Annotated in this window: 101 protein-coding genes and 2 riboswitches (2 of these 103 cut by a window edge); of the genes, 68 read left to right on the top strand and 33 right to left on the bottom strand. The window is 64.3% G+C overall.

All coding sequences use genetic code 11. The features are described 5' to 3' along the window. Together AC56KZ_RS11675 and AC56KZ_RS11680 are read left to right on the top strand one after the other, a co-directional pair. Positions 1–601, top strand: partial view of a response regulator transcription factor gene (locus AC56KZ_RS11675; RefSeq protein ID WP_497162326.1) — the 3' portion only. 92 nt of this gene lie to the left of the window's left edge; the window shows 601 of its 693 coding nt (coding positions 93–693); the start codon falls outside the window, past its left edge; its stop codon occupies positions 599–601. Continuing rightward, positions 598–1,914: a sensor histidine kinase gene (locus tag AC56KZ_RS11680; protein WP_497162327.1), complete on the top strand. Its 1,317-nt coding sequence runs from the start codon at positions 598–600 to the stop codon at positions 1,912–1,914. Before AC56KZ_RS11675 ends, AC56KZ_RS11680 begins: the two co-directional genes overlap by 4 nt. A gap of 13 nt (positions 1,915–1,927) precedes the next feature. On the opposite strand, the gene AC56KZ_RS11685 is transcribed toward AC56KZ_RS11680, so the two are convergent. Genes AC56KZ_RS11685 through AC56KZ_RS11710 form a run of 6 tightly spaced genes read right to left on the bottom strand, consistent with a single transcriptional unit; the run spans position 1,928 to position 8,470 of the window. Continuing rightward, the gene (locus tag AC56KZ_RS11685; RefSeq protein WP_497162328.1) at positions 1,928–5,296 is read right to left on the bottom strand and encodes a pilus assembly protein; all 3,369 of its coding nucleotides are present in this window, start codon (positions 5,294–5,296) and stop codon (positions 1,928–1,930) included. 11 nt (positions 5,297–5,307) lie between these two features. Continuing rightward, positions 5,308–5,895, bottom strand: a complete 588-nt coding sequence (locus AC56KZ_RS11690; RefSeq protein ID WP_497162329.1) for a hypothetical protein — start codon at positions 5,893–5,895, stop codon at positions 5,308–5,310. Then, on the bottom strand, positions 5,892–6,959 hold the full coding sequence (locus AC56KZ_RS11695; RefSeq protein ID WP_497162330.1) for a PilW family protein: 1,068 nt from the start codon (positions 6,957–6,959) through the stop codon (positions 5,892–5,894). Before AC56KZ_RS11695 ends, AC56KZ_RS11690 begins: the two co-directional genes overlap by 4 nt. A gap of 8 nt (positions 6,960–6,967) precedes the next feature. Continuing rightward, a complete protein-coding gene (locus AC56KZ_RS11700; protein ID WP_497162331.1) occupies positions 6,968–7,552 on the bottom strand; it encodes a type IV pilus modification PilV family protein in 585 nt (194 codons plus the stop codon). A 4-nt stretch (positions 7,553–7,556) separates the two neighbouring features. Further along, on the bottom strand, positions 7,557–8,024 hold the full coding sequence (locus AC56KZ_RS11705; protein ID WP_497162332.1) for a GspH/FimT family pseudopilin: 468 nt from the start codon (positions 8,022–8,024) through the stop codon (positions 7,557–7,559). Between the two features lie 11 nt (positions 8,025–8,035). Then, entirely contained in the window at positions 8,036–8,470 is a 435-nt protein-coding gene (locus AC56KZ_RS11710) for a type IV pilin protein (protein WP_497162333.1), read from the bottom strand. 200 nt (positions 8,471–8,670) lie between these two features. Here AC56KZ_RS11710 and AC56KZ_RS11715 point away from each other — a divergent pair, with 200 nt between their 5' ends. After that, on the top strand, positions 8,671–10,341 hold the full coding sequence (locus AC56KZ_RS11715; protein WP_497162334.1) for a peptide chain release factor 3: 1,671 nt from the start codon (positions 8,671–8,673) through the stop codon (positions 10,339–10,341). A 195-nt stretch (positions 10,342–10,536) separates the two neighbouring features. After that, on the top strand, positions 10,537–12,243 hold the full coding sequence (locus tag AC56KZ_RS11720) for a methyl-accepting chemotaxis protein (RefSeq protein WP_497162335.1): 1,707 nt from the start codon (positions 10,537–10,539) through the stop codon (positions 12,241–12,243). Between the two features lie 131 nt (positions 12,244–12,374). Here AC56KZ_RS11720 and gcvP read toward each other — a convergent pair whose 3' ends face one another. The 3 genes from gcvP to gcvT form a co-directional block, all read right to left on the bottom strand. Then, the gene (gene gcvP, locus AC56KZ_RS11725; RefSeq protein ID WP_497162336.1) at positions 12,375–15,260 is read right to left on the bottom strand and encodes an aminomethyl-transferring glycine dehydrogenase; all 2,886 of its coding nucleotides are present in this window, start codon (positions 15,258–15,260) and stop codon (positions 12,375–12,377) included. A 130-nt stretch (positions 15,261–15,390) separates the two neighbouring features. Then, positions 15,391–15,771 (bottom strand): glycine cleavage system protein GcvH, encoded by a 381-nt coding sequence (gene gcvH / locus AC56KZ_RS11730; protein WP_497162337.1) that lies wholly within the window; start codon positions 15,769–15,771, stop codon positions 15,391–15,393. Positions 15,772–15,834: 63 nt separating this feature from the next. Beyond that, entirely contained in the window at positions 15,835–16,953 is a 1,119-nt protein-coding gene (gene gcvT, locus AC56KZ_RS11735) for a glycine cleavage system aminomethyltransferase GcvT (RefSeq protein ID WP_497162338.1), read from the bottom strand. Positions 16,954–17,013: 60 nt separating this feature from the next. Next, positions 17,014–17,121, bottom strand: a riboswitch (glycine riboswitch). Positions 17,122–17,141: 20 nt separating this feature from the next. After that, positions 17,142–17,228: riboswitch (glycine riboswitch) on the bottom strand. A gap of 127 nt (positions 17,229–17,355) precedes the next feature. On the opposite strand from gcvT, the gene AC56KZ_RS11740 reads away from it, so the two are divergent. Beyond that, entirely contained in the window at positions 17,356–17,916 is a 561-nt protein-coding gene (locus AC56KZ_RS11740) for an ATP-dependent Clp protease proteolytic subunit (protein ID WP_497162339.1), read from the top strand. Positions 17,917–18,024: 108 nt separating this feature from the next. Here the strand turns inward: AC56KZ_RS11740 and AC56KZ_RS11745 are convergent, their stop codons facing one another. Continuing rightward, positions 18,025–18,294, bottom strand: a complete 270-nt coding sequence (locus AC56KZ_RS11745; RefSeq protein WP_497162340.1) for a hypothetical protein — start codon at positions 18,292–18,294, stop codon at positions 18,025–18,027. Positions 18,295–18,496: 202 nt separating this feature from the next. Next, positions 18,497–19,786: a methyl-accepting chemotaxis protein gene (locus tag AC56KZ_RS11750; protein WP_497162341.1), complete on the bottom strand. Its 1,290-nt coding sequence runs from the start codon at positions 19,784–19,786 to the stop codon at positions 18,497–18,499. A 267-nt stretch (positions 19,787–20,053) separates the two neighbouring features. Here AC56KZ_RS11750 and AC56KZ_RS11755 point away from each other — a divergent pair, with 267 nt between their 5' ends. From AC56KZ_RS11755 to def, 6 genes are all read left to right on the top strand, one after another. After that, positions 20,054–22,399, top strand: a complete 2,346-nt coding sequence (locus AC56KZ_RS11755; protein WP_497162342.1) for a DUF1631 family protein — start codon at positions 20,054–20,056, stop codon at positions 22,397–22,399. A 169-nt stretch (positions 22,400–22,568) separates the two neighbouring features. After that, positions 22,569–26,093: a chromosome segregation protein SMC gene (gene smc, locus AC56KZ_RS11760; protein ID WP_497162343.1), complete on the top strand. Its 3,525-nt coding sequence runs from the start codon at positions 22,569–22,571 to the stop codon at positions 26,091–26,093. Then, positions 26,090–27,229 (top strand): cell division protein ZipA C-terminal FtsZ-binding domain-containing protein, encoded by a 1,140-nt coding sequence (locus AC56KZ_RS11765; RefSeq protein WP_497162344.1) that lies wholly within the window; start codon positions 26,090–26,092, stop codon positions 27,227–27,229. The genes smc and AC56KZ_RS11765 overlap by 4 nt, the downstream gene beginning before the upstream one ends. Positions 27,230–27,236: 7 nt before the next feature. Beyond that, a complete protein-coding gene (ligA, locus tag AC56KZ_RS11770) occupies positions 27,237–29,630 on the top strand; it encodes an NAD-dependent DNA ligase LigA (RefSeq protein WP_497162345.1) in 2,394 nt (797 codons plus the stop codon). A gap of 12 nt (positions 29,631–29,642) precedes the next feature. Continuing rightward, positions 29,643–30,554, top strand: coding sequence for a UTP--glucose-1-phosphate uridylyltransferase GalU (gene galU / locus AC56KZ_RS11775; RefSeq protein WP_497162346.1), 912 nt, complete (start codon positions 29,643–29,645; stop codon positions 30,552–30,554). Beyond that, positions 30,541–31,077: a peptide deformylase gene (gene def, locus AC56KZ_RS11780; protein WP_497162347.1), complete on the top strand. Its 537-nt coding sequence runs from the start codon at positions 30,541–30,543 to the stop codon at positions 31,075–31,077. The genes galU and def overlap by 14 nt, the downstream gene beginning before the upstream one ends. Positions 31,078–32,110: 1,033 nt before the next feature. Here def and AC56KZ_RS11785 read toward each other — a convergent pair. The 5 genes from AC56KZ_RS11785 to AC56KZ_RS11805 form a co-directional block, all read right to left on the bottom strand. Next, positions 32,111–32,491, bottom strand: a complete 381-nt coding sequence (locus tag AC56KZ_RS11785; protein WP_497162348.1) for a hypothetical protein — start codon at positions 32,489–32,491, stop codon at positions 32,111–32,113. Between the two features lie 94 nt (positions 32,492–32,585). Next, on the bottom strand, positions 32,586–32,807 hold the full coding sequence (locus AC56KZ_RS11790; protein WP_497162349.1) for a hypothetical protein: 222 nt from the start codon (positions 32,805–32,807) through the stop codon (positions 32,586–32,588). 109 nt (positions 32,808–32,916) lie between these two features. Beyond that, positions 32,917–33,216, bottom strand: a complete 300-nt coding sequence (locus tag AC56KZ_RS11795) for an immunity 53 family protein (protein WP_497162350.1) — start codon at positions 33,214–33,216, stop codon at positions 32,917–32,919. Positions 33,217–33,948: 732 nt separating this feature from the next. Further along, positions 33,949–34,248 (bottom strand): hypothetical protein, encoded by a 300-nt coding sequence (locus AC56KZ_RS11800; protein ID WP_497162351.1) that lies wholly within the window; start codon positions 34,246–34,248, stop codon positions 33,949–33,951. A gap of 1,178 nt (positions 34,249–35,426) precedes the next feature. Beyond that, positions 35,427–35,780 (bottom strand): hypothetical protein, encoded by a 354-nt coding sequence (locus AC56KZ_RS11805; protein ID WP_497162352.1) that lies wholly within the window; start codon positions 35,778–35,780, stop codon positions 35,427–35,429. Between the two features lie 1,163 nt (positions 35,781–36,943). Here AC56KZ_RS11805 and AC56KZ_RS11810 point away from each other — a divergent pair. Beyond that, a complete protein-coding gene (locus tag AC56KZ_RS11810; RefSeq protein WP_497162353.1) occupies positions 36,944–38,080 on the top strand; it encodes a PQQ-dependent sugar dehydrogenase in 1,137 nt (378 codons plus the stop codon). Between the two features lie 46 nt (positions 38,081–38,126). Here the strand turns inward: AC56KZ_RS11810 and AC56KZ_RS11815 are convergent, their stop codons facing one another. Beyond that, positions 38,127–39,938, bottom strand: coding sequence for a DUF885 domain-containing protein (locus tag AC56KZ_RS11815; protein WP_497162354.1), 1,812 nt, complete (start codon positions 39,936–39,938; stop codon positions 38,127–38,129). A gap of 218 nt (positions 39,939–40,156) precedes the next feature. Between AC56KZ_RS11815 and AC56KZ_RS11820 the strand changes: the two genes are divergently transcribed. From AC56KZ_RS11820 to AC56KZ_RS11830, 3 genes are read left to right on the top strand one after another with little or no spacing between them, the layout of a single operon-like run. Then, positions 40,157–40,615 carry a hypothetical protein gene (locus AC56KZ_RS11820; RefSeq protein WP_497162355.1) on the top strand — a complete coding sequence of 153 codons (459 nt, stop codon included), beginning with the start codon at positions 40,157–40,159 and terminating at the stop codon, positions 40,613–40,615. Then, positions 40,605–42,074, top strand: coding sequence for an ATPase domain-containing protein (locus AC56KZ_RS11825; RefSeq protein WP_497162356.1), 1,470 nt, complete (start codon positions 40,605–40,607; stop codon positions 42,072–42,074). The genes AC56KZ_RS11820 and AC56KZ_RS11825 overlap by 11 nt, the downstream gene beginning before the upstream one ends. Positions 42,075–42,086: 12 nt before the next feature. Continuing rightward, positions 42,087–43,421 carry a hybrid sensor histidine kinase/response regulator gene (locus AC56KZ_RS11830; protein ID WP_497162357.1) on the top strand — a complete coding sequence of 445 codons (1,335 nt, stop codon included), beginning with the start codon at positions 42,087–42,089 and terminating at the stop codon, positions 43,419–43,421. A 67-nt stretch (positions 43,422–43,488) separates the two neighbouring features. Here AC56KZ_RS11830 and AC56KZ_RS11835 read toward each other — a convergent pair whose 3' ends face one another. Further along, positions 43,489–44,988 carry a peptide MFS transporter gene (locus tag AC56KZ_RS11835; RefSeq protein WP_497162358.1) on the bottom strand — a complete coding sequence of 500 codons (1,500 nt, stop codon included), beginning with the start codon at positions 44,986–44,988 and terminating at the stop codon, positions 43,489–43,491. Between the two features lie 108 nt (positions 44,989–45,096). After that, the gene (locus AC56KZ_RS11840) at positions 45,097–46,203 is read right to left on the bottom strand and encodes an aldo/keto reductase (protein WP_497162359.1); all 1,107 of its coding nucleotides are present in this window, start codon (positions 46,201–46,203) and stop codon (positions 45,097–45,099) included. 90 nt (positions 46,204–46,293) lie between these two features. On the opposite strand from AC56KZ_RS11840, the gene AC56KZ_RS11845 reads away from it, so the two are divergent. Then, positions 46,294–46,944, top strand: coding sequence for a TetR/AcrR family transcriptional regulator (locus tag AC56KZ_RS11845; RefSeq protein WP_497162360.1), 651 nt, complete (start codon positions 46,294–46,296; stop codon positions 46,942–46,944). Here the strand turns inward: AC56KZ_RS11845 and AC56KZ_RS11850 are convergent. Genes AC56KZ_RS11850 through map form a run of 3 tightly spaced genes read right to left on the bottom strand, consistent with a single transcriptional unit; the run spans position 46,917 to position 51,127 of the window. After that, positions 46,917–47,663: a pseudouridine synthase gene (locus tag AC56KZ_RS11850; RefSeq protein WP_497162361.1), complete on the bottom strand. Its 747-nt coding sequence runs from the start codon at positions 47,661–47,663 to the stop codon at positions 46,917–46,919. The genes AC56KZ_RS11845 and AC56KZ_RS11850 overlap by 28 nt on opposite strands. A 41-nt stretch (positions 47,664–47,704) precedes the next feature. Then, entirely contained in the window at positions 47,705–50,293 is a 2,589-nt protein-coding gene (locus tag AC56KZ_RS11855) for a [protein-PII] uridylyltransferase (protein ID WP_497162362.1), read from the bottom strand. 9 nt (positions 50,294–50,302) lie between these two features. Continuing rightward, positions 50,303–51,127 carry a type I methionyl aminopeptidase gene (gene map, locus AC56KZ_RS11860; protein ID WP_497162363.1) on the bottom strand — a complete coding sequence of 275 codons (825 nt, stop codon included), beginning with the start codon at positions 51,125–51,127 and terminating at the stop codon, positions 50,303–50,305. A 307-nt stretch (positions 51,128–51,434) separates the two neighbouring features. Here map and rpsB point away from each other — a divergent pair, with 307 nt between their 5' ends. The 20 genes from rpsB (at position 51,435) to AC56KZ_RS11960 (ending at position 71,494) form a co-directional block, all read left to right on the top strand. Then, positions 51,435–52,184, top strand: coding sequence for a 30S ribosomal protein S2 (gene rpsB, locus AC56KZ_RS11865; RefSeq protein WP_497162364.1), 750 nt, complete (start codon positions 51,435–51,437; stop codon positions 52,182–52,184). 149 nt (positions 52,185–52,333) lie between these two features. Continuing rightward, entirely contained in the window at positions 52,334–53,242 is a 909-nt protein-coding gene (gene tsf / locus AC56KZ_RS11870) for a translation elongation factor Ts (RefSeq protein WP_497162365.1), read from the top strand. 173 nt (positions 53,243–53,415) lie between these two features. Next, positions 53,416–54,132 (top strand): UMP kinase, encoded by a 717-nt coding sequence (pyrH, locus tag AC56KZ_RS11875; RefSeq protein WP_497162366.1) that lies wholly within the window; start codon positions 53,416–53,418, stop codon positions 54,130–54,132. A 46-nt stretch (positions 54,133–54,178) separates the two neighbouring features. Next, on the top strand, positions 54,179–54,739 hold the full coding sequence (gene frr, locus AC56KZ_RS11880; RefSeq protein ID WP_497162367.1) for a ribosome recycling factor: 561 nt from the start codon (positions 54,179–54,181) through the stop codon (positions 54,737–54,739). A 75-nt stretch (positions 54,740–54,814) separates the two neighbouring features. Beyond that, positions 54,815–55,576 (top strand): polyprenyl diphosphate synthase, encoded by a 762-nt coding sequence (gene uppS / locus AC56KZ_RS11885; RefSeq protein WP_497162368.1) that lies wholly within the window; start codon positions 54,815–54,817, stop codon positions 55,574–55,576. Further along, positions 55,576–56,409, top strand: a complete 834-nt coding sequence (locus tag AC56KZ_RS11890) for a phosphatidate cytidylyltransferase (protein WP_497162369.1) — start codon at positions 55,576–55,578, stop codon at positions 56,407–56,409. Before uppS ends, AC56KZ_RS11890 begins: the two co-directional genes overlap by 1 nt. Before the next feature lie 10 nt (positions 56,410–56,419). Further along, the gene (ispC, locus tag AC56KZ_RS11895; protein ID WP_497162370.1) at positions 56,420–57,595 is read left to right on the top strand and encodes a 1-deoxy-D-xylulose-5-phosphate reductoisomerase; all 1,176 of its coding nucleotides are present in this window, start codon (positions 56,420–56,422) and stop codon (positions 57,593–57,595) included. A 24-nt stretch (positions 57,596–57,619) separates the two neighbouring features. Further along, positions 57,620–58,957, top strand: coding sequence for an RIP metalloprotease RseP (rseP, locus tag AC56KZ_RS11900; RefSeq protein WP_497162371.1), 1,338 nt, complete (start codon positions 57,620–57,622; stop codon positions 58,955–58,957). A 68-nt stretch (positions 58,958–59,025) separates the two neighbouring features. Then, positions 59,026–61,359 carry an outer membrane protein assembly factor BamA gene (gene bamA / locus AC56KZ_RS11905; protein WP_497162372.1) on the top strand — a complete coding sequence of 778 codons (2,334 nt, stop codon included), beginning with the start codon at positions 59,026–59,028 and terminating at the stop codon, positions 61,357–61,359. Between the two features lie 41 nt (positions 61,360–61,400). Continuing rightward, positions 61,401–61,934, top strand: a complete 534-nt coding sequence (locus AC56KZ_RS11910) for an OmpH/Skp family outer membrane protein (RefSeq protein WP_497162373.1) — start codon at positions 61,401–61,403, stop codon at positions 61,932–61,934. A 4-nt stretch (positions 61,935–61,938) separates the two neighbouring features. After that, positions 61,939–63,027 carry a UDP-3-O-(3-hydroxymyristoyl)glucosamine N-acyltransferase gene (lpxD, locus tag AC56KZ_RS11915; protein ID WP_497162374.1) on the top strand — a complete coding sequence of 363 codons (1,089 nt, stop codon included), beginning with the start codon at positions 61,939–61,941 and terminating at the stop codon, positions 63,025–63,027. After that, positions 63,020–63,535 (top strand): 3-hydroxyacyl-ACP dehydratase FabZ, encoded by a 516-nt coding sequence (gene fabZ, locus AC56KZ_RS11920; protein WP_497162375.1) that lies wholly within the window; start codon positions 63,020–63,022, stop codon positions 63,533–63,535. Before lpxD ends, fabZ begins: the two co-directional genes overlap by 8 nt. A gap of 1 nt (position 63,536) precedes the next feature. After that, the gene (lpxA, locus tag AC56KZ_RS11925) at positions 63,537–64,325 is read left to right on the top strand and encodes an acyl-ACP--UDP-N-acetylglucosamine O-acyltransferase (RefSeq protein ID WP_497162376.1); all 789 of its coding nucleotides are present in this window, start codon (positions 63,537–63,539) and stop codon (positions 64,323–64,325) included. 34 nt (positions 64,326–64,359) lie between these two features. Then, positions 64,360–65,496: a lipid-A-disaccharide synthase gene (gene lpxB, locus AC56KZ_RS11930; protein WP_497162502.1), complete on the top strand. Its 1,137-nt coding sequence runs from the start codon at positions 64,360–64,362 to the stop codon at positions 65,494–65,496. 8 nt (positions 65,497–65,504) lie between these two features. Next, a complete protein-coding gene (gene rnhB, locus AC56KZ_RS11935) occupies positions 65,505–66,179 on the top strand; it encodes a ribonuclease HII (protein WP_497162503.1) in 675 nt (224 codons plus the stop codon). Beyond that, a complete protein-coding gene (locus AC56KZ_RS11940) occupies positions 66,176–66,985 on the top strand; it encodes a TrmH family RNA methyltransferase (RefSeq protein WP_497162377.1) in 810 nt (269 codons plus the stop codon). Before rnhB ends, AC56KZ_RS11940 begins: the two co-directional genes overlap by 4 nt. Before the next feature lie 40 nt (positions 66,986–67,025). Next, the gene (locus AC56KZ_RS11945) at positions 67,026–68,222 is read left to right on the top strand and encodes an EAL domain-containing response regulator (RefSeq protein WP_497162378.1); all 1,197 of its coding nucleotides are present in this window, start codon (positions 67,026–67,028) and stop codon (positions 68,220–68,222) included. 141 nt (positions 68,223–68,363) lie between these two features. After that, complete coding sequence (locus tag AC56KZ_RS11950) at positions 68,364–68,582, top strand: hypothetical protein (RefSeq protein ID WP_497162379.1); 219 nt, start codon at positions 68,364–68,366, stop codon at positions 68,580–68,582. Positions 68,583–68,585: 3 nt separating this feature from the next. Further along, a complete protein-coding gene (locus tag AC56KZ_RS11955) occupies positions 68,586–69,185 on the top strand; it encodes a DUF6151 family protein (protein ID WP_497162380.1) in 600 nt (199 codons plus the stop codon). A gap of 170 nt (positions 69,186–69,355) precedes the next feature. Further along, positions 69,356–71,494 carry a TonB-dependent receptor plug domain-containing protein gene (locus AC56KZ_RS11960; RefSeq protein ID WP_497162381.1) on the top strand — a complete coding sequence of 713 codons (2,139 nt, stop codon included), beginning with the start codon at positions 69,356–69,358 and terminating at the stop codon, positions 71,492–71,494. 9 nt (positions 71,495–71,503) lie between these two features. Here AC56KZ_RS11960 and AC56KZ_RS11965 read toward each other — a convergent pair whose 3' ends face one another. Continuing rightward, a complete protein-coding gene (locus AC56KZ_RS11965; RefSeq protein ID WP_497162382.1) occupies positions 71,504–72,334 on the bottom strand; it encodes a metallophosphoesterase in 831 nt (276 codons plus the stop codon). A 43-nt stretch (positions 72,335–72,377) separates the two neighbouring features. Between AC56KZ_RS11965 and AC56KZ_RS11970 the strand changes: the two genes are divergently transcribed. Then, positions 72,378–73,061 (top strand): haloacid dehalogenase type II, encoded by a 684-nt coding sequence (locus tag AC56KZ_RS11970; RefSeq protein ID WP_497162383.1) that lies wholly within the window; start codon positions 72,378–72,380, stop codon positions 73,059–73,061. A 118-nt stretch (positions 73,062–73,179) separates the two neighbouring features. After that, positions 73,180–74,466: a YihY/virulence factor BrkB family protein gene (locus tag AC56KZ_RS11975; protein ID WP_497162384.1), complete on the top strand. Its 1,287-nt coding sequence runs from the start codon at positions 73,180–73,182 to the stop codon at positions 74,464–74,466. A 24-nt stretch (positions 74,467–74,490) separates the two neighbouring features. On the opposite strand, the gene AC56KZ_RS11980 is transcribed toward AC56KZ_RS11975, so the two are convergent. Both AC56KZ_RS11980 and AC56KZ_RS11985 read right to left on the bottom strand, forming a co-directional pair. After that, positions 74,491–75,453, bottom strand: a complete 963-nt coding sequence (locus AC56KZ_RS11980; RefSeq protein WP_497162385.1) for an HDOD domain-containing protein — start codon at positions 75,451–75,453, stop codon at positions 74,491–74,493. 63 nt (positions 75,454–75,516) lie between these two features. Then, positions 75,517–75,837: a Dabb family protein gene (locus AC56KZ_RS11985; RefSeq protein WP_497162386.1), complete on the bottom strand. Its 321-nt coding sequence runs from the start codon at positions 75,835–75,837 to the stop codon at positions 75,517–75,519. 109 nt (positions 75,838–75,946) lie between these two features. Between AC56KZ_RS11985 and AC56KZ_RS11990 the strand changes: the two genes are divergently transcribed. Then, positions 75,947–76,210: a hypothetical protein gene (locus AC56KZ_RS11990; RefSeq protein WP_497162387.1), complete on the top strand. Its 264-nt coding sequence runs from the start codon at positions 75,947–75,949 to the stop codon at positions 76,208–76,210. A 154-nt stretch (positions 76,211–76,364) separates the two neighbouring features. Here the strand turns inward: AC56KZ_RS11990 and ppsR are convergent, their stop codons facing one another. After that, on the bottom strand, positions 76,365–77,216 hold the full coding sequence (ppsR, locus tag AC56KZ_RS11995; protein WP_497162388.1) for a posphoenolpyruvate synthetase regulatory kinase/phosphorylase PpsR: 852 nt from the start codon (positions 77,214–77,216) through the stop codon (positions 76,365–76,367). Between the two features lie 304 nt (positions 77,217–77,520). Between ppsR and ppsA the strand changes: the two genes are divergently transcribed. From ppsA to AC56KZ_RS12015, 4 genes are all read left to right on the top strand, one after another. After that, complete coding sequence (ppsA, locus tag AC56KZ_RS12000; RefSeq protein WP_497162389.1) at positions 77,521–79,956, top strand: phosphoenolpyruvate synthase; 2,436 nt, start codon at positions 77,521–77,523, stop codon at positions 79,954–79,956. Between the two features lie 188 nt (positions 79,957–80,144). Further along, the gene (locus AC56KZ_RS12005) at positions 80,145–80,567 is read left to right on the top strand and encodes an NfeD family protein (protein WP_497162390.1); all 423 of its coding nucleotides are present in this window, start codon (positions 80,145–80,147) and stop codon (positions 80,565–80,567) included. Between the two features lie 36 nt (positions 80,568–80,603). Then, the gene (locus AC56KZ_RS12010) at positions 80,604–81,524 is read left to right on the top strand and encodes an SPFH domain-containing protein (RefSeq protein WP_497162391.1); all 921 of its coding nucleotides are present in this window, start codon (positions 80,604–80,606) and stop codon (positions 81,522–81,524) included. Next, positions 81,521–81,928 carry a hypothetical protein gene (locus AC56KZ_RS12015; protein ID WP_497162392.1) on the top strand — a complete coding sequence of 136 codons (408 nt, stop codon included), beginning with the start codon at positions 81,521–81,523 and terminating at the stop codon, positions 81,926–81,928. Before AC56KZ_RS12010 ends, AC56KZ_RS12015 begins: the two co-directional genes overlap by 4 nt. On the opposite strand, the gene AC56KZ_RS12020 is transcribed toward AC56KZ_RS12015, so the two are convergent. After that, on the bottom strand, positions 81,925–84,120 hold the full coding sequence (locus AC56KZ_RS12020; RefSeq protein ID WP_497162393.1) for a TonB-dependent receptor: 2,196 nt from the start codon (positions 84,118–84,120) through the stop codon (positions 81,925–81,927). The two genes, AC56KZ_RS12015 and AC56KZ_RS12020, sit on opposite strands and share 4 nt — an antisense overlap. A 104-nt stretch (positions 84,121–84,224) precedes the next feature. Here AC56KZ_RS12020 and AC56KZ_RS12025 point away from each other — a divergent pair, with 104 nt between their 5' ends. From AC56KZ_RS12025 to lepB, 3 genes are all read left to right on the top strand, one after another. After that, on the top strand, positions 84,225–85,406 hold the full coding sequence (locus tag AC56KZ_RS12025; protein ID WP_497162394.1) for a PepSY-associated TM helix domain-containing protein: 1,182 nt from the start codon (positions 84,225–84,227) through the stop codon (positions 85,404–85,406). Continuing rightward, positions 85,403–85,585, top strand: coding sequence for a hypothetical protein (locus AC56KZ_RS12030; protein ID WP_497162395.1), 183 nt, complete (start codon positions 85,403–85,405; stop codon positions 85,583–85,585). The genes AC56KZ_RS12025 and AC56KZ_RS12030 overlap by 4 nt, the downstream gene beginning before the upstream one ends. Before the next feature lie 70 nt (positions 85,586–85,655). Then, complete coding sequence (lepB, locus tag AC56KZ_RS12035; RefSeq protein WP_497162396.1) at positions 85,656–86,327, top strand: signal peptidase I; 672 nt, start codon at positions 85,656–85,658, stop codon at positions 86,325–86,327. A gap of 108 nt (positions 86,328–86,435) precedes the next feature. On the opposite strand, the gene AC56KZ_RS12040 is transcribed toward lepB, so the two are convergent. Beyond that, complete coding sequence (locus tag AC56KZ_RS12040; RefSeq protein ID WP_497162397.1) at positions 86,436–87,377, bottom strand: diguanylate cyclase domain-containing protein; 942 nt, start codon at positions 87,375–87,377, stop codon at positions 86,436–86,438. 168 nt (positions 87,378–87,545) lie between these two features. On the opposite strand from AC56KZ_RS12040, the gene AC56KZ_RS12045 reads away from it, so the two are divergent. Continuing rightward, a complete protein-coding gene (locus AC56KZ_RS12045; RefSeq protein ID WP_497162398.1) occupies positions 87,546–89,354 on the top strand; it encodes a DUF885 domain-containing protein in 1,809 nt (602 codons plus the stop codon). Between the two features lie 112 nt (positions 89,355–89,466). Beyond that, complete coding sequence (locus AC56KZ_RS12050; RefSeq protein WP_497162399.1) at positions 89,467–90,633, top strand: multidrug effflux MFS transporter; 1,167 nt, start codon at positions 89,467–89,469, stop codon at positions 90,631–90,633. A 60-nt stretch (positions 90,634–90,693) separates the two neighbouring features. Here the strand turns inward: AC56KZ_RS12050 and smpB are convergent, their stop codons facing one another. After that, the gene (gene smpB / locus AC56KZ_RS12055) at positions 90,694–91,143 is read right to left on the bottom strand and encodes an SsrA-binding protein SmpB (protein ID WP_497162400.1); all 450 of its coding nucleotides are present in this window, start codon (positions 91,141–91,143) and stop codon (positions 90,694–90,696) included. Positions 91,144–91,241: 98 nt separating this feature from the next. Between smpB and AC56KZ_RS12060 the strand changes: the two genes are divergently transcribed. Both AC56KZ_RS12060 and AC56KZ_RS12065 read left to right on the top strand, forming a co-directional pair. After that, positions 91,242–91,676: a type II toxin-antitoxin system RatA family toxin gene (locus tag AC56KZ_RS12060; RefSeq protein WP_497162401.1), complete on the top strand. Its 435-nt coding sequence runs from the start codon at positions 91,242–91,244 to the stop codon at positions 91,674–91,676. Further along, positions 91,666–91,965: an RnfH family protein gene (locus tag AC56KZ_RS12065; protein WP_497162402.1), complete on the top strand. Its 300-nt coding sequence runs from the start codon at positions 91,666–91,668 to the stop codon at positions 91,963–91,965. Before AC56KZ_RS12060 ends, AC56KZ_RS12065 begins: the two co-directional genes overlap by 11 nt. A 7-nt stretch (positions 91,966–91,972) precedes the next feature. Here AC56KZ_RS12065 and AC56KZ_RS12070 read toward each other — a convergent pair whose 3' ends face one another. Further along, positions 91,973–92,482, bottom strand: a complete 510-nt coding sequence (locus tag AC56KZ_RS12070) for a DUF4124 domain-containing protein (protein ID WP_497162403.1) — start codon at positions 92,480–92,482, stop codon at positions 91,973–91,975. A 160-nt stretch (positions 92,483–92,642) separates the two neighbouring features. Here AC56KZ_RS12070 and guaB point away from each other — a divergent pair, with 160 nt between their 5' ends. From guaB to AC56KZ_RS12105, 7 genes are all read left to right on the top strand, one after another. After that, complete coding sequence (guaB, locus tag AC56KZ_RS12075; RefSeq protein WP_497162404.1) at positions 92,643–94,103, top strand: IMP dehydrogenase; 1,461 nt, start codon at positions 92,643–92,645, stop codon at positions 94,101–94,103. Positions 94,104–94,171: 68 nt separating this feature from the next. After that, on the top strand, positions 94,172–95,782 hold the full coding sequence (gene guaA, locus AC56KZ_RS12080) for a glutamine-hydrolyzing GMP synthase (protein WP_497162405.1): 1,611 nt from the start codon (positions 94,172–94,174) through the stop codon (positions 95,780–95,782). Positions 95,783–96,146: 364 nt separating this feature from the next. Next, entirely contained in the window at positions 96,147–96,989 is an 843-nt protein-coding gene (locus AC56KZ_RS12085; RefSeq protein WP_497162406.1) for an SDR family oxidoreductase, read from the top strand. After that, positions 96,970–97,464 (top strand): cytochrome P460 family protein, encoded by a 495-nt coding sequence (locus AC56KZ_RS12090; protein ID WP_497162407.1) that lies wholly within the window; start codon positions 96,970–96,972, stop codon positions 97,462–97,464. Before AC56KZ_RS12085 ends, AC56KZ_RS12090 begins: the two co-directional genes overlap by 20 nt. A gap of 25 nt (positions 97,465–97,489) precedes the next feature. After that, entirely contained in the window at positions 97,490–98,215 is a 726-nt protein-coding gene (locus tag AC56KZ_RS12095) for a DUF4405 domain-containing protein (RefSeq protein ID WP_497162408.1), read from the top strand. Between the two features lie 24 nt (positions 98,216–98,239). Next, positions 98,240–98,938: a Rossmann-fold NAD(P)-binding domain-containing protein gene (locus tag AC56KZ_RS12100; RefSeq protein WP_497162409.1), complete on the top strand. Its 699-nt coding sequence runs from the start codon at positions 98,240–98,242 to the stop codon at positions 98,936–98,938. 124 nt (positions 98,939–99,062) lie between these two features. Further along, positions 99,063–100,217, top strand: coding sequence for an aldo/keto reductase (locus AC56KZ_RS12105; protein WP_497162410.1), 1,155 nt, complete (start codon positions 99,063–99,065; stop codon positions 100,215–100,217). A 22-nt stretch (positions 100,218–100,239) separates the two neighbouring features. On the opposite strand, the gene AC56KZ_RS12110 is transcribed toward AC56KZ_RS12105, so the two are convergent. Both AC56KZ_RS12110 and AC56KZ_RS12115 read right to left on the bottom strand, forming a co-directional pair. Then, positions 100,240–101,211: an XdhC family protein gene (locus AC56KZ_RS12110; protein WP_497162411.1), complete on the bottom strand. Its 972-nt coding sequence runs from the start codon at positions 101,209–101,211 to the stop codon at positions 100,240–100,242. Positions 101,212–101,264: 53 nt separating this feature from the next. Next, positions 101,265–102,482 (bottom strand): MFS transporter, encoded by a 1,218-nt coding sequence (locus tag AC56KZ_RS12115; RefSeq protein ID WP_497162412.1) that lies wholly within the window; start codon positions 102,480–102,482, stop codon positions 101,265–101,267. A gap of 589 nt (positions 102,483–103,071) precedes the next feature. On the opposite strand from AC56KZ_RS12115, the gene AC56KZ_RS12120 reads away from it, so the two are divergent. Further along, a complete protein-coding gene (locus AC56KZ_RS12120; RefSeq protein WP_497162413.1) occupies positions 103,072–103,494 on the top strand; it encodes a nuclear transport factor 2 family protein in 423 nt (140 codons plus the stop codon). A 16-nt stretch (positions 103,495–103,510) separates the two neighbouring features. On the opposite strand, the gene AC56KZ_RS12125 is transcribed toward AC56KZ_RS12120, so the two are convergent. Then, the gene (locus AC56KZ_RS12125) at positions 103,511–104,407 is read right to left on the bottom strand and encodes a LysR family transcriptional regulator (RefSeq protein ID WP_497162414.1); all 897 of its coding nucleotides are present in this window, start codon (positions 104,405–104,407) and stop codon (positions 103,511–103,513) included. 126 nt (positions 104,408–104,533) lie between these two features. Between AC56KZ_RS12125 and AC56KZ_RS12130 the strand changes: the two genes are divergently transcribed. From AC56KZ_RS12130 to AC56KZ_RS12175, 10 genes are all read left to right on the top strand, one after another. Further along, on the top strand, positions 104,534–105,775 hold the full coding sequence (locus AC56KZ_RS12130; protein ID WP_497162415.1) for an efflux RND transporter periplasmic adaptor subunit: 1,242 nt from the start codon (positions 104,534–104,536) through the stop codon (positions 105,773–105,775). 109 nt (positions 105,776–105,884) lie between these two features. Continuing rightward, on the top strand, positions 105,885–109,061 hold the full coding sequence (locus AC56KZ_RS12135; RefSeq protein ID WP_497162416.1) for an efflux RND transporter permease subunit: 3,177 nt from the start codon (positions 105,885–105,887) through the stop codon (positions 109,059–109,061). Further along, a complete protein-coding gene (locus AC56KZ_RS12140; protein WP_497162417.1) occupies positions 109,061–110,476 on the top strand; it encodes an efflux transporter outer membrane subunit in 1,416 nt (471 codons plus the stop codon). Before AC56KZ_RS12135 ends, AC56KZ_RS12140 begins: the two co-directional genes overlap by 1 nt. A 158-nt stretch (positions 110,477–110,634) precedes the next feature. Next, positions 110,635–111,219, top strand: a complete 585-nt coding sequence (locus AC56KZ_RS12145) for an NAD(P)H-binding protein (protein ID WP_497162418.1) — start codon at positions 110,635–110,637, stop codon at positions 111,217–111,219. Continuing rightward, positions 111,216–111,425 (top strand): hypothetical protein, encoded by a 210-nt coding sequence (locus AC56KZ_RS12150; RefSeq protein ID WP_497162419.1) that lies wholly within the window; start codon positions 111,216–111,218, stop codon positions 111,423–111,425. Before AC56KZ_RS12145 ends, AC56KZ_RS12150 begins: the two co-directional genes overlap by 4 nt. A 122-nt stretch (positions 111,426–111,547) precedes the next feature. Next, a complete protein-coding gene (locus tag AC56KZ_RS12155) occupies positions 111,548–113,326 on the top strand; it encodes a monovalent cation:proton antiporter-2 (CPA2) family protein (RefSeq protein WP_497162420.1) in 1,779 nt (592 codons plus the stop codon). Positions 113,327–113,594: 268 nt separating this feature from the next. Further along, positions 113,595–113,948, top strand: coding sequence for a hypothetical protein (locus AC56KZ_RS12160; protein ID WP_497162421.1), 354 nt, complete (start codon positions 113,595–113,597; stop codon positions 113,946–113,948). Between the two features lie 41 nt (positions 113,949–113,989). Next, entirely contained in the window at positions 113,990–114,667 is a 678-nt protein-coding gene (locus AC56KZ_RS12165; RefSeq protein WP_497162422.1) for an SDR family oxidoreductase, read from the top strand. Positions 114,668–114,812: 145 nt separating this feature from the next. After that, positions 114,813–115,259, top strand: coding sequence for a carboxymuconolactone decarboxylase family protein (locus AC56KZ_RS12170; protein WP_497162423.1), 447 nt, complete (start codon positions 114,813–114,815; stop codon positions 115,257–115,259). A 46-nt stretch (positions 115,260–115,305) separates the two neighbouring features. After that, positions 115,306–115,343 carry the 5' end (the start) of an NAD(P)-dependent alcohol dehydrogenase gene (locus tag AC56KZ_RS12175; RefSeq protein WP_497162424.1) on the top strand. It continues 1,021 nt past the right edge of the window, so only the first 38 of its 1,059 coding nucleotides appear in the window; its start codon is at positions 115,306–115,308; its stop codon lies beyond the right edge, outside the window.

Here is a 115,343-nt window from a genome sequence, read left to right on the forward strand (position 1 = left end):
TGACGGGCTGCAGGCCGACCTCCTGCTGCAGCGCCATCCTCCATCGTCTTCCGCCCTGGCGCAACTCGTCGTCGTGCTCGACATCGGCCTGCCGGGCATCGACGGCTTCGAAGTGGTGCGCCGCCTGCGCGCCCGGGGCGACGCCACCCCGGTGCTGCTGCTGTCCGCGCGCGACGCCGTCGAAGACCGCGTGCGCGGCCTGGAAACGGGCGCCGACGATTACCTGGTCAAGCCCTTCGCCACGCCGGAACTGGTGGCCCGCATCCGCGCCCTGGCGCGCCGCAACGCGCCGAAATCGACCGTGCTCGCGCTCGGCAACCTGGTGCTCGATACCGGCGCCCGCCGCGCCCGCATCAATGAACGTGCGCTCGAGCTGTCGGCGCGCGAATGGGCGGTGCTCGAGTACCTGCTGCAGCAGGTCGGCAGGGTGGTGTCGAAACAGCAGATCATCGACACCATCGCGCCCTGGGGCGAAGACCTGACCCTGAACGCGGTCGAAGTGTATGTCTCGCGCCTGCGCCTGAAACTGGACGGCGCCGGCCTGTCGCTGCGCACCATCCGCGGTTTCGGCTATCTGCTGGAAGCGGCAGCGGCGCCGTGACCAGCATCCGGGTTCGCCTGCTCAAGTGGCTGGTCGGCCCGATCCTGGTCGTCAACCTGGGCGCGGCCGGCCTGACTTACCTGCTCGCCTGGACCCCGGCCCAGCTGGCCTTCGACGAGGGCCTGCGCACGGCCGCCGCCAGCCTGGCCGCGCGCGTGCGCACCGCCGGCCCCGCTGCGCTGGCCGGCGCGGCCCTGGAAGAACAAGGCGGAGAAGCCAGCTGGAGCGCCCTGCACGCCGCTGACGGACGCCTGCTGGCGGGAACCCCTGCCTTGCCGGCTATGACCCGCACCGGCATGCACGATTCCGTCCTGCATGGCGAGCCGGTCCGGGTGGCGGTGGCCGAGGTCATTACACGCGACGGCGTGCAGCGCGTCAGCGTGGCGCGCACGGTGCGCGCCCGCCAGCAGGTACGCGCCGCCATCGTGCGCTCGCTGGTGCTGCTCGAAGTCGTGTTCAGCCTGGCGCTGGTGGCGCTGGTGTGGTTCTCGGTCGGGAATGGACTGGCGCCGCTGGCGCGGCTGCGCGCCCGCCTCGACGCCCGCGGCAGCGCCGACCTGGCGCCGCTCACCGACGCCGGCATGCCGCGCGAACTGGCGCCGCTGGTCGACGCCTTCAATGCGCTGCTGGGACGCATCGGCGCCGGCGCCCGGGCCCAGGACGAATTCCGGGCCAACGTGGCGCACCAGCTGCGCACCCCGCTGGCCGGCCTGCGCCTGCAGCTCGAATGGCTGGCGGCGCGCCATGCCGACGACCCCGACACGCGCCGCTCGGTCGAACTGATGCTGGGCGCGAACGAGCGCATGATCCGCCAGACCAATCAATTGCTGTCGCTGGAACGGGCCGAACCGAACCGCTTCGACCGCCTGCGCCTGGCGCCGCTCGACCTGGCCGCCCTGGTCGCCGACACCATCCAGTCTTTCGTCGAACAGGCCGCCGCGAAGGATATCGACCTCGGTTTCGAGCTGGAGCCGGCGCCGGTGCAGGGCGACCGCTTCCTGCTGCGCGACCTGGTCGACAACCTGGTCGACAACGCGCTGCGCTACACGCCGCGGGGCGGGCGGGTGACGGTCAGTTGCGGCAAGGGTGGGGAGGGGACAGTGCTGCGCGTCGAGGACAACGGACCGGGGATTCCGGCCGCCCAGCGCGAGGGCGTGTTCGAACGGTTTGTGCGCCTGGATGTCGGCACGAATGCGATGGGCAGTGGACTGGGTCTGGCGATCGTGCGCGATATCGCCAACCTGCATGGCGCCGCGGTCGTGCTGACCGAGGCGCCCCAGGGTGGCGCGCTCTTCACCGTCGCCTTTCCCTGAAGCGCTCTTCCTGTCAGTCCGCTTCCGAGGTGTACGAATAGGTACGCTTGCGCTTGGAGCTGATGGTTGGCCGGATGATTTGCGGGGCGATCGCCACGCTGACGCCGGCCTTGATGTCCGAGCCCTTCTGGACGGCGCCGATCACCACCGTGGTGGCCTGGTTGCCGACCATGACGCCGCTCGCCAGCACCGGTGACGGCGGCAGGCCGCCCCCGACGAAGGGCGAAGAGCGCTCGCCGCCGCAAGACCCTGCCGTATTGATCGCGCCGGCGGCGTTGAGCAGGTTGACCCAGTAGCCGCGCGCCTCACCCAGGCTGGTGGCGCAGGTGCCGGCCTTCGGGTCGATCGGGCGGTTGGTGCTGAAAGTGACCATGCCGCTCGCGATCAGGGCCGAAGTCACGACCTGTTCGCCGGTGCCGTTCTGGTTCAGGTTCATGAACCAGCCCTTGAGCTCGTTGTTCGGCAGCACGCGCGGCGTATCGCAGGCGTTCTGGGTGGTGTAGTCGGCCAGCGTGTCGAGGTCCTGGGCCGCCGAAGACACGGCTGCCAGGTCGTCCTTGACCACATAGAAGCGGTTTACCACGCTTGCGTAGGGATAGTGCGAAAGCAGTGGGTGCTCGCGGTCGCCGCTGCCCAGGGCCACGAAGACCTTGCCCTGCGCCGCCAGCAGGGCCGGCGCGAACAGGAACTTGCGCCCGCCGCCGGCGGTGCCCGCCACCTTCTTGCTGGTCCAAGCCTCTGGCGCCAGGGCTGCACGGGTCGACGGGCCGTTGACGAAGTCGATGCGGTACAGGTTGCCGCCGGTGTCGGCGGCGTACGCGTAGTCGGGCATCGAATCGTTGTCGATGTCGACCATCGACACGTCGGCCGCAACCGCCCGCTCGGTCTGGAACGAGCGGATGACCGTGCCGCTATCGGCGTCGAGCACATACACCACGCCGCCCTTGCCGGCGCTGCAGTTCGGGGTCTTGGTATCGGCATCCTCGCAGCGGTCGTAGCCGCCGCCCACCACCAGCACCGGCTTGCTCGTGGAATAGCCCTTGATGAAGGCGACGCTCGGGGTCGCCCAAGTCTGGCCGATGCCGCTCATGCCCACTGTGCACCCGGTGTCGTTGTTCAGGTTCGGGCAGCCCGCCTTCCACTTGAAGACCGGCGTGGCGGGGGTGCTGACATCGAGTGCATAGATCATGCGGCCGCCGCGGCGCATGGTCGGGTAGATCCAGACGACCGAGCTGTCGGCGTTCTGGTAGATGCCGGTCGAGCCGTCGAAGAAATAATCCTTGGGCGTAGGCGCCGGGCTGATACCGTCCGGCAGGCCGGGATAGGCCACCAGCGGCGAGTTGCTCTTCAGGCGCGACAGGCGCGGGAAGAATTCCGGCGCCACGAAAGCCCAGCGCTCGACACCGGTGTTCGCATTCAAGGCGCGGAAAGTGCCGTCGTTGGCGCCGTAGAATACAGTCACGTCGCTTGTCGTCGCACCGCTTTTGGCATAGTTCACCGGCAGCGGGCGCGAATGGATGACGTCGCCATGGATCGAGGGGCGGGTGGTGCCGGGGCCGCCTTTTTCCTTGGTCGGGTTGACGTCTTCTCCGCGGATGAACTTGACCAGGTTGGTGTCCATGAAGGCACCTGCCAATGCAAAGTCGACCAGGGCGCCGGTGGCCTGGGTGGCGCCGCCGGCATGGGTGTACATGTTGCGATTGACGTTGTTCAGGCTATAGGTGCCGCCGGCGACGTTACCCTGGCGCAGCACCTGGGCGGCGCCGCCTCGTTCGACGAAGGGACCGTCCGGCGCATCGGAATGCGGGTTGTTCTTGTCGCACAGGCTGGCAAGGTCGGGCGCATCACCTACGTCGTCCCAGTAGTCCCTGCTGTCGCTCGTCCAGTAACTTCTGGCGCACGGCGTGATGAAGCCGGTCACCTTGTTCGTGGCGGGCTTGTCAGGGTCGCCAATCACATCGCCAAGGTCGAGGCCCGTTGGCGTCTTGATCAGCTGATAGCGCTTGAGGTTGCCGAACCAGCGCGGTTTGGCGTTGCCATCCGGCCGGAACATGCCGATGAAAACCTGGTTCTCGTTCTGGGAACGGTTGGTGGCGTTGACCGGCAGGCTGGTCGAGGCGAAGCTGGAATTGTCGGCCTGGATCTCGATCAGGATCTCGTTCAGGGCCGCGACGATCGCATTTTCGTTCTTCGCCGCGAAGTACTTGCCGCCGCCGGCATCGGCCATGCTCAGCAGCAGCGAGGTGTGCTCGGCGTTCGGCTGGGCGTTGTGGACGTCGATGGTATAGGTGGTCACCGAGGGGCGGATCGTGCTGCCGGGGACCGGAACGCCGCGGTCGTGCAGCAAGCGCGCCCACTCGTCGGCGTTGCGCGGCCCGGTATCGGTGCTGAAACTGCCGGTCGGGACGTTGGTGACGAAGGTGTCGGTCGCCACCACGCTGTACTGGCTGGTGCCGGCGACGGTACACACGCCCTCGGCGCTGGCTGCGGCCGGGCCGATCGTGCAGCCGTCGGTGTAGCCGCTGCAGACGTTCGCAAATTCGGCCCGGCCGGCGGCGGCCGTCGCGGCATCCTTGTAGCAGGCCGAGGTGGTGCCGATCGTGGTCGGGGTGCTGACTGCCTTGCTGGAGAAATTCGGCAGGCCCAGCTGGGCCGCGGTCTTGCCGTTCAAGGCGTTGAGCAGTTGCGTGTTGGCGGGGGTGTCGCTCGACGGACCGCTCGAATTCGGGTTGCCGATGAAGATCACGTAGCTCTTGCCGCAGGTGTTGTCGGCGGTGAGCGGCGAGGCGAACTTGCCGTATTTCGTCGTGTAGCCGCCCGCGTCGGCTTTACTCGCCAGGGTCGCCGCCGGCGAATACGAATTGGCGCCGGCAAAATAGTTGTACACGTCGTACATCAGGTTGCCGTAGGGCGTGCCCGAGCTGCGCTTTTCGTCCGGGCTGTTGATGTTGTCGTGGATTGCCGTCAACTGCGCGGCAAAGCGGCTCCGGTTGGGTTCGAGGCTTGTTTCGACCATGGGCCGCACCGCATAGCGGATGAAGCCGCCGTCGTCGTTGTTGTTGCCGCCGGTGACGTATTCCATCAGGCCCACGTTCACGCTGCCGGACAGTTTGCTGACGACCGTCTTGATCGCATTCACCTCGGCCTGGCCCTGGCTCGCGCCCGGCCATTTCTGGTTCTGGCGCGACCAGTTCGAGGTGTTGTCGAGCACGATCAGGATGCGCGGATTGATCTTGGCGCCGGCCGACGCGCCGGTGAAGATGTCGATGTCCTCGGCGCCGGCAAACAGAGGGGCGGCGGCCAGGGCTGCCGCAAGCGCGCCCGCGACGGTTTTGATGACGGTGCTGCGGCCGAAGGTGCGGCAGAAAGCGCTGCGGTTCATGATGGAATCTTTCACGTGGTAGGGCAGTTATTCGTGACATCGTCGCGCGCGACGCGCACCGCAACGCCCTGGGTGACTTCGACTTTGGCCTCGGTTTCGACGTCGGTGGCGACGGCGGCGATTTCCCAGACGCTGTCGGCGCAGGCCGAATTGCCGTCGACGGCGCCGACGACGCCGAAATTCTGGCTGCTGCCCATGCTGCAGCTGGCGTCTTCGGTTTCGGCCATGTTGAGCGCCGTGTTGCGAATCAGCGGGGCCACGACGCAGCGCGGTTTCTTCGCGATCGCCACCTTGACGTCGGTCTTGCCGTCGCCATTGGTGTCGACGCAGCGCTGGTTCGGCACGTCGCCGCAGGGTTTTTCCAGGATGTTTGCCGGGGTGGTGAAGAAGCGCGTATTGCTGATGGTTTCCTCGATCACCTCGCGCGCTGCAGCTGTGGCCTCGTTACGCTGCTGCATGTTCGAGACGATCTGCAGGTTGGACTTGCCGAGGTTGAAGCTGGTCAGGGCCACGAGGGTCAGCAGCACCAGCATGATCAGCGCCGTGATCAGGGTGACGCCGGCCTGGCGGCGTGGGTCACGTTTTGTGGACATGCTCATGGCAGTCTCCTTCCGGCCGGGTTGGGCAGCGTGACGAGCGACTGGAACACGTGGCGCTTGTATTGGTCGTTGGTCGCGGCAACCTCGTTGCTGTTGCCGTTCGCCTTGCGGCCCAGCACATAGATCTTCTTGTCGACGTGGCCGGGGGTGGCGAGGGCGTTGCGCGCCAGGACGTGCAGCTTGACCGCCACCGCGCCGCCCCAGTTGGCCACCGCGCAGGCGGGCAGCACGCAGCCGGCGGCGGCGGCCGGGTCGGCCGTGCCGAGGTCGGCCACGCCATCGCCGCGGCCGGCCGGGGCCAGGTCCAGGCCATATTCGAGCTGCAGGTTCTCGATGCCTTCGGCCAGCGGCACGACCGTCCAGGTGGGGGCCGCGCCGTCGCTGCCGAGTTCGGCGCGCTTGAGGGTCGGGATGCCGTCGCCGGCCAGGTTGTTGTTAGCGACAAAATAGATATGGGTGCGGTAGCGGCGTACTGCCGCCAGCGTGGTATCGCACTTGCGGCCGCGCCGCGTCAGCCCCGTCGTACCGAGCGTCAGCGCATAGAAATTGGCGCTGTCGGCCGAATTGAGCTCGCTCACGTCGTTGCACAGCGAGGCCTGGAAAAACGGGCCGCCGGCGGACTGGGGAGCGCAGCCGGGCTCGCCAGCGATGCAGCCGGCGGTGCGGCGCACCACCAGCACGTCGGTGCCGGCGCGCACGTCGGCCAGGCAATCGAGCCCGGCGGCGGTGTCGTCGAGGCCCTGGACCGGCAGCGCCAGGCCGGCCTTGAGATCGTCGATATTCGCGGCGCAGGGCGGCGGCAACGCAGCCGGCGCGCTCAGGACCGTGGGGTTGAACTCGGCGTAAAAACCCGCGTTGCGCAGGTCGGCCGACAGCAGGTCGATCGCGTAACGGCCGTTCTCGACCTGGCGATGGGCCTTTTCGATCTCGGCCTGGGCCTGGGTGTTCTTGACGAACATGGTCGACAGGCCGGCCAGCAGGATCAGGCCGATCGCCACCGCGATCAGGAGTTCGACGAGGGAAAAGCCCTGATGCCGGCGGCGCGGGCAAGAAGTAGGTGTCATGGTTATCCTCAGACGCAGGCAGGCAGGCCGACCGCGACCCGGGCCGAGATGGTGCGGCGGTTGGTGTCGAGGCCGTACATGTCCTTGGCGCAGGCATGCGCGGGCGCGCGCGTGGCGTGCAGGCCCTGCCAGGACACGCTGACCAGGTAGATCGCCGGCCGGCAGACGCCGGCGGCCAGGTTCTGCAACTGCACCTGGGTGACGCAGCCGCGCGCGCCTTCCATGGCGCCGCCGAGGACGCCGTCGCGCGTCTCGGCCGCACCCTTCAGGGCCGCGCTCCACTCGCACATGTCGCGCGCGCTGCCGGCTGCCGCCAGGTTGCAGTTGGCGCCGATGCTGTTGCCGGTGCCGAGCGGCGTGTCGGTGACGTAACTGGCGGCGTTGGCCGTATTGCCGCTCAGGCGAGACTGCATGTCCTGCAGCAGTACGGCGGCCTGGGCGCGCTGGTAGGACTCGATCGAGCCGACCTGGGCCTTGCTCTGGAAGGCGGCCAGCCCGAGCAAACCGAACGCGAGCACGACCATCGTGACCAGGACTTCGACCAGGCTGACGCCGCGCTGGCGGCCAGGGAGGAGGGAGAGGGGAGCGTTCATGGCGTCAGCAGCTTGCCTTGGTCTGGTTCGGGCGCCCGGACAGGTCGACCCGGACGCAGCGGTGTTGCTCATTGCCGCTGAGCGCGATATCGAAGGCCGGCTGGCCGCCGTCCTTGACGCGCCCGTTCGGCAGGTAGACCACGCTGTTCGGGCCGGCGACGGTGGCGCCGATCACGGCCGGGTGGTCTTCCAGCTTGCGGCCGGCGGTGCCGGCGGCGACGATGCTCCAGCCGCTCTGCCACTGGCGCGCGGTCACCGGCGCCAGGGTCACCTCGGCATTGCGCTTGAGCGCTTCGCTGCGCGCGCGCGACAGCGCCGCATGCAGTTCGCTGCTGACGCTGCGCGAGCGCATCGAGGCGGCCATCGAGGAATACGCGGGCGTGCCCAGCGCGGCAAGGGTGCCGACGATGGCCACCACCGCCAGCAGCTCGGGCATGGTGAAGCCCTGCATGCGCGCCTTGACGGCTGCCATGGCGGACGCGCTTACCATTTGGCCGCCGGGGTGCGGGCGCCCGCGCTGTTGATCGACAGGTCGCCGTCGGTGACCTGGGTGCCGCCCACGACCGGCTTGGCGAGTATCGTGAACGAGGACGGCGGCCCATCCTTGACGTCGAAGGTGATCGTGTATTTCGCGGCCACGGCGGCGGGCGTCGTTTTTCCCAGGTCGGTCATGCTGGCGGCATAGCTGCGCGAGTCGGCCATGTACTGGCTTTGCGCCTGCGCCAGTTCCATCAGGTACACCTGGGCCGCCGTGCGGTGGGTCTTGACCAGGTACTTGCCGTAGGACGGGTAGGCGATCGCGGACAGGATGCCGATGATCGCCACCACGACAAGCAGTTCGATCAGGGTAAAGCCGGCGCCGGCGGGGCTTCTTCGCGCCTGGAATCGGCCAGTGGCAGGGAGCAGAGGTGGGAACATGGCGTTGCCTCGGGTTGAATAATGTTTCCTAGTATAAACAAGTAACCTGTCGTTTCGCTGAAAGTTTCCTGACGGAATGCTGACAGCGTGGCGTGATTGCACAGCCCGCCCTGGTGCCGCGGCATAAACTGTTCACACAATCAGGGGGAGAGCCGGTAAAATCGAGGGTTTTGCAAGGACCCACCGCTTTGGCCGAGACTATGGACACCGATACCGCAGCACCCATTTCAGCATCGCTTCCCGAATCGACCGACAGCGACACGGCGGGCAAGACCGCGGCAACGATCGCGGGCGAAGTTGCGCGCCGCCGCACCTTCGGCATCATTTCCCACCCGGACGCCGGTAAAACCACGCTGACCGAGAAGCTGCTGCTGTTCTCGGGCGCGATCCAGCTCGCCGGTACCGTCAAGGGCCGCAAGAGCGGGCGCCACGCCACGTCCGACTGGATGGACATCGAGAAGCAGCGCGGCATTTCGGTCGCCTCTTCGGTCATGCAGTTCGAGTTCCGCGACCACGTGATCAACCTGCTCGACACCCCCGGCCACCAGGACTTCTCGGAAGACACCTACCGCGTGCTGACGGCGGTCGACTCGGCGCTGATGGTGATCGACGCCGCCAAGGGCGTGGAAACGCAGACGATCAAGCTGCTCGACGTCTGCCGCATGAGGAATACCCCGATCGTCACCTTCATGAACAAGCTCGACCGCGAAACGCGCGACCCGCTCGAGCTGCTCGACGAACTCGAATCGGTGCTGAAGATCGAATGCGCGCCGGTGACCTGGCCGATCGGCATGGGCAAGAACTTCCGCGGCGTGTACCACCTGCTGAACGACGAGATCATGCTGTTCAAGGCGGGCGAAGAAAAAGCCGACGGCGCCTTCGAGATCCTGAAGGGCATCGACAATCCGAAGCTGGCCCAGATGTTCCCGCTCGAGATCGAGCAGCTGAAGATGGAAGTGGAGCTGGTGCACGGCGCCTCGCACCCCTTCGACCTCGAGCGCTTCCTGGCCGGCATCCAGACGCCGGTGTTCTTCGGCTCGGCGATCAACAACTTCGGCGTGCGCGAAATCCTGTCGGCGCTGGTCGACTGGGCGCCGGGCCCGCGCGAACGCGACGCCACCGTGCGTGCCGTGACCCCGGCCGAGCCGAAGTTCACCGGTTTCGTCTTCAAGATCCAGGCCAACATGGACCCGGCCCACCGCGACCGCATCGCTTTCCTGCGCGTGTGCTCGGGACGCTTCGAAAAGGGCATGAAGGTCAAGCACCTGCGCCTGAACCGGGAAGTGAAACTGTCGTCGGTGGTGACCTTCATGGCTTCCTCGCGCGAGCAGGTGGAAGAAGCCTTTGCCGGCGACATCATCGGCCTGCCGAACCACGGCAACATGCAGATCGGCGACAGCTTCTCGGAAGGCGAGATGCTGACCTTCACCGGCATCCCGTACTTCGCGCCGGACCTGTTCCGCACGGTGCGCATCCGCAATCCGCTGAAGATGAAGCAGCTGCACAAGGGCTTGCAGCAGCTGGGCGAGGAGGGCGCGGTGCAGGTCTTCAAGCCGGTGCTGGGTTCCGACCTGATCCTGGGCGCCGTCGGGGTGCTGCAGTTCGAGGTGGTGGCCAGCCGCCTGTTGAACGAGTACGGCGTGGACGCCGTCTTCGAAGGTTCCAGCATCAGCAGCGCGCGCTGGGTGTCCTCCGACGACAAGAAGTCGCTGGCCGACTTCGAAACGCAGCTGGGCCACAACGTGGCGTATGACGCGGCCGGCAACCTGGCCTACCTGGCCACCTCGGGCGTGAACCTGCGCCTGACCCAGGAACGCTGGCCGAAGCTGACCTTCCACGCGACGCGCGAGCACGCGGCGAAGCTGGCGTAAGCTGGCGGGTGGAAAAAGAACGGCCGGCGTGATGCCGGCCGTTTTGCATTGCAGGCTGAACAATGCCTCCGCACCCTGTCTTGAATTTTTTACCTTCCGGGTGGTGTTGACATTGCTCAATGGCAGAGCCAGGTCGATCGCCTACATTGGTCAAATGCATTAAGGAAATATCGCGCATTTGACATGGAGGCTGAGATGCTGTCCCGCCTGAAAATCGGTCCGAAGTTATTGCTGGCGCCCGCCGTCGTGCTGCTGCTGCTGGTCTTCCTGTCCTGCGGGGCCTGGTATGCGATGGTGCGCCAGAACGCCTCGCTGGAAGACATCGTCGGCCAGCGCGCGTCCCACACGCGCGCTGCGAGCGAGCTGGTGTTTACGGCCCAGCGCGGCCATGCCGGGGTCTACCAGCTGCATACCTGGATCGGCGGCAGTTTTCCGAAAAGCCGCATCGCACCGCTGATCCGCGACATCCACAGCCAGCACGCGCTGACCGCATCGGGCCTGAAGCGCCTGGCCGCCATGACCCCGGCCGGCGGCGCCGAACGCCGTTACGTCGAACAGGCCGCGGCCGCGCATGCGGTCTACGTGCAGGCCGTGCGCGACGTCCTCGAGATCGCGCGCGACGACCAGTCGATCAGCGCCAACGCCATGAGCCGCGCCGACACCGCGTTTGCCGTCGTGGCCCAGCGCCTGCACGCGCTGTCCCAGCTCGAGCAGACCCTGGCGCAGCAGGCGTCGGACAACGCGGCCGCGGACTTTCGCACGATGGCCTGGCTGATGCCGGGCGTGATCGCGCTGGCCGTCGCCGTCTCCCTGGCCATCAGCATGGCCGTGCGGCGCGCGCTGCTGGCGGAAATCCGCGGCATCGGCGCGGCCGCCATCGACCTGGCCAGCGGCGACCTGACGGTCAAGGACCGCGTCTACGGCAACGACGAAATCGCGGAAACCTCGCGCGCCCTGAACGCCAGCATCCGCAACCTGAACCTGACCCTGCGCACCATCCTCGAATCGGCGCGTTCGATCGGCACGGCTTCGCGCGACCTCGCGCTCGGCAACCTGAACCTCACCACGCGCGCGTCCTTCCGCGCCAGCTCGCTGGAGCAAACGGCGTCGTCGATGCAGGAACTGGCCGCCACCGTCCACCAGACCGCCGACAGCGCGCAGGCGGCGAACCGGCTGGCCGAGTCGGCTTCGAACGTGGCCCAGCAGGGCGAGAACGTGGTCGACCGGCTGGTGACGACGATGGAATCGGTCAAGGGCAGCGCGCGCCGGGTCGGCGACATCGGCGCCCGGATCGACGCCATCGCCAATGAAACCGGGACGCTGGCGCTGAACGCGGCGCTGGAAGCGGCGCGAGTGGGCGAGGGCGGACGGGAAGGTGGACGGGAATTCGCCCTGGTCGCGGCCGAAGTGCGCTCGCTGGCGCTGCGTACCGGCGCCGCGGCGCGCGAGATCCGCGAGCTCGTCGCCGGTCAGGTGGCGGAAATCGAAGGCGGCACCGCCTGCGCCGCGCAGGCCGGCAGCAGCATGGCGACGATCGCCATGTCGGTGCAGCAGGTCGGCGACATCATCAACCAGATCAGTTCGGCGAATGCAGAGCAGGCCAGCGGCCTGCTCGACGTGAACCAGGCGATCGTGCAGATGGACCAGGTGACCCAGCGTAATTCGTCGCTGGTGGAAGACGCGGCCGCCTCTGCCCGCACCCTGCAGATGCAGGCCCTGAACCTGTCGCGCGCGGTGGCGGCCTTCCGGCTCGACGAAGCGGTGCAGGCGGCGCCGACCCCGGCGGCGCCCGATCCGAGCATCGGCGCGGTACGCGACGGCAGCGGCACCCCGCCGCCGGGCATGCGCGAGCGGCGGCGTACGCCAAGGCCGCATTTGCGGCTGGCGTCGAGGCGGGATTGATTCTCGACTTGTCAGCGTCTTAAGGCGTGGACTCCCGAGTCCACGCCGTCGAGCCGCTGGCCAAGGGCAGAAACGACAGCGGCGGCGCAGGGGATAGCCCCCACGCCGCCGCCAACTTCACCAGCTAACAATTATTCGTAATCGCTGATCGGCGCGCATCCACAGAACAGGTTGCGGTCGCCATACACGTTGTCCGCACGGCCCACCGGCGGCCAGTACTTCTTCTTGCGCAGCGAGGCCACCGGGAAGGCGGCCACTTCGCGCGAATAGGTGTGCTGCCAGTCGTCGGCGGTCACAACTTCGGCCGTGTGCGGGGCGCCCTTGAGCGGGTTGTCCATCTTGTCGTATTCGCCGCGCTCGACCTTCACGATCTCGGCGTGGATCGTGATCATCGCTTCGATGAAGCGGTCGATCTCGATCTTCGACTCGGACTCGGTCGGCTCGATCATCAGCGTGCCCGGCACCGGGAAGCTCATGGTCGGGGCGTGGAAGCCGAAGTCCATCAGGCGCTTGGCGACGTCCTCGTTGCTGATGCCGGTCTTGTCCTGCAGCGGACGCAGGTCGATGATGCACTCGTGCGCGACCAGGCCGTCGTGGCCGGTATACAGCACCGGGTAGTGCGGCGCCAGGCGGCGGGCGATGTAGTTCGCGTTCAGGATCGCCGTCTCGGTGGCATTCGTCAGCCCTTCGCCGCCCATCATCGCGATGTACATCCACGAGATCGGCAGGATCGAGGCCGAGCCGTAGGCCGCCGCGCTGACCGCGCCGATGCCGTTCTCGTCGCGGACATAGCCGGTCGAGAGCTGGTTCGGCAGGAAAGGCGCGAGGTGGGCGCCGACGCCGATCGGGCCGACGCCCGGTCCGCCGCCGCCGTGCGGGATGCAGAAGGTCTTGTGCAGGTTCAGGTGGCTGACGTCGCCGCCGAAGGCGCCCGGCGCGGCCACGCCGACCAGCGCATTCATGTTGGCGCCGTCGATATACACCTGGCCGCCATGCGCATGGACGATCTCGCACAATTCCTGAATGCCTTCTTCGAACACGCCGTGGGTCGATGGGTAGGTGACCATCACGCAGGCCAGGTTGGCGCTGTGCTGCTCGGCCTTCTTTTTCAGGTCGGCCAGGTCGACGTTGCCGTTCTCGTCGCAGGCCGTCACCACGACCTGCATGCCGACCATGTTGGCCGACGCCGGGTTGGTGCCGTGCGCCGAGGACGGGATCAGGCAAATGTTGCGGTGGCCTTCGCCGCGCGACTGGTGGTATTTCTGGATCACGAGCAGGCCCGCGTATTCGCCCTGCGAACCGGCGTTCGGCTGCAGCGAAATGGCGGCATAGCCGGTGACGGCGCACAGCATGGCTTCGAGCTGGCCGATCATCTGGCGGTAGCCGACGGTCTGGTCGTCGGGTGCGAACGGGTGGATGTTCGAGAACTCGGGCCAGGTGACCGGGATCATTTCCGAGGTCGAGTTCAGCTTCATGGTGCAGGACCCGAGCGGGATCATGGTGCGGTCCAGCGCCAGGTCCTTGTCGGCCAGCGAGCGCAGGTAGCGCAGCATCTCGTGCTCGGCGTGGTAGCGGTTGAAGGTCGGGTGGGTCAGGAAAGCGCTCGTGCGGGCCAGCGCTTGGGGGAAGGCGTCGACGGCGTCGCGGTCCATGCCGTCCAGGTCGAGGGAGCCGGCATCGCCGCCGAAGATCGATAACAGCAGGGACAGGTCTTCGCGGGTGGTGGTTTCGTCCAGCGACAGGCCGACGTGCCGGTCGTCGACGCGGCGCAGGTTCACGCCCTGGGCATTGGCCGCGGCGTGCAGCTCGGCGGTGCGGTCGGTGGCGACCGTCAGCGTATCGAAATACGTGCTGTTGGCCAGCTTGAAGCCCATCTGCTGCAGGCCGCCTGCCAGGATGCCGGTCATGCGGTGCACGCGGCGCGCGATGCGGGTCAAGCCCTGCGGGCCGTGGTAGACCGCATACATGCCGGCCATCACGGCCAGCAGCACCTGCGCGGTGCAGATGTTCGAGGTCGCCTTTTCGCGGCGGATGTGCTGCTCGCGCGTCTGCAGCGCCAGGCGCAGGGCCTGGTTGCCCTGGGCGTCGACCGACACGCCGACCAGGCGCCCGGCCATCGAGCGCTTGAATTCGTCGCGGGTGGCCAGGTAGCCGGCATGCGGGCCGCCGAAACCGAGCGGCACGCCGAAGCGCTGGCTGTTACCGACGACCACGTCCGCGCCCCATTCGCCCGGCGGGGTGAGCAGGGTCAGGGCCAGCAGGTCGGCGCAGGCGATCACCATGGCGCCGGCTGCGTGCAGCTTTTCGCAGGCGCCGCGGTAGTCGCGCACGTCGCCGTTCGCGCCCGGATACTGGACCAGCACGCCGAAGCAGGTCTCTTCCAGGTTCTCGATCTCGTTCGCATCGATCGTGCGCACTTCGACGCCGATCGGCTCGGCGCGGGTGCGGATCACTTCCAGGGTCTGCGGCAGCACGTCGTCGGCGACGTAAAACACTTTCGAGGCCGACTTGCCGACGCGCTGGACCAGGGTCATCGCTTCGGCGGCGGCGGTGGCTTCGTCGAGCATCGACGAGTTGGCGATGCCCATGCCGGTCATGTCGGTGATCATGTGCTGGAAGTTCAGGATCGCTTCTAGGCGGCCCTGCGAAATCTCGGGCTGATAGGGCGTGTAGGCGGTGTACCAGGCCGGGTTTTCGAAGATGTTGCGCAGGATGACGCCCGGGGTGTGGGTGCCGTAATAGCCCTGGCCAATGACCGACTTCATCACCTTGTTCTGCGCCGCGATGGCTTTCAGCCTGGCGAGCGCAGCCTCTTCCGGCAGCGGCTCGAAGAATTCGCCCAGGTCGAGCTTGTCCTTGCGGCGGATGTTGGCGGGGACGACCGCGTCGATCAGCGCGGCGCGCGACGGGTAGCCGAGGGTCGCGAGCATCGCCGCTTCTTCGGATTCCGAAGGGCCGATGTGGCGCGGGATGAAGGAATCGCGTGCTTCGAGTTGGGTGAGGCTGGTGCGGGTCATGGTGGTGGCCAAAAAGAGGGACGGTAGCGCGGGCGGGACCGGCGCGGTGTCATTGGACGAAAAGACGGAATTCGGTACTGGGTCGTGCGATATTGCAGATGCGCCCGCAGGCGCATCTTTGAAAGGAAAATTAATTTCCGGTGGTCTTGCCGTAAGCGTCGGCGTCCAGCAGGCCGTTGATCGCGCCGGCATCGGCTGGCTTGAGCTTGAACAGCCAGGCGCCGAAGGCGTCGGCGTTGATCGAATCCGGCGCATCGGCGACCGGCTGGTTGACCGCGGTCACGGTGCCGGCAACTGGAGAATAGATGTCGCTGGCGGCTTTCACCGACTCGACCACGGCGGCGTCGGCGCCGGCGGTGAAGGTCTTGCCGACCTGTGGCAGCTCGACGAACACGATGTCGCCCAATGCGTCCTGCGCATACTCGGTGATGCCGACGGTCAGCGTGCCGTCGGCCTCAAGGCGGACCCATTCGTGGGACTCGGTGTATTTCAGGTCGGTTGGGATGTTCATGTGGTAAGGCTCCAGGTGAGTTGACGCGATATTATAGATTGTGTCGGGGCGGCTCGCCGCCGTTCAGACGGCCAGCACTTTACCGTTGCGCACGAACGGCAGCTTGACCACGGTGGCGGCCAGCTTCTTGTCGCGGATTTCAACGTGGACGGTGTCGCCGATCGCCACATCCATCGGCACGCGCGCCAGCGCGATGGCCTGCTGCATCGACGGGCTGAAGGTGCCGCTGGTGATCTCGCCGACTTCACCCGAAGCAGCCACGACGCGCTGGTGGGCGCGCAGGATGCCGCCTTTTTCGCGCAGGATCAGGCCCATGAAGTTGGCGTTCTGGCCCTTGGCCTGCAAGGCGCTCTTGCCGATGAAATCGCGTTCGGACACCAGGTCGATGGTCCAGGCCAGGCCGGCGTCGAGCGGGTTGACGCCCTCGTCCATGTCCATGCCGTAGAGGTTCATGCCCGCTTCCAGGCGCAGCGTGTCGCGCGCGCCGAGGCCGGCCGGCTTGACGCCTTCGGTCACCAGGGCGTTCCATAACGCTTCCACCTTGTCCGCCGGGCAGCCGAGCTCGAAGCCGTCTTCGCCGGTATAGCCGGTGCGCGCGACCATGACTTCGCCGAAGGCGGTGTCGGGCACGATCACGACGTTGAACGGCTTCATCGCTTCCGAGGCGGCCTGGGTCTCGGGCAGTACCTGCCACACCTTGGCGCGCGCGTTCGGGCCCTGGACGGCAATCAGGGCGATCGCATCCTGGCCGTCGCGGCGCTGGGTGATGGTGAGGCCGCTGTTGGTGGCTTCGTTCTGTTGCGCCATCCAGGCCACGTCCTTCTCGGCGGTGCCGGCGTTGACGACCAGGCGGAACCAGTCTTCGCGGAAGAAGTAGACGATCAGGTCGTCGATGACGCCGCCTTCCGGGTTGAGCATGCACGAGTACAGCGCCTTGCCGGGGACTTGCAGCTTGTCGACGTTATTGGCCAGCAGGCCGCGCAAGAACGGACGCACATTCGCGCCTTCGAGGTCGACCACGCACATGTGCGAGACGTCGAACATGCCGGCATCGGTACGGACGGCATTGTGTTCTTCGATCTGCGAGCCGTAGTTGACGGGCATGTCCCAGCCGCCGAAGTCGACCATCTTGGCCCCCAGGGAGCGGTGTGCGGAATTGAGCGGGGTCGCTTTGAGCGTCATGGAATCCTTAGGGCAGAATGATAGGGGGCGTGCACGCCGGCCGGAAGCCATGCGTGCGCTGCGCGCCCCTCTGTCCTTGGTACCTGAGAGATAGCGGCGAGTTCATCCTCGCGCCTGCCCCTTCGGTGGGCCGTGCGTCTGACACGGCCGCTCTCCAGAGTTGGCCGGCGCAACTTCACGTATGCGGCGACCCCTGACCGGTCCTTTTGCCTGAGAGTTTTTGGGTGATGCCCCTTCGGCGGCAGCGTGCTGCTGCGCTCTCCCGATCAAGACTGAGGAGGATAGGCGACCTGGCCATACCTGTCAACTTTGACGGGTGCGCGCACCGTTGGCGTGCATGCGCGCAGGCTTTTTCCTCGATTTGTTACACTGGAGCCCACACTTTGCGGGGCGAACAATACTATGAGCGAAGACTCAGTGAAACAAAGCAAGGAAGCGTGGTTCACCCTGTCGGGCGACGTGAACAGCGACATGGTGCACCGGGTCTTCGAGGCGGTTGGCCACATGACCGAAGACGGCATCGGAACGGCCCATGTGCTGGTGCAGTCGAACGGCGGCTATGTCAGCGACGGCCTGTGCCTGTACAACTTCATGTCGAAGTCGCCGATCGAGTTCGTGATGTACAACGGCGGGGCGGTGGCCTCGATCGCGGTCATCATGTACCTGGCCGGCACGCGCCGCTTTGCCAGCGAGACGGCGCGCTTCATGGTACACAAATCGCACGCGACGGCCTCGCCCGGTTCGCGCCCGGACGCGCTCAACATCATCGTCGAGGGCCTGCGCGCCGACGACGCCCGCACCGAGTCCATCCTGCGCAAGCACATCGAGCTCACGCCCGAGCAGTGGGCGATCCACCAGTATTCCGACCTGCACCTCAATTCGCGCGACGCCAAGAGCGCCCGCATGATCAGCGAGATCGCCGACTTCGCGCCGCCGAAGGGCGCCATCCTGCGCAATATCTAAGCGAGTCGCAGGACAATAAAAAGCCCGGCGCGCAAATGCGGCCGGGCTTTCTTTTCGTTCAGCCGTCGCGTCAGCAGACGGCTTCCGAAGAAATCAAGCGGTCATCGATCAGCGCTTGTCGTTCTTGTGGCTTTGACGGCCGGCTTCGGCGTGCTGCTCCGGCGTACCGCCGCGCGTGCCTGCACCGCTGCCCGCGCTGCTGCCCGAGCCCGAAGCGGAGCCCGAACGCGAACCGGAGCCCGAACCCGACTGCTTGCTGGCGCCCGAGCTGGAGCCCGAACCCGACCCCTTGCTGGCGTCGTTCTTGTGGCTCTGGCGACCGGCCTCCGCGTGCTGCTCGGGAGTACCGCCTTGCGTGCGTTTTTGATTCGTTGCCATGATATTTCCTTTCAGTATGGAGGAACTAATAGCGACTCGCCGAACCCCTGCTGTACTGCAGCAGTGATTTTCGGTCGTGCAATCATGCGAGCCGATCTGTTGAGCCGGTATCGGATCACCACCTGAGCTCGTGTAGGATGCTCGCCTACATATTGAAAATAATCGATCATTTTGATTCTTCAATGTTTTTAATGCGGATTGCTTAAAATTCTTCCCAATCCACGTCGGCCTTGCTTGCCGCGTTCGCCACCGGCGCCGCCTTCCGCGCGGTCCTGCCGGGCCCGGCGCCGCCGGCGGGAGACCCCTTGTTCACGACGGCGAGCCTGGGCAGGGCGGTGGCACGCGCGGCCGCCGGCGCCGCGGCCGGTTTTGCTGGCGCCTTGTCGCCGGCGAGAATGAACGCGTCGGTCGAGCGGCGCAGGGCGGCGGCCTGGTCGCGCACCGCAGCCGCCGCCGATGCCGATTGCTCGACCAGGGCCGCGTTCTGCTGGGTTGCCTGGTCCATGGCGGCGATCGCCTTGTTCACCTGCTCGATGCCGGCGGTCTGCTCGGCGCTGGCGTCGGCGATCTCGCCGATGATGTCGGTCACGCGCTTGACGCTGGTGACCACTTCCTCCATCGTGCGCCCGGCCTTGTCGACCAGCGTGGTGCCGGCATCGACCTTGGCGACCGAATCGTCGATCAGCGCCTTGATTTCCCTGGCCGCGGCCGCCGAGCGCTGCGCCAGGCTGCGCACTTCGGAAGCGACCACGGCGAAGCCGCGCCCCTGTTCGCCGGCGCGCGCCGCTTCCACCGCGGCGTTCAGGGCCAGGATATTCGTCTGAAAGGCAATGCCGTCGATGACACCGATGATTTCGGCGATCCGTTTCGACGAGTCGTTGATCGAGGCCATGGTGCCGACCACGTCGCCGACCACCTCGCCGCCCTTGACCGCCACGTTCGATGCCGACAGCGCCAGTTCGCGCGCCTGGTGGGCGTGCTCGGCATTCTGGCGCACGGTCGCGGTCAGCTCTTCCATGGAGGAAGCGGTCTCCTCGAGCGAGGCGGCTTGCTGCTCGGTGCGGTTTGAAAGGTCGAGGTTGCCGGCCGCGATTTCCTGAGCGCCGCCTTCGATCTGGGCGGCGCTGCCGCGTACGTCGTTGATCGTCGCCGCCAGCTTGCCCGCCATGCCGGCCAGCTCGGCCATCAGGACGCCCCCGCCGTTCGCCTGCTCCGACGCGCCGCGCACGCGCAGGTCGCCCGCGGCCAGCCGCTGCGCCAGGTGCAGCGCCTCGGTCATGGGCCGGCTGGCCTCGCGCGCCAGCCAGGCCGCCAGCGCCGCGGCCAGGCCGACGCCGGCGCCGAGGCAGAGCAGGGCGCCGGTGCGTACCGGCGCAGCGGCTTCCCCCAGACTGGAGAGCAGCCACAGCACGAACGCGGCCGCCAGCGCGGAAAGCAGGGCGAAGGCGCCAAGGATCTTGAGCCTGGTGTCGAGCTGTCGAATCTGTTTCATGAAGGTTCCTCGGACGGGATGGGGAGAGTCGGACCTTCCAATGTTAGGGAAAGGCTCCTGGCGGCGTTTGCGGCATCGCAATGGAAAAGATGCCAGCAGGACATTCTCAGGAGTCGGGGGGCGGACTGTGGCATGGCGGCAGCGGCATGGCTGCCAAATATGCACAGTGGATAAGTAAGCACTTGGTAACTCTTGCTTTATAGAACTAATGTGCCACAATGGGCGCGAGGGGAGCTCCTGCGCCCCGCGCCCACGATTGATGCACACATGGCCCACGCCGTACCCGAGACCCACGAGCCGAGTTCGACGCCCGCGCCGCCGCGCGCGGTGCTGGCTGAACTCGTCCGTACGGCCAGCGGCGGCGCCGCGGAGCAACTCGGCGCCATGGTCGACCGGCTGGTCGCCGCCATGCTCGACATGACCAGCGCCGGACCGGATCCGAAGGCGGCCTACCTGCGCGCCAAGGCCGGCAACCTGCTGAAAGACAACGCCTACGCCTTCGTGCACCTGGCGGGAGAGGCGGTCGAACGGGCTCTGCAGGCCGAGTGCGCCGAGCTGCTGCCCTCTGCCGCGGGCGCCGCCAGCCTGGCCTCGCTCAGCCTGGTGCCGATGGAGGTGATGGACAACAAGGTGGCGTTTGGCGCCCTGTGCCGGCCCTTCGACATAGCGCATTCGGAAGTGCTGGCCAGCCTGTGCGTACGCCTCGGGATGCTGCTGGGGCGCGACCTGCTGCGCCCCACGCAAAATCCCTTCCGTCCGGAAGTCTTCATGTCGGCGATCCACGATGCCTGGCGCGACTTCCAGCCGGAAGCCGAGGCCCACCCGCTGCTGCTGCCGCTGCTGCGGCCGGAACTGTTCCTCGATCTCGCGCCGCTGCTCGCTTCGCTCGACGCGGCCTTGCAGGCGCACGGCAAGCCCAGGTCGAAACGGCATATCAGCAAAACCAGCGATACGGCCAGCCGCTCCCGGCGCAAGGGCATGGACGCCGCGCTGACGCAACAGCTGCGCAAGCTGCTGGGGGAATCCGAGGCCGAGCCGGCCGCGACGCTGGTGCCCGACTTGCCGAATATGCCGCAAGGTAATGGCTGGCGGCCGAGCGCCGCAGGCGGCTTCGCCCTGTCCGCGCCAGGTGGCGCCGTGCCGGCCGCCGGATTCGCCGGCGCGTCGGGTAGCGGGGCAGTCGGATCGGCGCCAGCGCATTCCGGTCCGTCCGGACCCGCGGGGGCTGCCCAGGCGGGGGCGCCGCTTGCCTCGCTGCTCGACCTGCTTGGCGGCATGCACAGCACGCAGGGCGGGCTTGCGGGTGCGGCGGCGGGCGCGACGGCGCTGCCGCACAATGTGTTCTACCTGCCGCGCCTGAAAGCCAGCCTGCCGCAAGGCAGCCTGTCGCGCGGCGAGGAAAACACGCTCGACCTGCTGTCGCGCATCTTCGAGACGGTGCTGCTGGACGACAGCATTCCCGCCGATACGCGCGAGCTGATCCGTTTCCTGCAGGTGCCGGTGCTGAAGGCGGCCTTGCTCGACCAGGACTTCTTCTTCGAAGAAGCCCACCCCGCGCGCAAGATGATCGACCTGATTTTTTCCCAGTCGTCGCGCATGGGCTCGGAGCAAGGCGGTAGCCCCGACGACCCGGTCATGCAGGCGATGCGGCGCGGGGTCGAACGCGTCGGGCGCGAGCCGGAAGCCCAGCCGCAAGCCCTGGCCCAGGTCTTTACCGAAGCTGTCGCCGACCTCGAGGCCGAACTCCTGCTCGAAGAACGGGCAGCCGAGGAAGCGATCGCCGCACCGATCGCGCGCGCCACGAAAATCGAAAAGCAGGCCCAGGCCGGCCGCAGCGCGCGCCAGGCGATTGCCGTGCGGGTCGCCGACGGCGAGCTGAACGCCGTCGTATCGGGCTTCCTCGAAAAGCGCTGGGTCGACGCCCTGACCTTTGCCTGGCTGATCGAGGACGAGCGTCCCGGTGCGGTGGACAACGCCACCCAGGCGATGGACGACCTGGTCTGGACCGTCAAGCCCAAGGCAACCCAGGAACAGCGCAAGGCGCTGCTTGCCAAGCTGCCGGGCCTGCTCACGACGCTGAATAAATGGCTCGACGCCATCAAGTGGCAGGATGCCGAGCGCCTGCAGTTCTTTGCCGAGCTGGCGAAATGCCACCTGTCGATCGTGCGCGCGCCGCTCGAACTGGCGCCGGAACGCCAGCTCGAACTGGCGGTCGAGGCGGCCCAGCAGGATGCGCTGCGCCGTATCGCCCACGAGCAGGCCATGGCCGACGAGGGATCTCAAAGTGGCGAGCGGGGCGGCGCCGACAGTCCGGTCGACGAACTCGAGCGCGGCATGCAGCTGGCCTTCCGCCAGGCCGACGGCAGCGTCCGCAAGCTCAAGCTGGCCTGGGTCAGCCCGCTGCGCACGCTCTTCATTTTCTCCGGCGGCGCGCGCCAGGAAGCGTTTTCCCTGCCGGCGGAAAAGTTGCTGGCGGGCTTCGACACCGGCAGCGTCGAGCTGCTGCCGGTCGAAGGCGTGGTCGGGCGCGTGCTGACGCAGGCGATGCAGGGCGCCGATATGCATGTCGATGCGCAAGCCGGCCTGGAAGCCGCGCAGCAGGCCGGCGCTTGACGGGCACAATTTCATCTCGTTAATCTTCTGCCGGGTCCGGCGCGCGACAGGGCCTGCCGCAGGGCGTGCCGGTGCGCGGCTATCCCAAACTTGGCCGAAATGCAAGCAACAGATGGTATGATGGCGCCCTTAACGACTCCATTGCCGACTCCCTGGCCACCGAAGCAACGTGCGACTATCCTCCATTAAATTGTCGGGATTTAAGTCTTTCGTCGATCCCACCAATTTCCAGGTGCCTGGGCAACTGGTCGGCGTGGTCGGCCCGAATGGCTGCGGCAAGTCGAACATCATCGACGCCGTGCGCTGGGTGCTGGGCGAATCGAAAGCTTCGGAGTTGCGCGGCGAGTCGATGCAGGACGTGATTTTCAATGGTTCCACGCACCGCCGGCCCTCCGGACGTGCCTCGGTCGAACTGGTCTTCGACAACAGCGACGGCAAGGCCTCGGGCCAGTGGGGCCAGTACGGCGAGATCGCGGTCAAGCGCACGCTCACGCGCGACGGCACCTCCACCTATTACATCAACAGCCAGCCGGTGCGCCGGCGCGACATCCAGGACATTTTTCTTGGCACCGGCCTCGGCCCGCGTGCCTATGCCATCATCGGCCAGGGCATGATCTCGCGCATCATCGAGTCGCGCCCGGAAGAGCTGCGCGTGTTCCTGGAAGAGGCGGCCGGCGTCTCGAAGTACAAGGAGCGGCGCCGCGAAACGGAAAACCGCCTGTCCGACACCCGCGAAAACCTGCTGCGGGTCGAAGACATCCTGCGCGAACTGAACGCCAACCTCGACAAGCTCGAGGCCCAGGCGGCGGTGGCGAACCGTTTTCATCAGCTGCAAAGCGACCAGGAAGAAAAGCAGAAGCTGCTCTGGCTGCTGCGCAAGAACGAAGCCTCGAACGAGCAGGCGCGCTACTTCCGCGAGATGGAAGAGGCCCAGAACAGCCTGGAAGAGCAGACCGCGAAACTGCGCAATGTCGAGCTGGAGCTGGAACACCTGCGCCAGCACCATTTTGCCGTCGGCGACCGCCTGCATACGGCGCAGGGCGCGCTCTACCAGACCAATGCCGAGATCGGCAGCCTGGAGGCGCAGATCAAGTTCGTGATCGAGTCGCGCACGCGCCTGCAAAACCAGCTCGGCACCCTGGCGGCGCAGCGCGACGGCTGGCTGGCGCAAGCCGCCGAGTACGAAGAGCAGATCGAGGAAGCGACCTACCGGGTCGAGGAACTGGCCGCGCGCGCGGAAGGCGCCCAGATCGCGGTGGAAGCGCAAAACGAACGCCTGCCCGAACTCGACGCCGCCTGGCGCGAGGCCCAGCGCCGCGGCGACGAGGCGCGCGCCCGCATCGGCGAAGTGCGCCAGCGCATCGAGCTGGCCGCGGCCCACGGACGCAACGCCGGCAACATCCTGAACGGCCTGGCCACCCGGCGCGAGCGGCTGCAGCTGGAAAAAAAGTCGCTGGCGCCGCCCGACAGCGCCCACCTGGCCAATCTGCGCCTGCAGCTCGAAGAAAAGCAGGAGGCGCTGGAAGAGCAGACCCTGCTCCAGGAAGAAGCGGCCGCCGGCCAGGAGCTTGCCGAGACCGAACGGCGGGAAGCGCATGCCCAGTCGCAAGCGGAGTCCAGCAAGAATGCCCAGCTCGAAGCACGCTTGTCGGCCCTGAAGCAGATGCAGGAACGCGTGCAGACCCAGGGCAAGGTGACGCCCTGGCTGCGCAAGCACGAACTGGAAAGCCTGCCGCGCCTGTGGCAAAAGCTGCATGTCGAGGCAGGCTGGGAAACGGCGCTGGAAGCGGTGCTGCGCGAGCGCGCCGGCGCACTCGAGTTGTCGAACATAGACTGGGCCAAGGCCTTCGTCGGCGATGCGCCCCCGGCGCGCCTGGCCCTGTACGCGCCGGCCCCTGCCGCCCCCGCCGCGGTCGAAGTCCCCGGCCTGAAATCCTTCGCCGGTTTGCTGAAGCTGAACGACCCCGGCCTGCGCGGCGTGCTGAATGACTGGCTGCACCTGGTGTTCGCCGCCGAGACCGCGACCGAGGCCTTTGCCGAGCGCGCGCGCCTGCCGCAGGGCGGCTCGTTCGTCACCCGCCAGGGTCACGTGGTCACCAGCTCGAGCGTGCGCTTCTACGCGGCCGACGCCGAGCAGGACGGCATGCTGCAGCGCCAGCACGACATCGACAACACGGCCACGCAGCTGCGTGCCCAGGCCCTCTTGAGCGACGAATCGCGCACCCGCGCCACCCGCGCCGACGCCCAGGTCACGGAACTGACGCGGCGCCTGCAGGATGCACGCGCCCGCATCGCCACGCTGCAGCGCGAAACCCATGCCTTGCAGATCGAGGTGGTGCGCCAGAACGAGGTCGAATCGCGCTTCAACCAGCGCAGCAGCCAGATCGACGTCGACCTGCTGGAAATCGCAGGCCAGGAAGAAGAGCAGCGCCTGGTCCAGGAAGAAGCCGCGCAGCAGTTCGAAGAGCTCGACCTCGAGCTGGCCGAACTGCAGGGCGGCTTCGAGGACGGCCAGACCCTGTTCCTGCAGCGCGAAAGCGCCTTGGCCGAAGCGCGCGACAAGCTGCGCGAACTCGAACGCGGGGCGCAGGAAGCGCTGTTCGCCGAAAAGACCGGCCGCGCCCGGATCGAAGAACTGCGGCGCAGCATCGCCACCGCCAGCCAGCAGGCGGCGCAGGTGGCCGAGAGCCTGGCCGGCGGCCAGGGCGAGCTGGCGGCGCTCGAGAGCGGCGCCGCCCACGAGGGCCTGCAGGAACTGCTCGATCGCCGCAGCAGCCAGGAAAAAGCGCTATCCGACGCCCGCCATGAACTCGACCAGGTGGCGCAGGCCCTGCGCCATGCCGAGGAGGGCCGCATGGGCGCCGAGCGTTCGCTGCAGCCGCAGCGCGACCGCATCACCGAGATGCAGCTCAAGGAGCAGGCCGCGCGCCTGAACCAGGAGCAGTTCGCCGAAGCCCTGGCCGCCACCGGCGCCGACGAAGCGCTGCTGGCGCAAAAACTCGACCCCGAGCTGAAACCCCAGTACCTCCAGGGCGAGGTGACGCGCCTGACGAACGCGATCGCATCCCTGGGCGCGGTCAACCTGGCGGCGGTCGAGGAACTGGCCACGGCCAGCGAGCGCAAGCGCTTCCTGGATGCCCAGAACGCCGACCTCAGCGAGGCGATCGCCACGCTGGAAGACGCGATCCGGCGCATCGACAAGGAAACGCGCGACCTGCTGCAAGACACCTTCGAGCGCGTCAACACGCATTTTTCGGAGCTGTTCCCGATCCTGTTTGGCGGCGGCAATGCCAGGCTGGTGATGACCGGCGACGAAATTCTCGACTCCGGCGTCCAGGTCATGGCCCAGCCGCCGGGCAAGAAGAATGCAACGATCCACCTGCTGTCCGGCGGCGAGAAGGCCCTGACCGCCACCGCCCTCGTGTTTTCGATGTTCCGCCTGAACCCGGCGCCGTTCTGCCTGCTGGACGAGGTCGACGCGCCACTGGACGACGCCAATACCGAGCGCTTTTGCCGCATGGTCAAACGCATGTCCGAACATACTCAATTCCTTTTCATTTCGCATAATAAGATTGCGATGGAAATGGCCAATCAACTGATCGGTGTGACGATGCAGGAGCAGGGCGTATCGCGCATCGTGGCGGTGGACATGGAGTCCGCCGCCCACTTCGCACAAGAGGCACAAGCAGCATGACAGATCTCCAAATGAGCCTGATCGCGGCGGGCGGCGTATTCGTCGTCGGCGTCATCTCCTATAACAAATGGCAGGAGCACAAGGCGAGGAAGGGCGTCGAGCGCGCTTTCGCGTCCGACCATGACGATGTCCTGATGCGTGCCGACGGCACCAGCGCCGAACGCAGCGAGCCGGTGCTCGATGTTGGCGGCATGCCGGGAGCGGAAACCGGCGAGCCGAGCTTCGGCGCCCAGGCCGCGGCCCCGGTCGGCGGCGGCGCTGCCGACGGCGACGGCGCCGGCGCGCTGGCCCCCGGCGCGGCGCTGGCCGGCATGCCTGCCAATGCAGCGCCGGCCGAAGTGGCCGAGAACCTGGTCGACCCGCTGATCGACTGCATGATCCCGCTGGCCCTCGATGGCGCCGCGCGCGGCGACAAGATCCTGCCTTCGCTGGGCAAGCTGCGTCGCGTCGGCAGCAAGCCGATCCAGTACATCGGCCTGGCCGTGAACGGCGACTGGGAGCCGATCGTCCATGGCGGCGTGTATACCAAGCTGCAGGCCGGCGTCCAGATGGCCACGCGCACGACCGCCCTGAACGAACTCGAATACTCGGAACTGGTGACGCGCCTGCGCGCCGTGGCCGACGAAATCGGCGCCGAGCCGGAAGTGCCGGACATGATCGAAGTGATGAGCGAAGCGCGCACCCTGCATAAATTCGTGGCCGGCCACGACGCCCAGCTGGGCGTGAACCTCAAGGCCAACGGCGCGCCATGGGCGATGTCGACCCTGATCGGCGCGCTGGAAAAGGCCGGTTTCGACGTGCGTCCGAATGGCGGCTTCGCCATGCCCGACGGCGCCGGCGGCGTGCTGTTCACGCTCTCGACCAACGTTACCCTGGGCGCCGACACCACCGACCGCCTGACGCTGCTGCTGGACGTGCCGGTCGTGGCGCCGGGCCGCGATGGTTTCGCCGCCATGGTCCGCTGCGCCAAGGACCTGGCCCTGCGCCTGGACGCCACCGTCGTCGACGATTTCGAGCAGCCGCTGGCCGACTCGACCCTTGAAGAGATCGCCGGCCAGGTCAAGGAGTTCTATACCGAGATGGAGGCTGCCGACATCCCGGCCGGATCGACCCGCGCGCTGCGCCTGTTCAGCTGAGGTCTCGATGAGCGAAGCACTGAACCTGCCTGCCGACGATCTGGCGCGCATGGCGGCGCTGGTCGAGGAACTGAACCGCCACATCTACAATTACCATGTGCTCGACGCGCCGACGATTCCGGACGCCGAGTACGACCGCATGTTCAGCGAGCTGCAGGCGCTGGAAAGCGCGCACCCCGAGGCCGCATCGCCCGACACGCCGACCTCGCGCGTGGGCGCGGCGCCGATTCCGGAGTTCAGCCAGGTCACCCATGCGGTGCCGATGCTGTCGCTGAACAACGGCTTCGCCGATGAGGATGTCGACAATTTCGACCGCCGCGTGCGCGAGGGCCTCGACCTGCACCAGAACGCCGGCGGGGTCGACTATGCGGCCGAGCTGAAATTCGACGGCCTGGCCATGAGCCTGCGCTATGAGAAGGGCGTGTTCGTGCAGGCCGCCACCCGCGGCGACGGCTATACCGGCGAAGACGTCACCGCCAACATCCGCACCGTGCGCGTGATTCCGCTGCGCCTGCATGGAGCCGACATCCCGGCCGTGCTCGAAGTGCGCGGCGAGGTGCTGATGTTCAAGGACGATTTTGCCAAGCTGAACGCGCGCCAGCGCGAAGCCGGCCAGAAGGAATTCGCCAACCCGAGGAATGCCGCCGCCGGCAGCCTGCGCCAGCTGGATGCCCGCATCACGGCCCAGCGCAAGCTGCGCTTCTTCGCCTACGGCATCGGCCTGTTGGAGGGCGCGGAGATGCCCGACTCGCATTCGGCGGTGCTCGACTGGTTCGACCGCCTCGGCTTGCCGGTGTCGAAAGAGCGCGCGGTGGTGCAGGGCCGCGACGGCCTGCTCGGCTATTACAAGGACATCGGCGAACGGCGCCAGTCGCTGCCCTACGAGATCGACGGCGTGGTCTACAAGGTCGACCGCCTGGCCGACCAGCGCCAGCTCGGCTTCGTGTCGCGCGCGCCGCGTTTCGCGCTGGCGCACAAGTTCCCGGCCGAGGAAGCGCTGACGACGGTCTCCGCGATTGACGTCCAGGTCGGCCGCACCGGCGCCATCACGCCGGTGGCGCGGCTGGTGCCGGTGTCGGTGGGCGGCGTGACCGTCACCAATGCGACCCTGCACAACGAGGACGAAGTACGCAGGAAGGACGTGCGGGTGGGCGACACGGTGATCGTGCGCCGCGCCGGCGACGTGATTCCCGAGGTGCTGGCTGTGGTACTGGAAAGGCGTCCGGTTCCGGAGCCGCCGGTCTACAGCCTGCCCGCGCAATGCCCGGTTTGCGGCTCGCATGTGGTGCGCGAGGAGGGCGAAGCCATCGCGCGCTGTTCCGGCGGCCTCAGTTGCGCGGCCCAGCGCAAGGAGGCGATCCGCCACTTCGCCGGCCGCCGCATGATGGACATCGAAGGCCTGGGCGACCGCTACATCGACAGCCTGGTCGAGTGCAACCTGATCCACGGCGTGGCCGACCTGTACAAGCTGACCCAAAGCGACCTGCTCGCCATGAAGCGCCTGGCCGACGAACGTGACGCAGTTGAGCACCGAGTGACTCCCGAGACGGTCAAGCAGGGCAAGGTGCCGACCAAGTGGGCCGACAATCTGCTGGACGCGATCGCCGCCAGCCGCCAGCCGCCGCTCGAGCGACTGCTGTTTGCGCTCGGCATCCGCCATGTGGGCGAATCGACCGCGAAAACCCTGGCCGACTGGCTCGGCAGCCTGGCGCTGGTGCGGCGTGCGCCGGCGGCCTTGCTGCGCGTGCTGCCGGACATCGGCGGCACCGTGGCCGAATCGATCGCCGAATTTTTTGCCGAGGAAAAGAACCAGCGCGCCATCGATGCGTTGCTGGCCACCGGCGTCGCGCCCCAGGGCGAGCACGCACCGAAACCGGCGCTGCGCGAAAAACTCGACGAAGTCGCGCTGCTGGCCGCGCTCGATATCCCGAAGCTGACCGAGCCGCGCGCGCGCCAGCTGCTGGCCGATCGCACGCTGGACGACCTGGCGCACCTGAAGGTGTTCGGCGTGTTCGGGCTGCCGCCCGCCGTCGTCGCCGCGCTGGAAGAATGGATGGCGGCGCCCGGCAAGCGCGACAGCCTCCTGCACCTGTCGTCCCTGCGCCGCGAACTGCTCGGCAGCTTGCCCGAGGAAGCCGCCGCGCCCGAAGGCGGACTGGCCGGCAAGACCTTCGTGCTGACCGGCACCCTGCCGACCCTGTCGCGCGATGCCGCGGGCGCCCTGATCGAGGCGGCCGGCGGCAAGGTCTCCGGCTCGGTGTCGAAAAAGACCTCGTACGTGGTGGCCGGTGCCGAGGCGGGCAGCAAGCTGGCAAAGGCGGAAAGCCTGGGCGTTACCGTACTCGATGAAGCGGGCCTGCTGGCACTGCTTGCCGAGGTCGGCGCCACCGAACAATCGTAAAAGAGGTCACACATGAACCGTATTCGCAAGGCAGTCTTCCCCGTCGCCGGCCTCGGCAGCCGCTTCCTGCCGGCCACCAAGGCCCAACCCAAGGAAATGCTGCCGATCGTCGACAAGCCGCTGATCCAGTACGCGGTGGAGGAGGCGGTCGCCGCCGGCATCACCGAAATGATCTTCATCACCGGCCGTAACAAGCGCGCCATCGAAGACCATTTCGACACCGCCTACGAGCTCGAGGCCGAGCTGGAAGCCCACAACAAGCAGGCGCTGCTCGACCTGGTGCGCCAGGTGATCCCGAAGAACGTCACCTGCATCTACATCCGCCAGTCGGCGCCGCTGGGCCTGGGGCATGCGGTGCTGTGCGCGCGTCCGGTGGTCGGCAACGAGCCCTTCGCCGTGCTGTTGGCCGACGACTTCATGGACACCGCCCCCGGCGCCAAGCCGGTGCTGGCCCAGATGACGGAAGTCTTCGGCTACGAAAAGTGCAGCGTGCTGGCGGTGCAGGACGTGCCGCGCGCGCAGACGCGCCAGTACGGCATCGTCTCGGCCAGCGCCTACCGCGAGGGCCTGGAACTGGTGTCGGGCATCGTCGAAAAGCCGCAGCCCGACGAGGCGCCGTCGACGCTGGCCGTGGTCGGCCGCTATGTGCTGACCAACACCATTTTCGAGCACCTGGAACACCTGGGCGCCGGCAGCGGCGGCGAAATCCAGCTCACCGACGGCATCGCCGCCCTGATGCGCGCCGAGCGCGTGCTGGCCTACCGTTACGCCGGACAGCGTTATGATTGCGGCTCGAAGCTCGGTTACCTGGAGGCGACGGCGGCGATGGGATTGAAGCATCCTGAAACGGCCGCGGGTTTTCGGACCTTCCTGACGAAGCTGGCAGATGAGTTGGCAAGGGAGATGCACGATGGCGGTACGTGAAATCCTGAAAATGGGCGACCCGCGCCTGCTGCGCGTGGCCGAGCCGGTGCGCGCATTCGGCACGCCCGAACTGGCTGCGCTGGTGGCCGACATGTTCGACACCATGCACGCGGCGAATGGGGCAGGGCTGGCCGCCCCACAGATCGGCGTCAACCTGCAGCTGGTGATCTTCGGCTTCCAGAACAACGCGCGCTATCCGGACGCGCCGCAGGTGCCGGAAACGGTGCTGCTCAACCCCGTGCTCACGCCGCTGTCGGACAGCATGGAAGAAGGTTTCGAGGGCTGCCTCTCGGTCCCCGGCCTGCGCGGCAGCGTGCCGCGCTTCACGCGCCTGCGTTACGAGGGTGTCGACCAGTACGGCAAACCCATCCGGGTCGAAGCCGACGGCTTTCACGCACGCGTGGTGCAGCACGAGGTCGACCATTTGCTCGGCATCCTGTATCCGATGCGGATCACGGATTTTTCGAAGTTCGGTTTTACCGAGGTGATGTTCCCGGATATGGATCCCAACGCGGACGATTGAGCGCCCCGGTTCGGCTTGGAAAGCTTGATAAAACCGCTCCACTTACCGCCAACAGATGAGAGTGCAGGCTGGATTTCGAGCGAATTTTAAACATTGCAAAACGGAAAATGTAACCTTGTCTCCGATGGCCAATGTGTCTTTTAAATTTTCTGTTCCGCCGGTTTTGACAAGTCTATCTTTGAGACAGTATGTCGCCTCCCTTGCGCGTACCTGGTCTGGAAGGAATCGATTCTACAAAAAGCTGAACGCAAAGCCAGTGTCAAGGTCGTCACCGCTTGCCTTCACTTCTTGGGCTAACGAAGTTTCGGGCTGAACGACAAATCCTTCGTGCAAACCCGATACTGAGCAAGTACATCTGCAGTGGCGTTGTGTGCGAGTTGTAATGCAACATAAAAAGCGGGAAGGTCGTCAGAATTCCAATCGCCATGGTAATCCACGCAGTGGTACGCATATCTACACTAGCCATGCCACTACTTCGGAATTGTGCTTTTCATTATCCACAATGAACGTCCGCTTCCCACCGGAAGGAAACGATTACGAAGCGATCAGGCTAGCCTGACTTGTTGCCAGATAGGAAGGTTAGACGGCGCGTGTCGGCCGGGCTCCACGTCCGGAAACGACCCAGAGCGGACGGCGGTGAGGTCAGCAAGCCTTGACTGGTAATTAGTCTTTCCAGCTTTCGATAAGTGCACAAATGGCGCCGCCGCAACAGAAGTAACCAAGAGAGACCCAGGATATTTCTGCGGGCAAGTCTGGGCGTGTAGCCACAACTATTCCGTACACGACCATTGCCAGCACCAAACCAGCGCTTGCGCCAATTACTGCCATGAATACTCTGCGCCCCCATGGGTTCCAACGATCGGCTGGACGTTGAGCCCATTTTTCATAAGGCTTATCTAATTGCTCATCGGGTTCCATGATAGCAGGCACAAATCCTTAACGGTATCAAGTAGCACATTATGACAGTCAGCTCTTGGCCGTTTGCGGACGTACGGTTAAGTCCGCTTACGACCAGAAGCGGACTTTCAATTCGCTAAAAAAGCATCCAAGTGGTCCTCACTTCGTCCATAACCTCGACAACTGCCGTTGATGTGACTCTTGCGTTGATGCGTCCACGGTAGTTGCGTTCAAAGTAGCAATCGATAGTCAAACTGCGACCAGTTGCAAACCGCACGACGATGTGTGATTCGGAAGTAGGGTTGACCTTGACCGTTTTGGTACCTCCCGGCGCAATGTCGCCAAGACCATATGATCTGCCAGTAACCTGAACAGTAACGGAGTTGAGCGCGTCAGTCCCTGAATTTGTAAGCGTGAATTCCACTCCGGCAGTCGCAGCCATCACTCCCAAATACACGATCACGAGCGCTACCATTGAACCGAACACCGCCATCGCGAATCGGAGAAACTTTTTCATAGCTCGTCCCAGCCGCCATAGCAGCTCCGTTAAAGATAATGTCTGCTCCTGGCCGATTGCAGACTTAACGTGGCGTCCGCTTACGACTGCGCATTCAACCAGTAGACTTCAAAGATCTATCGTCCTGAACCTGCTCATGGTAGCGAACCAGTCCCTTATAAAGACTGCTGTCTTCGATTGAAAATACATCACTCAAACCGGGTTCGCGAAGCCTTGCTGCGTTGTAGATGAGCTGCCCCAACCGCAGATCGGGCTCAAGTGTCCATACCTCGCGCAGCAGTTTGAGTACCTCGTCAATTCTGGCAGGATCGCGCATATTGGGCATTCCCTTAGGTGTTAAAGATCCACTGACCGCTTCTGGCCGAAAACAGACCCATTGTAACGTCGGCTTACGACCCGAAGCAGACCTAACCATTTTTACTGAATCAGCGTTCCTCAACGGCCCAAGTAAGGAAAATCATTGCCATCTCTTCGAGGCAATGGGACCCTCCCGTAGCGATGAACTTTGCGTTCTCGACTCTGCAGTAGAGCCATTGAACATCTTGAAGTGGATCGCCTCGGCGGATAGGCTCAAACTCCCAGTGCAAGATGTCCGTGTCACTCAGCTCAATTTCAAGCCACCAACCTGGATTGTCGAGCGTTTCGATTCGGATTCCGAACGAATGCTCCCAGTCACCATCGCAGTTCGCTGCATACCAATTCTGCAAGCCAACAAGTGCACTCATGCGCCCTCGGTCTCCCTTTAATCATTGAACAATCGGATATACGGCAGCGCATTAAAACGACCGTTTCTGGCCGATTGCGGACCTATTGTAGCGTCTGCTTCCGACCTATTGCAGACGTATGCAATGAACCGTGATCAAGCTCGGTAGCACGAACACGCGCTATTGCGATTTCATTTTCGTGGTCATCTGCTGAAATTCACCAATAAGCTTATCGCATGATAGTTTGTCTGCTTGGCACAGAGCGGTTGTCACAACGCTTACCTGCCCACTCGATTGCTTGAGCGTGCGTTTTACAACTGCCGGGTGAGCGTAATGACCTTGAGGGGTAAAAGACCACACTACGAACTCTGGCGAAGTCTCATTGACTATTGTCCAGCCGTCTGGCTTTGTAGAAGTGATGTTGACCCCAGGCTTGATTCTCAATGACGCCAATGCATCTTCGACAGTCGAGTAACCGATGGTTGTAGCTCTATTAGAGGACTGGTCAATTGTCTTGTCAGCTTGCGCGAGGCAGTTGCTTGCACCGCACAAGAATAGCAATGAAGCACACAAGTTTTTCATAAAGTTTATAAATTTGAATTAGCCGCCGTCATGTATAAACGTCCGTTCTCGGCCACTAGCAGACGATCGTTAAGCGATCAGCCTACCCGAGTTGTTGCCAGTTGGGAAAGTTTAGGCAGCTGGCTCATGCCAGAAGCGACGTCCGCTCACGACCCGAAGCGGATCTTACTGTTATGGATACCAGACTAGCGAGCTTCCTTCGGAAAATGCACCCTCGTAGTGCCGCCGAAAAGCTGCCATTGTTGGATCGTTCAAGCTCTCAACATCGATTTTTCGCCCTTCGCGCAACTCAATTTCGGAAAAACCGAATGACTCGATTTCACGCTTAGCGGCATCGTGATTTGAGAGGCTATCGTTCTGCGCAAGAAATAGAATGAAACGATGGGTACTACCTACTTCTGGGCTGGCCCAGTCGAAGCTTGCGGCTCCCGCAAAACGGGCTGATCCGGGGTACAAAATGACCGTCTTCAAACGTTATTCCTCCTTCAGTTTCCAAACTGCGCTCAGCAAGCAAGTGGGTATTCAACCGTCCGCTTTTGGCCGGGAACGGACCGATTGTGGCGTCCGCTTTCGACCCATTACGGACCTTGACATGCCACCGATGCTAGAGCCCGGCGCACATGATTTGTGGGATATCGACACGATTAACGCCGGGAGGTTCGCCAGCGGGTACAAGGTTGACCCGCTCGACACACGTGTAAGGAAGAAGGCTTTGACGTGTTTTCGTGCAAGTGGTCGAAGGAGCTGCACTCACTGCATCACAGTCAAACCCAGCAGCTTTGAGGCGTGCCGTCGCACTTACCATGTCAAGTCCAGGTTGGACGAGCTTGCGCATGTCAGCCGCAAACCGTTCATCGTTCACGGTATAGCATCCCCCAAGGCACAACACGCAACTACTTATGAAAACGCATCGAAGCATACGTTTGACCTCATCATGAATATTCACCGTGAAAGTCCGCTGTTGGCCGGTAGCGGACCTAACCGGACGTCCGCTCCCCACCCGAAGCAGGCGTGACCGAGCCTCGTCCCTATTTTCGTGGAACCGAATTTTGGTTTTTAAGAGTCACAGGACAGATCGGAAAACCTGGTGGTTGTGTCATATTCTGCCGGTCCAGCAGCTTGTGTTTCTCTCTGACTAAGAAAATACACCCGTCCCCCTCCAGCTGCGCCTTCACCAATAGTTTGATAAATGGCCCCCACCCTGCCTCATAAACATAGTCCTCCGGAACGCTCGCACGTTTATAACTCGATACCGATTCTTTGGTTCGGATCGAAAACTGCATAGCTAGGAGACGCGGGATCTCGACGGTAGCGCGAGGAGAAATAGTTACCTCTGCAGTTTTCTGAACATTATCTTCAAAGGCGACAGTGACGCTACGGCTAGTTGCATTTGCAAGTATGACAGTGGTGGAAAGCGAGCAAGATGACAGCAACGCTGAGGCAAGGAGGCCTCCAAGTAGGCGGGAAAGCACAACTAGGACTCTATTTTGCGAACATGTACGCATCAATTTTCTCTTTGTTTAATTCGGTGCCTAGTAGAGAAAAAGACCCTCTGCACTGACCGCTCATGGCCGATAGCGGACGTATTGTAGCGTCCGCTTACGACCCAAAGCGGACCTTTGCGCGCCCAGCAGTAATATACGGAAGGATCAGCCAAAGCAGGATTGCACACCTTGAATCTGAAGCTGCGTGCCAGTGATCGACAGACCTACCAATACGAAGAATGCAAGAGCACCCGCGAGAACCGTACGGTGGACTGATTTCGAAGTCTGACAAACTGCCACCCCACTCAAACTTGCACTAACTAGGGCCGTCATCATGGCGTAGTCGTTTAGCTGCATTGCTCGTTTGACGTCGCCCAGTGCCATTGCTTTAACATCACCAGCACATCCAGCATGGAAAAAAAAGACTAACGACATAACCATACTCAGGATGGCTAATGCACAGGATCCGACAAGCAAGTAGGGGTGGCGGAGGGAAAATGGAGCTTGTTCTGGATTCATCAATTTTCTGCTTTGGAAATAGGAACGCTTTGGCCTATTGAGGAACATCGGCTTCTGGCCGGTTGCAGACCTACATCATACGTCTGCAACCGACCCAGAGCGGACGGTCATCACCTTCCGTCCTGTCAGGGCTCAGGTAGCGTCTGAGAACACAAACTCGAAATGCGTTACCTCAGCAGGCGAATCGAGCAACTCTCCCAACATCGTAGAAAACGGTGGCAGATCGTTCCAAGACCAACTGGCACTCCATTCAAGTCTGGCTGAATCTGCCCATCGCTGTGCATGGTGAAGCCCTCGTATCCGTGTAAGCGGCATTGCCGTTCCATGATCTGCCGCAAGCAATTCTCAGCGTCCTGCCTTGCAACGAGCGTTACGCCACCATGCATCAGATGTGGGAAGTTCCACTTCTCCAATAGTTGTCGGTTATTCATATCAAGTCGCGTGACTACAGCCCCTATTTTAAGGTCCGCTCCTGGCCGATAGCAGACCTATTGTAGCGTCCGCTTACGATCCGAAGCGGACATCCATAAGCGATCAGTTATCGGTTTCTTTCGTTGGCTTTGAATGCGGCTGAACGGGCTCGACATCTTCGCCAGATAGCAAATCCGACAGATCTTCAGGCGACAGCCGTTTAATTTTTTCTTCAAGCTTACGGTCGTAGCTACGGTCGTTCGGGTCCCAGCCCTTCGTAGCTTTGCGCCCGTACTGCTGAACGAATCTTCCTAGCTGGGCAGCGAGATGTGATTTTGTTCGCTTTGGGAGCATGAGGTAAGTGTGGCACACAAAAATTGGACGTCCGCTCCTGGCCGAGCGCAGACATTCAGAATAGCTCAGTGTACAGTGCCATAATGATAAGGAACGGGTCTTGTTGGGCGCTCCAAGTCGCAGCACGAGCCGGCCGCGACCAGCGTAACGTCCGCAATGTGAGTTTTGCTCTACACTTCGTACCGCCCCTTTGGACCAATAGCGCCGACACATACTTCACGGCGGGTGGGCGGCGGGGGCGCATGGTCTGACGTAAATGCCCGGCGCACGGCGAATTGGAAGGTTCGGTGCCGTCGACGTGATGGTACTGGAGGGATTTGCGTGCTGACCCGGCGCACATCGGCATACCTTTGGACTGAATAACCTGGCATCAATCTGCGAATGGAGATCTGGAAAACATGAATTTGAGCATGCTCGGCCTTACCACCACTTTCTCGCTCACCCTGCTAGCGTTCGCCGCTGCTCCGGTGGCCGCAAACGCGCCGGCCAGCGCAACCGCGACCGGGGGCCTGCCTTTCGACGTCAAGCCGGTTGGCACATTCAAGAGTCCATGGGCCATGGCATTCCTGCCCAACGGCAATGTGCTGGTCACGCAGAAGGAGGGGACGATGATCCTGTTCGATCCCGCAACCGGTACCAGGCGGACAGTGTCCGGCACGCCTGCCGTCAGCAGCAAGGGCCAGGGCGCGCTGATGGACATCGTACCTGCTCCCGATTTCGCGGCCAGCAAGCTACTCTACCTCAGCTACTCCGAAGCGGGTTCCGGTGCCGACACCCGGGTCGTGCTCGCCACTGCAACACTGGATCAGGCAGGCGCCACGCTCAAGGGTACGAGGGTCATTTTCCGCAGCCAGGATGCATCGACTGGCGGGCACTATTCGGGCCGTATTGGCTTCTCGCCGGATGGCAAGTATCTCTTCTTCACCAGTGGCGACCGCCAGCTTTTCGATCCGGCGCAGGACCCTCGGTCAACGCTCGGCAAGGTGCTGCGCCTGAACCTCGACGGCACGCCAGCCGCCGGCAACCCGCTCGCGGCCAAGGGCTTCCATGCAGCCGTCTGGACGTATGGCCATCGCAATTTGCTGGGCATGGCCTTCGACAGACAGGGGCGCCTGTGGGAAATGGAGATGGGACCGCGCCACGGCGACGAGATCAACCTGATCAAGCCAGGCCTCAACTATGGCTGGCCGAAAGCATCGAATGGCAGCCACTATGATGGCCGGGACATCCCCGACCACGCCCCTGGCGACGGCTTCGAAGCCCCGAAAGTGTCCTGGGATCCGGCCATTTCACCAGGCGGTCTCGCCTACTACGATGCAGACCTGTTCCCGAAGTGGAAAAATTCCCTCTTCATTACCGGTCTCTCGGGCAAATCGCTAGACCGCATCGCCCTCGACGGCGAGACCGCGAGCAAGGTGGACCATTGGGACATGGGCGAACGCATCCGCGCCGTTCGCACCGGACCGGACGGCGCGCTATGGCTTCTGGAGGACGGTGCGCGCGGCCGGCTCCTGATGCTGACACCGAAGAGGTAGGCCAGCGGGAACTGCCTGGCGCGGGCAGGCCCGCTTTCGGCCGTTCTTATTTCGGATACGGATCCGGCCCGCCTTCCGCGATGAACCTGTCAATCCGCGCTGCCAGCACCGGCAGCGGCACCGATCCAAGTTGCAGCACGGTGTCGTGGAAGTGGCGGATGTCGAATTTCGGTCCCAGCGCTTTTTCCGCTTTGGCGCGCGCTTCCATGATCGCCATCTGCCCCAGGTAATACGACAGGGCCTGGCCGGGCCAGGAGATGTAGCGGTCGACTTCGGTTTCGACTTCGTGGTTCGACAGGGCCGTGTTCTCGCGCAGGTAGGCTTGCGCCTGCTCGCGGGTCCAGCCCTTGGCGTGGACGCCGGTGTCGACCACCAGGCGCGAGGCGCGCCAGGCCTGGTAGCTCAGCATGCCGAAGATTTCATAGGGCGTCTCGTAGATGCCCATCTCGACGCCGAGGCGCTCGGTGTACAGTGCCCAGCCTTCGCCGAAGGCCGAAATGTAGGCGCGGCGGAAGGGCGGCACGCCTTTTTGCTCGAGCGCGATCGGCATCTGGAAGGCGTGGCCCGGGGCCGACTCGTGCAGGGTCAGCGCCGGCAGGCTGTAGAGGCCGCGCGCGGGCAGGTTATAGGTGTTGACCAGGTAGGCGCCGGGGCCGCCGCGGCCGGCGGTGTAATACGGCGCCTGGTCGTCGGGTACCGGGCGGATCGCGAAGCGCTGGCGCGGCAGGTAGCCGAAATACTGGCTGGCCTTGGCGTCGAATTTTTTCGCGGTCCAGGCCGCGCGCATCAGGAGTTCTTCCGGCGTCTTTGCGTAAAAGCGCGGGTCGGTACGGAGGAACTGCAAAAAGGCGGGCAGGTCGCCCTTGAAACCGGTTTGCGCGATGGTGACCGCCATTTCGGCGCGGATCTTCGCCATTTCGGCCAGGCCGATGCGGTGAATCTCGTCGGCGCTCATGCTCGTCGTCGTGTACTCGAGGATTTTCGAGGCATAGTAGGCGCGGCCGTCCGGCAGGCTTTCGGCAGCCAGCGTGGTGCGCGCCTTCGGCATGTACTCGTCGCGCATGAAGGCCAGGACGCTTGAGTAGGCCGGCTGGACCCCGTCGCGGATCGCAGCCAGGGCCTGGGCGCGCAGCGCCGCCTGGTCGGCGGCCCCGATCGCGGCCGGCATCGTCTTGAAGGGCGTGTAGAAGACCGTGTCTTCGGGTTTGGCGCCGGCCACCGAGGCCAGGGCGGCGTCGCGCCCGCTCAGGGTGACTTTCGGCGGCGTGAAGCCGCGCGCCAGGCCGGCGCGCATGTTGGCGAGCTGCTCGCCGAAATGGCGCGGCAGGCTGCCCAGCTGCCCGATGTAGTTCCGGTAGTCCTCGATGGTCGAGAAGGGCTGGCGTGCGCCATAGGTGACGTCGGTCCAGAAGGCGCTGTCGGCATTCACCGGGGCTTCGAATTCGCGGAAGCGCAGGTCTTCGGCAAAGGCGGCGATCTGGGCGCGGTAGACCTGGTAATTGATACGCTCGGCGCTCGACAGCGCTTTCGGGTCGATCGCGTCGAGGCGGCGCAGCACGTCCTGCCAGTAGGCCAGGCGGATGGCCTGGGTAGTGGCGTCGACGCGCGGCAGTTCGGGACGCACTCGGCCGCGGGTCGCTTCGTCGCTGGCCAGGCGCTGCTCCACGCGCCAGCGCCACTCGGCCGCGTGGATCGCGGCGAAGCGCCGGTCGGCGGACGCGGAGCCGGCCGGCGCGGCGCGCACAGCGGCCTTGGCGGACGCTCCACTGCCGGCCGCGGCCTGCCCGGCGGCCAGGGCGCTGCCGGCGGCGACCAGCCCCGCGAGGCACAAGACTGTCCCGAACTTCAATTGCATCATGTTCCTATCCTCATGGCTAAAACAAGCATTGGCTGTCCGACATTATGTCGCAGGGGATACACGCGGCCAATAACTTTTAACAATGCAGCCGACCTGATAACTTTTTGCTCACATCGCATATTTGTTTGGTAATAATCATTCATCCTGGCTTTATAATCAGGGATCAGTCGGCCAGCAGGCAGGCAGGCCACATAACACACCAGAGCCTAACAGCGAGCATGGATCATACAGAAGGCCAGCGGCCACGGTCGCCGAATGACGCCGGGCCGACGAACAAGCCCAGCAAGGCAGTAGCAACGGCCGCAGAGACTGCCGCCGTTGCCTCGCTCGTGCAGCCCTGGCTGCTGATGAGCGTGCAACTGACACCCCTGATCGGCGAAAGCGGGTTTTGCGCGCTGGTCGGACGGGCACTGCGCCTGACCAATGTGCGCGCCGAACGCCTGGGCACGGGCGATGGCGCCCGTCCCATGTCGGACCTGTTCATCGCCTTGAGCAAGACCCTGACCGACGTCGGACCCGAGCGAGCGCCAGCCACCAATGACGAATTGCTCGCCACTTTCACCACGCTGCTGGGAACTTTGATCGGCGACGCGCTGACGAAACAGCTGTTGCACGTCGTACTCGATGACGTCGGACGGGCACAGGCAATGACAGGAGTAGATGTAGATGACCGATAAAGTATCCTTGGGTCTTTTGAACACCGGGGTGCCAGGACTGGACACGCTCCTGGGCGGAGGCCTTCCGGAGTTTTCTTTCAACCTCGTCGCCGGCCCGCCGGGCAGCGGCAAGACCACGCTCGCGCACCAGATCATGTTCGCCTTGGCCACGCCCGAGCGGCGCGCGCTGTTCTTTACCGTGCTCGGCGAGCCGCCACTGAAAATGCTGCGTTACCAGCAGCAGTTCACCTTCTTCGACCTCGACAAGGTCGGTCCCGCGATCCGCTATGTGAACCTGAGCGACAGCCTGCGCAGCGGGGATTTTTCCGGCGTGCTCGAACGGATCATGGCGGAAATCGAAGATTTCGCACCCTCGCTGGTGTTCGTCGATTCGTTCCGCTCGGTCGTGCAGACGGCCAAGCCCGGCAACGAAGGCGTGGTCGACCTCCAGTACTTCATCCAGGAGCTGGGCACGCGCATGACGAGCTGGCAGGCCACGACTTTCCTGATCGGCGAGTACGGCAATGCCGACCCCGAAGCCAATCCGATCATGACGGTGGCCGACGGCCTGATTTCACTCGGCCAGGTGCAGGAGCACAGCACGGTCGTGCGCAAGCTGCGCGTCCTGAAGATGCGCGGATGCGCGCACCTGACCGGCTCGCACAACCTGCGCATCACGGGCGACGGCCTGCGCATCTATCCGCGCATCCTGCCGGCACTCGCCGACGACCGCCTGCCGGGTGTCCCGGTCGACCGTGAAGCGCGGCGCATCTCGACCGGCGTGCCGGGGATCGACGCGCTGATGCTCGGCGGGCTGCCGCAAGGGCATACCATGCTCATCGCCGGGCCGTCGGGCGCCGGCAAGACCATCATCGCCACGCGCTTCCTGCAAGAGGGCGACCGCCTGGGCGAACAGGGCGTCGCGGTGTATTTCGAGAAGGGCACGCCACGCTTGCGCAACGCCGAGCTGGCCGAAATGGTGCAACGCGGCGCCGTGACCGTGTTGGAGAGCCGCCTGCTCGACCTGACCGTCGACGAACTGATCGACGAACTGGTGACCACCTTGCAGCGCACCGGCGCCAGGCGTCTCGTGATCGATTCCCTGTCCGAGTTCGGGCTGTATATGGCGACCGAATCCCGCGCCGATTTTCGCCTGGCGGTGTTTCGCATGCTGTCGACGGTGGCCAAGCTCGATGTCAGCGCCATCGTCACCATCGGTCACGACGATGTATTCACCGGGCTGACTTTCTGCCAGGACAACATCGCCTACCTGACCGACGCGATCGTGGCCCTGCGCTACGCCGAGGTGGACGGCAGGCTGCACAAGTTCATGTCGGTGGTGAAGGTGCGCGGCAGTGCCCACAGCACCGACCTGCGCGCCTACCGCATCACGGACGAAGGACTCGAGGTGGATGAACTGCCCACCGAAGTATCCGGCGTCCTGAACGGCGGCTCGGCACGGGACTTCCTGTCCAAATGAGGAGAATGGGGAATGTTTCATGACAAAGAACCAGGCTCGATGCAGCGTTCCCCCGATCCGGGCCTAGCTCAGCCCGACGCCTATACCGGCGCGCTGCTGCGCCACATCGCCTGCCTCGAAGACGAGGTCGCGCGGCAACAGACGGCCCTGCGCGACAAGGAAGAGCTCGAACGCAGCGTGAAGCGCCTGCGCGAGGCCAACGAGCATCTGGTGCTGGCGGCCATCAACGAGCAAAGCCTGCGCGACGAGGCCGAGGCAGTCAACCGGCGCCAGAACGAATTCCTCGCCATGCTGGCCCACGAGCTGCGCAATCCCCTGGTGCCGATCAGCATGTCGTCGATGCTGATCGAGCGCTCGGTCAACGCCTCGCCCGAGGTCTTGAATTTCTCGAAAGTCATCCGCCGCCAGGTCGACCACATGGCCAGGCTGCTCGACGACCTGCTCGACGCGGCGCGCATCAGCAGCGGCAAGATCACGATCCAGCGCGAGCCGCTGGCCCTGCCCGAGATCATCGACCAGGCCGTCGAAACCGTGCTGCCGCGCGTGCGCGAACGCGGCCAGCAGCTCGAAGTACGGCTGCCGCCGGCCACGCTCGGCGCCCGTGGCGACCGGGTGCGGCTGGCCCAGGTATTTACCAACCTGCTCGGCAACGCCTCGAAATACACGGGCGACGGCGGCACGATCACCCTCGACGTGGTCGCGGAGGGCGACGAGGTCGTGGCAACCGTGGCCGACAACGGCACCGGCATCGGGCCCGAAGTCCTGCCGCATATCTTCGACCTGTTTACCCAGGGTCCGCGCTCGCTGGCGCGCTCGGAAGGCGGCCTGGGCGTGGGCCTGAACGTGGTGCGCAACCTGGTCGCCATGCATGGCGGGACGATCCGGGCCGAGAGCCCCGGGGTCGGGCAGGGCAGCCGCTTCATCCTGCGCCTGCCCGGCTGCGACTTGCCGCAAGCCGCGCCTCCTCCCGCTGCGACGCATGCCGGCAGCGCTCCCTGCCGGGTCCTCATCATCGAGGACAACATTGACGCCGCCGAGGCCCTGAAGGCCTTTCTCGACATGGAAGGGCACGAGGTCAGCCTGGCGCACGACGGCTGCAGCGGCCTCGACGCCCTGTTATCGAACGAGTTCGACGTCGTCGTCTGCGACATCGGCCTGCCCGGCATGGACGGCCTGGAAGTGGTGCGCCGCCTGCGCGCCGAGGCCAGGACACCGGTGTCCATCGCCCTGTCCGGCTATGGCCAGGCCGACGACCGCGCCCGGGCCGAGGCGGCCGGCTTCGACCACTACCTGGTCAAGCCGGTCAATCCGGACACGCTGCTGGCGCTGGTGGCCGCGCGCCGCTGACTACCCGCCCATAAAAAAAGCACAAGGCCGGCGAACCGGACCTTGTGCTTTTTTTACGCCTGAACGATTACTGGTGCGCGTGGTGCGTTGCGGTCAGCTTGCGCATCAGCGGCAGCACGGCCAGCGCGATCAGCGTGCAGAGGACGGCGGCGATGCCCAGCTTGTTGAACAGGCTGGTGTAGATCGGCAGCGTCTGCAGCGGATCGGTCATGCCTTGCGGGACGCTGGCATAGTTGGCCACCACGCCGCCCAGGTATTGCGAGATGCCGGAGGCCACGAAATAGGCGCCCATCATGAAGCCGCCCATGCGCGCCGGCACGTAGCGCGCCACCATCGCCAGGCCGAGGCCGGAGACCAGCAGCTCGCCCAGCGAATACAGGCCGTAGCCGGCGATCATGATCCACGACGAGGTCAGGCCGTTGACGGCGAACTTGTCGGCGAAGCCATAGGTGAAGAAGCCGGCGGCGACCACCGCGAACCCGAGCGCGAACTTGCCGGCGATCGACAGGTCGTTGCCGCTGCGGCCGGCGCGGGTGTACATCCAGGCCAGCACCGGGGAGAGCAGCATGATCCAGATCGCATTCAGCGCCTGGAACTGGGCCGGGGACCAGGTCCACAGCTGGCTGCCGAACACGACGAAATTGAGGTCGACGTTACGCAGGGCGAACAGCGACAGCGAGGTCGACATCTGCTGGTAGAAGATGAAGAAGAAGACCGTCTGCAGCGTCAGCACCAGGGCCGCGATCAGGCCGGCGCGTTCGCTCGGCTCGCTCTTCCTGATCAGGTGCGCGAAGATGCCGAGCACCACGACGCCGGCCAGGTAGACGAAGATGCGCGCCAGGCTCTGGTACTGCAGGATCACGGCCGACAGGCCGACCGCGACCACGCCGCCGGCCAGCACCATCGCCAGCTTGCCCATGTCGAGCGGCTTTTCGTCCGGGGTCGAGCCGACGTGGCGGATGCTCGCGCGCATCAGCATCAGGGTCATCAGGCCGATCATCAGGCCCACGCTGCAGAAGGCATAGGCGGCGTGCCAGCCGATCTCGTTGCCGTAGGTGGCGTTGACGTGGTCCTTGATCCAGGGCGTGGCCAGCATCGAGATGGTCGAGCCGACGTTGACGGCCATGTAGTACATGGTAAAGGCGCTGTCGATCTTGGAATCGTCGCCTTCATAGATCTTGCGCACCAGGTTGGCGGTGTTCGGCTTGAACAGGCCGTTGCCGACCACGATCACGCCCAGGGCCGAGAACAGGTGCCAGGTATCGGTCGACGGAATCGCCATCAGCGCGTAGCCGAGCGAGAGGATGACGGCGCCGAGCACCATGCAGCGGCGGGTGCCGAGCACCTGGTCGCCGATCCAGCCGCCGATCGCCGGCGCCACGTAGATCAGGGCCGCCGCGGCGCCCCAGACCAGGTTGGCGCGGCTGTCGTCGAAGCCCATGCGCTGGACCATGAAGTAGACGATCAGCGCCTGCATGCCGTAGTAGCCGAAGCGCTCCCACAACTCGATCATCCAGACCGTCATGAATGAGCGGGTCTGGCTGTACGGTAGAATTTCCGTTTTCATTTGTCTCCCTTGTTGATATGGCGCCGCCAATGCATGACCGGCGGCAAGCCGGTGCATGCTACTTCAGGCCAAGGGAAGATGCAATCGTGAAAGGGCGGGAGATAAATGTCAGGCGATGAGACGGCGTACCGAGCTGCCGCCGAACACGGCGTGCTGCCGGACCAGGGGCGTAAACAAGCTGTACAGCATGGCTTGCTCGGTCGCGCTGACGGCGTCCAGGGCCTGATGATGTTGCGGTGACAATACCGTGTCCAGTGCGGCCAGGTTGTCGGCGAGTTGTTCCACGCGGCTGACGCCCAGCAAAGTCGAGCTCACACCGGGCCGGGAAGTCACCCAGGCCAAGGCAATCCGCGCCTGGCTCAATCCGGTGTCGTCGGCAACTATCTTGAGCGCGTCGAGGATGGTCCAGTTTCGTTCGGTAAATAGAGAATCGCCAAACGGGTTGGCGCCATCGAGCCGTTTGTCGTCCTGCGGCCTTTGATCGCTCTCCTGCGCCGCCCCGCGCGGCAACCCACCGGCGCGCGGTCCGGCGCGCTCGACACTTGCCCGGTCATATTTTCCCGTGAGCAGGCCGAAGGCCAGCGGACTCCAGGGTACGATGCCCATGCCGAATTCCGCCGCCAGGGGGATGAACTCGTTTTCGATATCGCGGTTCACCAGGGAATAAAAATATTGCAAGGCGATCGGGCCCGGAACACCGCGTGCCGCCGCCAGGGTCGCCAGCTTCGCGGTGTACCAGGCTGGCGTGTTGGAAATGCCCCAATAGCGAATTTTCCCGGAGCGCACCAGCGTCGTCATGGTCTCCAGCAGTTCTTCCGCCGGCGTCACCGAGTCCCATACGTGAACCCAGTACAGGTCGATATAGTCGGTCTGCAGCCGGCGCAAAGATGCCTCGAGCGCGCGGTGGATGTGCTTGGCGCCATTGCCGCCGCCATGAGGACCCTCACCGTCGGCAAAACCGGATTTGGTGGCCAACACGATGCGCTCGCGTAGTGACGCACCCTCCATGAATTTACCCAGCATTTCCTCGCTGCGGCCACTCGAATACACATCGGCGGTATCGATGAAATTTCCGCCCGTGTCGAGGTAGGCGTCGAAGACCGCCCGCGAATCCTGCTCGCCCGAACCCCAGCGCGCGGTGCCGAAGGTCATGGTGCCGAGGCAGAAAGGGCTGACCACAAGCCCGGAGCGTCCAAGGGTACGATAGTCTGCCATCGCCATATCTTTACTTTCTGAGTGATTGATAGGAAAATCATAGCCGAGTCCAGCCAGGCATACAAGTATTTTCCTAACGATCACTAGAATATGAGTCAGACCAGCAAGAAAAAGGGCAGGCCCCTGTCCTTCGACCGCGATCAAGCCTTGCACAAGGCGATGGTCCTGTTTTGGCAGCACGGCTACGAAGCCACCTCCCTGAACGACCTCACCACCACCCTGGGGGTGAAACCGTCGAGTATCTATTCGGCATTCGGAGACAAGAAAAGGCTGTTCCTCGACGCTGTCGGACTATATATGTCGGGGCCGGTTACCTCCGACACCATTATCGACGGCGCCGCGTCGGCACGCCAGGCCGCGCGCGATCTGTTCAATGCCGCTGCAATTGGTTTTACCGGGGAGGACACGCCGCCCGGTTGCCTGCTTGCCAGCTCGGTCATCAGTTGTTCGGCCGCGGCCGACGACGTCAAGCTGGAGCTGGCCGCGATCCGGAGCGCGATCGAAGCGCGCTTGCGGGCGAAGATTCTGGAGTCCATCGACAGCAAGGAGCTGCCGGGCGACACCGATGCCGAAGGACTGGCGGCGATGGCGATGGCCGTGATCCAGGGTATGTCTACCCTGGCCCGCGATGGCGCGACACGTGAAAAATTAGTGCGCGTGGGGGAGATGGCGATGCGCAGCTGGCCGGCGATTCCGGCTAAGTCCCCTGGCGCTCAGAACGACTCGTCCGCCGCCAGGTAACGCCACTGCCCGACCGGCAGGTCGCCCAGTTTCACGCGCCCGATGCGCACGCGCTTCAGGCCGATGACCTTCAGGCCGACCATGTCGCACATGCGGCGGATCTGGCGCTTCTTGCCTTCGCGCAGGGTGAAGCTGAGCTGGTCCTCGTTCTGCCAGCGCACCTTGGCCGGCAGCAGCGGTTTGCCGTCCATCCACAGGCCGTGGCACAGCTTTTTCAGGTCGCTGTCGGGCAGCTTGCCCGGTTTGGTGTACTCGACCCGCACCAGGTATTCCTTGTCGATCGAGGTCGTTTCGCCGATCAGGGTTTTCGCCACGCGCCCGTCCTGGGTCAGCACCAGCAGGCCGACCGAGTCGATGTCGAGGCGGCCCGCCGGCACCAGCGAGCGCAGCTGGGTCGGGTGGAACTGCTCGGGGGCCGGGTCTTCCGGCCAGCGGTTTTCCAGCTTGATCAGGGCCACCGCCGGCGTGTAGCCGTCCTCGGCCTGGCCCGACACATAGCCCATCGGCTTGTTGATGAGGATGGTGACGCGTTTCGACTGCTCGGCCGCGGCCTGGCGCTCGACCGTGATGCGCTGCTCGGGCAGCACCTTGCTGCCCAGTTCGGAGACGACCTTGCCGTCGACGCGCACCCAGCCGCGGGCGATCCATTCATCAGCCTCGCGGCGCGAGCACAGGCCCAGTTCGGACATTCGTTTGGAGAGGCGGAGCGGTTCGGTCATGGATAACAGTCAGGTAGGGTCGGATACGAAATGCAGGCAAGTCAGATTGCCAGCGCGTCGAGCAGCTCGGTTTCGAGCTGCACCAGCACGCGGGGGTTGTTCAGGCTGGCGCCGTCGACGAGGAAGACGTCCTCGACACGCTCGCCAAGGGTCATGATCTTCGCGGTGTGCACGTTGATGCGGTAGCGCGCCAGTACGCTGGCAATCGCATACAGCAGACCGGTGCGGTCGTTGGCGCCGATCGACAGCACATAATAGTTGCCCCGCTCGTCGGGGCGCAGCTCGACCTGGGGCGCGAACGGGAAGTGGCGCGACAGGCGCGACAGGCGCGCGCGCGTGACCGGGGGCAACGGGGCCTGAGCCTGCAGCAGCCCGGTCAACTCGTGCTCGATCAGGCTGATGATGTCGCGGTAGTTGTTGGCGAAGTTTTCCTCGGTGACGAGGAAGCTGTCGAGCGCGTAGCCGTCGCGCGTGGTGTGGATCTTGGCGTCGAGGATGCTGAAATTCTTGCGGTCGAAATAACTGCAGATGCGGGCGAACAGGTCGGGCTGGTCCTTCACGTAGACCGCCACTTGCAGGCCTTCGCCGATCGGTGCCAGGCGCGCCTTGACCACCGGCTTGCTGCTATTCAAACGGTCGTGCAGGCAGCGCGTCTGCCAGGCGATGTCGGAAGCGTCGTGGCGCAGGAAATACACCACGTCGAGCTGGTTCCACAAGGCCTCGTGGGCATCGGCCGGCAGGCCGAACAGGCGCAGCGTGGCCAGCGCTTCCTGCTGGCGCATGCGCAGTTCGCGATCGGGCGAATGCGGCTCGCCCCCGAGCACGCGCAGCGTGATGCGGTACAGGTCTTCGAGCAGCTTGGCTTTCCAGGCGTTCCACACCTTCGGGCTGGTGCCGCGGATGTCGGCCACGGTCAGCAGGTAGAGGGCGGTCAGGTGGCGCTCGTCCTTCACGACCTCGGCAAAGGCCTGGATCACGTCCGGGTCCGACAGGTCCTGTTTCTGGGCGACCTGCGACATCGTCAGGTGCTGCTCGACCAGGAACACGACCAGCTCGGTGTCCGCCGCGCTCATGCCGTGGTCCAGGCAGAAGGCGAGGGCGTCTTCGCGCCCGAGCTGGGAATGGTCGCCGCCGCGGCCCTTGGCGATGTCGTGGAACAGGGCCCCCACGTAGAGCAGCCAGCGGTCGCGGAAATTGGCGATCAGGGCGCTGCAGAACGGGTATTCGTGGGCATGTTCGCTCATCGTGAAGCGGCGCAGGTTGCGCACCACCATCATGATGTGCTGGTCGACCGTGTACACGTGGAACAGGTCGTGCTGCATCTGGCCGACGATGCGGCGGAAGTTCGGCAGGTAACGCCCCAGCACCCCCATGTCGTTCATGCGCCGCAGCGCATGCACCAGGCCGGTCGGCGCCTTCAGGATGCGCAGGAAATGCGCGCGGTTGCCCGGATCGGCGCGGTAGGCGTCGTCGATCAGGCTGCGCGCATGCCACAGCGCACGGGTGGTGCGCGCGGTCATGCCCTTGATCTCGGGGCGCTCGGTCATGGCCACGAAAATCTCGAGCAGCGCCGAGGGATTGCGCTCGAAGGTATCGTCGTGGGCGATGTCGATGAAACCGTTGACGTCGTTGAAGCAGGCGTTGATGGGAACGGCCACCGCCGGTTGCGGGAACAGGCGCGCCTCGATGTTCTGCAGCAGGAGGGTATTGAGCTGGGTAACCGTCTTGGCGGCCCAGTAATAACGCTGCATCAGGTATTCGGACGCACGCCGGGCGCCCTCGGGCGCCCCATCGCCGCGGCCGTCCGTGAGCCCGAACGATTCCGCGATCGCGGTCTGGACGTCGAACAGCAGGCGGTCTTCGCGGCGGCCGGTGTGCAGGTGCAGGCGCACGCGGATGTCCTTGAAGGCGCGCTCCTTTTCCATCAGCTGGCGCGCTTCCTCGTGCGTGACCAGTTCGCGCGTGGCGAACTGGCCCCAGGAGTTGGCCAGCCCGGCGGCTTTCGCGACCCACAGGATGACCTGCAGGTCGCGCAGCGCGCCCGGACTTTCCTTGCAATTGGGCTCGAGGGCAAACGCCGTGTACTCGTACTTGGCATGGCGCAGCCGCATCTCGGCCGTCTTGGCCTGGAAGAAGGCGCGCGGGTCGAGCGCTTCATGGTGGCGCTTCTGCAGGGTCGCAAAGAGCTGGGCGTCGCCGCTGACCAGGCGCGCCTCCAGCAGACTGGTTTGCACCGTGATGTCGGCGGCCGACTCGATCATGCACTCGTCGACCGTGCGGATGCTGTGCCCGATCTCGAGGCCGAGGTCCCACAGCAGCTGCACCAGGCCTTCCAGCCTGGCCTGGGTGATGGCGTCCGGCGGCGCCCCCAGCAGCACCAGCAGGTCGACGTCGGAATAGGGAAACAGTTCGCCGCGCCCGTAACCGCCGACGCCCACCAGGGCGGTATTGGCGGGCAGGCGAGCGGCCAGCCAGGCCTCGATCAGGACGTCGTCGACCAGCTGGCGCAGGCCGCGCAGCAGCTTTTCCGGCTTGCCGTCGTCGCGGAAAGCGTGGAACAGCACCTGGCGTTCGGCCTTGAGCCGGGCCTTGAGCGCCACGCGGGTCTGGTCGGGCAGGGCAGTGGTCACGGCCGCTCCTTATGCCGGAACCGCGTCCTTTTGCTGGACGATGGCGGGCGGCGGCGGGCTGCCGGCGGACAGGGTCAGCACCTCGTAGCCGGTGTCGGTCACCAGGATCATGTGTTCCCACTGGGCCGACAGGCTGCGGTCCTTGGTCTTGATGGTCCAGCCGTCCGGCATCTCCTTGATCTCGCGGCGGCCGGCGTTGATCATCGGCTCGATCGTGAAGATCATGCCGGGTTCGAGTTTTTCCAGGGTGCCCGGCTTGCCGTAGTGCAGTACCTGCGGCTCTTCGTGGAAGACGCGGCCGATGCCGTGGCCACAGAACTCGCGCACCACGCTGTAGCCGTTTTTCTCGGCATGCTGCTGGATGGCATGGCCGATGTCGCCCAGGAAGGCGCCCGGTTTCACTTTCGAGATGCCGAGCCACATGCACTCATAGGTCACCTCGGCCAGGCGTTTCGCCAGGATCGAAGGTTCGCCGATGAAGAACATGCGGCTGTTGTCGCCGTGGAAGCCATCCTTCGTGATGATGGTGACGTCGATGTTCATCGCGTCGCCGTTTTTCAATACCCTGTCGCCCGGGATGCCGTGGCAGATGACGTCGTTGAGCGAGGTGCAGACCGCTTTCGGAAAGGGCGGATAGCCCGGCGGCGCGTAGTTCAGCGGAGCCGGCGTGGTGCCCTGCACATTGACCATGTATTCATGGCACAGGCGGTCGAGTTCGCCAGTGGTGACGCCGGCCTTGACGAAGGGCGTGATGTAGTCGAGCACTTCGGAACCGAGGCGGCCAGCCAGGCGCATGCCTTCGATTTCTTCCGGAGTTTTGATGGAGATGGTCATGGGCAATGAAGGACAATGAGAGAGATGGGTTCTGTAAGCTTGTGCGCGCAGGGCAGAATGGTGCCAGTTGCAATATTCCTCTCATTATAAGTGATCGGTGCGCCAGTTGCCGAGGGCGGACATCGAATGGCAGGAGGGAACGCTTGAATTAATGGACGGATCCGGCTAGAATCTCGGGTTGCTTGGGCTGAGGTCCGGCAATGTTGTCAAAAGTAATCCATTTTATTTATTCAAATCGCGAAATCGGCCAACAAGGGTGCCCTCGAGGTGACTGGCCGATATTCAAGACTTAACCCTGGAGAATTACATGTCCGTTACTATGCGCGAAATGCTGGAAGCCGGTATTCACTTCGGTCACCAGACCCGTTTCTGGAACCCGAAGATGGCGCCGTTCATCTTTGGTCATCGCAACAAAATCCACATCATCAACCTGGAAAAGACCATGGCGATGTACCAGGATGCGATGAAAACCATCAAGCAGATCTCGGCCAACCGCGGCACCATCCTGATGGTCGGCACCAAGCGCCAGGCGCGCGACATCATCGCCGCTGAAGCCCAGCGCGCTGGCGTGCCTTACGTCGACCAGCGTTGGCTCGGCGGCATGCTGACCAACTTCAAGACCATCAAGACCTCGATCAAGCGCCTGAAGGAAATGGAAGCCCAGATCGAAGACGGTTCGGTCGAGAAGCTGTCGAAAAAAGAAGGCCTGATGTTCGAGCGCGAGATGGTCAAGCTGCAGAAGTCGATCGGCGGCATCAAGGACCTGGGCGGCGTGCCTGACGCGATCTTCGTCGTCGACGTTGGCTACCACAAGGGCACCATCACCGAAGCCGGCAAGCTGGGCATCCCGGTCATCGGCATCGTCGATACCAACCACTCGCCAGAAGGCGTGACCCACGTCATCCCGGGTAACGACGACTCGTCGAAGGCCATTTCCCTGTACGCACGCGGCGTGGCCGATGCGATCCTGGAAGGCCGTGCCAACGCCACCAACGAAGTGGCCGAGATGGTCAAGGCCGGCGGCGACGACTTCGTCGAAGTCTCCGAGCAGGCGTAATCGACAGGCGGACCGCGGTCCGCTGCGACAAAAGAGGGGTGCCGAGCCATAGCTGAGCACCCCTTTTTTTAAGCCCGGCAATTCCATTTACATATCGTGCGAGTGCCCTGTGGCGTTCGTACCCTGTTGAACATATTTAGGAGAGAAACATGGCAGCTATTACTGCAGCGATGGTTGGTGAACTGCGCGCGAAGACCGATGCGCCGATGATGGAATGCAAGAAGGCCCTGACCGAAGCCGAAGGCGACATGGGCCGTGCCGAAGAGATCCTGCGCGTCAAGCTGGGCGGCAAGGCATCGAAAGCCTCGGCACGCGTGACCGCCGAAGGCGTGGTCGCCAGCTACATCGCCGGCAACATCGGCGCGCTGGTCGAAATCAACAGCGAAACCGACTTCGTCGCCAAGAACGACGAATTCATGGCCATGGCCAACCTGGCAGCCAAGCTGGTCGCCGAGCAGAACCCTGCCGACGTCGCCGCCCTGTCCAACCTCGATGTCGGCGGCCAGACCTTCGACGCGCTGCGTTCGGCACTGATCGGCAAAATCGGTGAAAATATGACCGTGCGCCGCTTCCAGCGCTTCGAGACCACGGGCAAGCTCGCTTCCTACCTGCACGGCAGCCGTATCGGCGTCATCGTCGACTACGACGGTGCGGACGAGCAAGTCGGCAAGGACGTCGCGATGCACATCGCCGCGATGAAGCCGGTCGCCCTGTCGTCGGAAGGCGTGCCTGCCGAACTGATCGAGAAAGAGCGTTCGGTCGCCCAGCTCAAGGCCCAGGAAGATGCCGACGCGGCTGCTGCCGCAGGCAAGCCGGCCCAGTCGCCGGAAATCCTGGCCAAGCGCCTCGAAGGTTCGGTCCAGAAGTATCTGAAAGAAGTGTCGCTGCTGAACCAGACCTTCGTCAAGAACGACAAGCAGTCGATCGAGCAGATGCTGAAAGCCGCCAACACCACGGTGAAGGGCTTCACGATGTACGTCGTGGGCGAGGGCATCGAGAAGAAGGTCGACGACTTCGCAGCAGAAGTTGCGGCGCAGATGGCTGCCAACAAGCAGTAATGTGAAAGCGGGCCGAGAGGCCCGTTTTTTTAACCTGCTCGTTTACGGCAGGCGCGCGCGCCGTACGCCGTGCGCGCCAGTTTCGCCACCATCTGTACATTGGCAGATGAGGCCAGGTGCAAACCGCCGGCCAGACCCGAATTCGAAACAAACACACAGGAGAGCGCTTCATCATGACAAAACCAGCCTACAAACGAGTCCTGCTTAAACTGTCTGGCGAAGCACTGATGGGCGACGACCAGTTCGGCATCAACCGCGTCACCATCGACCGCATGGTCGCAGACGTCGCCGAAGTGGCAAAGGCAGGTGTCGAGGTGGCGATCGTGATTGGCGGCGGCAACATCTTCCGCGGCGTGGCGCCGGGTGCGCAGGGCATGGACCGCGCTACCGCCGACTACATGGGCATGCTGGCCACCGTCATGAACGCGCTGGCCCTGGCCGACGCCATGCGCCACGTCGGCATCACCGCACGCGTGATGTCGGCCATCGGCATCGACCAGGTGGTCGAGCCCTACGTGCGCCCGAAAGCGCTGCAATACCTGGAAGAGGGCAAGGTCGTCGTCTTTGCCGCCGGCACCGGCAACCCCTTCTTCACCACCGATACCGCGGCCGCCCTGCGCGGCGCCGAAGTGGGCGCGCAGATCGTGCTGAAGGCCACCAAGGTCGATGGCGTCTATACTGCCGATCCGCAAAAGGATCCGACCGCCACCCGTTATGAGACGATTTCCTTCGACGAAGCGATCTCGAAGCAGCTGCAGGTGATGGACGCCACCGCGTTCGCCCTGTGCCGCGACCAGAAGCTGCCGATCAAGGTGTTTTCGATCGTCAAGCCGGGCGCCCTGATGCGCGTGATCATGGGCGAGGACGAAGGCACCCTGGTCCACGTCTGAGCAGTTCACCCTACCAATACTTACTACCCCATAACAGGAGAGCAGCATGTCCTTAGCTGACGTGAAGAAGAATGCGCAAGAGCGCATGACCAAGTCGATCGAAACCTTGCGCGCCGACCTGGCCAAGGTGCGCACCGGCCGCGCCCACACCGGCATCCTCGACCACATCATGGTCGACTACTACGGCTCGCCGACGCCGCTGACCGGGGTCGCCAACGTCACCCTGATCGACGCCCGCACCATCGGCGTGCAGCCTTACGAAAAGAAGATGCTGAGCACGATCGAAAAAGCGATCCGCGACTCCGACCTCGGCCTGAACCCGTCGACCTTTGGCGAGCTGGTCCGTGTGCCGACCCCGGCCCTGACCGAAGAGCGCCGCAAGGAAATGGTCAAGCTGGTCAAGTCGGAAGCCGAAGACGCAAAGATTGCCGTGCGCAACATCCGCCGCGACGCCAACGAGCAGCTCAAGAAGATGGTCAAGGACAAGTCGGCATCGGAAGACGACGAGCGCCGCTCCTCGGACGAGATCCAGAAGCTGACCGACAAGTTCGTCATCGACATCGACAAGATGGTTGCGGAAAAAGAAAAAGAAGTCCTGACCGTGTAATATGCTGGCGCGCCCATGGATTGCCGGGCGCGCCACTTTTTTTTATTCCGTATTCGCCGTCATGGCAATGGATTTATGATCTTCAAGAGTTCCACGACTGTAGTTCCCGAAGTGCCGGCCGTTCCGCGCCATATCGCCGTCATCATGGACGGTAATGGCCGTTGGGCAACGAAGCGCCTGTTGCCGCGCGTTGCCGGCCACGTCAAGGGCGTCGAAGCCGTGCGTGGCGTGGTCGAGGCCTGCGTGCGGCGCGGGGTCGAATACCTGACCCTGTTCGCGTTCTCGTCGGAAAACTGGCGCCGCCCGGAAGAGGAAGTGTCGCTGCTGATGCGCCTGTTCGTGACCGCGCTCGAGCGCGAAGTCTCGAAGATGCATGCGAATAACATCCGCCTGAAAGTGGTCGGCGACCTGTCGCGCTTCGACGCCAAGCTGCGCGAGATGATCGCCAACGCCGAGCGCCGCACCGCCGGCAATACCCGCCTGACCGTCACCGTCTGCGCCAACTACGGCGGCCGCTGGGACATCATGCAGGCCACCGGCAAGATGGTCGCGGCCCATCCGGGCCAGGCGGAATTTACCGAAGACATGCTGGCGCCGCACCTGGCGATGGCCTATGCACCCGAGCCCGACCTGTTCATCCGCACCGGCGGCGAAGAGCGCATCTCCAACTTCCTGCTGTGGCAGCTGGCCTATTCCGAGCTGTATTTCACCGATACCTACTGGCCCGACTTTTCGGTCGAGTCGCTGGACGCGGCCATCGCGTCCTACCAGAACCGCGAGCGCCGCTTCGGCCGCACCGGCGAACAAGTAGCGAATAAAGAGAACAAGACAAGCTGATGCTGAAAACCCGGATCGTCACCGCGCTCGTGCTGCTGGCAGTGCTCCTGCCTGTCCTGTATTCCAACAATCACACAGCCTTCGCGGTAGTCGCGGTCGCCTTCTTCGGGGCGGCGGTCTGGGAGACGTTCCGCCTGTTTAACCCGACCTCGAACAAGGCCGTCATCGTCGCCGTGTTCTGGACGGCGGCTTTCGCCTGGACCTTCTTCCTGGCCGACACCAGCGCCAGCCGCAGCTTCTGGTTCGTGATCAGCATCATGGTCTGGCTGCTGCGCTTCGTGCCTTCCCTGAAAACCGGCCTGCCGCCCCTGGACAGCGTCGGCAATACGCTGCTCAGCCTGACCTATGCGGTGTCGCTGGTGGGCTGCTTCGCCGCCATCGTCACGCTGTATGCCTACTCGCCGCTCTACCTGCTGTCGGTGCTGGCCATCGTCTGGTGCGCCGACGTCTTCGCCTATTTCTCGGGCAAGGCCTTCGGCAAGCGTAAACTGGCCCCATCGATCTCTCCGAATAAATCCTGGGAAGGCGTGTACGGCGGCGCCATGGCCGTTATCCTCATTTCCACGCTGGTGATCCTGTTCGGCGGCGAGCCGCTTGCCGACACCTTCCCGGTACGCGTGCAGGCCAGCCTCGGCTGGGCTGTCACCTACCTGACCCTGATCCTGATCGTCGCCGCCAGTGTGGTTGGCGACCTGTTCGAATCCCAGCTCAAGCGCCGCGCCGGCATGAAAGACAGCAGCAACCTGCTGCCGGGCCATGGCGGGGTGCTCGACCGGATCGACGCCCTGGTGCCGGTGTTGCCGCTGGCGGCGCTGGTTGGCGCCTGGCTGTAAGGAGTTTTACATGCAACGCATTACGATTTTGGGCGCCACCGGCTCCATCGGCGTCTCGACCCTCGACGTGCTCGCGCGTCATCCCGAGCAGTACGCCGTGTATGCGCTGAGCGCGCACAGCCGCGTCGACAAGCTGGCAAACCAGTGCCGCCAATTCCGCCCGCAACGCGCCGTCGTCGGCACTGCCGAAGCGGCGGCTGAACTGGCGCGCCTGCTGGCCGGCCTGCCGATCGACATCAGCCATGGCGAAGCGGCCCTGTGCGAGATCGCTTCCAGTCCCGACACCGACACCGTCATGGCCGCCATCGTCGGCGCCGCCGGCCTGGCGCCGGCCCTGGCGGCCGCGCGCGCCGGCAAGAAAATCCTGCTGGCGAACAAGGAAGCGCTGGTGATGTCGGGCCAGCTCTTCATGGACGCCGTGCTCGAACACAAGGCGACCCTGCTGCCGATCGACAGCGAGCACAACGCCATCTTCCAGTCGCTCCCGAGCAATTACGCGCGCGACCCGCGAACCGCCGGCGTCGCCAAAATCTTGCTGACCGCGTCCGGCGGTCCTTTCCTGACGCGCGCCGTCGAGACCCTGGAAGACGTGACGCCGGATGAGGCCTGCAAGCACCCGAACTGGTCGATGGGCCGCAAGATTTCGGTCGACTCCGCGACCATGATGAACAAGGGCCTGGAAGTGATTGAGGCGCACTGGCTGTTCGGCGCACCGGCCGACCTGATCGAGGTCGTGATCCACCCGCAAAGCGTGATCCACTCGATGGTCTCCTACCTCGACGGCTCGGTGCTGGCCCAGCTCGGCAACCCCGACATGCGCACCCCGATCGCGCACGCGCTGGCCTATCCCGAGCGCATCGATTCCGGCGTCGCCCAGCTCGACCTGACCAGCATGGGCGCGCTGCAGTTCCACAAGCCCGATTTCGATCGCTTCCCCTGCCTGGCGCTCGCTTTCGACGCCCTGCGCGCGGGCGGCACCGCGCCGGCCCTGCTGAATGCCGCCAACGAGATCGCGGTCGAAGCCTTCCTCGAGCGGCGCATCGGGTTTCGCGACATCGACCGCGTCGTGCGCCGCGTAATGGACGAGAACCCGCATGGCGATGCCATTGACGTGGCGGCGGTGATGGCGCAGGATGCGCTGGCGCGCCGCGCCGCCGGGCAGCTCGTCGCCGGCATGGCACGCTAGCCTCACCAAGGCACGAGACCCGACATGAACTTCCTCTACACCGCAGTCGCCTTTTTGCTGGCGCTCGGACCCCTCATCATCTTCCACGAGCTCGGCCACTACTGGGTGGCGCGCGCCTGCGGCGTCAAGGTGCTGCGCTTTTCGCTCGGCATGGGCAAGGTCGTGTGGTCGCGCCGTTTCGGACCCGACCAGACCGAATGGGCCGTGTCGGCGCTGCCGCTGGGCGGCTACGTGCAAATGCTCGACAGCCGCGACCCGGCCACCGCGCCGAAAGACGAGAAGGAGAGCGCACGCGACTTCATGCGCCAGAACGTCTGGAAACGCATCGCCATCGTCGCGGCCGGTCCCATCGCCAACTTCCTGCTCGCCATTGCGCTGTTCGCCGCGCTGTTCGTGCATGGCACCGAGGAGCCGGCCACCAGGCTGCGTCCAATGGCCGAGAATACCCCGGCGTATGTGGCCGGCCTGCGCGGCGGCGACAGCATCGTTGCCGTCAACGGCGAGCAGGTCGCCTCCTGGGGCGATTTGCGCTGGAAGGTGCTGGGCCTGGCCATCGACAAGGGCGCGGCGCGCTTCGACGTGCGCGCCGCCAACGGCGGCAACTACGCCGCCACCATCCCGGACACTGTGATTGCCAAGACCGATCCCGAGGGCGACGTCATGGCCGCGCTCGGGCTGGGTGTCTGGATCGGCATGCCGGTGGTCGGCAAGGCGGTCGATGGCGGCGCCGGCGCGCGCGCCGGCCTCCTGCCGGGCGACGTGGTGCTGGGCGCCGACGGCAAGCCCTTCGCGCATGCGGCCGATTTCGTGCAGGCCGTGCGCGCCGCTCCGGGCCGGGTCATGCAGCTGCAGGTGCGCCGCGGCGAACAGACCCTGGCGCTGCCGCTCACGCCGGAACGCGACCCGAAAGGGCAGGGCATTGCCGCGGTCCAGCTGGCGCCCGCGATCGAACGCGTCACCGTGCAATCGGGACCGGTCGAGGCGCTGCAGAAGGGCGTGCGCCGCACCTGGGAAATGACGGCCCTGACCTTCAAGATGATCGGCAAGATCGTCACCGGACAGGCCTCGCTGAAGAACATCACCGGCCCGATCGCGATCGCCGACTATGCCGGCCAGACCGCGCGCCTGGGCCTGGCGACGTTTTTGAGCTTCATCGCGGTCGTCAGCGTGAGTCTTGGTGTAATGAATCTGTTACCAATTCCAGTGCTGGATGGTGGCCATTTGCTGTATTATTCGCTGGAAGTTTTGACCGGGCGCCCCCTGCCCGAGCGGATCACCGCATTCGCACAGCGTGCGGGGGTGGCCCTGCTGTTCATGCTGATGGCGCTCGCCATCTTCAATGACCTGTCGCAGCGGCTGTAGCGCTTGACGCAGCTGCGCGGCACGGGCCAAGAATATAGACGTTGTCCAATGACTGACCAGATTAGCCAATGAAATCACAACAAGATCGTTTTGCCCTGCCGTTCCTTCGCCGCAGCCTGATCGGCGCGGCCGTGCTGGCCCTGTGCGCCGGCCCTGTACTCGCCGTCGAACCCTTCGTCGTGAAAGACATCCGGATCGAAGGCATCCAGCGGACCGAAGCCGGCACCGTGTTCACTTACCTGCCGGTGCGCGTGGGCGAGACCTTCAACGACGAAAAAAGCATCGCCGCGATCAAGGCGCTGTACGCCACCGGCTTCTTCAAGGACATCCGCCTCGAAGAAAAGAACGGCGTGCTGGTCGTGCTCGTCGAGGAGCGTCCGGCGATTGCCGCCGTCGACTTCACCGGCACCAAGGAATTCGAGAAGGACATGCTGATCAAGGCCCTGCGCGACATCGGCGTGGGCGAGACCAAGATCTACGACAAGGCCTCGGTCGACCGCGCCGAACAGGAACTGAAACGCCAGTACCTGTCGCACGGCCTGTACGGCGTCAAGATCACGACCACCATCACCCCGATCGAGCGTAACCGCGTCAACGTGATGTTCAACGTCGACGAAGGCGATGTCGCGCGCATCAAGGGCATCAACATCGTCGGCAACAAGGCCTTCTCGGACAAGGAACTGCAGAACGTGCTGCAGCTCTCGACATCGGGCTGGCTGACCTGGTACTCGAAAGCCGACCAGTATTCCAAGACCAAGCTGACCGGCGACCTGGAATCGATCAAGTCCTTCTACCTCGACCGCGGCTACCTCGAAGCGACGGTCGAATCGACCCAGGTCTCGATCACGCCCGACAAGCGCGAGATCTACCTGACGATCAACATCACCGAAGGCGAAAAGTACACGGTGTCTTCGGTCGCCCTGGAAGGCGAGACCTTCGGGCGTGAAGAAGAACTGCGCCAGCTGATCCTGCTGCAGCCGGGCAAGGCCTATTCCGGCGCGCTGCAGGAAGCGACCAACAAGCGCATCAGCGCGCGCCTGGGCACCTTCGGCTATGCCTTCGCCAGCGTCAACGCGAATCCCGAAATCAACCGCGAGAAGCGCGAAGTCGCCTTCACCTTCGTGGTCGATCCGGGCAAGCGCGCCTACGTGCGCAACATTAATATCTCCGGCAATACCGTCACCCGCGACGAAGTCATTCGCCGCGAATTCCGCCAGTTCGAAAGCAGCTGGTACGACGGCGACAAGGTCAAGCTCTCGCGCGACCGCGTCGACCGCCTCGGCTACTTCAAGGAAGTCAAGGTCGACACGCCGGAGTCGCCGGGCAGCGGCGACCAGGTCGACGTCAACCTGACCGTCGAAGAAAAGCCGACTGGTAACTTCATGATCGGCGGTTCGTTCTCGCAGGCCGAGAAGTTCACCTTCACGGCCTCGGTCCAGCAGGCCAACTTCGCCGGCAGCGGCCAGACCGTCGGCATCGACCTGAACACCTCGAAGTACAGCAAGACGATCGCGTTCTCGAACACGAATCCCTATTTCACCGAAGACGGCATTTCGCGCGCCTTCCAGCTCTACCTGCGCACGACCCGTCCGCCGCTGTCGAACATCGGTTCCTACACGGTGCGCCAGACCGGCGGCAACATGACCTTCGGCGTGCCGTTCTCGGAAACCGACACCGTCTACTTCGGCGCCGGCCTCGAGCGCACCACGCTGACCACCGACGAGACCAGCCCGACCCTGTACCGCTCCTTCGTGACGCAGAACGGCGGCCCGGCCAACGGTATCGGTACCGGCAAGAGCGTGGCGATCCCGCTGACGGTGGCCTGGGGCCGCGACAGCCGCGACAGCGCGCTGACCCCGAGCATCGGCCGCTACCAGCGCGCCAACATCGAGATCGATGCGATCGGCGACTCGAAATACTACCGCCTCGTGTACGAGCAGCAGTGGTACCGCCCGATCACGAGCTGGATGACGCTGGCCCTGCGCGGCGAGTTCGATTACGGCAAGGGCATCGGCGGCGACAATTACCCGGTCTTCAAGAACTTCTACGCCGGCGGCATCGGTTCGGTGCGCGGCTACGAAAGCTCGACCCTGGGCGTGGTCGATCCGGTCTATGGCGACGCCATCGGCGGCTCCAAGCGCCTCATCGGCAACGTCGAACTCCAGTTCCCGTTCCCGGGCAGCAAGGACCGCAGCCTGCGCTGGTTCACCTTTGCCGACGGCGGCCAGGTATTCCAGGAGAAGTCGAAGATCTATCTGGGCGAACTGCGCTACTCGGCCGGTATCGGCCTGTCGTGGATCTCGCCGGTCGGACCGCTGCGCCTGAGTTATGCTAAGCCCCTGAACGCCAAGCCGGGCGACCAGGAGGAGCGTTTCCAGTTCCAGATGGGTACGGGCTTCTGACCAGGCGCACCCTGCGCCACACCTTTTCATCGCGGAGAATTATGTTGACAAACCTGATAGCCTCGCTGCCCCGTGTGCCCCGTGTGCCCCGTCTGCTCTTGCTGGCGGCCGTGTGCGCCGTCGCGCTGCCGGCCATGGCGCAGAGTACCGGCCGCATCGGCTTCGTGTTCACCGAGCGCCTGATGACCGAATCGAAGATGGCCAAGGCCGCCGACGCCAAGATCCAGGCCGAGTTCTCGAAGCGCCAGAAGACGACCGAAGAGATGGTGGCGAAGTTCAAGCAGATGAGCGAGAAGTTCGACGCCGACGCGCCGCGCCTGACCGACGTCGAGCGCACCCGCCGCGCGCGCGAACTGTTCGACATGGAAAAAGACGTGCAGCGCATGAACCGCGAGTTCACCGAAGACCTGATGCAGCGCAAGGGCGAAGAACGCGCCGCCATCGCCCAGAAGGCCTACAAGCTGATCGAACAGATCGCGGAGCAGGAAAAACTCGACGCCGTGCTGCAGGAAGCCGCCTGGTCGAGCCCGCGCATCGACATCACCGACAAGATCCTGAAGCTGCTGGACAAGTAATATTTTGGAATCACGCGAATCCCCTCTGCCAGGCGTGCGCCTGGGTGACCTGGTCGAGCGTTTCGGCGGCCAGCTGGTCGGCAGCCCCGACCTCGCCGTCGCCTCGATCGCGCCGCTCGACAGCGCCGGCCCCGGCCAGATCAGCTTCCTGTCCAACAGCAAGCTGCGCGCGCTGGCCGCGCAGAGCGAGGCCGCGGCGCTGATCCTGTCGCCGCTCGACGACCCGGCGGTCAGCGCGACCTACCCCGGTGCGCGCATCATCACCACCAATCCGTACGCTTATTTCGCGCGCGCCGCTCAGTATTTCGTGGCCCTGGAGGAGGACGCACCGGCGCCCGGCATCCACCCGAGCGCGGTCGTCGATCCGTCGGCGCAGGTCGACCCGAGCGCCCACATCGGACCGCATGTCACGATCGAAGCCGGCGCGTCAATCCATGCCGGCGTCGTCATCGAGCATGGCTGCTTCATCGGCAGCGGCAGCGTGGTGGGCGAGGGCACGCGCTTCTTCGCCAACGTCACCTTCCACCGCAAGTGCGTCATCGGCGCGCGCGGCATCGTGCATTCGGGCGCAGTCATCGGCGGTGACGGCTTCGGCTTCGCCAACGAGGCCGGCGTCTACATCAAGATCCCGCAGACCGGGCGCGTCCTCATCGGTGACGACGTCGACATCGGCTCGAACACTTCGATCGACCGCGGCGCCCTGGCCGACACCGTCATCGAAGACGGCGTCAAGCTGGATAACCAGATCCAGATCGGCCACAACTGCCATATCGGCAAGCATACGGCGATGGCCGGCTGCGTCGGCGTGGCCGGCAGCGCGAAGATCGGCAGCCGCTGCACCTTTGGCGGCGCGGCGATGGTGCTGGGCCACCTCGAGATCGCCGACAACGTGCACATCTCCTCGGGCAGCATGGTTTCGCGCTCGGTGCTGGAACCCGGCCAGTACACGGGCTTCTACCCGCTGGCGAAGAATGCCGAATGGGAGAAGTCGGCCGCCATCGTGCGCAATCTGAACACGATGCGCGACAAGCTGCGGGCTTTAGAGAAAACAATTAAAACGATAACCGAACAAAGCAAACTCGAAAATGACTGATTCCATCGCCACCCCCGAAGCCAAGCGTACGCTGAACATCACCGAGATCAAGGAATACCTGCCGCACCGTTACCCGCTGCTGCTGGTCGACCGCGTGCTCGACGTCGAAGTCGGCAAGCGCATCACCGCCCTCAAGAACGTGACCGTCAACGAAGAATTCTTCAACGGCCACTTCCCGCACCAGCCGGTGATGCCGGGCGTGCTGATGATCGAAGCGCTGGCGCAAACCGCCGCCATCCTGTCGTTCATGACGATGGACGTGAAGCCCGACGAAAATTCGGTGGTGTATTTCGTCGGCATCGACAACGCCCGCTTCAAGCGTCCGGTCGGGCCTGGCGACCAGCTGGTGATGGACGTCGAGATCCTGCGCGTCTCGCGCGGCATCTGGAAGTACAAGGCCGTGGCCACGGTGGACGGCAAGGTCGCGGTTGAAGGCGAGCTGATGTGCACAATCCGCGCCAACGAGAACGCGGCGGCGGCAGCACCGGCGCCAGTCGCGGGGCAGTAACATGACGAAGATTCATCCGAGCGCGATCGTCGATCCCAAGGCCGAGCTGGACAGCTCGGTCCAGGTCGGCCCGTACTCGATCGTCGGTCCCAACGTGCGCATCGGCGCCGGCAGCGTCGTCGGACCGCACGTGGTCATCGAAGGCCATACGACGATCGGCAGCAACAACCGATTCTTCCAGTTCTGTTCGATCGGCGCCGCGCCCCAGGACAAGAAGTGGAAGGGCGAGCCGACCCGCCTCGAGATCGGCAACGACAACACCGTGCGCGAATTCGTCACCTTCAACCTGGGCACGGCCCAGGACGAAGGGGTCACGCGCCTGGGCGACGACAACTGGATTTCGGCCTACGTGCACCTGGCGCACGATTGCCAGGTGGGCAGCCACACGATCTTCTCGAACAATGCCCAGCTCGCCGGCCACGTCCACGTCGGCGACCATGCGATCCTGTCCGGCTACGCCGGCGTGCACCAGTTCTGCAAGATCGGCGCGCATGCCTTCATCGGCATGTACACCAGCCTGACCCAGGACGTGCCGCCCTTCGTGCTGGTGTCGGGCAACCCGGCCGGCGCGCGCGGCGTGAACATCGAAGGCCTCAAGCGCCGCGGGTTCAGCCGTCCCCAGATCGACGGCATCCGCGCCGCCTACAAGCACATCTACCGCTCGAACCTGACGCTGGAAGAAGCGAAAGCGGCCCTGGCGCAGGAAGAGGGCGACATGCCGGAAGCCGCAGCCGAGATCCGCGCGCTGCGCGACTTCCTGGGCGCCGCCACCCGTGGCATCGTCCGCTGAAGGCTTGAACCCGAACGCAGGGCTGTCGCTGGCCATGGTCGCCGGCGAAGTGTCCGGCGACATGCTTGCCGCGCGCCTGATCGCCGGCCTGCGCCCGCACCTGCCGCAGGCGCGCTTCCACGGCATCGGCGGCCCGCGCATGATAGAACAGGGTTTCACCTCCGACGTGCCGCTCGACACGCTGACGGTGCGCGGCCTGTTCGAAGTCATCCCGCGCTACCGCGAAATCAAGGGCATCCAGAACCGCCTGCGCGACCGCCTGCTGGCCGAGCGTCCGGCGGCATTCATCGGCGCCGACTATCCCGGCTTCAACCTTGGCCTGGAAGAGCAGCTGCGCGCGCAGGGGATTCCGACGGTGCACTTCGTCGGGCCGCAGATCTGGGCCTGGCGCGGCGGGCGCATCAGGAAGATCCAGCGCGCGGTCTCGCACATGCTGGTGATCTTTCCGTTCGAAGAGCAGATCTACCGCGACGCCGGCGTGCCGGTGACGTATATCGGCCACCCGCTGGCGGAAACGATTCCCCTGGCGCCGGATGTGGCCGCCGCCCGGATTGCGCTCGGGCTGCCTGTGGACGCGCGCGTGGTGACGCTCATGCCCGGCAGCCGCATGGGCGAACTGAAATACCTGGCCGAACCGTTCGTGCGCGCCGCCGGCCTGCTGGCGCGGCGCGACCCGGGCTTGAAATTCGTCGTGCCGATGGCCGGCGACAAGCAGCGTGCCTATTTCAGCGACATCGTGGCAAACGCCGGGCTGCAAGACCTGCCCCTGATGCTGGTCGACGGCAGCTCGCACACGGCGATCGGCGCGGCCGACGCCGTCTTGGTGGCCTCGGGCACGGCTACGCTGGAAGTGGCCCTGTTCAAGAAGCCGATGGTGATTGCCTACAAGGTCATGCGCGCGTCCTGGGAAATCATGCGCCACATGGGCTACCAGCCCTGGATCGGCCTGCCGAATATCCTGGCGCGCGAATTCCTGGTGCCGGAACTGTTGCAACATGCCGCCACGCCCGAAGCAATGGCGGACGCGGTGTGGGCGCAGTTGAACGACACGGCGCGACGCGATAAGCTGGCGGCACGCTTCCTCGACATGCACCACAGCCTGCTGCGCGACAGTGCGCACGAAAGCGCGCAGGCCGTACTACGTTTGATTGGCTCCAAGAATTCAGCATGACTAAGCTTATGACCAGGAAGCGCGTCAATTTCTATCCCGGCCTGCCGCCCCGGCTGCGTCCGTTCACCGAGCTCGACATCGTCTGCGGCGTCGACGAAGCCGGCCGCGGGCCGCTGGCCGGCCCCGTCTATGCGGCGGCCGTCATCCTCGACCCGCGCCGTCCGATCGAGGGCCTGCGCGATTCGAAAAAGCTGACCGAGGCCCGCCGCGACGAGCTGGCGCCGCAGATCCGCGAATACGCGATTGCCTGGGCGATTGCGGAGGCCAGCTGCGACGAGATCGATACCCTGAACATCCTGCACGCGACCATGCTGGCGATGCGGCGCGCCGTCGAGGCGCTGCACACGCTGCCGACGATTGCCTTGATCGACGGCAACCGCTGCCCGCCCATGAGCATCCGCGCCCACGCCGTGATCGAGGGCGACGACAAGTGCCACGCGATTTCGGCGGCCTCGATACTGGCCAAGACCGCGCGCGATGCCGAGCTGGTGCGCCTGCATGCCCAGTACCCCGAATACTGCTTCGACCAGCACAAGGGTTACTCCACGGCGCTGCACCTGGAGCGCCTGCGCCGCCACGGCCCTTCGCCGGTACACCGCCGCTCGTTCGCGCCGGTGCGCAACTTGCTGCAGGTCGATCTGTTCGCGCCCGCCGAGGTGAACGATCAGGTGCAGGCCGCATGAAAACCGTCAGTTCACGCGACAACCCGTTTTACAAGGAACTCAAAGCGCTCGCCGCCAGTTCGCAGGCGCGCCGCAAGGCCGGGCGCACGCTGCTCGACGGCGTGCACCTGTGCCAGGCCTGGCTCGACCTGCGCGGCGCGCCGGGACACTGCGTCGTCTCCGAAGAGGCCCTGCACAACCCGGAGGTGGCGAGCATCGTGGCCAGCGTCGAGAGCCTGCGCGCCCATGTGACCGTGTTGCCCGAGGCGCTGTTCGGCGCCGTCAGCCAGGTCGAGCATGGCGTCAACCTGCTGTTCCTGGTTAAGACCCCGGCCCCAAGCCAGCCGCCGGCGATGCAGGTCTCCGCCGTGCTGCTCGACGGCGTGCAGGATCCGGGCAACGTCGGCTCGATCCTGCGCAGCGCCGGCGCGGCCGGCATCACCCAGGTCTTCTGCAGCCCGGGCACGGCCTTCTGCTGGTCGCCGAAAGTGCTGCGCGCGGCGATGGGCGCCCATTTCGTGCTCGAGATCTTCGAGAACGTCGACCTGCCAGCACTGATCGAAGGATCGAACATTGCGGTGCTGGCGATGAGCGGCTATGCGCGGCAAACCCTGTACGAGATCGACCTGCGCCAGCCGGTGGCCTGGCTGCTCGGCCACGAAGGGCAGGGCGTGGCGCCCGCATTGATGGCGCTCGCCACCCACCAGGCGGTGATTCCGCATGGCGGCCAGGTCGAGTCGCTGAATGTGGCCGCCGCCGCCGCCATCTGCTTTTTCGAGCAGCTGCGCCAGCAAGGGGCATGGACGGCAGTGCCGGCCGTAGGGTAAGCTCGGCGCATAGTTTGCGTTCACCGAATTTGGAGTCAAGATGGATATCGCGCATTTGCACTTCCTGGTAGCCGAAGCCGACAACGCGCAGCGTGCGGCGCTGGTCGAAATGCTGGGCCGCCTCGGCGCCAGCCGCGTTACCGACGTGCCGGACGGGCACATGGCCCTGCGCACCTTCGAGGCCAGCTTCGCGCCGCGCGTGCACGTGGCCATCATCGACCTCGCGCTGCCCGGCATGGATGGCCTCGAGCTGATCCGCAACCTGGCGACTTTCGACTCCGGCATCAGCCTGGTCGTCACCGGCGCCCAGTCCGCCAACCTGCTGTTTTCGGTGGAAACCCTGGCCCAGGCCTATGGCATCGACTTGCTCGGCTCGATCAGCAAACCGGTCACCGCAGCCAAGCTGAAACCGCTGATCGACAACTACGTGCCGCCGGCGCCGCAGGGCCAGGTCGACGAGACGCCGCGCTTTTCCTTCGCCGAAGTCGGCTCGGGCCTGCAACAGCGCCAGTTCGAGCCCTTTTTCCAGCCGAAGATCGAGCTGGCGACCGGCAACGTCACGGGCCTGGAAACGTTTGCGCGCTGGCGTCATCCCGAGCACGGCCTGCTGGGGCCCTCGAGCTTCATCGACGCGCTCGAGCAGAACAACCGCATCGACTTTCTCGACTGGAGCATGATCGAGCTGTCGGTCGAGCACTGCCGCTGGTTCCACGACCAGGGCACGCCGATCTCGATATCGATCAACCTGGCGCCCGAGACCCTGGCCCATCCGGCTTTCCTGCGCCAGATGACGGCCTGCCTGGGCCGCCACCGGGTGCTGCCCGACTACATCACCTTCGAGATGCCCGAGTCGTCGGTCGTGAATACCGACCCGAATTTCATCGAGCGCCTGGTGCGCCTGCGCATGATGGGCTTCGGCCTGGCGATCGACGACTACGGCACCGGCCGCTCGAACCTGCAGCTGTTGGCGCGCATCCCGTTCACGGAACTGAAGATCGACCGCAGCTTCGTCGACGGCGCCTCGAAACGCCGCCCGCTCGGCACCGTCCTGCGTTCCTGCATGAGCCTCGCGCACAGCCTGGACCGGATGTCGGTCGCGGTCGGCGTCGAGACGCGCCAGGACTGGGACTTCCTGCAGGGCCTGGGCTGCACCTATGCCCAGGGCTACCACATCGCCAACCCGATGGAGGCGAAAGCCTTCCCGGGGTGGCTGGAAGACTGGCGTCATTTTTTCTAAGGTCGCGCCTGAAAAAACGCACATGGCGGCGTTGCGTCGTCTCGCCGTACTCACGTACTGTCTTCGACGACGCGCCTTGCCCTGTGCGCTTTGTCAGACGCTCTGGAAAGGTCGCTATTCGCGACATGTTAAGATAAACCCATGGACCGACGAAGCGACTACAAGACCGCGCTGCTGATCGACGCAGCGATCCACACGCCGGCCGACGCTGCGGCCTCGCCGGCACGCGAGCTGGCCGGAATCGGCGTGCCTTTCGAGATCGCCAAGCGGGTGCTGATGCGCCCGGCCGAGCGGCGCCAGCCTCTGCCAACCGCCGCCGAGGCGGCCGCCGCCGCGCGCGAAGCCGACCTCCTCAACTAAGCCATGGCCATTCCCCTCCGCTGCCGCTGCGGCAAGCTGCAGGGCGAACTGGACCCCGCCGGCGTCGCGGCGCGCGCGGTCTGCTATTGCAGGGACTGCCAGGCCTTCGCGCGCTTTCTCGCAAGCGAAGGCGGCGCGCCCGACGTGCTCGACAGCGCCGGCGGCACCGAGGTCGCCGCAAGCCTGCCGGGCGCAGTGCGTTTTACCGGCGGACTGGAACACCTGTCCTGCATGTCGCTCAGTCCGCGCGGGCTGTACCGCTGGTATGCGAGCTGCTGCGGCACCCCGATCGGCAACACGCCGCGCGACCCGAAAACGCCGTATGTCGGCCTGGTGCGCGCCTGCCTCGCCACACCGGCCGCGGCCCTGGATCGGGAACTGGGCGCTTCGCGCATTGCGGTGCAGACCGCGTCGGCGCGCGCACCCGTGCCTTCGACGACGGTGCGCACTGCCTGGGCGGTAGTAAAAATCGGCACGATGATCCTGCGCGCGCGCCTCGGCGGCGGCTACCGCGCCAATCCCTTTTTCAGTCCGGACTCGTCCGAGCCGCTGCGCCAGCCGCGCGTGCTGACCCGGGAAGAACGCGCCGCCTTGACGCACTGACTCGCCCGATGAAGACACCAAGCCCGGCCATGCGCCGGGCTTTTCTTATCAAGAGACATGTAAATTGCTATTAGCTAGCAATATAACCTTCCATGTATACGATGGTTAGTGCTATTCTCCGGAACGATGACGTTCCAATAACACGACTAATTACTACTGGAGAGTAGAGCATGGCGTCCCCGCATCAGACTTACCTTGTCGTTCTCGCCGCCGGGCTCTGCGCCACGGCCTTTGCCCAGGAGCCGGTACAGCGCGTCGAAGTGAAGGGGGCGGCCTACGATGCGCGGCGCGACGATACGGCCAGCAGGATCGTCGTCAACCGCGAGGACATCGCACGGTACGGCGACACCAGCGTGTTCGAGATCTTCAAGCGCATCCCCGGTGTCACGGTCAGCACCGGGTCCGGTCGCAGCCAGGAAGTCAGGATGCGCGGGCTGGGCGCGGGCTACACCCAGATCCTGGTAAATGGCGAACGGATGGCGCAAGGCTTTTCCATCGACACCCTGTCGCCCGAGCAGATCGAACGCATCGAAGTGCTGCGGGCTGCATCGGCCGAGCTGTCGACGCAATCGGTGGCCGGCACCATCAATATCGTGCTGCGCAAGACGGCGCGCAAGCGCGAGCGCGAGGCCAAGCTCGCTTACCTGCACTCGGCGGATTTCCGCGGGCCGACAGCAAGCCTGCAGATCGGCGACAGCGGCGAACGGTCCTCGTATTCGGTCTCGGCCAGCGGCAGCCATGAGCGCTTCGTGCGCGAGGCGCTCGGCTATGAGGAGAACACCTCGCCCGCTGGTGTCCTCGACCTGCTGCGCACGACCGTCGTGCCCGAGACCGGGCACACCAGCAAGATCAACCTCAGCCCGCGCTTCAACTGGACCCTTGCCAACGGTGACACCCTGGCCTGGGAGAACCTGGTCAACGCCCGCCGTTTCCGGAACCGCGCGCATCCGCAAGCGACTACCTTGCTCGGCGCGCCGCCGCCGGTGCCCGACCTGCGCATCAGGGCCGCCGGCGACCACCTGCAGCTGAAAACGGACTTGCGCTGGACGCGCAGCCTCGCGTCGGGCGCCAAGCTGGAAACGAAAGTCGGCGTCGAGCGCACGCACCGCGAAGACCGCTACGATCGCTCCGGCTTCGACAGCAGGGGACGCCCCGCCACCGAAGGCAGCCTCTCGCCGGACGTGCGCATGGAGGGCGCCAGCAGCACCGGCAAGTACACGCGCAGCCTCGATCAAGGCCATGTGCTGGCGCTGGGCTGGGACCTTGGTGTCAACGCCAGCGACGAACTGCTGGTCGAACGCGACACGGTGCGGCCGCTGCCGCCGGGACAGCCTCTTGAAGAAACCTTCGACTCGCGCGTCGTGCGCCTTGCCGCCTACGCGCAGGACGAATGGGAGCTGACGCCGCAGTGGTCGCTGTATTTCGGCGCCCGCTGGGAAGGCGTGCGCACGCGCGTGAGCGGGAATACCTTCGACGAGACACGGGTGCGCTCGAGCGTCCTCAGTCCCGTGTTCCAGACCCTCTACAAGCTCCCCGGGGGCAAGGGCGACCAGCTGCGCCTGGCCGTCAGCCGCCCCTACAAGGCGCCTGAACTGAGCAGCCTGGTGCCGCGTCGCCAGCCCTGGGAAAACAACAGCGCGACGGAGGCCGACTACCAGGGCAATCCGGCGCTCGAGCCGGAACTGGCCTGGGGCATCGACGCCGCCTGGGAGCACTACTGGGCCGAAGGCGCGATGGTTTCGGCGAGCACCTCGCTGCGCCGCATCGACAACTACACCAGCCACCGCGTCTATTTCGACGGCCGCCGCTGGATCTTCACGCCGGCCAACGAAGATCGGGCGACCATGCGCAGCCTGGAACTGGAGGCCAAGTTCCCGCTGCGCTCGCTCTTCAAGGGCGCGCCGGCGATCGACCTGCGGGCGAACGTCTCCCGCAACTGGTCGCGCGTCGCCTCGGTGCCGGGACCAAGCAACCGCATGGAGCAGCAGACGCCGCTCAGCGCCAATCTCGGCATCGACTACAAGGCGGGCCGGCTCGCGGCAGGCGCCAGCCTGGCGCATCGCAGCGGCGGGTTTGTCCGGGTTGCCGTCAACCGGGGCTATTACTCGCAGGCCCGCACCGACCTCGACACCTACGCGGTATGGCGTTTCACGCCGAAACTCCAGTTGCGGCTTGCCGCTTCCAACCTGCTCGGCGAGGACAACGGCTTCGAGATCAGTTATACCGATCCGGTGCTGGGCACCGAGAAGCGCAGCTGGACCTACGCCGATGGCGTCAAACTGCGCACGACCCTGGAAATGAAGTTCTGAGCACGCAGCTCACAGTTCAATGACGAGATCCGGCCTGAAACCGTCCTGCTCGCCTTTGCTCAGGTAGCCCAGCGGATTGGCCACGACCCGGCACGACCATGGCCGGTCAGCGTCGGTGCCGGTGACGGTGTAGTCGTTCTGGCAGTGCAGGTGGCCGTGCAGCCACAGGTCGGCATGCGGGAACAGGCCATCGAGGGCGTTGCAAAAGCCTGCGGTGCCGGGCGTGACGCCATAGCGCGGGTCGGCGCTCGACAGGCTGGGCGCGAAATGGGTGACCGCGACGGTGCTGCCATCGAAAGGCGTGGCCAGCGCCGCGCGCAGCCAGGCCTGGCAATCGAGTCCCATCTCGCGCCATCCTTCGGCCATGAGCGGCTGTCCCGCGCGTAGCGTCGTGTTCTTGCCGAGGTAGTAGTTGGCCGCGCGCAGGGCCTTGTTGCGCAACTGCAGCTGCTTCGTGAGGTCGTGGCCGGCGGCGAGGGCGTCGAAGTCGGACCACAGGGTCGTGCCGATGAAGCGCACCTGGCCGAGCGTGACGATTTCACGGTCGAGCCAGGTGATGCCCAGCTCGTCGCAGAGCCGGCGCAGGCGGGCCAGGGTGTCGTCGAATTCCAGGCCGTCGAATTCGTGGTTGCCGGGAATGAACAAGACCTGCGCCCGTGTTGCACCCGGGCGCCGCGGCGAGAAGCGCCCCAGGCCGAAGTCGACGCCGCCGAGGCGCGAGTCCGGCTGGTAGGAGCCAATGTCGCCGGCCAGGATCACGACATCGGTGTCGGGATGGATGGCAGGCTGGAAAGCGGGATTGCGTTCGAGATGCAGGTCGGAGAAAAGCTGGATGCGCATGTTTCCAGTATAAGGTAAGCATCATCTCTCAGAAAGTTTTGTCATGAAGAACATCCAAGCGATCGTCTTCGATCTTTACGGCACTCTATTCGACGTTCATTCCGTCGCCCGGCTATGCGAACAAGTGTTCCCCGGCAGCGGCGATGCGCTGGCGCGCCTGTGGCGCCAGAAACAGCTTGAATACACCTGGTTGCGCAGCCTGATGGGCCGGTACGTGAGCTTCGACAAGGTGACGGAGGACGCCCTGCGCCACAGCTGCGCCCAGCTCGGCCTGACGCCCGACGCTGCGACGCAGCAGCGGGTCAGCGAAGCGTACTTGCGCCTCAGCCCGTTCGAGGACACCCCGCCAGCGTTAGGGCGGCTGAAAGCTACTGGTCTTCCTCTGGGTATCCTGTCCAACGGCTCCCATTATTCGATCGACCAGGTCGTGACTCATTCGGGCTTGAAACAGGCCTTCGATCAACTCATCAGTGTCGAAGAAGTCGGGGTGTTCAAACCGGATAACAGGGTCTACCGCCTGGCTGAAGAAAGGATGGGGCACGCCCGCGCAGATATTCTGTTCGTCTCGTCCAACGCATGGGACGCAAGCGGCGCCGCGCATTTTGGATTTCCGGTTTGCTGGATCAACCGCCAGGGCAATGCATTCGACGAGCTCGGCGTTCGGCCTGCCGAGACGGTGCCGGATCTGGAGTCGATGACGGACTGGCTGCTCGGCAAGCGCGCGTGATTGCGTCAAGTTACCGGCCTGTTTGTTGTTGCAGACGGTGGGCCAGCGTACTGAACCTGCCTCACGGAAGGCTTATCGTAACGATCTAATAACAGCCGGCCGACACCATGAGGACAACATGACCCGTACCGCTCACGACATGCACGAAGCAGAAACCCGATTGGCAAGCGCCAGGCCGAGAAAGAATGAGCAATTCGAAGGGCTGAAAGCCGAGGCTGCAGCCTTGCTCTCCTCCTGGTATGTGCGTGGTGCCGCATTGATGGGAATCGCAGTGGCGGGCTATGTGCTTGTTCAGCGCAGTAAATCCCCGACATCCTATATGTCGCTCGAACCCGGCGATGCTGGTAACGATACGCTGGCGGCGCCTGGTGCTCGTGCATCGCAGCCGGCGTCTTCTGCCGCGGCCATGAAGAATGCAGGCGACGACACATCCGCCGCAGCCGGGAAAGACACAGACAAGCCACCGACGCGTTCAGAGGCCGGCAAACCCGATGCCAAAGACACGGCGTCGGCCGCAAGCACACCCGCGCGCCCAAAATTCGAGCACACCTCGGCCAGCTGGATCGGCAGGCAGTGGCAGATACTCAAGGCGGCCGGCAACGCCTGGATCGATGATTATGCACCGAGCATGGGGGCGGCGCTTTCGTATTACACGCTGTTTTCATTGGCGCCGCTGCTGGTCCTCATCATCGCGATCGCCGGCATGGTATTCGGTCAGGATGCTGCGCAAGGCGCGATCATCGCGCAGCTTCAAGGCATCATGGGCAAGGAAGGGGCGACGGCTGTCCAGGACTTGCTGAAAGCTGCGCGTGAACCGTCCACCGGGATCGTCGCCAGTATCGTCGGCGGTTTGCTGTTGCTGCTGGGCGCGACCGCGATTTTCGCCGAGCTGCAAACTGATCTGGACCGCATCTGGCAGGTGCCGGCGAAAGACAAACCCTCGGGCCTGTGGGGATGGCTGCGCGCCCGCGTATTATCCTTCGGACTGGTTCTGGGACTGGCTTTCATGCTGATGATCTCGCTCGTCGTCAGCGCTGCGCTCGCTGCATCGAGCGCATGGTTGGGCGGGGAGGGTGCAGCGGAAAGCGTGCTGGCATCGGTGTTGAATTTCGCCGCGTCGTTCGCGCTCTTCACAGTCCTGTTTGCGATGATCTACAAGATCATGCCGACCGCGAAGATCTCTTGGCACGAAGTCTGGATGGGGGCGGCCGTGACGGCCTTGCTCTTCAACGTGGGCAAATCATTGATCGCCTTGTACCTCGCGGAATCGGACGTGGCATCGGGCTTCGGCGCAGCCGGCTCCTTCGTGATTCTCGTTGCATGGTTTTACTATTCTGCCCAGATTTTCCTGTTCGGCGCGGAATACACCTGGGTGTATGCAAACAGTAAAGTGCGCAACGAGTAGCCCGGAAGGTCTCGCGGGACCTGCCTAATCCTCGTCCTGGCGCAGCTTGTCGAAACATTCCAGCTCCGCTTCGCTCAAGCCGTCGACGACGATCGGATCGTCCGCCTGGAAGACGGCGCCGTCGACCAGCAGCCGCAGCTTGGCCAGGCGGTCGCCCATGGCCAGTGCCTGCGCCAGCGGCGTGCGGCCATTGGCACCGGCGGCCTCGATGGCGTCGGTGACGACGCCGGGAAACTCCCACAGCGCGCCGATGCGTGCCGACAGGATGCGCGCCTGGGCGAACAGTTCGCCGATAAAGGCGTCCGAGTGGGGCAGGGTATCGCCGGGGCAGATCTGGTCGATCAGGCGGAAGGCGACCACCAGGCCGATGTTCTCCATCAGGCCGGCCAGGTAGGCGTCGAAGGGATTGGCGCGCATGGCCGGGGCCAGCAGGCTGGCGCCAAGCGCGCATTTTTCGGACTGGCGCCAGATGCTTGGGGCGACACGCCGCGCATGGGGGCCGCTGCCCATGCTGATGATCGGGCGGAAAGCGACCCGCGCCAGCAGCATGCGCATGCCGTTCTGCCCGAGCAGCATGATGGCCGCCTCGATGCTGCTGACCGGCGGGCCGGCATGGTAGCGCGGCAGGTAGGCCGGGCGGTTCGCTTCGCGGTAGACCTCGGCCACCAGCACCAGGTCCTGCGACAGCTGGCGCGACAGCTCGGCCGCGTTCATGCTGTCGTCTTGCAGGCTGCGCATCAGGCGCGGAATGATTTCGGGCACGCGCGGCACCAGCGCCGCACCGGCCAGCGGCGCGCCCGCCAGGCGCGCCAGCTCGTCCAGCACGCGCCGTTCGCGCTCTGGCGCGGCGTAGGGTGGCATGGTGGCGGCAAGCCAGCGGTAGTAAGCCGCGTCGATGGCGGCCGCGCCTTCCGGTTGATCGCGCTTGCCTGACGCGGCCGGCGCACCGGCCGCGAGCCTGCCCTTGTCCGGACCTTCTCCGCCCAACAGTTTGTCCAGCCACCCCATATCGCCGCCGCTCGTAAAAGTCCAGTCAGGGATTCTACCCCGTCACCGGGTCCAGTAGTCGACAACCAGCGAGCGTTCGAGGCAGGCGCCGAGGGTGGCGACGAAGTCCTGGTGCGCCGGATGGACCAGGTAGGCGTCGCGCGCCTCGGCACTGGCGAAGGTCAGCGTGAAGCAGTGGGTAAACCCGTTGTTCAGGCCCTCCGGACTGACGTTGGTGCCCCATTCATAGGCGTCGATGCCGGGAATGGCGTCTCGAAGGGTGCCGAAGTCGGCGACGACACGCTCGACTTGGTCGCCAGTGGCGCTGGCCTTGAACGAAAACAGGACGACGTGGCGCAGGAGGGAAGAGGTGTTGGCGGTCATGGCTGTCGGGTGAAGTGATGGAATGGCCATATTAGCCGGGCCAGGTAAAACGCGGCGCAGCGCGCATCGCGGCTAAAATAGGCATTTGAAAACAAGTAAGGGCACTGCGATGAAAAAAACCGGCCTGGCAAAGAGCGATGCCAAAAAGCTGATGGGTGGAATGGGCGCACGCGGCGGCGCAATCGGGGGCGGCGCGGTAGTCGCCCCGGACAAGCGCGAACAGCGCGAGCGCGACCGTGCGGCCGGCCTGGTGCCGTTTGCCGTCAAGCTCAACGGGGACCTGGTGAAGGAACTGCAGAACCTTGCCGCCACAGGTGAGCGCGACATGAACGAACTGGTCGCCGAGCTGCTCAAGAAGGGCATGGCCGGCTGATCGGAAAAATGGCGCGGCGGTGCGGGGGATGGCTGGACGCGTGAGCGGCCAAGCCGCCCACCCTACGGAAACCGGAGGAATGTAGGGTGGGCGGGTCTCCCGCTCACGCGTTCAACCAGCCCACGCTCAGCTGCAGGCGCCCGCCTGCATGCTTTTAGTATTCCCGCCGGTCCGGCTTGATCTCCTGCAAGATCGTCGTCGCGATCTCTTCGATCGACTTGGTGGTCGAGGACAGCCAGCGTATCCCTTCGCGCTTCATCATCATTTCGGCTTCGTTCACCTCATAGCGGCAATTCTCGATCGACGCATACTTGCTGCCGGCGCGGCGCTCGTTGCGGATTTCGGCCAGGCGTTCCGGCGTGATCGTCAGGCCGAACAGCTTGTGCTTGAACTGCGGCAGCGAGGAGGGCAGCCTGCCGCGCTCGAAGTCGTCGGGGATGAGCGGGTAGTTGGCCGCCTTGATCCCGTATTGCATGGCCAGGTAGAGGCTGGTCGGGGTCTTGCCGGAACGCGACACGCCCACCAGGATCACGTCGGCGTCGGACAGGTTCTTGTGCGACTGGCCGTCGTCGTGGGCGAGCGAAAAATTGATCGCCTCGATACGGTTCTTGTATTCCTCGGAGTCGACGATGTTGTGGATGCGCCCGATCGTGTGCGTGGATTTCACGCCCAGCTCCATCTCGAGCGGCGCCACGAAAGTCTGGAACAGGTCCATGTGCATGCCGTAGGCGGCGCGGATCACGCCCGACAGGTCGTGCTTGACAAGGGTCGAGAACACGATCGGCCTCTGTTGGTTGTCGGCGTGATACACCTCATTGATGCGCCGCGCCGCGTCGCGCGCCTTGGCCAGCGTGTCGATGAAGGGGATGCGAATCTGGCGGAAGCGCATCTCGAACTGGCTCAGCACCGCGTGGCCGAAGGTCTCTGCGGTGATGCCGGTGCCGTCGGAAACAAAGAACACGGTGCGCGTGGGCGGGGGAAGCGGGGGACGGCCGTCAACTGTCATAATATTTTTTTAACTATTGCTGTCAGGGTTGCAGTGTTGTGCGATGTAAATCGGGAAGACCCGATGTAGAATGCTCGGCAACGGATTTTTTGCATTGTGCTGCACGGCGATCAGAATAACAAGAACACAGGCCGGCGGCCCGCACCACAGAGAGGCCTCGAAAAACCGTAGCGAGCGGCAGGCATGGCGGTAGAGAAGCGCAGTCGTACGAACGTACGGCGAGCATCGCAGACCGTCAGGCCAACGCGCAGTAGGTTTTTCGAGGCCTCGACAGATTTCTATCATCAAGTAAGGGTGTTTTATTATGACCAACCTGTCCAATGCAGTACTAAAGGACTCAGAACAGGGCGCCAGTGTCTACGTCGCCCCGTTCGAGAATCTGCGCATGACCGATGTCGAATCGGTCGGCGGCAAGAACGCTTCGCTCGGCGAAATGATCAGCCAGCTGGCCGAAGCCGGCGTGCGCGTGCCTACCGGCTTCGCCACCACGGCCGATGCCTTTCGCGATTTCCTGGATCACTCGATCGACGGCGGCGCTTCCCTGGGCGACCGCATCGCCACCCGCCTCGAAGGCCTCGACATCGACGACGTCCGTTCGCTGGCCGCAGCCGGCGCCGAGATCCGCCAATGGATCGTCGAGACCCCGTTCCAGCCGCGTCTCGAAAACGAGATCCGCAGCTATTACGAGCGCCTGGTCGCCGACTCCGTCGCCGAAATGTCGTTCGCGGTGCGCTCGTCGGCCACCGCCGAAGACTTGCCGGACGCCTCCTTCGCAGGCCAGCAGGAGACCTTCCTGAACGTGGTCGGCATCGACAACGTGCTGGAAGCGATGAAGCATGTTTTTGCCTCGCTGTACAACGACCGCGCGATTTCCTACCGCGTGCACAAGGGCTTCACCCACGCCGAAGTGGCGCTGTCGGCCGGCGTGCAGCGCATGGTCCGCTCCGACCTCGGCGCGGCCGGCGTCATGTTCACGCTCGACACCGAGTCCGGCTTCAAGGACGTGGTCTTCATCACCTCCAGCTACGGCCTGGGCGAGACCGTGGTGCAGGGCGCGGTCAACCCGGACGAGTTCTACGTCCACAAGCCGATGCTGCAGCAAGGCAAATCCCCGGTCATCCGCCGCAACATCGGCTCGAAACTGATCAAGATGGAATTCACCAGCGAAGCGAAAGCCGGCCGCTCCGTGAAGACCGTCGACGTGCCGATCGAAATGCGCAACCGCTATTCGCTGACGGACGCCGAAGTCGTCGAGCTGGCCAAGTACGCCGTCATCATCGAAAACCACTACGGCCGTCCGATGGACATCGAGTGGGGCAAGGATGGCCGCGACGGCAAGCTCTTCATTCTGCAGGCGCGTCCTGAAACCGTGAAGTCGCAGCAGAAGTCGACCGACGCCCAGCAGCGCTTTTCGCTGAAGGGCACCGGCACCATCCTGACGCAAGGCCGCGCCATCGGCCAGAAAATCGGGGCTGGCCCGGTGCGCGTCATCAAGGATCCGTCCGAGATGGAGCGCGTGCAGCCGGGCGACGTGCTGGTTGCCGACATGACCGATCCCAACTGGGAGCCGGTCATGAAGCGCGCCGCGGCCATCGTCACCAACCGCGGCGGCCGTACCTGCCACGCGGCGATCATCGCCCGTGAACTGGGCGTGCCGGCGGTCGTCGGCTGCGGCGATGCGACCGAACTGCTGAAGGACGGCACCTTTGTCACCGTGTCCTGCGCCGAAGGCGACGAAGGCAAGATCTACGACGGCCTGCTGGAAACCGAGATCACCGAGGTCTCGCGCGGCGAACTGCCGCCGATCAAGACCAAGATCATGCTCAACGTCGGCAACCCGCAGCTGGCCTTCGATTTCCAGTCGGTGCCGAACAACGGCGTCGGACTGGCGCGCCTCGAGTTCATCATCAACAACAACATCGGCGTGCACCCGAAAGCCATCCTCGAGTACCCGAACATCGACGCCGACCTGAAAAAGGCGGTTGAATCGGTGGCGCGCGGCCACGCTTCGCCGAAAGCCTTCTACGTCGACAAGCTTGCCGAAGGCGTGGCGACGATTGCCGCCGCCTTCTGGCCGAAGCCGGTCATCGTGCGCCTGTCCGACTTCAAGTCGAACGAGTACAAGAAGCTGATCGGCGGTTCGCGCTACGAGCCGGACGAGGAAAACCCGATGCTGGGCTTCCGCGGCGCGGCGCGTTACCTGGCCGAGGACTTCGCCGAGTGCTTCGAAATGGAATGCCTGGCCATGAAGCGCGTGCGCGAAGACATGGGCCTGACCAACGTCGAGCTGATGATCCCGTTCGTGCGTACCCTGGGCCAGGCCGAGAAGGTCATCGCCCTGCTGGCGAAATACGGCCTGAAACGCGGCGAAAACGGCCTGCGCGTGATCATGATGTGCGAAGTGCCGTCGAACGCCATCCTGGCCGAACGTTTCCTCGAACACTTCGACGGCTTCTCGATCGGTTCGAACGACCTGACCCAGCTGACCCTGGGCCTGGACCGCGACTCCGGCATGCCGCTCCTGGCTGCCGACTTCGACGAAAGCGACCCGGCCGTCAAAGCCATGCTGAGCCTCGCCATCAAGGCCTGCCTGGCGCAGGGCAAGTACATCGGCATCTGCGGCCAGGGGCCGTCGGACAATCCGGAGTTCGCCAAGTGGCTGGTCGAGCAGGGCATCGAGTCGATGTCGCTCAATCCGGATTCGGTGATCGATACCTGGCAGAAGCTGGCGGCGATGTAAGCATAGCGCTCGAACCCGGGTTCGAACTGAAAAACCCTCGCGGCCTGGTGCTGCGAGGGTTTTTTTTCATTGGGCTCCGTATTTCGAGATTCATAGCTTGTAAGCAACAAATAGCTTGACTCGACGCCGGAACAAGTTAGACTTTTGGAAAGGTTTTCGTACCGAGGGGCAGCAATGAGGAGAATGACATGACGGACTGGATGAACTGGATGATCGGCGCGGGCATTCTGGTCGTGGCCGAGCTGTTTACCGGCACGTTTTACTTGCTGATGATCGCCGTCGGCCTCGCCTTCGGCGGCATCGCGGCGCTGCTCGGTTTCAGCGGGCCGGTGCAGACCCTGGTCGCCGCCGCGGTCGGCCTGGGCGCCACCGGGGTGCTGCACCGCAGCCGCTTCGGCCGCCCTGCGAAGCAGAGCGCGACGCGCGACCAGAATGTGAACCTCGACATTGGCGGGCGCGTCACGGTGCATGCGTGGAACGAAGGCCGTGCGCGCGTGATGTACCGGGGCGCGCTGTGGGATGTGGAGCTGGGCGGCGGCGCGATTGCCGAGGCCGGGGACTTCCGTATCGTCGAGGTACAGGGCAATCGCCTGATCGTGGCGAATTCATAATCAAAACAAACCAATAAACCTCATCAAGGGATGCACATGGAATTCTCGTTCGAAATCGTGGCGCTGGTGGTCTTCGTCATTGCGATCGTCTTCGTCTTCAAGACGATCAACGTGGTGCCGCAGCAGCACGCCTGGGTGGTCGAGCGGCTCGGCAAATACCATGCGACGCTGGCGCCGGGCCTGAACATCGTGATCCCCTTCATCGACCGCATCGCCTACAAGCACGTGCTGAAAGAGATCCCGCTCGACGTGCCGCCGCAGGTCTGCATCACCCGCGACAACACCCAGCTGCAGGTCGACGGCATCCTGTACTACCAGGTGACCGACGCCATGCGCGCCTCCTACGGCGCCTCGAACTATGTGCAGGCGATTACCCAGCTGGCGCAGACGACGCTGCGCTCGGTGATCGGCAAGATGGAGCTCGACAAGACCTTCGAAGAGCGTGACCACATCAACACCACCATCGTCAATGCGATCGACGAGTCGGCCGCGAACTGGGGCGTGAAGGTGCTGCGCTACGAGATCAAGGACCTGACGCCGCCAGCCGAGATCCTGCATTCGATGCAGCGCCAGATCACCGCCGAGCGCGAAAAGCGGGCATTGATTGCGGCGTCCGAAGGCCGGCGCCAGGAGCAGATCAATATCGCCAGCGGCGAGCGCGAAGCCTCGATCGCGCGTTCCGAAGGCGAGCGGCAAGCCTCGATCAACCGCGCCCAGGGCGAAGCCAGCGCGATCGTCGCCCTGGCCGAAGCCAGTGCCACCGCGCTGCGCCAGGTCGGCGCCGCGATCCGCGAGCCGGGCGGGGAAGATGCGATGAACCTGCGCGTGGCCGAGCACTATGTCGACGCCTTCGCCAAGCTGGCCAAGACCAACAACTCGATCATCGTGCCCGCCAACCTGGGCGAGATGAGCGGCTTGATTGCCAGCGCGCTGCAGATCGTCAAGACGCAGAAATGAATGTGAACGGTGTCGCGGACGTCGGCTCGCCTGAACACGGGAAAGCGTCGCGCCTGATACTCGGGGCGATCCTGGCGACGATCTTCGTCTCCGGCCTGATCGGCGGCGTGGCCGAAGGACGGCAACAGCCGGAACCGGTGTGGTGGACGGTCCTGTCCGCGTTCCTGTCGAGCTTCCTGACCTTTTGCTGGTTCCGCCTCGACCGCGACGCGCGCGGCATCCGGCGCTCAAGCTGGGTGAATATCGCGATCCTGCTGCTCGAGCCGCTCGCGATCGTCGTATATGTGCTGGTCAGCCGCCCGCGCGGGCAAAAACTGCGTGCTTTTGCCCGCCTGGCCGGCTTCTTCCTGCTCCTGATGCTGGCGGCCTTTCTCGGCATGATGGCCGCGCTCGGGATCGCTTAAAAATCGATCGTTCCCGACACGGTCAGCGCGCGCGGCGCAGCCGCGACCAGGTAGCCGAAGCCGGGGTAGCCGCCAGCCGAGGCCCAGTAGTTCTTATCCGTGACGTTGTCGATGCGGGCGCGCAGCGTCAGGTTGCGGTCCATCCAGCGCGTGCTCCAGCTGGCGCCCAGGTCCAGGCGCGTCCACGACGGCAGGCGCTGCAGGTTGGCGGCGTCGGCGTACTGGGTCGAGGTCGACACGGCGCGCGCATTCAGGGCCAGGCCCGGCACGCCAGGCACATCCCAGTCGGCGCCGAGGTTGAGCTGGATCTCGGGCACGCCGATCGCCTCGCGACCGTCGAACGCGCCGCCGGCCGTGCGGCGCTGCTGGGAGTCGAGCGCCGTCAAGCCGCCCAGCACGCGCAAGCCCTTGGCCGGCATGCCGAACACCGACAGCTCAAGCCCGCGGTTGCGCTGCTCGCCGAACAGGCCGAAGCGATTGTCCTGGATATACGCCTGGGGCTGGGCGGTCGTGAAGAGCGCTACGCTCGCGCCGAACTTGCCGCCGTCGATTTTGGCGCCGACTTCCTTCTGGCGCGAGCGGTAGGGCGCGAACACGGCGCCCTCGTTGGCCAGGCGCAGGCCGAGGCCGGCCCCGCTGGCCACCGCACCGGGCTGAAGCGCCTCGATATAGTTCGCATACAGCGACAGGCCGTCGACCGGCTTGTAGACCAGGCCCGCGACCGGGGTATTCGCGCTCGACTCGTAACGTGAATTCTCGACGCCCGTGACGTAATCGAAGCCGGCGTCGCGGATGCGTTGGTGGCGCAGGCCGACGGTGAGCAGCAGCTTGTCGCCGGCGAAGGAGAGCGTGTCGGCGATGGCGGCGCTGGTCAGGATGCTTTTACGGGTCAGGCCCGGGTTGGCCATGTCGCCGCCGGGGAAGAAGCCGGTCGGCGGCGCGGCGACATCGACCGGACGGTAGATATTCGTCGCGAAGCCGGCGAAGCTGCCCAGTGCAAAGGCGTTGCGCGACTCGGCGTGGTAGCCGGAAGCGGTGGCCGACAGGCTGTGGCCCACGGCCCCGGTGCGCAGCTTGCCGCGCACGCCGAGCTCGCCGGTGCGCACGGTGTCTTCGCGCGCGTTATCGAAGCGGCTCATTGTGGCGTCGCCGTTGGCCCTCGTGACCGTAGTGGTGGTCAGCACGTTCAGTTCGTCGCCCTCGCGCGCGCCGAACGCCACCCAGGCCACCGCGTCCGTGCCGAGATCGACCTCGCCGCGCAGGGTGCCGAACAGGTCACGCTCCTTCGACTCGGTCCAGGGCTGGGCCCAGTTGCGGTCGGCGTCGGGCGGGGCGATGACCGGCAGGCCGGCCGCCAGCGTCACGCTCGGGCGGGCATTGTTCAACACATGGTTCTGGTAGCCGATGTCGGCAGACAGGCGATAGCCGCGGCCGCGGTAGTCGGCGCCGAGCGAGAACACGCTCAGCTCGCGCTCTTCGCGGTCGACCGCGGTGTCGCCGTCACGGCGCACGGCATTGATGCGCAGGCCGGTCCGGTCTTCAGGCCCGAAGCGGCGCGCGAGATCGACCGCACCGTAGCGCTGGCCGCCGCTCTCGACGCCGAGCGTGGCGCGGTTCAGGGGCGCGTTCGGCGCGCGCTTGGGCACCAGGTTGATCATGCCGCCGATGCCGCCGCCGCCGGGCGCGGCGCCGTTAATGAAACTGTTCGCGCCGCGGAACACTTCGACGCGCTCGAGCAGTTCGGAAGCCACGAACTGGCGCGGCAGCAGGCCATACAGGCCGTTGTAGGCCAGGTCGTCCGAGTTGACCGCGAAGCCGCGAATCACGTACAGCTCCTGGTAATTGCCGAAGCCGCGCGCCACGCGCACCGAGGGGTCATTCTGCACCACGTCGGCCACGCTGCGCGCCTGCTGGTCCTGGATCAGCGCCTGCGTGTAATTGCTGGTGTTGAAGGGCGTGTCCATCATGTCGACGTTGCCGAGCAGGCCGAGGCGACCGCCGCGTGCGACCTGGCCGCCGGCGTAGTCGCGCGGCAGGCCCTGGGCGGACGCGTCGGCGGAGGCAGTGACGACGACGGTTGCGATCGGCTGTTCGGGATTGGCGGGATCGACCGCCTGGGCGCCGGCATGGCTGCTCGCAAGGAGAAGGGCGCCGAGAGCGAGCGGAGTGAGGGGAAAGCGTGAACGGTTCATAGTTTTGCGTTGGGAATGAGAATGGTTCTCATTATTATGCGTGCAAAGCTTGCGAATGTAAATGAGAACCACTATCATTTGCGCTCATCTTCCTGGCTCATTCCATGTCATCACCTTCCCTGCGTCGCTGGAGCTGGATCCACAAGTGGAGCAGCCTGGTCTGCACCGTCTTCATGCTCCTGCTGTGCCTGACCGGCCTGCCGCTGATTTATCATCACGAGATCGGCCATCTGCTCGGCAACGATGTCGAGGTTCCCGCCTTGCCGGCGGCGCTCGAAGCCAATCCGCCGCGCGCAAACGTCGACGCGGTGATCGACGCCGCTCGCGCTCTGTATGCCGGCAAGATGACGATGTACATCTCGCAGGAGATGGACGAGCCGGCGATCTGGAACGTCACCCTCGGCGACCATCCGAACGACGAGGACTACAAGCCGATCGCGGTCGATGCGCGCACCGCGAAAGTCATCACCGAGCCGGCCTTCGAGGGCGGCGCCTTCATGTCCACCATGTTCCGCCTGCACGTGGACCTGTTCGCGGGCCTGCCGGGCAAACTCTTCCTCGGCCTGATGGGATTGCTGCTGCTGGTGGCGCTGGTGAGCGGGGTGGTGCTGTATGCGCCCTTCATGCGCAAGCTCGAATTCGGCACCGTGCGCCATGGCAGGACGAAGCGCCTGAAATGGCTGGACCTGCACAACCTGCTCGGCATCGTCACCCTGGTATGGGCGCTGGTCGTGGGCGCGACCGGCATGATCAATACCTGGGCCGACGTGCTGCTGAAATACTGGCAGGAGACCGAAATCGCGGCCATGCTCGAGCCCTACAAGGGCGCGCCGCCGCTGGGCAAGCTGGCCTCGATGGATGCGGCGATCAAGCTGGCCGAAAGCGCCGCCCCCGGCATGCAGGTCGCCTTCGTCGCTTTCCCCGGCACGCCCTTCGCCAGTCCGCGCCACTACGGCGTCTACATGCGCGGCAACGAAGCGTTTTCCTCGCGCCTGTACAAGCCGGTGCTGATCGACGCCGGCACCGGCCGCATCACCGACGACCGCGAGCTGCCCTGGTACCTGACCGCGCTGCTGGTCTCGCAGCCGCTGCACTTCGGCGACTATGGCGGCGGCTGGATGCAATTGCTGTGGGCGCTGCTCGACGTGGCCACCATCATCGTCCTCGGCAGCGGCCTGTACCTGTGGATCAAGCGCGGCCAGGCCGAAAAACGCCACGTCCAGGCGGCGCGGCGCACCCGTTCGATGCCTGAACAGGCATTGGCGGACAGCGGAGAAGGGCGATGAGCACGCGCTTTTTGGCCCTGTGGGGGATGCCGATCCTGCTCGGTATCCTGACGCTGGTGGGGCTGGTCAGCGCTCTGTTGGGAGACGGCATCTGGGACACGGTGTCCGCGTTTGCGCTGGGCGCGCCGGTGCTGGCGGGCGCCTGGCATGGCCTGCGCCGGCGAGGCCCCCGGCCTTAAGGATGGCCAAAGCATCCGCAAGGAAACTCCCGGTATAAAGGTGCCACTATCTACACACCGGGAGACTGTCATGAAGGGCTTCATCCGCGCCAACAAGGGTTTTTTGCTGTTCATGGTGCTGTTCGGCGTATTCCGGACGGCGGTGGCGGACTGGAACCCGATTCCTTCGGCGTCGATGCGGCCCAACCTGTTGGAGGGCGACGTCGTGTTCGTCAACCGGCTGGCCTTCAACGTGAAGGTGCCGCTGACTGACCACGTGCTGACCCACACGGGCGAGCCGCGCCGCGGCGACGTCGTCACCTTCAGCTCCCCCGTCGATGGCACGCGCCTGATCAAGCGCCTGGTCGGCGTGCCGGGCGATGTGGTCGAACTGCGCGACGAGCGCCTCGTCATCAACGGTGTCGAGGCAGCCTATGCTCAGGCCGAGCAGGTGATGGAGCCGGTCGGTCCGGCGCAGGTGGCGGCGCTGCGGGTGAACGAAACCCTGGACGGGCACGCACGCCGCATCCAGCTGATGCCGCAGGTGCATACCGCCGCGCGCAGCTTCGGCCCGGTCACGGTGCCGCCGGGGCAGTACCTGATGCTCGGCGATAACCGCGACAACAGCGCCGACTCGCGCTATATCGGCTTCGTGCCTCGCCACCTGTTGATCGGGCGCGCCGAGGGCCTGCTGGTGTCGGCCGACATGCTGGGTAACTGGATGCCGCGCTTCGAGCGCTTCGGGATGTCGCTGCGGGATTGACGGCTTAGAGCGCCTAAAAAAACCTCCATAGCTGCGTTGCAGCTCCTTGCCGTACGTTCGTACTGTCTTCGTCGCCGCGCCTTGCTCTGAAGGTTTTGTTAGGCGCTCTTAGGCTTCGACGTCGCAGATGCGGTCGCGCCCGGCGGACTTGGCCTGGTAGAGGCGGCGGTCGATCCGGTCGAGGAAGACATCGGGGGCATCGCTGTTTCCGGGCACGATGGTGCCGACGCCCATGCTGACGGTCACCAGGCGCCCGACGCCCGAGCGTGCATGTGCAAGTTCGAGTTGCTTCAGCAATTTGCGGCAGCGCTCGGCCACGCCGCGAGCAGCCTCGCCGTCGGTGGCCGGCAAGAGCAGGACAAATTCCTCGCCGCCGAAACGCGCGCACAGGTCGCGCGGATGCACGGCGCCGGTGTCGATGCACTGCGCCACGCGCCGCAGGCAGTCGTCGCCCTGCACATGACCGTAATGGTCGTTGTACTGCTTGAAATAGTCGATATCGATGACCACCAGCGACAGCGGCTCGCCGGTCTCGCGCGCCTTGGCCCATTCAATCGCGTACAGGGTGTCGAACATGCGGCGGTTCGCCACGCCGGTCAGGCTGTCGCGGTAGGACAGCACTTCCAGTTCCTGCTGCAGCTGCAAGATCTTGTCTTCCGCCTGCTTGCGCGCAGTGATATCGAACATGAAGCCGACCAGCGAATCGACGCTGCCGTCGGGCCGGCGCACGACGTGCACCACGTCGCGAATCCAGACATAGTCGCCATCGCTTTTCATCGCCCGGTAGTCGGCTTCATGATCGGCGCCCGCCTGCGATTGCGACACGCAGAAATCGACAGTCCTCTGCCGGTCGTCCTCGTGCATGCGGTCGGCCCAGTCGTTCACGGTCATCCAGCTCGACGGACTCCAGCCCAGCAGCTCCTCGATCTGGGGACCGATATAGGTAAAGCGCATGGTCGCCCAGTCGATCCGCCAGGGGATCGCCTTGGTCGACTCGAGCAGGGTGCGATAGACGCCAGGATCATTGCATGCGACGGGCTGCGAATTCATAAGGGAGCGAGTAGTGGCGTGTTGAAGAAGATATTATTGTTTATAGGAAATGCCAATCGTCGTCAAGGACGGCATCGACTTGATACGCCGCCAACGCAACGTTGACGCAGCGCAAAGGATTGTCCTAGTATCAAGTTCTAGACACCTTCATCTCGAGAGACATCCACCATGCTGCGAATTTCCCTGACCGCGATCTGCGCGGCCTCCCTGATCGCTTGTATCCAGCCCAGTCACGCGCAGGACGCACGGCAGCCGGTGCGCTCGAGCAGCGCAGCAACTGCCGAGGCGGCGAAACTGCGCGAGTTGGGCGACGCCTACTATGCGGCGGCGGCCGGGAACAATCCGCTGTTCGCGACCATGACCGGCGACGCGCGATATAACGACCGCCTGGGCCTGGCGATCAGTCCCGCGCAGCGCGCGCGCCACGCCGCGCTGATGCGCAGCCTGCAGAAACGCCTGGGGACGGTCTCCCGCGCAAAACTGGGCACGGCCGACCAGACCAGCTACGACATCCTCGCTTACGAACTGAAAAGGGAAATCGCGGCGGCAGCCTTCCCGAATCATTTGCTGCCGATCGACCAGATGATGTTCACCACGCCGCTGTTGTTCGCCAGCCTGGCAAACGGCCAGTCTTTCCAGTCGATTTCGACGCCGCAAGAATACCGGATGTTCCTGGGGCGGCTGAAAGAATTGACACCCTGGCTGGATCAGGCTTTGACCAACATGCGTGCCGGAGTAAAAGCCGGGATCGTGCTGCCCAAATCCCTGGTCCTCGCCGCCATTCCCCAGTACCGCAAGCTGGCCAGCGCCACGCCCGAAACCAACCTTTTTTACGCCCCGATCGGCAACATGCCGGCGGGCTTTACCGACGCCGACAAAGGCGCCCTGGCGGCGCAGTACCGCACCGAGATCGAGACCCGGCTCAATCCCGCGGCACGGCGCCTGGCCGACTACCTGGAAAAGGAGTACCTGCCCGCCGCACGCGCCACCGCCGGATGGAGCGCGCTGCCCAATGGCCAGGCCTGGTACGCCGTCAAGGCCGCCGAGTCGACCACGACCACGCTGACCCCCGACCAGATCCACCAGATCGGCCTGCGCGAAGTCGCGCGCATCCAGGCCGAGTTTGCGGTGGTCGGACCTAAAATGGGTTACCAGGGAGCGCCAGCGGGACTTGCCAAGTGGGCCGGCGCGCAGGAGAAATACCGTCCCTTCAAGAGCGCCGAAGAGATCCTCGCGTTCTACCGCAAGCTGAACCTGGAAGTGGAACCGAAGCTCTCCGCTCTTTTCACGCTGCGCCCGAAAGCGCCGCTGGAACAGCGCCTGGAGCCGGAGCTGACCCGCGCCACGGCATCGGACCATTATTCTCCACCAAGTCTGGATGGCACCCGTCCCGGTATTTTCTGGTCGGTCGTGAACGACCCGGCGCAGTACCAGAGCACGAAAATGACCACGCTCCTGCTGCATGAAGGCAGCCCTGGCCACCACTTCCAGATGGCCCTGCAGCAGGAACTGGCGCTGCCGGATTTCCGCAAGTTCGCCTTCCAATCGGCCTTTGCGGAGGGCTGGGCGCTGTACGCCGAAACGCTGGGCAAGGAGATGGGGCTGTTCGACGAGCCGGACCAGTATTTCGGCCACCTCAACGACGAACTGCTGCGCGCAGCGCGTCTGGTCGTCGACACCGGCCTGCACGCCAAGGGCTGGACGCGCGAGCAGGCGATTACCTACCTGATGGATACCAACGGCTACACCCAGGCGGTGGCGACGAATGCGGTCGAACGCTACATGGCCTGGCCCGGGCAGGCGCTGGCGTACAAGATCGGCGGGCTGAAAATCGCCGAGCTACGTCAGCAGGCGCAGCAGGCGCTCGGCGCGAAATTCAGCCTGCCGGCGTTTCATGCGGTGATCCTGGGGGGAGGGAGCCGGCCGCTGGCGGTGGTGGAGACGGATGTGAAGCGCTGGATTGCCGAGACGCGCTGAGCCTGGCACGTAGAACATGCCAGGGCAGGCTCAGGCATACCGGACCGAAACTCGGTACAATCGCGGCCCCGGCGGCGCATGTCGCGCTGCCAGCGATTCAGAGACTTCACGGATGCATAGAACACTGACGGTCGTACTGGCCTGCCTCGGCATGGCCGGCGCCCTCGCCATCGACACTTACCTGCCATCGATGCCGGCCATCGGCCGCGAATTCGGCGTCGGCCCGGTGGCGGTGCAGCAGACGCTCTCCGTCTTCCTGTTCACTTTCGCCTTCATGATGCTGTTCTACGGCACCCTGTCCGATTCCTTCGGGCGGCGCCGCGTGATCCTGATCGCGCTGGTGCTGTACACGATCGGCTCGATCGGCGCGGTCTTTGCCCCGAGCTTCGGCTGGCTGCTGGCCTGCCGCGCGCTGCAGGGGCTGTCGGCGGGCGCGGGGTCAGTGGTGGGGCAGGCGATCGTGCAGGACCGCTTCAAGGGCGCCGAAGCGCAGAAGATGATGTCGAACATGATGATGGTGTTCGGCCTGGCGCCGGCGATCGCGCCGATCATCGGCGGCTGGCTGCACGTGCACTTCGGCTGGCGCTCGACCTTCCTGTTCCTGGCCGGCTTCGGCGTGCTGCTCATTGCGATGACCCTGCGCCTGCTGCCGGAGAGCCTGCCGCTGGAGAAGCGCCAGCGCTTCCACATGGGGACGATCGGGCGCAACTACCTGATGGTGCTGCGCCATCCGCAGTTTTTACTGTTGTCGCTGTCCGTGGGCCTGGCGTTCGGCGGGCTGTCGCTCTACATCGGGTCGGCGGCGAACTTCGTAATGGAGATCCTCGGCTTGCCCGAAACGGCTTTCGCCTGGATGTTCATCCCGCTCATCGGCGGCATGGTGCTCGGCTCGAGCTGGGGCGGCAAGCGCGCGGCGAGCATGGCGCCTGGCCGGATGAAGTGGATCGGCTTCGTCACCATGCTGGTCGCGGCGGTGCTGAACATCGGCTACAACGCACTGTATCCGGCGGCGATACCGTGGGCAGTGCTGCCGCTGGCGATCTACACCTTCGGCCTGGCGGTGGCGATGCCGGCGATCCAGGTCAGCGCCCTGGGCCTGTTCCCGGACAACCGCGGGCTGGCCTCGTCGATGCTCGGCTTCATCCAGATGATGTCGTTCGCGCTGGTGTCGGGGCTGGTCGCGCCCTTGTTGTTCGACAGCGCGTTCAAGCTGGCTTGCGGGGTCGGCGTGGGGCTGGCGGGGAGTTTTGCGGCTTGGAGACTGAGCAAGCTGGCTTGATTTTGCAGCATGCATGAGCCGGTTGAACGCGTGGGCGGCGGAGCCGCCCACCCTACCTGATCAGCGCTTGTTCGTCTTCATTGCCGCCTGCACTTCGCGCTTGGCGTCGCGGTCCTTTTCGGTGGCGCGCTTGTCGTGCTGCTTCTTGCCCTTGGCCAGGCCCACTTCGCATTTCACGCGGCCTCCCTTGAAGTGCAGGTTGAGCGGCACGAGCGTATAGCCCGAGCGCTCGACCTTGCCGCGCAGCTTGTCGATTTCGGCGCGGTGCAGCAGGAGCTTGCGGGTGCGCAGGGCTTCCGGGTGGCTGAAGGCCGAGGCGGTGCTCAGGGCGCTGATGTGGCAGCCGAACAGGAACAACTCGTCGCCACGCACGACGACGTAGGCTTCCTTGATGTTGACGCGGCCATCACGAATGGCCTTGACTTCCCAACCTTCCAGCATCAGGCCCGCTTCGTAACGGTCCTCGATGAAGTAGTCGAAAAATGCTTTTTTATTGTCAGCGATGCTCATGAAATAGCGAAAATTCGCGGGTCGGTTAAACTACGGCTATCGCGCCCTGATGGGCGCAGAAATGCAACTTGTCCAACACTATAACAAACGGTTGACCAATGGCAGTAGTGCACAAATCAGTTTTCTTGGGCTACAGCGCTGAACAGATGTTCGATCTGGTGGCGAAGGTGGAAGATTATCCGAAGTTCCTGCCATGGTGCAGCGGCGTCAAGCTGCTCGAGCGTACCGACGACAAGCTGGTCGCCAACCTGGCCATCAACTTCCACGGCGTCAGGCAAAGCTTCACCACCTCGAACCACAACCTGCGCCCGACGCAAATGAAGATGCACCTGGTCGACGGTCCCTTTAAGATGCTCGAAGGCACCTGGAACTTCAAATCGCTGCGCGCCGACGCCTGCAAGATCGACTTCGACATGCACTACGAGTTTTCCAGCGTCATCCTGGCCCAATTGGTGGGCCCGGTTTTCGGCATGATCGCCAACAGCATGGTCGACTCCTTCTGCAAGCGGGCCGAAGTGGTGTATGGCGTCTGAGACGATCGAGGTGGTGGTCTGCTATGCCACCGACCGCGAGGAATTCCTGCACACGATGCAGGTCGCGCCGGGCACCACCATCGGCCAGGCGATCGAGGGCAGCGGGGTGCTGCTGGCCTTCCCGGACATTAACCTCGTGACCCAGCCGGTCGGCATCTTCGCGAAAAAGAAAACGCTCGACACCATCCTGCACGACCGCGACCGCATCGAGCTTTACCGTCCGCTGGTGGCCGATCCGAAGGAGTCGCGGCGCAAGCGCGCCGCCAAAAAAGACGCCGCGCAGCCTTAATTTCCGATCAGCGGCAGTCGACCAGAGCCTTATCGATGCCGGCCATGCGCTGGGCGCGCTCGCTGTCCGTCAAGACCTGCTGCTTGCCGTCCTTTCCTACTTCCCTGATCGGAATTCCGGCGTCGAAGCTGCGTTTCGACTTGCGCATCGCGTCGCAATAGTCGCGCCTGGCGGCAGCCGCCTGGGTTTCCATTTCAGCCTTGCGTACCGCCTCGTCCCGTTCCTGCGCGCGCTTGCGGTAGTCGGCCTCGCGTTCGGCCAGCGTCATGGCTTTCGGCTTCGCAGCGGCAGCAGCAGCGGCGGCTGCGGGATCGGCCGGGTCGGCCGGCGGCGTGACGGTCCGGCCCGCCACCTTCAGGATTCTGGAGGCCGGAGTGCCTGACGGAGGCGGCTGGTCCGAATACTGGCGCGTGCCGTTCGGCGCGATCCAGACGTACTGGGCCTGCGCCATGCCGGCGCAGCAGAGGAGGGCGATGGCGGCCAGGCGAAGCAGGCGGGGGCGAAGTTGCGTGTTCATCGAAATATTTCCTTAAAGAACGATGCCTGATTTCCTCATGATTCGCCAACGCTGTCAATGAAAGGCGTCGCCTGGCGGCGGCCGGGGTCTTTTTTTGGCCACTGGCGCCGCCTTTTCGGGCTTTCTGTATAATTCGCTTTTGCGCCTATAGGAAAATGCTATGCGTTTACTTCAAAAAGCACTCACGTTCGATGATGTGCTGCTCGTCCCGGCCTATTCGAACGTTCTCCCGGCCGACACCTCCCTTCGCACCAAGCTGACGCGCAACATCACGCTCAACATCCCGCTGCTATCCGCGGCGATGGACACCGTGACCGAAGCGCGCCTGGCGATTGCGATGGCGCAGGAGGGCGGCATCGGCATCATCCACAAGAACCTGCGTCCGGCCGACCAGGCCCGTGAAGTAGCGCGCGTCAAGCGTTTCGAGGCCGGCGTGCTGCGCGACCCGATCATCGTGCCCCCAAGCATGAAGATCCGCGACGTCATCGCCCTCCAGCACCAGCACGGCTTTTCCGGCTTCCCCGTGGTCGAGGGCAAGCAGGTGGTCGGCATCATCACCAACCGCGACTTGCGTTTCGAGGAAGACCTCGACGCCGAAGCGCGCACCAAGATGACCCCGCGTGAAAAGCTCGTCTACGTGAACGAGGACGCCAACACGGAAGAAGCCAAGCGCCTCATGAACAAGCACCGCCTCGAGCGCGTGCTGGTCGTCAACGACGAGTTCGAGCTGCGCGGCCTGATCACCGTGAAAGACATCATGAAGTCGCACGAGCACCCGTTCGCATCGAAAGATGCGCAGGGCAAGCTGCTCGTTGGCGCCGCGGTCGGCGTCGGCGAGAAAGACCGCGAACGCGTCGAGCTGCTCGTTGCCGCCGGTGTCGACGTGCTGGTGGTCGATACCGCCCACGGCCACTCGCAAGGCATTCTCGACACCGTGAAATCGATCAAGACCCTGTATCCGCACGTGGACGTCATCGGCGGCAACATCGCCACCGCCGCCGCCGCGCGTGCCCTGGTCGAACATGGCGCCGATGCGGTGAAAGTCGGCATCGGCCCCGGTTCCATTTGCACCACGCGTATCGTCGCCGGCGTCGGCGTGCCGCAAATCACCGCGATCTCGAACGTGGCCGAAGCGCTGGCAGGCAGTGGCGTTCCCTGCATCGCCGACGGCGGCATCCGCTTCTCGGGCGACATCTCGAAAGCACTCGCAGCAGGTGCCTCCACCGTCATGATGGGTTCGATGTTCGCTGGCACCGAAGAAGCGCCGGGCGAAGTCATCCTGTACCAGGGCCGCAGCTATAAATCCTACCGCGGCATGGGCAGCCTGGGCGCGATGGCCGAAGGTTCGGCCGACCGCTACTTCCAGGACGCGCAGGCGAAAGCCGACAAGTTCGTGCCGGAGGGTATCGAAGGCCGCGTCGCCTACAAGGGCAGCGTGCTGGCGATCATCTATCAGCTGGTCGGCGGCGTGCGCCAGTCGATGGGTTATTGCGGCTGCGCCACCATCGACGAACTGCGCGAAAAGGCGGAATTTGTCGAGATCACCTCGGCCGGCATGCGCGAGTCGCACGTCCACGACGTCCAGATCACCAAGGAAGCGCCGAACTACCGTTCGGAGTAATCGAAAAGCGGCCTTTGCGGGCCGCTTTTTCCATCTTCCCCAGAATTCTTTCTTTTCTATTGGCCTCAATGCACTCCAAAATCCTCATCCTCGACTTCGGCTCCCAGGTCACCCAACTGATCGCCCGCCGCGTGCGCGATGCCGGCGTCTTCTCCGAAGTGTTTCCCTACGACGTCAGCGACGAGTTCGTACGCAACTACGGCGCCGCCGGCGTGATCCTCTCGGGCAGCCACAATTCCACCCTCGAAGGCGATTCCCCGCGCGCCCCGCAGGCCGTCTTCGAACTCGGCGTGCCGGTGCTCGGCATCTGCTACGGCATGCAGACCATGGCCGCCCAGCTCGGCGGCAAGGTCGAAAACGGTAAAGTGCGCGAATTCGGCTACGCCGAAGTGCGCGCCCGCGGCCATACGGCGCTCCTGAAGGGCATCAACGACTTCGTGACCGATGAAGGCCACGGCATGCTGAAGGTGTGGATGAGCCACGGCGACAAGGTGCTGGAGATGCCGCAAGGCTTCAAGCTGATGGGCTCGACCGACAGCTGCCCGGTGGCCGCCATGGCCGACGAGGAGCGCCGCTTCTACGCGCTGCAATTTCACCCGGAAGTCACCCACACGAGCCAGGGCGAAGCCATCATCGGCCGCTTCGTGCATGACATCTGCGGCTGCAAGTCCGACTGGAACATGCCTGACTATATCGGCGAAGCGGTCGAGAAGATCCGCGCCCAGGTCGGCACGGACGAAGTCATCCTGGGTCTCTCGGGCGGCGTCGATTCGAGCGTGGCTGCGGCCCTGATCCACCGCGCGATCGGCGACCAGCTGACCTGCGTGTTCGTCGACCACGGCCTGCTCCGCAAGGACGAGGGCAAGATGGTGATGGACATGTTCTCGAAGAACCTGGGCGTCAAAGTGCTGCGCATCGATGCAGAAGAGCAGTTCCTCGGCCACCTGGCCGGCGTCAACGACCCGGAACAAAAACGCAAGATCATCGGCCGCGAATTCGTCGAAGTCTTCCAGGTCGAAGCCGGCAAGCTGACCAACGCCAAGTGGCTGGCCCAGGGCACGATCTACCCGGATGTGATCGAGTCGGCTGGCAAGGGTAAAAAAGGCCAGACCATCAAGAGCCACCACAACGTGGGCGGCCTGCCGGAGACCCTGAACCTGAGCCTGCTCGAACCGCTGCGCGAACTGTTCAAGGACGAAGTGCGCAAACTCGGCGTGGCCCTCGGCCTGCCGCACAGCATGGTCTACCGCCATCCGTTCCCGGGCCCGGGCCTGGGCGTGCGCATTCTCGGTGAAGTGAAAAAGGAATTCGCGGATTTGCTGCGCGAAGCCGACGCCATCTTCATTGAAGAACTGCGCAACACGCCGTTCGAGCTGCCGCCGGTGGCGGGCATCGACGCCGGCAAGGCGCCAACCAACTGGTACGAAGCGACCAGCCAGGCGTTTGCCGTGTTCCTGCCGGTGAAATCGGTGGGGGTGATGGGCGACGGGCGAACTTATGAATACGTGGTCGCCCTGCGCGCGGTGCAGACGCTGGACTTCATGACGGCGCAGTGGGCGCATCTGCCGCACACGCTGCTGGGGAAGGTGTCGAACCGGATCATCAATGAAGTGCGCGGGATTAATCGTGTGGTTTATGACATTTCGGGGAAGCCGCCGGCGACGATTGAGTGGGAGTGAGTTTCGTTATGGAAACTTTGTTTGGTTCTGCATTGACGAGCACACACAAAGCTATTAAGTAAGGCCCAAGCCCCTGAATCAAGGGGCTTTTTTTTGACTAGCCGGCCATAAGGTAATGAACCTGAAACGATAAAACTGGAAAAATTGGTGGTGTGTGCTGGTATCAGTTTGTGTGCTCTTCGTCAAACCTGCATTGCGAACTCATGTGTCTATCGAACTCATGGCGATTCAATCTATTCATTAGCAATGCTCATAAGCCCATGCCGGTTCAGCCGGCTAATCAAGTGCGTCCTCTCCTTGTACAGTGGTGCTTGATGAAAACGAGACAACCAGTCTCGCACTCGTCGCTTGAGAGAGGAACAGCGTGAGCAAAGACGTACGCACGGTGCTGGTGGTAGGCGCTACTGGGAGCATTGGTCGGCTGGTAATTGCTGAAGGCATGCACGCCGGTTTCACAATGCGCGCGCTGGTACGCCGCTACGAACAAGCCGGGTTATTAGCCCCTGGCGCCCAGGTAGTGGTCGGCGAACTCACAGACGTGTCGACGCTTGCAGCTGCAGTCGCTGGGGTCGATGCGATCGTGTTCACGCACGGTGCCAATGGTCGCCCACCCGGCGCCCAAACGGTCGACTACGGTGCTGTTCGTAACTTGCTGTACGCGCTGAACGGTCGACGCGTGCGTATTGCTCTGATGACGACAGTGGGTGTGACCGACCGCAAAGCAACCCATGACTGGAAACGACGCGGCGAGCGTTTGGTGCGCGCGAGTGGCCTGCCCTATACGATCGTCCGTCCTGGCTGGTTCGATTACAACGGTCCTGAGGCGCGTCGGCTTGTCATGTCGCAAGGCGACATGCGCAGCTCCGGTACTCCGCACGACGGCATGGTCGGGCGGGGCCAGCTCGCGCGCGTGCTGCTGTGGTGCCTGAAGTCGACGGCTGCGCTCAACAAGACATTCGAACTGTCCACAGAGACAGGGCCGCAACAGGAGGACCTGGACGCCGTAGCCATGCACCTCGACGGCGATTTGCCTGGCGCATTGGACGCCGTCCACGACGCCGCCAACATGATGCCCGACGCCGAGCCCGACTGGATCAGGGGCGAAATCGGTGCCGTGCGTGCCGCCTTTGTCCCGCTCGATCAAAACCTTGCTGGCGCTTCAGCACCGAAACAAGCCAGGGGACATCATGAACTCTTTGAATTATAAAATCGCGGGAATCAGTGTGATCGCCGTCGTGATTGCTGTCGCGGTGTCGGCGGCGAGCTGGCCGGTGCATGCGGAAGAAACCCGGGTTACCTTTCCCAAGATGAGCGACCTGGTGCATTACACCACGGTCAAGCGCGGCAACGTCACCGAACACATCTCGACGACAAGGGCCGCCATCGAGGCTATCCAGAAGGGCCAGCCAATTCCGAATGGCACGCATTTCGTGCTGGCCGATTTTCGCGACGCAAAACTCTATCGTTACTTTGTAATGGAGAAGGGTGCCGGCTGGGGCGCCGATTTCGATGAGCGCCGCCGTAATGGCGACTGGCAGTTCCAGTGGTACTGGCCCGATCGCCGCATCAACGCCCAGGAGAACACGGCGCGCTGCATGGCCTGCCACTCCTCGCAGAAAAGGCAGGACTACCTGTTCACCGCACCCCGTTTGTCGGAGTATCGCGGCAAGCCGGTCGAGTGATCGCCCCCATGAAAAGGAGCAGCTCTTGAACAAGGTCTTCCTGTGGAGGATGGTCCTGAACTGCATGGCCGCAGCTCTGTTGGTCTTTGCCTTTTCCTACCACTGGCAGGGAAACACTGCCCACGAGCTGGCCGGTATTGGCATGTTCCTGCTGCTGATCGTTCACAACCTGTTCCACCGCCGCTGGTTCGCAACGCTCTCGACAAAAGCAGTCGCGACCCGTGGCGCATTCAACCTGGCCCTGACCCTTGTGCTACTGGCTGGAATGCTGGCGTTGCTGGGCACAAGCATGCTGATTTCTGAAACGGTGTTCGCACCCTGGCGTCTCGACGAAGACTTCACGGCACGCCAAATCCATGCCGGTATCGCATATTGGCTGCTGGTCGTGGTCGCGGCCCACCTTGGCTTGCGCTGGCCCCTGCTGATGGGGGTCGGCCGCAAGCTGGCAGGGATCGAAAGGCCAAACCAGGTGCGCACCGCGGTGCTGCGCCTGATCGCTTTTTCCATTGCAGTCCACGGCGTGTTCAGCGCGGCCGCACTGAATCTGCAAACGCGCCTTCTGTTCCGAATGTCGCTCGACTGGTGGAATTTCGAGGAATCGGTCGCGGGCTTCTTCCTTCATTGCACTGCCGTGGCCGGCCTGTGCATGTTCCTTGCCTACTACACGACGCAGTGGGGCCAAGCCCGACAGGCGATGGCAGCAGCACGTCGTGGCGGTCCACCGGAACGTCTGAAACGGACTGCAAACTAGCTTATGTAACGATCGGAAAATATCATGAAAATCCTGATTTTTGGTGCCAGCGGCATGGTTGGTCACGGCGCCCTGCGCGAAAGCCTGAACTCGCCGGACGTTAGCAAGGTCGTCGTCGTCGTGCGCCAGACGCTCGCCATCGAGCACCCGAAACTGCGGCAGATTGTCGTCGACGACCTTCTGGACCTGAATCTGTACAAGGCCGAGCTGAATGATGTCAGCGGGTGCTTTTTCTGCGTCGGCACGACGGCATCGGGCATGTCCGCACAAGACTACCGAAAAATTACCCACGGGTTGACCATTGGCGTAGCGAATAAATTATTGGAAATGAATTCCCGCATGGTCTTCGTCTACGTGTCCGGCGCCGGTGCCGGTGCCGACAGTACGGAACGAGGCGCACGCATGTGGGCAAAGGTGCGAGGACAAACGGAGAACGCGATCTTGCGGATGCCGTTCGCAAACAGCTTTATCTTGCGCCCCGCGTTGATCCAGCCACTGCATGGCGCGCGCTCCAAAACGCGCTTCTACCGCGTGCTCTACCGGGTTATTGCCCCCCTGTTCCCTCTGCTGCGCTGGATCGCGCCTGGAACGGTGCTGAGCACCGAGCTGATGGGGCAAGCAATGCTCGGCCTGGTCCGTAGCGGCGCGCCGGTCCGCGTCCTCGAGTCCCCGAACATCCGCGCGCTTGTCGAACGGCCGGCGCCGGTATATCAACTTACTTGAATGAGAAACTGCTGAACCATGCGACATCGGCACACTGCGCTTTTTTCACCTCCACATGTCGACATTCGGGCAGCATCGGCAAGTCTCAGGAACAGATCGATCCCGCATGTAGAGGAAGCTAGAAATGACATCAAAACAACCGCGAGATAATCGCCGCAGCTTCCTGTTAACCGCCGGGAGCCTGGCCGCTACGCCGCTACTTGCGCAAGCGGGCGGCCAGGCAGCCGGCAGGGATGCCGCAGCAGCGGGTACGGCTACCGCACAGCTGACCAGCCGCCGCAAACTCGGCAAACTGGAGGTCTCAAGTGTCGGCCTGGGCGTGCAAAACATGAGCCGCACTTACCAGACCACGGTCCCGAGCCGGCCGGAGATGCACAACATCATCCGCACTGCGTTCGACCGCGGCCTGACCTTCTACGATGCGGCCGAAGCCTATGGCCCGCACGAAGTCGAGCGCATCCTGGGCGAAGGCGTCGCACCGTTTCGAAACAAGATCGTCATTGCGACCAAGTTCGGCTGGAACATCGACCAGGAAACGGGCAAGCGCCTGCCAGGCCTGAACAGCCGCCCGGCGCATATCAAGGTCGTTGTCGACAACATGCTCAAGCGCCTGCGCACCGACCGCATCGATTTGTTGTACCAGCACCGTGTCGATCCGCAGGTGCCGATCGAGGACGTGGCCGGCGCCGTGCAAGACCTGATGAAACAGGGCAAAGTGCTGCATTGGGGCTTGTCCGAAATGGGCCTGAAAACGCTGCGCCGCGCGCATGCCGCGCTGCCGGTGTCGGCGGTGCAGAGCGAATACTCGATGTTATGGCGCGGGCCGGAAAAAGGCGTTCTGCAGGCCTGCCGCGAGCTCGGCATCGGCTTCGTGCCCTGGAGTCCACTGGGGGTCGGTTTCCTGACCGGTGCAATTGATGCCAGCACGCGCTATGCGGACGGCGACATCCGCAAGAACGAAACCCGCTTCGCCGCAGAGAATCTGGCGCACAACCTGAAGCTGGTCGAGCTTCTTAAAACCTGGGCCGCTCGCAAGAACGCCACGAGCGGCCAGGTTGCGCTGGCCTGGCTGATGGCGCAGCAGCCCTGGATTGTGCCGATTCCCGGCACGACGCAGATGGCGCACATGCTGGAAAATATCGGTGCGGCCACGGTGCGCTTTACCCCAGCGGAAATCGCCGAGCTGAATCGTTCGGTGTCCGCAATCCAGGTGCGCGGTGCGCGCCTCCCGGACGCGGTGCAGGTGTTCTCGGATGTCGAGGCGCCCGCGAAATCCTGATGTAACCCGATCAGCCCTGCACTTACCGCGGCTGTAACCCCTCCGGGGTCCACTTCCCGTTCTTGACTGCCGTCATCTCCGCCAGGATAGCGAGCGCAATCTCCGGCGGCGTATGACTGCCAATCGGCAATCCGACCGGGCCATGCAGGCAGCCGACCTGTTCCTGCGTCAGATCGAAGTGCTCGACCAGGCGCTCCCTACGGCGCTCGCTGTTGACCCGCGAGCCCAGGGCGCCGACGTAGAAAGCCGACGATTTCAGCGCTTCGAGCAGGACCATGTCGTCCAGCTTGGGGTCATGCGTGGTAGCGACCACGGCGGTATGCGGATCGAGCCTGAGCGCGATCGCAACGTCGTCCGGCATTCCTTCCAGCAGTGGCACGCCAGGGACTTGCCATTCTGCGGAATATTCCGTTCGCGGATCGCAGACGAACACCTTGTAGCCCAGTGCTTGGGCCATGGGAGCGAGGTATTCGGAGATTTGTCCGGCGCCGATGATGAGCAAACGCCAGAGCGGACCGTGCACCGTTGTCAGGCTGCTCCCGTCGAATGAGAACGTGTCGGTGCGGGCGGCGGGCTCCAGGCATACCCCGTGCTCGCCGGCGACGACAGTGCGTTGTACGAGCTGTCCTTGCTGTAACGATGTGCGTAGCGTCTCCAGATCCGCGCCGTCCGTGCAGGGCTCGACCATCAGTTCCATGGTGCCGCCACACGGCAGGCCAAAGCGCTGCGCTTCTTCCTGCGTGACGCCATAGGTCAGCAGGAAGGGTGATGACGAACCCAGGTCCCCGCCCAGCACTTTCTCGATCAGGTCCGCTTCGATACAGCCACCCGACACCGAACCGACCACCTGACCGTCTTCGCGCAGCGCCATCCAGGCGCCGGGAGGGCGGGGCGCCGAACCCCAGGTGCGCACTACCGTAATCAGGGCGAATCGGTATCCTTCGCCTGCCCAGCGGCTCGTCGTCTCCAGCACTTGCTGGTCCATGTCATACATATGCCGCTCCTTTTTAAGCGCGTGAGCGCCTGTATCCTGCGCCTGCTACCCCGTCACGCTGTGGCGACTGCATTCGCAGCCGTCGGAGTTGCTCCCTTGACCCATTGGTAGAGCAGCGCGAACAGCAGCAGACCCGCGGCTGTCATGGCGAAGCCTGCCCATACCGACGAAACGTATCCCATTCCTGCGCCGATGGTGGCGCCACCTGCCACTGCACCCAAGGCGTTGGCGACGTTGAATGCCGCCATGTTCAAGGCACCCATCATCGTCGGCGCCTGTGGTGCCAGATGGGTCATGCGCACTGCAATCGTCGGCACCGCCGCCATCAGCGTGACGCCGACGGCAAACAGCGTGGCCATCAGGACGACAATGTTGTGGGCAAACAGGCCCATGACAGCCAATACTGCCAGGGTGGCGAGGAACCAAATGACCAAGCCGCGGTACTCGTAACGGTCGGCCATCCGGCCGCCGATCGGCGTACCGACCGCCATGCCGAGGCCCACCAGCCCAAGGGCTAACGGCACGACAATCTGGGACTGGCCGGCCACCTCGGTCACAATCGGCCCAATGAAGGTATATACCGCGAATGTCGCCGAGACGCACAGCGCCGCGATCGCCATCAGCGCCCAGACCCGCGGGTTACGAATCGAAGCCAATTCCTGCGCAACCGGCGCGCCGTCGAGCGCGGCGCTCTTCGGCAACCAGCGCCAGAAGATGCCTAGTGTGGCGACGGCGTAGACCGTGACCGCAAGATAGGTCGACTGCCAGCCGAAATATTGTCCGATCAGCGTGCCGACCGGGGCGCCAATTACGGTCGCCACTGTCATGCCGAAGGCAATCAGCGCAAAGGCCTTGCCACCGTTCCCCGGGCCCATGAGGTGGGACGCGACCATCGCTCCTGCGCCGAAGTACGCACCTTGCGGCATACCGCTGATGAAGCGACCAACGGTGAGCGTGACCAGGTCCGGCGCCAGGCCGGAGATCAGGTTGCCAAGTGCGAACAAGACCATCAGGCAGATCAGGAGGGTGCGCCGGTTCAGACGTGCGGCGGCGAGCGTGACCAGCGGCGCCCCGACAAACACGCCTGTCGCGTAGGCGGTAATCGCCTGCGAAGCCTCGGTCACGGGGACCGACAGGTCGTTCGCGAACAGCGGCATCAGGCCCATGCTGGAAAACTCGGAAGTTCCGATGCCGAAGCTACCGACTGCCAGCGCAATGAGGGCGAACCGGTTACCGGATGTGTCTGTCTTTTGAATGCTATTCACTTGCATGTTCTTTCTGAAATTTGTGCACGCACCCGCACGGAGAGGTCGCGACGGAAGCCGTTATTTCTTTTACGGCGCCTGGCCGACCGAACAGTCTATCCCACGGAGGAGTCGACGATAATGCTCGAAATCGGCATGGACTTATAACGAAGGTTAATAAATCCCAGGTCCGGCCGAAGGTGAACAACAGGGTGGAAGACTCAGTTTTGGCCAGGAACGATCCCTCGCCCGCGACGCGCTTTCCAAAATTCGGTTTATCAGCACAGCTAATAGGTACATGTCGACTCAAGGCACTAATCAGGCGGGTCCGAACTTGATATCGTTCTCCTTACCTCAAGAACTACCCCGAGGCCGACTACAGGAGAATGAATATGCATCCAATGAAACCCGGTTCTGCCCGTGGCAGCTTGGTGCTGAGTGTGCTGGTGTTGGTAATGCTGGCAGGCTGCGACGAGACGGCACGCAGGTCGACTCCGCCGGCTAGTCCAGGCCCGGCGAACACCGCAAGCCATGTCATCGCTGAGCCCAGTGCGCGTGCGCCAGAGGCCAGCCGACTCGAGGCCGGCAAGTACGTGTTGCCAGGGGAGTCGACGGCATGATGCTGATCTCGGCGATCGTTGCCCTGGGTATGAATGGAATGGCGCCCGACGCAGAATCCCCGGCGATCCTCGACACCGTCAATGCCTACCATGCGGCCATGGTGGACGCGCGGATCGATCGGCTCGACCGGTTGCTCGACGCTGGTTTTACGCTTGGACACATCACCGGCTATGTCCAGCCAAAGAATGAATGGTTCGGGGTAGTGCGCAGTGGAGAATACAATTATCACCGGATCGATGTCGATCAGGCGGCGCTATCAATTCACGTCACCGGCAAGACTGCGGTCGTGGAAGGAAAAGGCATTTTCAATGCGACGATCAGCGGCATGCACGCACCCTGGCGACTGAAATTTTCCATGGTTCTCAACCGCCACGGCGACAGCTGGAAAATCGCATCGACCCGCTATCACAGCTTTTGACCTGCTCGCGCTGGAATCAACTCCGCTTGTAGCGCAGGGCGTCGAGCACAAGCGCAAACGCAGGCGAGGGCTGGCGGCGGCTTGGATAGTACAGGTGATATCCCGGGAATGGAGGGCACCAGTCGTCAAGCACCTGGACCAGCCGTCCATCGGAAATATAAGGGGCAACGACATCCTCCAGCATGGTGGCCAGGCCCAATCCTGCTACCGCAGCTTCGACAATCTGATTGATCCCGTTCAGGACCAGTTGCCCCTCGACGCGTACGTTGAGTTTCTGCTGGTCTTTTTCGAACTCCCAGGTGTACAGGCCCCCCAGGGTCGGCAAACGCAGGTTGATGCAGATGTGATCGGTCAGCTCTTGTGGAGTCGAGGGCACGGAGCGACCCGCAAGGTAGGCTGGCGCGCCCACGACGACCATCCTCGTGTCGGGCCCGATGCGCATGGCGATCATGTCCTTTGCAACCTGCTCACCCAGGCGTACCCCGGCGTCGAACCGGTTCTCGACGATGTCGACCATGCCGTAGTTCGTATCGATTTCGATGTGCAGATCCGGATACTCGCGCAGCAGCGGCGCCAGTTTCGGCAGCAGGATGGCGTCGGCCGCATGATCGGCTGTCGTGATACGGACCGTGCCTGCCGGCTTGTCGCGCAACTCGCTCAGAATGGCGAGCTCGATTTCGATCTCTTCGAAACGGGGCGCCACGGTCGACAGCAGGCGCTCGCCCGCTTCGGTAGCGGAAACCTTGCGCGTTGTCCGGGTAAGCAGGCGCAGGCCGAGCCGCTCTTCAAGCCCCCGTACCGACTGGCTTAATGCCGACTGCGATACGCCAAGCTGGGCCGCTGCGCGTGTAAAGCTTCCCGCACGGGCAACGGCGATGAAGCCGAGGATGTCACTGTAGTCTTCGCGCGCCATTTCATTAACCTCGCTAATAGGTACATGCCGATTATAGCCTCTAATCAATGAGGTCTTGCGCTGCTAACCTGCTTCCTTGTAGACGGGACTCGGTCCCGGCAATCCGAAACAAGAGAGGATCCAGTCATGCATCGTACCAAACCCATGCTCGCCGCCGCCGGCTTTGCACTCAGCAGCCTTGCCGCACTGGCACTGTCAGGGTGCTCGAAGCCGTCCGCGCAGGCCGCCGCACCGGCGGCTGCCGGTCCTGCCATTACCGCTGCCGCGGTCGTAGAGCGTCCAGTGGTCGAGGCGCAGGAATTCTCGGGTCGGATCGAGGCCGTCGAGCGCGTCGAAATCCGCACGCGCGTTTCGGGCTTCATCAGCGCGGTCAACTTCAAGCCGGGCGCACTCGTGAAGAAAGGCGATGTGCTGTTCGTGATCGATCCGCGTCCCTACCAGGCCGAGGCGAACCGGACCGAGGCAGTTGCCCGCGCAGCGCGCTCCAGGGCCGACCTGGCTCAACTGGAGCTGGTACGTGCGGAAAAGCTGGTCGCGGACAAGGCGATCGCCCAGCGCGAAGTCGACGAACTGGCATCGAGCTTCAAGGAGCTCGACGCGACTGCGCGGGCGGCGCAGTCGGCGTTCGAAGCCGCGCGGCTCAATCTCGGCTTCACCCGCGTGCAGTCGCCCATCGACGGCCGCGCCAGCAAGGCCGAGGTCACGCTCGGTAACCTGGTGGACAGTACTGCGATGCTGACTTCGGTAGTCTCCGACGACGAGGTCTACGCCAGCTTCGATGGTGATGAAGACACCTTCCTGCGCGTCGGCAGCCAGTCGCGCAGCGGCAAGCGGATTCCGGTCCGCGTGGGCCTGGCCAACGAGGAGGGCTTCCCGCACGCCGGCGAGCTGGAATTCGTCGACAACCGCCTCGACCCGGCCACAGGCAGCGTGCGCATGCGCGCCGTGTTCAAGAACGCGGACAACACGCTCGCGCCCGGCCTGTTCGCGCGGGTGCAACTGGCCCCGGCCGGCGCCGGCCAGCCTGCATTGCTGGTCGCGGACCGTGCGATCGGCACCGACCAGGACCGCAAGTTCGTGTATGTCGTCACGCCCGAGGGAACGGCGCTCTACCGCGCTGTACGCCTCGGACCGGTGATCGATGGCATGCGCGTGGTGCGCCAGGGCCTGCGCGTCGGCGAACGCATCGTCGTCAACGGCCTGCAGCAAGTGCGGCCGGGCCAGCCTGTGACTGCGCAGACCGTACCGATGGACGCCGGCCTGGCAGCGCGCAATGCGCCGAAGCCGGATCCGCAGGCGCTGAAAGCCGCTGAGGCCGCCAGCGACGCCGCCAGCGACGCCGACACCAGCGCGGGCAAGCAGTCCTGAGGACTGGCCACCGCATCCCGCATCCCGAACCGGCGGCCGTCTGGCCGCCAAAGCGCCTGCCCGAAGCGGGGCAGGGCGGGAAGCGCTCGCTCATTTTTGAGAGAACACCATGAATTTTCCAAAGTTTTTTATTGACCGGCCCATCTTCGCGGCCGTCCTGTCCGTCATCATTTTCGTAGCCGGTGCGCTCGCGATCTTCGCGCTGCCGGTTTCCGAGTATCCGGAAGTCGTGCCTCCCTCGGTCGTGGTGCGCGCCCAATACCCTGGCGCCAATCCGAAGGTGATCGCCGAAACTGTCGCTGCCCCGATCGAAGAACAGATCAACGGCGTCGAGAACATGCTGTACATGACCTCGCAAAACACGTCTGACGGCGCGCTCTCGCTGACCGTGACCTTCAAGATCGGCACCGACGTCGACCGCGCCGAAAGCCAGGTGCAGAGCCGCGTGCAGCGCGCGCTGCCGCGCCTGCCGGAAGAGGTACGCCAGATCGGTGTGACGACGGCCAAGAGCTCGCCGGCGCTGACGATGATTGTCCACCTGTCCTCGCCGAACGGCCGCTATGACGATACCTACCTGCGTAATTACGCGGTTTTGAACGTGAAAGACCAGCTGGCGCGCATTCCCGGCATGGGCGAAGTGCTCATGTTCGGCGGCGGCGACTATGCGATGCGCGTCTGGATCGATCCGCAAAGGGTGGCCGCACGCGGCATGAACGCCAGCGACATCGTGAGCGCCATCCGCGAGCAGAACGTGCAGGTCGCCGCCGGTTCGGTCGGCTCCGGGCCGTCGAAGAATGCGGAGTTCCAGCTGTCGGTAAATACCCAGGGCCGCCTGCAGACCCAAGAAGACTTTGGCAAGATCATCGTCCGTACCGGTACCGATGGCGCCGTCACGCTCCTGAAAGACGTGGCCCGTATCGAGCTGGGCGCGAGCGATTACGCGCTCCGTTCTCTCCTGAACAACAAGTCGGCCGCCGCGCTGGCGATCTTCGAGGCGCCGAACGCCAACTCGCTGCAGCTCTCGACCGATGTGCGCGCCACCATGGAACGCCTGAAGCAGGAATTCCCGGAAGGCGTCGATTACAGCGTCGTCTACGATCCGCCGCAGTTCGTGCGCGAATCCATCAGCGCGGTCATCATTACCCTGCTGGAAGCGGTCGCACTGGTGGTCCTGGTCGTGATCGTGTTCCTGCAAAGCTGGCGCGCTTCGATCATTCCGCTGATCGCCGTACCCGTGTCGATCGTCGGCACCTTTGCGGTGCTGATGGCCTTCGGGTTCTCGATCAATACCCTGTCCTTGTTCGGCCTGGTGCTGGCGATCGGTATCGTCGTCGATGACGCCATCGTGGTCGTCGAGAATGTCGAGCGCAATATCGCGAAGGGCTTGTCGCCGCGCGACGCCACGGTGCAGGCGATGAAAGAGGTCACGGGCCCGATCATCGCGATTGCACTGGTCCTCTGCGCCGTGTTCGTGCCGATTGCTTTCGTGTCCGGTCTTGCGGGCCAGTTCTACCGCCAGTTTGCACTGACCATCGCCATTTCGACGGTGATCTCGGCCTTCAACTCGCTGACCCTGTCGCCGGCGCTGGCTGCCGTCCTCCTGAAACCGCATGATGCGCCGAAGGATGTGGTAACGCGTGTCATGGACCGCCTGTTCGGCCGCTTCTTCGGCTGGTTCAACCGCAGCTTCGAGCGGGCTTCCAGCAGGTACGAAGGTGGCGTGAAGGGCGTCCTGGCGCGTAAATCGGCGTCCTTGGTGGTCTATGCCGTGCTGGTGGTCGCCGCGGTGTTCATGTTCAAGGCGGTCCCGAGCGGTTTCATCCCGGCCCAGGACAAGCAATACTTGATCGGCTTTGCCCAGTTGCCGGATGCCGCATCGCTCGACCGTACCGAAGCGGTGATTCGCAACGTGTCCGATCTCGCCAAGTCGGTCCCCGGCGTCAAGGACACGATGGCTTTCCCCGGCCAATCCATCCACGGCTTTACGAATGCCCCGAACGCCGGACTCGTGTTCATCATGCTCGACCCGTTCGACAAGCGCACGTCAAGCGACAAGTCGGGCGCCGCGATCGCGCAGCAGATCAACGGCAAGCTGGCCGGCATGCAAGACGCGACCGTCATGGTGTTCCCGCCGCCGCCAGTGCTCGGCCTGGGCACCACAGGCGGTTTCAAGATGATGATCGAAGACCGGGGCAACCTGGGCTACGAAGCGCTGAACAAGGCGGTACTTGCCCTGCAGGCCAAGGCCGCACAGACGCCGGAGCTGGCCAACGTGTTCTCGAGTTACCAGATCAACGTGCCGCAACTGTACGCGGACGTCGACCGCACCAAGGCCAAGCAGCTTGGCGTGCCCCTGGCAAGCATCAACCAGACCCTGCAGATCAACCTCGGCTCGATGTACGTGAACGACTTCAACCAGTTCGGCCGCACTTACCAGGTAAAGGTGCAAGCCGATGCCAAGTTCCGCTCGCAGGCGCAGGACATCGCGCAGCTGAAGGTGAGGAGCGACAGTGGCGAGATGATTCCGCTGTCGTCCTTGATGCGGGTGTCCGACAGCCATGGCCCGGACCGCGTGCAGCGCTATAACGCCTACCTTTCGGCCGACATCAATGGCGCGGCTGCAGCGGGCGTGTCGAGCGGACAGGCGCAAGCCGCGATGGAACGCATCGCCACCGAGGTGTTGCCGAAGGGGATAGCCTGGGAATGGACCGACCTGACCTATCAGGAGACGATGGCAGGCAATACGATGCTCATCGTGTTCCCGCTGTGCGTGCTGCTCGTGTTCCTGGTACTGGCCGCGCAATACGAAAGCTGGACGCTGCCGCTGGCCGTGATCCTGATCGTGCCGATGTCGATCCTGTGCGCGCTAATCGGCGTCAAGCTGACCGGTGGCGACAACAACATCTTTACGCAGATCGCGCTGTTCGTACTGGTGGGACTGGCCTCGAAGAACTCGATCCTGATCGTCGAATTCGCCCGGGAGCTCGAGGACCATGGGCGCGGCATCGTCGAGGCAGCCCTGGAGGCCTGCCGCCAGCGCCTGCGTCCGATCCTGATGACCTCGATCGCCTTCATCCTGGGTGTCACGCCGCTGGTGTTCTCCAGCGGGGCCGGCGCCGAGATGCGCAGTGCGATGGGCGTCGCCGTCTTCGCCGGCATGCTCGGGGTGACGCTGTTCGGGCTGTTCCTGACACCCGTGTTCTATGTGCTGCTGCGCACGTCCGCAAAGCGTTTCGAAACGAAGAAAGTGGCCGTCAAACTGGCCCAGCCCGAAGGAGTACATTAATGTTCAAGCTCAAGAAACTGACCCCGCTGCTGGCCGCACTGGTACTTGCCGGATGCGCGGCGCCGGCCTTCCAGCAGCCTGCGGTCGAGGTGCCAGGCGCATTCAAGGAAGTGTCTGCCGATGGAAAATGGAAACCGGCCGAGCCGGCCGAAGCCCAAGCGCGCGGCACGTGGTGGAAGGCATTCAACGACCCTGCCTTGGATGCGCTGGTCGATGAAGCAGCGGCTGCGAATCAGGATCTCGCCGCAGCCTCGGCACGGGTAAAGCAGGCGCGTGCGCTTGCGGGCATTGCCCAGGCTGACCGCATTCCACAGGTGGGAATCGGCGCAGGCGCGCAGCGCGGCGCCGGGTCGAATGCGGCGCTGGGCCAGCCAGCCGGTTCTCCCGTGGGTTCGGCCAGCCTGTTCCAGGCCGCGCTCAGCGCTCGCTACGAGGTCGACCTGTTTGGACGCGTGGCCAGCAATGTCAGCGCGGCGCAGGCGGACGCGCAGGGGAGCGCCGCCACCTTCAACTCGGTGTTGCTGGCCTTGCAGGCGGACGTAGCGCAGACCTATTTCCGGCTGCGCGCCGCCGACGCCGAACTCGACCTGTTGAACCAGACGGTGCGGCTGCGCGAGGAAAACGTGCGCATCAATGCGCGCCGCTTCGAGCTGGGCGATATTGGCGAACTCGACCTGGCGCGTGCGAAGACCGAACTGGGCATCACCCAGTCGGAAGCCATCGGGCTGGAACGCCAGCGCGCCCAGCTCGAGCATGCTCTCGCGATCCTGCTCGGCAAGCCCCCTGCAGCCTTCAGCGTGCCGGGCAACCCAATGCTCGCGTCGAGCATGCTTCCCGCGATCCCGGCCGGCCTGCCTTCGGCGCTCCTCGAGCGCCGTCCCGATATCGCAGCGGCGCAGCGTGCCATGATCGCGGCCAACGCCCGTATCGGCGTCGCCCGGGCCGCGCGCTTTCCCGTGCTGGCCCTGACCGGCGCCGGCGGCGGCGAGTCGGCGGATCTTTCCGATGTGTTCCGGTGGAGCAGCCGCACCTGGCTGGTGGGCGCTGTCATGTCGCTGCCCCTGATCGACGGCGGGCGCGGGCGCAATAACGTGCTGCGCAGCGAAGCGGCCCTGGACGAAGCGGTCGCAAATTACCGGCAGCAGGTGCTTGGCGCGTTCGGGGAAGTGGAGGACAACCTGGTTGGCCTGCGAACCCTGGGTGGCCAGTCCGAGGCGATCGAAAGCGCGGCCGCCTCGGCGCGGCGCAGCGCGGAGCTGGCCGACAAGCTGTATCGGTCGGGACGGACGAGCTACCTTGAACTTCTGGACGCGCAGCGCAACTTGGCCAACGCCGAGCGCACGGCGGTACAGTTGCGCGGCGCGCGTGCAACCACCACGGTAGCGCTGATCCGCGCGCTGGGCGGGGGCTGGTAAGGCGACGGTCGAGGTTGATCCGGGTGTAGTTCACACCGATTAATAAGCACGGATAATAGGTTCATGCGATGTCAACCGGCTAATCAAGCCGGGTCTTCCAAGATATCGTGGCGGGGTTAGCAGGGGATTTCCCTGCCGCGTGAAACTCGGAGACAACCATGACGAACGTACTCATTCTCGGCGCCAACGGCCAGCTGGCGCGCAACACCACCAAATTCCTGCTCGAGCGCACCGATGCGCACCTGACGCTCTACCTGCGCCGCGCCGACCGCCTGCGTAATCCGGACCCTGCGCGGGTCACGATTATCGAAGGCGATGTGCTCGACCGGGCGACGCTGGCGCTTGCCATGGCGGCGCAGGACGTCGTCTACGCCAACCTGGCCGGCCAGATGGCGCAGCAGGCAGGCGTCATCGTCGAGGCGATGAAGTCGTGCGGCTTGAAGCGCCTGATCTTCATCAGCTCGATGGGTATCTACGGTGAAGTACCCGGCGAAGCCTACGGTAGCGTGCTCGATCCCTACCGCGACTCCGCAGCCATCGTCGAGGCCTCCGATCTCGACTACACCATCCTTCGCCCCGGCTGGTTCACCCAGCAACAGCAGATCGACTACAAGATCACGCAAAAAGGCGAACCGTTCCGCGGCCACGACGTATCGCTCGACAGCCTATCGGACCTGATTACCAAACTGGTCATGTCGCCGACGCTGGAGGTGCGGCACAGCCTCGGCGTGAGCCGCGGATGATGCTGCCGCGCACTGCAGGTGGCTGCATCGATGTTTGCGACAGGCCTGCACCGTTGACGGCAATCACCTTAAGCCCTGCGCAACGCCGCCAGGTGCGTCTCCTGCTGCTCGCCTGGGTGGCAAGCGTGCTGAGCACCGCAGTCATCCTGATGGTGCTGGCGGAAACGGATCTCGGGCTGCACTTCATGGCGCTTGGCTTGTTATAAGCAGCCTGTGTGCTCTCGGTATTCATGAGCTTTCTTCATGAGGGCATGTGTCCAGGCCGCAGTTGTCACGGTGCCAGCATGGCTGTAGCCTGTTTCGCACAAAATAAAGGAGGCAGCGCTGCATGAACGTTCCCCATACCGCAGGCGTCGACCTGCTGCCCATCATCACGCTGTTGGCAGCGGCAGTCATTGGGGCGCCGCTGTTCAAGCGGCTCGGCCTGGGTTCGGTGCTCGGCTACCTGGCCGGGGGAATCGTCATCGGCCCCTTCGGCCTGCGCGTCTTCGCCGACCCCGCAGCGATCCTGCATGTGGCGGAGCTGGGCGTTGTGCTCTTCCTCTTTATTGTCGGGCTTGAAATGCATCCGTCGCGGCTGTGGGGGATGCGGCGCCAGATTTTCGGACTGGGCCTGCTTCAGGTGCTGGTGTGCACGCTGTTGCTGACAAGCGTGGGCGTGGCCCTTGGCTTGCCGCTTGTGACGGCCTTCGTCGCCGGCACCGGCTTTGTCCTGACCTCGACGGCGATCGTGATGCAGATGCTCGAAGAGCGCGGTGAGCTCGGCTCCGCCGGCGGTCAGCGCATTGTTTCGGTCCTGTTGTTCGAGGATCTTGCGATTGTTCCGCTGCTGGCGCTGGTCGCATTCCTGGCCCCGATTGCACCCGGGTCGGCGGCGGCTGATACGGGCTTCGACCTCGCGGCCGTTGCGATCGCCATAGCCGCCATTGCCGGCCTGATCTTTGCGGGCCGCCACCTCCTGAACCCGCTGTTTGGCTTGCTCGCGAACGCGCGTGCACGTGAAGTGATGACCGCCGCGGCACTGCTGGTCGTGCTCGGCGCGGCCTACGCCATGGAACGTGCCGGCCTGTCGATGGCGATGGGCGCCTTTATTGCCGGCGTGCTGCTCTCCGAGTCACGCTACCGGCACCAGCTGGAGGCCGACGTGGAGCCTTTCCGCGGTGTGCTGCTGGGCCTGTTCTTCCTCGCGGTCGGCATGTCGCTGGACCTTGCGGTAGTCGCGTCGAGCTGGCGAACGATCCTCCTTTACGTCGGCGTCTACATGAGCCTCAAGGCGCTGGCGATCTACGCCGTCGCGCGCGTATTCCGCTCGCCACACGACGAAGCGGTCAGCCGCGCGGTATTCATGGCCCAGGGCGGCGAGTTTGCGTTCGTGCTGTATGCAGCCGCCGCGAGCGCCGGCATCGTGAACGCCGAGCAGAACGCGGTGCTCACCGCTGTCATCATTCTGTCGATGGGAGTCACGCCCTTGGCAAGCACCGTCCTGAACGTTGTACGCGCCCGGCGCGGTGCCTCGGCGCAGGGCCGCGAGCGTCCCGCCGGCCTGACTGGTACCGCGCTGGTGATCGGGTTTGGCCGCGTGGGCCAGGTCGTCAGTCAGATCCTGCTGGCGCGCGGGCACACGATCTCGATCATCGACACCGACGTGGAAATGATCGACGTCGCACGTGCATACGATTTCAAGGTCTACTACGGCGACGGGACACGGCTCGACATCCTGCACGCAGCCGGCGCCGACCAGGCACGCATCGCGGTGGTGTGCGTCGACAAGCCCGGGGATGGAACAAAAATCACCGAATTGTTGAAGAGTGAGTTTGCGCACCTGCCGGTTCTGGCCCGGTCCAGGGACCGGGTGCACAGCGTAGAGCTGATCCAGGCTGGTGTGGATTTCCAGGTGCGGGAAACCTTCGAGTCGGCGGTCATGCTTGGCAGCGCCGCCCTCGATGCACTCGGCGCGACCCCGGCAGAGATTGAAGAGATCGCGCAAGGCTACCGTTCACGCGACGCGGAGCGGCTGCAGATGGAACTGGTCGGCGGGATCGGCGCAGGGGGGACCTTGTTCAGCGGAACTGCCGGGCCGGCCGACCCTCCTGAAGGCAAAGCCTGAGGGAACGCGACCGCTTGCTCGCACCTGTCGATGTTCGGCCGCGCATGGCGGCATTGCTGCAATCGCGCGTCGCATGCCGAGGCTGGCAAGCGCCTGACTGGCTCCCGGCCTGCGCGCTGCTGTCGCCCTGTGCCTTCGCAGCGGTCAGCGACCCGGTGCTCATTCATCAGGCCTGCTCATAAAGGCATCCCGTTTTACAGGTCTAGTTGGCTGCCGTCTGCGCGCTTAAAGTAGGTGACAGTACAAGGACACGAAAGAGCCAATGCGGATGAAAATTCTGGTCGTGGACAGTAATCTGTTGAGTTCACGAACGATTGCGATGCTGTATGAAATTTACGACTGTGAAGTCACGCTTGCATCGGACGTTCAGACCTCGGTTGATGCGTTAAGCAATCGCCAGATCGATGTCGTCGTGATGGGGCCAACTTTTAACGGAAGACACGGTGCACAACTGCGTGCCGCAGTTAAACGGGCCCGGCCCGATCTCAGCATTGCCGCGACTGGCGGATCTCAGGGCATGGCCGCGGACGAGGCATCCTGGGCCGATGTCCATCTGCGTCCTGCGCACTTCTACACCGATCTGTGCCGGCACATGGCCGTCACTTCAAATCGTAGGAAGTAACAGGTCCGTTTAGCCGTTCCCAACCCACACGCGAGGTCCATGTGAAAAACAATATTGCAGGCAAGGTGGTGGTCATTGCCGATGCCGGCAGCCCGCTTGGTGCTGCTGCCGCCCACCACTTGTCGAGCGAGGGCGCGATCGTCGTCCTCGGCGGCGCTGAAATGGAGCGTATCAGCGAACTGGCGCACGAGTTGCGCTGGAACGGCGGCAAATCGATTGCGGTCGGCGTCGACGCGGTCGACAGCGTGCAGCTCGAGGGTTTGATGGCGGCTGCCGTCAGCGCCTTCGGGCGCGTGGATGTGATCGTCAATAACGTGGCGGCGCCGGAGGCAGGCGAGCTCGGAGTGCATATCGACCTCCATCTCCAGGGGATTCTATATGGTGTCTCGGCAGCACTACCTTACATGCAGCGCCAGCGTCTCGGGCAGATCATCAATTTTCCGACGATGTCGGACGATCCTCGAGGCAGGGCGGCGCACGGCGGCACGATGCGCGCCGTGCTTGCGCTGTCGGAGGGGCTGCGCAAGGAGTTTGGCAAGTTCAATATCCGTACAACAGTGATCTCCTCTGAAAGCTCCCAAGCCCCCGCACCAAGCGGACAAGGGCTGGACCAAAGTTGCGCCGAGTCTTTCGCGCGCGCCCTTGCATTCGTCATCAACCAGCCGAATGACCTTGCGGTAAATGAGATCCAGTTCCGGCCAATGCCCCAGCACGCGTAAGCCGATCCCAGGACGATTCATTAGATCAGCTCATAAGTGCATGCCATCAGGCCCACCTAATCAAATACTCGCTTAGTCGTTACAGTGGCTATTCGTCTCCGCCGCTACACGTTGGCAGGCTTCCATTACCTAAAAGGGCAGACACATGAACACATCGGACACCAAATTCGCACTGGCTTCCATTGCCGCCGTCTTCAGCCTGGCCATGTCGCCGGCCCTGGCGCAGTCGCAGCCCCAGGCTGCGCGTACGCCCACTACAGCTGCTGCGAAAGCGCCGCAGGCCCAGACAACCGCGCAACGCATGTTCGGCGACATCGCGCCAAAGCTGGCCGACCTTACCGATACTGTCCTTTTCGGCGACGTGTGGGAACGGCCGGGCCTGTCGAAACGCGACCGCAGCCTGATCACGGTCAGCGCGCTCGTTGCCATGAACCGCCCCGACCAGTTGCGCTCGCACCTGCAGCGCGCACGCGACAATGGCGTGACCGAGGCCGAGCTGGTCGAAGCCATTACCCACCTGACCTTTTATTCCGGCTGGCCGAACGGCGTCACGGCCATTACCGTGGCAAAGGAAGTGTTCCAGAAAAAATAATGCCCGCCAAAGCTGCCGTTCCTATTGACCCACTATTGGAGATCACATGAAAACCACTGGCTACGCCGCATTCGACACCACCGC

It is taken from the genome of Telluria sp. LT2P34 (genome assembly GCF_059685915.1).

Coding starts and splice junctions, on each gene's coding strand:
- AC56KZ_RS11685 (WP_497162328.1), bottom strand. CDS start 5,296: ATGAACCGCAGCGCTTTCTGCCGCACCTTCGGCCGCAGCACCGTCATC.
- AC56KZ_RS11690 (WP_497162329.1), bottom strand. CDS start 5,895: ATGAGCATGTCCACAAAACGTGACCCACGCCGCCAGGCCGGCGTCACC.
- AC56KZ_RS11695 (WP_497162330.1), bottom strand. CDS start 6,959: ATGACACCTACTTCTTGCCCGCGCCGCCGGCATCAGGGCTTTTCCCTC.
- AC56KZ_RS11700 (WP_497162331.1), bottom strand. CDS start 7,552: ATGAACGCTCCCCTCTCCCTCCTCCCTGGCCGCCAGCGCGGCGTCAGC.
- AC56KZ_RS11705 (WP_497162332.1), bottom strand. CDS start 8,024: ATGGCAGCCGTCAAGGCGCGCATGCAGGGCTTCACCATGCCCGAGCTG.
- AC56KZ_RS11710 (WP_497162333.1), bottom strand. CDS start 8,470: ATGTTCCCACCTCTGCTCCCTGCCACTGGCCGATTCCAGGCGCGAAGA.
- AC56KZ_RS11715 (WP_497162334.1), top strand. CDS start 8,671: ATGGACACCGATACCGCAGCACCCATTTCAGCATCGCTTCCCGAATCG.
- AC56KZ_RS11720 (WP_497162335.1), top strand. CDS start 10,537: ATGCTGTCCCGCCTGAAAATCGGTCCGAAGTTATTGCTGGCGCCCGCC.
- gcvP (WP_497162336.1), bottom strand. CDS start 15,260: ATGACCCGCACCAGCCTCACCCAACTCGAAGCACGCGATTCCTTCATC.
- gcvH (WP_497162337.1), bottom strand. CDS start 15,771: ATGAACATCCCAACCGACCTGAAATACACCGAGTCCCACGAATGGGTC.
- gcvT (WP_497162338.1), bottom strand. CDS start 16,953: ATGACGCTCAAAGCGACCCCGCTCAATTCCGCACACCGCTCCCTGGGG.
- AC56KZ_RS11740 (WP_497162339.1), top strand. CDS start 17,356: ATGAGCGAAGACTCAGTGAAACAAAGCAAGGAAGCGTGGTTCACCCTG.
- AC56KZ_RS11745 (WP_497162340.1), bottom strand. CDS start 18,294: ATGGCAACGAATCAAAAACGCACGCAAGGCGGTACTCCCGAGCAGCAC.
- AC56KZ_RS11750 (WP_497162341.1), bottom strand. CDS start 19,786: ATGAAACAGATTCGACAGCTCGACACCAGGCTCAAGATCCTTGGCGCC.
- AC56KZ_RS11755 (WP_497162342.1), top strand. CDS start 20,054: ATGGCCCACGCCGTACCCGAGACCCACGAGCCGAGTTCGACGCCCGCG.
- AC56KZ_RS11765 (WP_497162344.1), top strand. CDS start 26,090: ATGACAGATCTCCAAATGAGCCTGATCGCGGCGGGCGGCGTATTCGTC.
- ligA (WP_497162345.1), top strand. CDS start 27,237: ATGAGCGAAGCACTGAACCTGCCTGCCGACGATCTGGCGCGCATGGCG.
- galU (WP_497162346.1), top strand. CDS start 29,643: ATGAACCGTATTCGCAAGGCAGTCTTCCCCGTCGCCGGCCTCGGCAGC.
- def (WP_497162347.1), top strand. CDS start 30,541: ATGGCGGTACGTGAAATCCTGAAAATGGGCGACCCGCGCCTGCTGCGC.
- AC56KZ_RS11785 (WP_497162348.1), bottom strand. CDS start 32,491: ATGAAAAAGTTTCTCCGATTCGCGATGGCGGTGTTCGGTTCAATGGTA.
- AC56KZ_RS11790 (WP_497162349.1), bottom strand. CDS start 32,807: ATGCGCGATCCTGCCAGAATTGACGAGGTACTCAAACTGCTGCGCGAG.
- AC56KZ_RS11795 (WP_497162350.1), bottom strand. CDS start 33,216: ATGAGTGCACTTGTTGGCTTGCAGAATTGGTATGCAGCGAACTGCGAT.
- AC56KZ_RS11805 (WP_497162352.1), bottom strand. CDS start 35,780: ATGAATCCAGAACAAGCTCCATTTTCCCTCCGCCACCCCTACTTGCTT.
- AC56KZ_RS11810 (WP_497162353.1), top strand. CDS start 36,944: ATGAATTTGAGCATGCTCGGCCTTACCACCACTTTCTCGCTCACCCTG.
- AC56KZ_RS11815 (WP_497162354.1), bottom strand. CDS start 39,938: ATGATGCAATTGAAGTTCGGGACAGTCTTGTGCCTCGCGGGGCTGGTC.
- AC56KZ_RS11820 (WP_497162355.1), top strand. CDS start 40,157: ATGGATCATACAGAAGGCCAGCGGCCACGGTCGCCGAATGACGCCGGG.
- AC56KZ_RS11825 (WP_497162356.1), top strand. CDS start 40,605: ATGACCGATAAAGTATCCTTGGGTCTTTTGAACACCGGGGTGCCAGGA.
- AC56KZ_RS11830 (WP_497162357.1), top strand. CDS start 42,087: ATGTTTCATGACAAAGAACCAGGCTCGATGCAGCGTTCCCCCGATCCG.
- AC56KZ_RS11835 (WP_497162358.1), bottom strand. CDS start 44,988: ATGAAAACGGAAATTCTACCGTACAGCCAGACCCGCTCATTCATGACG.
- AC56KZ_RS11840 (WP_497162359.1), bottom strand. CDS start 46,203: ATGGCAGACTATCGTACCCTTGGACGCTCCGGGCTTGTGGTCAGCCCT.
- AC56KZ_RS11845 (WP_497162360.1), top strand. CDS start 46,294: ATGAGTCAGACCAGCAAGAAAAAGGGCAGGCCCCTGTCCTTCGACCGC.
- AC56KZ_RS11850 (WP_497162361.1), bottom strand. CDS start 47,663: ATGACCGAACCGCTCCGCCTCTCCAAACGAATGTCCGAACTGGGCCTG.
- map (WP_497162363.1), bottom strand. CDS start 51,127: ATGACCATCTCCATCAAAACTCCGGAAGAAATCGAAGGCATGCGCCTG.
- rpsB (WP_497162364.1), top strand. CDS start 51,435: ATGTCCGTTACTATGCGCGAAATGCTGGAAGCCGGTATTCACTTCGGT.
- tsf (WP_497162365.1), top strand. CDS start 52,334: ATGGCAGCTATTACTGCAGCGATGGTTGGTGAACTGCGCGCGAAGACC.
- pyrH (WP_497162366.1), top strand. CDS start 53,416: ATGACAAAACCAGCCTACAAACGAGTCCTGCTTAAACTGTCTGGCGAA.
- frr (WP_497162367.1), top strand. CDS start 54,179: ATGTCCTTAGCTGACGTGAAGAAGAATGCGCAAGAGCGCATGACCAAG.
- uppS (WP_497162368.1), top strand. CDS start 54,815: ATGATCTTCAAGAGTTCCACGACTGTAGTTCCCGAAGTGCCGGCCGTT.
- AC56KZ_RS11890 (WP_497162369.1), top strand. CDS start 55,576: ATGCTGAAAACCCGGATCGTCACCGCGCTCGTGCTGCTGGCAGTGCTC.
- ispC (WP_497162370.1), top strand. CDS start 56,420: ATGCAACGCATTACGATTTTGGGCGCCACCGGCTCCATCGGCGTCTCG.
- rseP (WP_497162371.1), top strand. CDS start 57,620: ATGAACTTCCTCTACACCGCAGTCGCCTTTTTGCTGGCGCTCGGACCC.
- bamA (WP_497162372.1), top strand. CDS start 59,026: ATGAAATCACAACAAGATCGTTTTGCCCTGCCGTTCCTTCGCCGCAGC.
- AC56KZ_RS11910 (WP_497162373.1), top strand. CDS start 61,401: ATGTTGACAAACCTGATAGCCTCGCTGCCCCGTGTGCCCCGTGTGCCC.
- fabZ (WP_497162375.1), top strand. CDS start 63,020: ATGACTGATTCCATCGCCACCCCCGAAGCCAAGCGTACGCTGAACATC.
- lpxA (WP_497162376.1), top strand. CDS start 63,537: ATGACGAAGATTCATCCGAGCGCGATCGTCGATCCCAAGGCCGAGCTG.
- lpxB (WP_497162502.1), top strand. CDS start 64,360: ATGGTCGCCGGCGAAGTGTCCGGCGACATGCTTGCCGCGCGCCTGATC.
- rnhB (WP_497162503.1), top strand. CDS start 65,505: ATGACCAGGAAGCGCGTCAATTTCTATCCCGGCCTGCCGCCCCGGCTG.
- AC56KZ_RS11940 (WP_497162377.1), top strand. CDS start 66,176: ATGAAAACCGTCAGTTCACGCGACAACCCGTTTTACAAGGAACTCAAA.
- AC56KZ_RS11945 (WP_497162378.1), top strand. CDS start 67,026: ATGGATATCGCGCATTTGCACTTCCTGGTAGCCGAAGCCGACAACGCG.
- AC56KZ_RS11950 (WP_497162379.1), top strand. CDS start 68,364: ATGGACCGACGAAGCGACTACAAGACCGCGCTGCTGATCGACGCAGCG.
- AC56KZ_RS11955 (WP_497162380.1), top strand. CDS start 68,586: ATGGCCATTCCCCTCCGCTGCCGCTGCGGCAAGCTGCAGGGCGAACTG.
- AC56KZ_RS11960 (WP_497162381.1), top strand. CDS start 69,356: ATGGCGTCCCCGCATCAGACTTACCTTGTCGTTCTCGCCGCCGGGCTC.
- AC56KZ_RS11965 (WP_497162382.1), bottom strand. CDS start 72,334: ATGCGCATCCAGCTTTTCTCCGACCTGCATCTCGAACGCAATCCCGCT.
- AC56KZ_RS11970 (WP_497162383.1), top strand. CDS start 72,378: ATGAAGAACATCCAAGCGATCGTCTTCGATCTTTACGGCACTCTATTC.
- AC56KZ_RS11975 (WP_497162384.1), top strand. CDS start 73,180: ATGACCCGTACCGCTCACGACATGCACGAAGCAGAAACCCGATTGGCA.
- AC56KZ_RS11985 (WP_497162386.1), bottom strand. CDS start 75,837: ATGACCGCCAACACCTCTTCCCTCCTGCGCCACGTCGTCCTGTTTTCG.
- AC56KZ_RS11990 (WP_497162387.1), top strand. CDS start 75,947: ATGAAAAAAACCGGCCTGGCAAAGAGCGATGCCAAAAAGCTGATGGGT.
- ppsR (WP_497162388.1), bottom strand. CDS start 77,216: ATGACAGTTGACGGCCGTCCCCCGCTTCCCCCGCCCACGCGCACCGTG.
- ppsA (WP_497162389.1), top strand. CDS start 77,521: ATGACCAACCTGTCCAATGCAGTACTAAAGGACTCAGAACAGGGCGCC.
- AC56KZ_RS12005 (WP_497162390.1), top strand. CDS start 80,145: ATGACGGACTGGATGAACTGGATGATCGGCGCGGGCATTCTGGTCGTG.
- AC56KZ_RS12010 (WP_497162391.1), top strand. CDS start 80,604: ATGGAATTCTCGTTCGAAATCGTGGCGCTGGTGGTCTTCGTCATTGCG.
- AC56KZ_RS12015 (WP_497162392.1), top strand. CDS start 81,521: ATGAATGTGAACGGTGTCGCGGACGTCGGCTCGCCTGAACACGGGAAA.
- AC56KZ_RS12020 (WP_497162393.1), bottom strand. CDS start 84,120: ATGAACCGTTCACGCTTTCCCCTCACTCCGCTCGCTCTCGGCGCCCTT.
- AC56KZ_RS12025 (WP_497162394.1), top strand. CDS start 84,225: ATGTCATCACCTTCCCTGCGTCGCTGGAGCTGGATCCACAAGTGGAGC.
- AC56KZ_RS12030 (WP_497162395.1), top strand. CDS start 85,403: ATGAGCACGCGCTTTTTGGCCCTGTGGGGGATGCCGATCCTGCTCGGT.
- lepB (WP_497162396.1), top strand. CDS start 85,656: ATGAAGGGCTTCATCCGCGCCAACAAGGGTTTTTTGCTGTTCATGGTG.
- AC56KZ_RS12040 (WP_497162397.1), bottom strand. CDS start 87,377: ATGAATTCGCAGCCCGTCGCATGCAATGATCCTGGCGTCTATCGCACC.
- AC56KZ_RS12045 (WP_497162398.1), top strand. CDS start 87,546: ATGCTGCGAATTTCCCTGACCGCGATCTGCGCGGCCTCCCTGATCGCT.
- AC56KZ_RS12050 (WP_497162399.1), top strand. CDS start 89,467: ATGCATAGAACACTGACGGTCGTACTGGCCTGCCTCGGCATGGCCGGC.
- smpB (WP_497162400.1), bottom strand. CDS start 91,143: ATGAGCATCGCTGACAATAAAAAAGCATTTTTCGACTACTTCATCGAG.
- AC56KZ_RS12060 (WP_497162401.1), top strand. CDS start 91,242: ATGGCAGTAGTGCACAAATCAGTTTTCTTGGGCTACAGCGCTGAACAG.
- AC56KZ_RS12065 (WP_497162402.1), top strand. CDS start 91,666: ATGGCGTCTGAGACGATCGAGGTGGTGGTCTGCTATGCCACCGACCGC.
- AC56KZ_RS12070 (WP_497162403.1), bottom strand. CDS start 92,482: ATGAACACGCAACTTCGCCCCCGCCTGCTTCGCCTGGCCGCCATCGCC.
- guaB (WP_497162404.1), top strand. CDS start 92,643: ATGCGTTTACTTCAAAAAGCACTCACGTTCGATGATGTGCTGCTCGTC.
- guaA (WP_497162405.1), top strand. CDS start 94,172: ATGCACTCCAAAATCCTCATCCTCGACTTCGGCTCCCAGGTCACCCAA.
- AC56KZ_RS12090 (WP_497162407.1), top strand. CDS start 96,970: ATGAACTCTTTGAATTATAAAATCGCGGGAATCAGTGTGATCGCCGTC.
- AC56KZ_RS12100 (WP_497162409.1), top strand. CDS start 98,240: ATGAAAATCCTGATTTTTGGTGCCAGCGGCATGGTTGGTCACGGCGCC.
- AC56KZ_RS12105 (WP_497162410.1), top strand. CDS start 99,063: ATGACATCAAAACAACCGCGAGATAATCGCCGCAGCTTCCTGTTAACC.
- AC56KZ_RS12110 (WP_497162411.1), bottom strand. CDS start 101,211: ATGTATGACATGGACCAGCAAGTGCTGGAGACGACGAGCCGCTGGGCA.
- AC56KZ_RS12115 (WP_497162412.1), bottom strand. CDS start 102,482: ATGCAAGTGAATAGCATTCAAAAGACAGACACATCCGGTAACCGGTTC.
- AC56KZ_RS12120 (WP_497162413.1), top strand. CDS start 103,072: ATGATGCTGATCTCGGCGATCGTTGCCCTGGGTATGAATGGAATGGCG.
- AC56KZ_RS12125 (WP_497162414.1), bottom strand. CDS start 104,407: ATGGCGCGCGAAGACTACAGTGACATCCTCGGCTTCATCGCCGTTGCC.
- AC56KZ_RS12130 (WP_497162415.1), top strand. CDS start 104,534: ATGCATCGTACCAAACCCATGCTCGCCGCCGCCGGCTTTGCACTCAGC.
- AC56KZ_RS12135 (WP_497162416.1), top strand. CDS start 105,885: ATGAATTTTCCAAAGTTTTTTATTGACCGGCCCATCTTCGCGGCCGTC.
- AC56KZ_RS12140 (WP_497162417.1), top strand. CDS start 109,061: ATGTTCAAGCTCAAGAAACTGACCCCGCTGCTGGCCGCACTGGTACTT.
- AC56KZ_RS12145 (WP_497162418.1), top strand. CDS start 110,635: ATGACGAACGTACTCATTCTCGGCGCCAACGGCCAGCTGGCGCGCAAC.
- AC56KZ_RS12150 (WP_497162419.1), top strand. CDS start 111,216: ATGATGCTGCCGCGCACTGCAGGTGGCTGCATCGATGTTTGCGACAGG.
- AC56KZ_RS12155 (WP_497162420.1), top strand. CDS start 111,548: ATGAACGTTCCCCATACCGCAGGCGTCGACCTGCTGCCCATCATCACG.
- AC56KZ_RS12160 (WP_497162421.1), top strand. CDS start 113,595: ATGAAAATTCTGGTCGTGGACAGTAATCTGTTGAGTTCACGAACGATT.
- AC56KZ_RS12170 (WP_497162423.1), top strand. CDS start 114,813: ATGAACACATCGGACACCAAATTCGCACTGGCTTCCATTGCCGCCGTC.